Origin of the sequence: Pectobacterium versatile (assembly GCF_003932035.1) — a bacterium.
Taxonomy (GTDB): Bacteria; Pseudomonadota; Gammaproteobacteria; order Enterobacterales; family Enterobacteriaceae; genus Pectobacterium; species Pectobacterium versatile.
Window position 1 is genome coordinate 4,494,358 of sequence record NZ_CP034276.1, and the last position, 115,343, is coordinate 4,609,700.

Here is a 115,343-nt window from a genome sequence, read left to right on the forward strand (position 1 = left end):
GGCCATCACAGCCTGCCTCACGCGCTGTCGGGACAAGTTTGGCCCCTGATTGATCCAAATGGCTGACTAGCCAGTACCCTGGGGGAACCGTTTCGCCACTTGTCAGCTTGATCCAACCAACCTCCGGCTGTGCTAGCCAACCAATCCAGCGATCGCCAGAGCCAATCACGCCTTTTAGCTGCCACGGTGACAATGTCGCGGAGGGCAGACAACGCGTAGTAGCCAGAGGCTGAAAAGGGTCGATGCGTTCTGCGAGCGTTTCTGCCTGCACGCTATGGGATACGAAGAGCAACATCAAGGCGATACGGATCGAGATATGACTCATGGCATTCCCTCCGGCCTGATTAGCGACAGCTCAACCTGTAACCGTGGTATTTCTGACGACGACTCCGTTGGAACGGCCTCAGGCTTTACGGTCAGTTGCGTTATTCGCAGTACATAAGGTAACTCCGCCAGCGCACGAAGCACCTGCAACACGCCCGTGTAATTCGCGCTAAATGCCAATTGCCAACGTTCCTGATGAGATGCCCCCGCGTGAGGCTGAGCGGGCTGCCAGGATAGAAGCGAAGCCCCTGCCTGCGACAGAGGCTCGACGATAAGCTGTGCCAGCCTGTCAGGCTGAAAGGGATCGTTTTGCGCGGTTTTCTCCGCTAATTGCTCGCGTAGCACCGACAGTAACGGCATCGCATCGAGCTTTTGCTGGACGTTCTGTCTATCCAGACGCGCCTCAACGGTTTGCTTTTCTATGCCAATCACGGCCCTGCGAACTTCACCAATGAGGAACCAACCAGATAGCAGCCCGGCAGCGGCGACAAACGCCAATTGAAGCGCCAACTGCTGCCAGAGCGGTTTATTCACTAGCCCAGGCTGATTCAGTACGACGTCAGTCAAAACCGATGGATTAATCATGGCCTTCCTCCCGCAGGGAAGCGCCGGTATCGCGCCAATTGGCCTGAAAGGAAAAGCGCAGCCCGGTATTCGCTCCGCGCTCTCGGGACGTCTGCAGCAGCTGTACGCGTTCGACGGAAGCATGGCGTAATAACGCGTGCTGTAACGTAATGATGTCGTGATAGTTTTCACTCACGCCGGAAAGCAGCAGATGCGGGCCACGGTCGGCGATTTCCGTCAGCCACAGACGCGCGGGCATCATGCCAGCAAGCTGATCGAGCAGGTGGAGGCTACGACGATTGTCATGCCGGACCATCACCTCGGCGCGTTCTTGCGCCTGATAGCGGCGTAGTGTTTCCCGCGCCTGATGCGTTTGCTGATACAACGCCGCCAGTTGCTGTTGCTGGGCCAGCGCTACATTGAGCTCATCCTGCGCACGTTGCTGTCTGTGCTGCCAAAACAGATAGCTCGCGGCGATAAGGCATAGCATCAACCCCGTCTGTAGCCACAGCAGCCCTAACCAACGACGTGCCCGCTGGCGCATCTGGGTTTTGCGCCAGGGTAAAAGATTAATCAGCAGCATAGTCAGACATCCTCAGGACGCAATGCCAACCCACCCGCGATCGCAAAAGCCGAAGGGAAACTCGGCAGAGGCGGCTGCATGTGATGAAACACCGTTAACGGCGACCACGTCTGGAATGCATCGGTCTGCTGGCTGGGTAAATCAGGCGAGACGCTAGAGTAATAGGCTGTGCCATCGACATCATGCTGATAGCGAGTGCTTACAACCGATAAGATATCCGTCTCGTTATTCAGCTCATCAAGGTGTATCACGCCTGAGTGAAAGGCGTGGTTCAACGGAGAGACCCACAGCCAGCCATCCAACAGGCGATGCAGCAACAGACGGTTAGCGTCAAGCCCAGCTCGCTGCGCCATCGCTCGAAGCGCACAGGTTGAGATCTCAAGCACATCGGGGTGCAGCCCTGCGTTATTCAGGCATGCCAGCCATTTATCGATCTCCTGTCGGCGTGCGGCGGTCACCAGCAGCGCCCCCTGCCTCTGCGGGTCTTCCCGATAGTCTATTGCCAGCGATTCGCTGCTGATCGGTAGCTTACGCGCCGCCATGGTTTCGATGTAGAGGCTACGCTCTGGCTCCTGTAGACGCCGGTCAGGCAGCGGTAAATGCTGCTGTAAAATCAGTTGAGCAGGGAACCCCACCCGTAGCGAAATGTGTCCGGGCAGTAAACGACTCCATGTTCGCAAGGCCTCACAAAGCGCCTCAGTATGGTGTAGACTACCCGAGCGCAACGTATCGTCTGGTAGTGGATATTGCCACCAGTGACGAAGCTGCCAACCATCGCGGCGGCGTTGAACCGCCAGCGCGCGCATGAAGCCGTTTTGTATATCTACTCCAACCTGCCAGATGTGATAAGCCATGTTCAACCCGATTTCCTTATCCAATAAACATATCCACAGTGCTGGCTTACCTTTATACTAGCGCCCGATTGTTTATAAACTGTCCAAACGCTACTGAATGGAAAATCCCAGGTGAAGTTCGTAAAGTATCTATTCATCCTTGCAGTCTCTTGCATTCTGCTGGGAGCTGCCTCGATATATGGTTTGTACCGTTATATCGAACCCCAACTGCCCGATGTCACCGCGCTGAAAGACGTTCGGCTGCAAACGCCTATGCAGGTCTACAGTGCCGATGGCGAACTGATCGCTCAGTTTGGTGAAAAGCGCCGTATCCCGCTCAAGCTGGACCAAATTCCCCCTGAATTGGTACACGCTTTTATCGCGACCGAAGATAGCCGCTTCTATGATCACCACGGTGTCGATCCCGTCGGGATCATCCGTGCTGCATCCATCGCGCTCACATCGGGTCATGCCTCTCAAGGGGCAAGTACCATTACGCAACAGCTCGCCAGGAACTTCTTCCTGAGCCCAGAGCGCACCTTGATTCGTAAGATCAAGGAAGTGTTTCTGGCTATCCGTATTGAGCAGTTGCTGACCAAGGATGAAATCCTTGAGCTCTATCTGAACAAGATTTACCTCGGCTATCGCGCCTATGGCGTTGGTGCGTCGGCACAGGTGTACTTTGGCCGACCTGTTGACCAGTTGACGCTAAGCGAAATGGCGATGATCGCCGGTCTGCCGAAGGCGCCATCGACGTTCAACCCGCTCTATTCCTACGACCGTGCCGTTGCCCGTCGCAACGTCGTCCTTGCGCGTATGAAGGATGAAAACTACATCACACAGTCACAATACGATGCGGCACGTAACGAAAAACTGGTCGCGAATTACCACGCGCCGGATATTTCGTTCTCCGCACCGTATGTCGCAGAAATGGCACGACAGGAGATGGTCAAACGCTACGGCGAAGATGCTTATAACGACGGTTATAAGGTCTACACGACAGTCACCAAAAAATTGCAAACCGCCGCACAGGATGCGCTGCGTAATAACATCCTCGCCTATGACATGCGCCACGGTTACCGCGGCCCGAGCAAAGTGCTATGGAAAGTAGGCGAAGGCGTCTGGGATCAGGCGAAGATGATTGCTGCCCTGAAAGCGTTGCCAGTCTACGGCCCGCTATCTCCAGCCATCGTCACCAGCACCACGGCGGACAACGCGATTGCGATCCTCTCTGACGGCAGCAGTATTGCCCTGCCGATGGCGGGTATGCGCTGGGCACGCGCATACCGCTCCGATACGCAGCAAGGGCCAACGCCGAAACGCGTCACAGACGTGGTACAGGCAGGCCAGCAGGTCTGGGTACGTAAAGTGAACGATGATTGGTGGCTGGCACAGGTGCCGGACGTCAACTCCGCGATTGTCTCGCTTAACCCGAAAAACGGTGCGATAGAAGCACTGGTTGGCGGTTTTGACTTCAACCAAAGCAAATTCAACCGTGCGACGCAGGCACTGCGCCAGATTGGTTCCAACATCAAACCTTTCCTGTACACCGCTGCGATGGACAAAGGTTTAACGCTGGCAACGATTCTGAACGACGTACCGATCACCCGTTGGGATGCTGGTGCAGGATCTGACTGGCGGCCGAAAAACTCACCGGCAACCTACGATGGTCCGATCCGTTTGCGTCAGGGTCTGGGTCAATCCAAAAACGTGGTGATGGTACGTGCTATGCGTGCGATGGGCGTGGACTATGCGGCGGAGTACCTGCAACGCTTTGGTTTCCCGGCGCAGAATATCGTTCATACCGAATCGCTGGCGCTGGGTGCCGCCTCGTTTACGCCGCTACAGGTCGTACGTGGTTATGCCGTCATGGCAAACGGCGGCTATCTGGTCGATCCCTATCTGATTAGCAAGATAGAGAACGAAGTAAGCGGGACGGTCTTTACCGCGACGCCAAAAGTGGTCTGCGATACCTGTAATCTACCGCTCGTCTACGGTGAAACACCGCGTTCTCCAGTGTTAGCGACCACTAACGTTGAAGACGTTGCCACATCAAACGAAGCACCACCGTTAGGCTTGCCGCAGCCCGAGTTGGAGCCCGTCACACCAGAGGCCGCACAGCAAAACGCCGCACAACCTTATGCACCGCACGTGATCAACACGCCGTTGGCATTCCTGATTAAAGACGCGCTGAACAGCAACGTCTTTGGCGAACCGGGCTGGATGGGGACGGGTTGGCGTGCGGGCCGTGAGTTGAAACGTCGTGATATCGGCGGTAAAACCGGTACAACGAACAGTTCCAAAGACGCCTGGTTCTCCGGTTATGGCCCGAATCTGGTGACGTCGGTCTGGATTGGCTTCGACGATCACCGTCGCGATCTGGGTGCCAGCAGTGCATCTGGCGTTATCAAAGATCAGATCTCCGGCTATGAAGGCGGTGCGAAATCAGCGCAACCTGCGTGGGATGATTTCATGAAAGCCGCGCTGGATGGCGTACCGGAACAACCGCTGACGCCGCCGCCAGGCATCGTCAGTGTGGTCATTGACCGCAGCAGCGGCAAGCTGTCTAACGGTGGCGGGAACAGCCGTTCCGAATACTTCATTGATGGAACGCAGCCAAAAGAATACGAAGTGCATGAAGTCGGCACCACGCTGATGGATAACGGACAAAGCGAAGAATTATTCTAGCCAGCATTCGATAGCATCAGACAAAGCAAAGAAGGCGCGGGAAACTGCGCCTTCTTTTTTGCTATGTTGGTTTATTAAAAACAGGTTGGTTTATTAAATATTAGCGGGGTGTACGACGCAGCCAGTCGTGGGCCAGAAACAGCGCACTGACGTTACGTGCTTCGCGGAAGTCAGGTTCTTGCAGCAGCGACATCATGTTATCTACCGGCCAGCGGACTTGCGGCATCGGTTCCGGCTCATCGCCTTCCAGGCTCTGCGGATACAGCCCGCGAGCCACCACGATATTCATCGTGCTGGAAAAATAGGACGGCGCCATCGTTAAGGTCGCCAGTAATTCCAGCTTTTCCGCGCCAAAGCCGACTTCTTCCATCAGTTCGCGGTTAGCGGCTTCAAAGACCGTTTCGCCGGGATCGATCAGCCCTTTGGGAAAGCCCAGTTCGTATTCCTCAATGCCGACGGCGTATTCACGGATCAACAGCAGTTCATCATCAATGATCGGGACAACCATCACCGCCTGTCGGCCGCTTGAACGCATCCGTTCATAAACCCGACGAACCCCGTTGCTAAATTCAAGATCGACGGATTCCACATTGAACAAGCGCGAACGCGCTATCGTTTCCACCTTGAGGATTTTAGGTTTTTTCAGGTTATGACTCATTGATGCCCCCCAGAGAGTTACGACCAGAACGGCACCTTAGCCCAACGTGCATGAGAGACGGCGTTTAACGCAACCTGAACATGGCATGCTGTTGAATAAGAAGAGATCGTAAATATTCTTTTTTGATTCTGTTCACATTGTGCGTTAACAGTCACCTTCGCTGCAACTATCGTGACGATGAATTTACGTGTGGGCAACATCAAGAATACATCCTGTATGAGAAACCACCAGAAAAAGTCAATAACTTTAAAAAAATAGGAATATCCTCATTTAAGAGACATTTTTTGCTTGTTACTATCATCGCCTTATGCGATTAATTCTGCTCACAATTACGTTATTAATCTAAGAAAACAATGCCATACGGGTTATCATCGATTGTATAATTTTGTTAAACTCAGACGAGAACAAGGAGCATCGCGTTTTGGAATGGAGATGACATGAGCACAATATTTACCCTATTGGCGATATTGCTTGCCTGTCTGATCGTTGTCGGAGGTCTTGTGGCCTACCGTATGCGCCACCGTTTCTTATCCGCTCCGCCGTTACCCGTTTCGCAATCGCTTCCCCGACGGTTAACTGAAGATGAACGGATCGCCATTGAGCGTTATCTGGCTCAGGAAAACAGTCAGCAAACCACGCCGCTTGATACGCCCAATGCACAGCCCAAACTGCCGCGTTCCCTGCAAAGTAATCGGGTTTACCCCATCACCCATACGATTACGCGCTATGGCCTGAGCACCGATGCTCAGAATAAGTGGCGCTACTATATTGATACACAAGAAATCCATCTGCCGCCCAGTTGGGAACCGTTCATTACCGAAAATAACACCGTCGAACTGATTAAGACGCGCTCGATCCCGCTGGTCATTTCCTTGAATGGACACTCGCTAACCGAGTGTCTCGACGATCGTCCACTCGCCCCCCTGCCGAGCGAAGTCCCGGTCCCGAATGCCTCCATCCGTCAGGAAGGCAGTGAGCATGCCGAGTTGGTCACCATCCGTAAGGAAACGCGTGAAGAACACGCCATGCACCACTCTGGGGGCTTGAAGGAAACGGCCGTGCTCTGCGTGTCTTTTCTACTGTTGTTCATTAGCCTGAATAGCCCTATCGCCCTGCTCCCTTGGCTGATTGGTACCGCAGCATTATTAGCAAGCTGGAGCCTGTGGCAGCTTTTCCGATCGCCGTCCGCTCAAGAACTGCGCGATGTGCACTGCCTTCACGGCACGCCGCAAGGATTGGGTCTGTTTGGCGAATCCAATCAGGGGCCGCTCGGCAACATCTCGCTCGGTAATATCGATCTGATTTATCCACCGCACTGGCAGCCCTATATCACGCAGGATCTCGGGCGAAAAACAGATGTCGATATCTATCTCAACCGACAGGTGATCCGTCAGGGAGAGCACCTGTCGCTGCATGATGAAGTGAAACATTTCCCGCTACAGCGCTGGAGCAGGAATCTGCTGCTGGCCGTGGGTTCGCTGCTCAGCCTGATTTTGCTCGTCACTAACGTGCCGCTTGAACTTCCGCTCAAGCTCAGCCTGGCCTGGCTTCAGGGCGCACAACGTATTCAGGTCACACAGGTCAGCGATCTGGAAACTGCTCAGCTCCGCATTGGCGACACACTGGCTGTCCGTGGCAACGGCATGTGCTATGTGCCCGCAGGCATTCATCCCGTCTCCGCACCGTCGCCCTATGCGTTCAGCCCTTTCGACTGTTCCGCTATTTACTGGAATAAAGCCGCACCGCTGCCATTACCGGAATCTGAGACGATTGAAAAAGCGTCTGCCTTGCTGAAATCCGTCAACAGCCAGCTCCACCCGCAAGCGGACAAGGAAGGTCAGGTTAACTCTCAATTAGCGTCTACGATTCAGAAATCAGGATTGATTCTGATGAAAAACTTCGCTGAAGTTGTCCTGAGAACACAAGATTTGTGCAGGCAGGAAAACGATTGCTCCCGCCTGAAAAATGCGCTGGTGAACCTGAGCGACGTCAAGAACTGGAATACGCTGGTAAAAGACGCCAATTCCGGCACGCTGAAAGGCATGAATGTGGTGCTGCCCGCCGTCAGCGCAGAAACGCTGGAGTCATTGGTCAACAGTTCTACCGATCAATTCTTCTATCAGGAAATCAATAACGCGGCAGATTCACTGAACAGCCCACCGCCGGGTGGATTCCTGATTCGCAGCGACGAAGGCCGACAATTCGTTAGCCACCCTCTCCCGCCGATGCCGCTGAATGAATATCGTCCCTCGGATCAGTGGCAGGAACTCCAGCGGCTTTCCGCGATGCTGTTGCATACGCCGTTTAATGCCACAGGCGTTATCACGCAGCTTAATACCGATGCCAATGGGACCCAGCATATCAGCCTGCACAGCGAACCCGACGTCATTACCGTCTGGCGCTATCTCGGCACGTGTCTGCTGCTGCTGCTCTTTTCCGCGACGTTTATCGTTAATGCGGTTCTGACGGGCATTAAGATGCGTAAAAGCCAGAAGCGAGTGACCGATATTCAGCGCTATTACGCCTCACGGTTCAATATGATGACGAATTCGTTCCCGGACAATCGCCCTATGCTCCCCCGCTAACGGCATCGTGCCCGCCCTGCGGTTATGCTAACCTAGCGGAATCAGTTTCCCGTCACTCTTGTCACAATTGTATTGCGCGTCTTCTGCTGCATCACCCCTATAGCACGGCGCGACATCTGGAGTCGTTATGAATCCCCACGTTAACTGGCACGACATCGACACCGTGATACTGGATATGGATGGCACGCTGCTCGATCTGGCGTTTGACAGCTATTTCTGGCTTCAACTGGTGCCGCAGTCGCTCAGTGAAAAACGTCGCATCAGCATTGAACAGGCGCACCAGCTTATCGAACAGGAATACCGAGCCGTTCAGCACACGCTAAACTGGTACTGTTTCGATTACTGGTCAGAACGTCTCGATCTGGATATCTATCAAATGACAACGGATATCGGCACGCGAGCCCGATTGCGCGATGACACTACGCCGTTTTTAGCGGCACTGCGCGAATGCGGTAAAGAGACAATTCTGCTGACCAACGCCCACCCACACAGTTTGGCGGTAAAAATCGAGCACACGGGGCTGGATCAGCACCTTGATTTATTACTTTCCACCCATACTTATGGGTATCCGAAAGAGAATCAGCGCTTGTGGCAGGCCGTACAGCAGCAGACCGGCTTCGACCCCGCCAGAACGTTATTCGTGGATGACAGCGAACCGATTCTGGATGCCGCGAAAACGTTCGGCATCCATTACTGTCTGGGTGTACGTAATCCCGATTCCGGCCAGCAGGAAAAGGCATTCCTGCAACATCCGTCAATGAACGACTACCTTGCGCTGCTACCAGCCCTGCGTCACTCCGTTAATGCAGGGTAATCAGGGGGATTTATGGTGAAAGCTACCGAGCAAGCCGACGACGCCGTTCGTCTGGACAAATGGCTTTGGGCTGCCCGTTTCTATAAAACCCGGGCGATGGCTCGCGAGATGATCGACGGCGGCAAAGTGCACTATAACGGGCAACGCGGTAAGCCGAGCAAACAGGTCGAACTGAATGCCGAGATCAAACTGCGTCAGGGCAATGAGGAACGCACCGTGGTCATTTTGGCCATCAGCGGCCAGCGTAGAAGCGCAACAGAGGCGCAGGCGCTGTATCAGGAAACGGCCGCAAGCATTGAGAAACGAGAAAAGCTGGCGCAGGCGCGGAAAATGAATGCGCTGACGATGCCACACCCCGATCGCCGCCCTGATAAAAAAGAGCGACGCGATCTAATTAAATTTAAATACAGCGATCAGGAATAGCACTCCGCTCTTCAGAGAAGACCCCGCGATCGCCGCACGACTCATTCGCCGTACTAAGACGAGAAAACATTATGGCTCACGACCAACTACATCGTTATCTGTTTGAAAATTATGCCGTTCGTGGCGAGTTGGTGACAGTTAACGAGACGTATCAACGTATTTTGACCAACCACGACTACCCAGCGGCGGTACAAACGCTGCTAGGCGAAATGCTGGTTGCCACCAGCCTGTTGACGGCCACGCTGAAATTCAGCGGCGATATTACCGTTCAGCTTCAGGGCGATGGCCCACTGAAACTGGCGGTGATTAACGGTAATCACCAGCAGCAGATGCGCGGCGTTGCCCGTCTGCAAGGGGATATCACTCTGGGGAGTTCGCTGAAAGAGATGGTGGGCAATGGCTATCTGGTCATTACCATTACGCCGACTGACGGTGAGCGTTATCAAGGCGTCGTCGGTTTAGAAGGTGAAACCGTTGCCGAATGTCTGGAAAGCTATTTCCAGCAGTCCGAGCAGTTGCCGACACGGTTGTTTATCCGTACCGGACAGCACGAGGGCAAGCAGGCCGCTGCTGGCATGCTGCTACAGGTATTGCCCGCGCAGGATACCGATCGTAATGATTTTGATCATCTGGCCCAGCTCACCACAACGGTCAAAGCTGACGAGCTGTTTACCCTGCCCGCCACTGAGGTGCTGTACCGCCTTTACCATCAGGAAGAGGTAACCGTGTATGAGCCGCAGGATGTCGAATTCCGTTGTCACTGTTCGCGCGATCGTTGCGCAGATGCATTAATGACGCTGTCCGATCAGGACGTGAATGAAATGATCGAGCAGGACGGTGAAATCGATATGCACTGTGATTATTGCGGTACGCACTACCTGTTTAATTCGCTGGACATTCGCGCCATACGGCACGATTCATCAGGAAATCTGTTGCATTAATTTTTCTAACGGGTACGAAAGTACCCGTTTTATTTTGCTTATTTTCCCCACCAGTAAACCACCGTGATTATTTTTCAAACACCCTAAATAAGCAAAGTTATTAATGAATTTATTTAATTTTATGATTGTTATCGCGGTTAAAATAAGCTCACTCCCTACAATGTTTAGTAGTACGACTATAACTTGAGGAGTAGCAACATGCAGATCAACGGTATTACCCCGCAAGCCCTGGCTGCTTATGGAATCCATGATGTCCGCGATATTGTCTACAATCCCAGCTATGAACTGCTTTTTAAAGAAGAACTCTCCCCTACCCTACAAGGCTATGAACGCGGCATCGAAACCCAGCTGGGTGCGGTAGCCGTCGATACTGGCATCTTTACCGGCCGTTCCCCGAAAGACAAATACATCGTGCGCGATGACGTGACCCGCGACACCGTGTGGTGGTCTGATCAAGGCAAAGGTAAGAACGATAACCACCCGTTGAGCCAGGAAACCTGGACGCACCTGAAGCAACTCGTCACCACGCAGTTGTCCGGCAAGCGGTTGTTCATCATCGATGCTTTCTGCGGTGCCAACCCAGACAGCCGCCTCAGCGTACGTTTCGTGACGGAAGTGGCCTGGCAGGCGCATTTCGTCAAAAACATGTTTATCCGCCCGAGCGATGAAGAACTGGAAGGCTTTGAGCCAGATTTCATCGTGATGAACGGCGCAAAATGCACCAACCCGAACTGGCAGGAACAGGGGCTGAACTCTGAGAACTTTGTTGCGTTTAACCTGACAGAGCGCATTCAGCTGATTGGCGGCACCTGGTACGGCGGCGAAATGAAGAAAGGCATGTTCTCCATCATGAACTACCTGCTGCCGCTGAAAGGCATCGCCTCCATGCACTGCTCGGCAAACGTCGGTGAAAAAGGCGATGTGGCGGTCTTCTTCGGCCTGTCCGGTACGGGTAAAACCACGCTGTCCACCGATCCGAAACGCCAGTTGATTGGCGATGACGAGCACGGCTGGGACGATGATGGCGTCTTCAACTTTGAAGGCGGCTGCTATGCCAAAACCATCAAGCTGTCTAAGGAAGCAGAACCGGATATCTTTGGTGCCATCAAACGCGATGCGCTGCTGGAGAACGTCACCGTGCTGGCAGACGGCAACGTGGACTTCAACGACGGTTCCAAAACCGAGAACACCCGCGTTTCTTATCCGATCTACCACATTCACAACATCGTTAAACCGGTATCCAAAGCCGGCCATGCAACGAAAGTGATCTTCCTGACGGCGGACGCGTTCGGTGTATTGCCACCGGTTTCCCGCCTGACGTCCGATCAGACGCAGTATCACTTCCTGTCCGGCTTTACCGCCAAGCTAGCGGGAACTGAGCGCGGCGTGACGGAACCAACACCGACCTTCTCCGCCTGCTTTGGCGCGGCATTCCTGATGCTGCACCCGACGCAGTACGCTGAAGTGCTGGTAAAATGCATGAAGGCGGCTGGCGCACAGGCCTATCTGGTGAACACTGGCTGGAACGGCAGCGGCAAACGTATCTCGATTAAGGATACGCGCGGGATTATTGACGCCATTCTGAACGGCAGTATTGATGATGCAGAAATGCAGACACTGCCTGTCTTCGACTTGGCAATCCCAACCTCGCTGCCCGGCGTCAATCCTGACATTCTCGACCCACGTGATACCTACGCGAGCGTCGAACAGTGGCAGGAAAAAGCGGACGATCTGGCACAGCGCTTTATCACCAACTTCGATAAATACACCGATGCTCCGGCAGGCGCAGCGCTGGTGAAAGCAGGACCGAAGCGGTAAACACTGAAGAGAGTCCATAACGAAAAAGGCGCGGATTCCGCGCCTTTCTTTTATTCATACCTGAACAGCTTTAATGCCAGTGCTGCCCAACATACTTATGACTCCTTCGCGGCTCCCGTATCCGCTACTGCGACGTCCGAGAGCAGCGGCAGATACGCGCGGACGCAGAGCCCACCGCGTTCGCTGCTGCCGACATCCAGCACGCCATTGTGCGCATCGATAATACGCTGCACAATCGCCAGCCCCAGCCCTGTACCGCTGGTGGTTCGCGCGCTGTCGCCGCGAACGAACGGTTGGAACAGGTGCTTCAACTGATCGGGCGCGATGCCTTCTCCGTCATCTTCTACCTGAAACCAGACGCGCTGTAGCTCACGTCCGGTACTGACTTTTATCCAGCCGTTCCCGTAACGCGCCGCATTCACGACCAGATTCAACGCCGCACGTTTGATCGAAAGCGAACTGATACGCACCAGCAGCTCTCCGGTAGCAAACTCGCTGTCGATCTGGCGTTCATAACCGCTTTCCGATGCCACCACTTCGCCCATAATGGCGTTCAGGTCGGCCACTTCCGTCTGCATTTCCTGACCGGTGCGCAGGTAGTCGAGGAACTGCTCAATAATCGCATTACACTCTTCAATGTCCTTATTGATCGACTCCGCCAGATAGTCATCTTCCTTGCCCATCATTTCGGTCGCCAGACGAATTCGCGTCAGCGGCGTACGCAGGTCGTGGCTAACGCCCGCCATTAACAGCGTACGGTCATCGGCCAGCAGCTTCACGCCGGAGGCCATCTGGTTAAAGGCGCGCGTCACGGAACGCACTTCGGAGGCACCATACTCACGCAGCGGCGGCGGAATAATGCCCTTCCCGACCTGCAAAGCCGCATGCTCCAGCTCAACCAAGGGTCGGTTCTGCACCCGAATAAATAGCCACGCGCCGCCAATCACCAGCAGCATTATCGCCAGCGTATAGCGGAAGAGCGGCGAGAAATCGCCCTGATGAATTTCAGTGAGGGGAACGCGCACCCAGATATCCGGTGACAGCCAGGTTTTCAGCCACACCACCGGCGTATTCTTGCTGACCTCAACCCGCACATCCGTCGGGCCGCCCAGCTGTTGTGCCATCTGGTCACTCAAAAACTTGTAGTGCTGGGCCCAACGCAGGCCGCTTTCTTCCGCCGCTGCATTGGTGTACAGCGATATACCCAATTCGCGGTAAATCTCACGCCGGAACGCTGGTGGCACCTCAAGCGTGGTGCCATCTTCCAGTTGCAGACTGTCCGTCATCAGCATTCTTACTTCGTATGCCAGCACCTTATTAAACTGCTGCAAACTCGGCAGAATAGCGAAGTTGAGCACCACCAGATAGGTGGTGACCAAACTGACAAACAACAACGTGACAATCAGTAGCAACGTCCGTGCAAATGAGCTGCGCGGAGAAAAGCGCCATTGCATCATGCCTTACTGCCGTCCGGGACAAATACGTAGCCAAGACCCCACACGGTCTGGATATAGCGCGGGTGCGCCGGATCCTCTTCCACCATGCGGCGCAGACGAGAAATTTGTACGTCGATGGAACGCTCCATCGCGCTGTATTCACGACCACGGGCCAGATTCATCAGCTTATCGCGCGACAGCGGTTCACGCGGGTGGCTCACCAGCGCCTTAAGCACGGCAAACTCGCCGCTGGTTAACGGCATCGGTTCATCATCGCGGAACATTTCGCGCGTACCCAGGTTCAGCTTGAATTTGCCAAACGCGATAATGGCTTCTTCCTGCGACGGCGCGCCCGGCAGTTCATTCGCCTGACGACGCAGCACCGCACGGATGCGAGCCAGCAGTTCACGCGGATTGAAAGGTTTAGGAATATAGTCGTCCGCGCCGATTTCCAGTCCGACGATACGATCCACTTCTTCCCCTTTCGCCGTCACCATAATGATCGGCATTGGGTTGCTCTGGCTACGCAAGCGACGGCAGATGGACAGCCCATCTTCGCCCGGCAGCATCAAATCCAGCACCATGAGGTGAAAGGATTCACGGGTCAGTAAACGGTCCATCTGTTCAGCATTGGCTACGCTACGTACCTGAAAACCCTGCTCAGTCAGATAACGCTCTAACAACGCCCGCAAACGCATGTCGTCATCTACAACCAGAATTTTATAGTTCTCTTGCATTCTCTTTCTCCAAAGGCGTAATAGTAGCGCCGACGCTGCTATTGTTCAGAAACATACGAATTACTGACAGTCGTTTCTGGTATACATTCTAGGCAAAATTGTTACAAAGCATATTAAAATTCGTGTAATCAATCATTTCCTGTGCAGTCAGGCATAAAATAATCAGCGAGTAATGGCGATTGCGGTTAGCGAAGACTGTCGTTTACGAAGATTATAGTAACGCCACCGCCAATAAAAAGACGTGGTAGCAGCAAAAGCAGGAGAAAAGCGAAGAGAGAGGACGTTGCCGCCTGAATTCAGAGCGACAACGTGAAGTGGTTAATGCATCACAGTAATTAGCGCATAAGCTCATCCAGCACAACACGCACCGACGGCAGCGCGGGCTGGAAAAAATGGCGCGTGGTCTTGTAGGGAAACAGGCTCTTTTCCGCCACAATCGTCCTCATAATTAGACTCTTGCAAAAAGGCTGCCCGGTCTTCCAATGATAAACGGATACTCGGGGATCGTCATAGTCAAGCAGCGCACAAGGGATATGCTTTAACCCCAGCTCGGTGGCCGCGCGTAACCGGTGATTGCCGTCCATAATAATCCCCGTCTCTTTTTCTATCGGTATTGGCGTCGTCCAGCAGCCACAGCGGCAAATATCCTCCATCAGACATTCTACGTTCGACATGTCGACATTTTCAGAGGGAAGCAGGAACTGCACGGGCGTAAGAGCAATCTGGTAGGTCATACTTTCAAACACGCTCTACCTCCTGACGTAAACAATCTCGTATAGCTCCGGCCAGTGCACCGGAGCCGACTGTGAGTGACTTACTGCGCAAGACTGACGAAATAGCCCGGCTGGTAATCAACCGGCAGGAACTGCTGATGAAGCTGGCGGAAGGTGTCATCCGCGTTGAGATCGCGGAATAAGTCCGGGTGGAACCACTCGGCCAGTTGCTGAATGGCGATAAAGTCATACGGGCCGTTGTAAAACTGATGCCAGATGGCATGAAATTCGCGTTTCTGCTTGGCGATGCTGTTGGTGTAGGCGGGACGCCCCAGAAACCATTCGAGACGCTTGCGCCCCTCCGTCATATCCTGTCCCGGCCCCAGACCAATCCAGCGCCCACCGGGCACGAAGGCCTCAAAGTTGCCGCTGGTGATCACCACAATTTCCGGGTTTTCCACGATCACCTGTTCAGGGTGCATCTGCATAAAGGTGCTCGGCGCATTTTTCGCCGCAACGTTATCACCACCTGCCAGTTGCACGAATTTACCGAAGTTATCCGGGCCGAACGTCAGGCAGCATTCATCGGTATAGCCTCCCAACCGTTCAATGAACACGCGCGGTGAGCGCGGCTTTTTCGCCGCCAGCACGTCGGAAACGCGTTTTAGCTGCGCCTCGCGGAATGCGAGAAACGCTTCGGCACGGGCTTCCTGATTAAACAGCTTGCCGAACAGACGCATGGTCGGCGCGGTGTTTTCCAGCGGGTGATAGCGAAAATCGACATACACAATCGGAATGCCGACGCTGTCCAGTATCCGATCGTAGCCCGCATCGACAATCGCCCGCTGCGCCTCAATGTTCATAATGATGACGTCCGGCTTCAGCGACACCGCCTGCTCCACGTCAAACGTGCCCTTTTCCGTGCCGTCAAACGTTGGGATTTTCGTCAGCTGAGGAAAACGATCGCGATACTGGTGCCACGTTGCCGGATCGGACTGAATCAGATCGCGCCGCCAGGCGACAATCCTTTTCGCCGGATCTTCCCGATCGAGCATCGCGACCAGATACAGCTGACGCCCCTCTCCCAGCATGACGCGCTGCACCGGCGTGTTGACTCTCACTTCGCGCCCCAACACGTCCTTGATGACGGTTGAGGTTTGCGCGGTTTGTTCGGCCTGCCCCGCCAGCGGCGACAGGCCAACCATCAACAGCGCACTCAGCAATAACCGACGGCAATGTTGCCGCGTCCAACGATTACACATTTTCGATATTTCCCTTCGTCGAGAGAGAGTCATGTTTTTCCGCCTGTATCCGCAGGCGTCGTAGCAGCATCAACGAGACCAGGAAGGTCACCAGATAAGCGGCACCAACGCAGAAGAACAGCGAACGTAGTCCGGGGGAGTAGAGAACCAGTCCGCCCAGAGAAATGCCCAGAATCGAGGCAAACTGGCTGACGCTTTGCGCCACGCCGAGTATGTAGCCCTGCTGCCCGGCTCCAGCCGCACGGGAAATCAGCGCCATCAGAACCGGCGTCGTCGCCCCCAGCAACACGCCCCACAGGAAATAAAGCGGGATGAAAATCGCAATATTCAGGAGCGTGGCAGCCGTCAATGTCACGATGGCGCAGGCCAGCATCACCACACACAGACGGCTCAGCGTCTGCGACAGCGAGAGGTTTTCAAAATAGCGCGCCCACAGCGACGCAGAGACAATCACGCCGGTCGCCTGCAAGCCATAACACAGCCCGATAATCCACTTATCCACCTGAAAGAAGCCATCCATATAGAGGGAAAACGGCGTTTGCGGGATCATGCGGCTGGTCAGCAACAGGCCGGAAATCAGCAGCAAACCGGGAATCGGCGACAGCGCCCAAAGCCGTCTGCGGGGAATGTCTTTCGCCTGCGCGTCCGCAGGCGGAGCAGCAGGAACCTCGGGGGCAACATGTGGCAAAAATAGCGCTACGGTGATGCCACACAGCGCGCACAGGATCGCCGCACTCAGGTTGATCCAGAAGAAGTTCAGGTAATCGAGGATCAGCCCGCCGACAATCGCCCCCAGCAGCGATCCCACGTTGGTGGAGACCTGAAGCCAGGCGAACAGCCGCGTGCGCTGTAACGGGCTGACCACCGCGACGCCATAGGCCTGCGCGGGGGCGATATAGCCCGCACAGGCACCCTGAATAAAACGCAGCGCGACTATCGTCCAGATATCGTTTGCCCATGCCAGCCCGAGCTGGGTTAACGCCAACCCGAACAGCGCGCGGATCATCATGGCTTTGTTGCCCAACCGGTCGCCCATCCGTCCCCAGAAGGCGCTGGTCAGCATGATGCCCAGCATCGGCCCGACATACACGGCAATCCCCGCGATACTCAGTTCCGCGCCGGATGACATACTTTCCAGATGCAGCGGCCAAAACGGCCCGCTCATCTCCATCGCCCCCATCGCGACCAGCTGTACGACAAACATAAAGTGGATGATGAACGCTACCTGCCCGCTCAAGCGCATGCGTCAGCTCCTTCTGATTCCACGGCGTCACCCGGCCTCATTTCCGCTATGGTCATCACGTCAACCCATCTCATCCGTCAGCCAGTGCGGCGGGAAATAGTCGGGGCGATCCTGCGTAGACACGCCCATGTAATCGCTGCACCATCGGTAAACTTCCTCAATGTATGGCACGCTAACGGCCAGATTCTCCGCAATCGTCACCAGCAGGCTCAGGCCGTAGGCAATATCCTCCTGAAACACCCGATGCTGCGTATCAAACACATACCCACCAGCATCATACTTTCGCAGCGGCAGGCCGATGCCGTGGTAAGCCTGATTGGTACGCAGCACGGAGAGCATCGTGTGCGCATCGGCAATCTGATCGCCATAGGCATCGATAATCTCCTGTTTGAGCGGCAGCACGGAATCCAGCCGCACGCCAAGCCGCGTCTCCAGCGCCGCACACAGTTGCTGGTTCTCTTCGTCCATGCGCTCCAGATAATAAGCGCCGAGTTCCGGGCAATCATTCCACCAGCATAGCGGCTGCGAGAACGGTCTGGCATGCCATTGTCCGTAGGGACCAATCAGGCCATAAATCACCGCACTGTGCATAATCGGGTTACCCGGCGTCAGCGTGATCTCCAGATAATCCGACAATCGCACCACCGGCGCGGAATAGAGCCGTTGCAGCAGCACCATTAGTGCCTGCTGGCTCGCAGCCGTTTCGCGCCGATGCGTAGCGACATACAGCGTTGCCTTTTCACCGCCCATTTTGATCGACTGACCCAGCAGTAAATCAAACGCAATGTGCGCGACATCCTTCATTCCCCAAATCACCGCGTTTGGACGAGCGGCCAGCTCACGTTCGGCCAGCCAGTCAAAGCCGCAAAAACCGGGGATCGCCCCAACGTAAACCGGCTTGTCGGCGGGCAAATGGGGAACGATCCGCGCCAGAAGATCGGCGCGGAAGTTGGCGGGAACGGTGATGATAACCACATCGGCATCGCGGCAGGCTTCCGCCGGGTCGCAGGTCACACAGTCCGGCGTGGCCGTCAGCGTCTCGCCATCCGGCAGCAGCGCGTGTAGCCGTTTACCGTGCTGCTGATAGGCTTCCGGCAGACGAGGATGACTGCCCAGTAACGTCACCTTGACGTCCGGCAGTTGTTTAAACAGCACCGTGGTGAGATGGCCGGTCTTGCCGGCCCCGCAAATCACCACGTTAAGCGGCTGCCCGCTTAGCGTTTCGGTCATCCTTAACTCCTTAGCTTGCCTGCTCCAGAGAGATCGCGTTGCCTAGCCAGCGATCCAGATCGTGCCACACACCGCTATCTATCAGATTACGCGCCGCCAGCCACTCTTCGTTAAACACCGTGTGCAGGTACTTCTCTCCGCCGTCGGCAATCGCCAGCACCACGTTGCCGCCGATACGATCCTGATAGATCAGCTCCAGCGCTTTATAGATCACCCCGCCCGTCGAACCGCCGACCAGCAGACCGTAGTGCCGTGCGATATAGCGTGCCGTTTCAAACGCCTGCGTATCCGATACCTGTTCGCCACAGTCGATGCAGCTGTAATCCAGCACCAGCCCCACGGTATCCCCCGCTGGCGTACCGGTGCCGGACTGATAATAAGGTTTGCCGGGGTGACCGAAGACGATAGAACCCACCGGTTCAACCGCGATGGTCGTGATATCCGGGTTATGGACTTTCAGTCCGTGTGAAATGCCAGTCATCGATCCGCCAGTGCCCACGCAGCCGACAAACGCGTCGATCTTGCCAATCTGGCTAAACAGCTCGCGGACAAAATCGGCATAGCCGCCCGCATTCGCCGCGTTATCCGACTGGTTCATAAACACCGCGCCGGGTATTTCCTGCGCCAGCTGTGCCGCCATGCGCTGGCGTTCCACCACCGCAACCTCATCTTCGCCGTAGTCGCCGGAGACGTAGCGAATTTCCGCGCCGAGCGCGCGCATGATGGCAATCTTGTCCTGCGCCGCGTGATGATCGACCACGGCGATAAAGCGCAGGCCGTATTCAATCGACGCTAGCGCCAGCCCGATACCGGTATTCCCTGATGATGACTCGACAATGGTGCCGCCGGGACGGATTTTGCCTGACTTCAGTCCGGCGACAATCATGTTTCGCGCCATGCGATCCTTCATGCTACCGCCGGGATTGTTCTTCTCCACTTTTAAAAACAAACGCGTATCCCCATAAGGGACAGGAATTTGTATAACGGGTGTATTACCAATCAAATCAGTTACTTTATTCAGGATCATGGTTCTGCTCCATTCAGTTATCACTGGAAAAAATCAGCTCACCTTTCTTACCTTTGAACGCACACAGGCGCGCAGGCAGCGGATGCCGATGAAACGCGTTTTCCAGCAGGTCCATCTGGTATCCCGCCGTATTCGCGTAAATCAGTAAATCGCCAGGCTGCGGCACGGTTCGAAAATGAATCAATCGGTTCGTAATGACATCGTCGTCCAGACAGCTGTGTCCGGCGATCCAGGCTTTGCCCGGCGTCGGACGTGTGTCTTTTTTGACGGAAAAAACATGCAGAGGATCAATCAAAAACTCAGAGTTAAACCAGGTTTCACACGCGCTGAAGCTGCTGCCTTCGACAAACACGACGTGGTTGCCATCCGGCTGGCGGCGCGTGCGCGTGACGCGAAACACGGTAATCGCACTTTGGTCGGCCAGACTGCGCCCCGGCTCAATCGCCAGAATCAGGCCGTACTGTTTTAGTACGTCCGCGACACGGTTATGCCCGATTGAAGCTGATAGGAAGGCGTCAAGATAGTCGGCAGCCGAGCGCTCACCGCCATACGGGTAAAACGAGGTCGGCACCTGACCATTGCGGTAATCCGCCTTATTCTGCTTCGCTAAATACTCCTGATAGCGTGAGGCCGGAAGATATTGAATCGGCAATCCCCCACCGATATCAATAATGGCGGGCTGCAATCCCTTTGACCGCGCCCGATCCAGTAATGGCAACACCTCAGCCAATGCGGCTACGCGAGTATCAGGCTCATAACCGCCGAGATGAAAATGGAAACCTTCCAGATGGAATGCATCCTGTCGGGTACTCAACGTTTCCAGACAGAGCGCGACCTCATCGGCCAGCATGCCAAACCGGCTGTTTTGTGCGAACGACGGGCGATAGCGCAGCAGAACTCGCACCGGCTCCGTCACGCGCAGTAAATCCGCCAGCGCGAGCACCTCATCGAACTCTTCCGGCGAATCCAGCACGATAAGAGCGCGGTGATGAACCAGTTCCGTCAGGAACTCGCGCGTTTTGGCCGGGCCGGTGGCGCACAGCCGCGCGCCGTCGCAGCCTGCCCGCAGCGCATCTTTCAGCTCCTGTAAACTGGAAACATCCACACCAACGCCCGCGTTAACCGCCGCCTGTACCAGCCCCGGTGATTTATTCACCTTCGCGCCGTAGTACAGGCGACAGTCCACATCGTGACGCTGCAACACCGTTCGCAATGCCGCAATATTGTTGGCCACGGTGTGCGGCCAGACAATATTCAGCGGCGACCCATACTGCTCAACCAGCCATGACAGCCTTTGCGGCGAGTTGAAAAGAAACTGCTCAATCTCACTATCCAGATAAGGCGTCAGTCTCTCAGGCCAGTGGGCCTGCGCGACAGGGAGGGAAGACACTGCGGCAAAGCTAAACAGGTTGCTCATCGCTATCTCCTTAACGTTCGGTTCCTGAAAAATGCCTATCCTTAGAAATCAACCGCGACGGACAGCATCAGCGTCCGCGGCGTTCCTTGCGATACCGTGCTGAACGACGTCACGCCAGACCAGTAGTTGCGGTCAAAAGCGTTAAGTACATCTGCACGGAACGTGGTGGGTGCGTTAGAGATTCGTGTCTTGTAACGCGCGCCGAAATCAACGGTGGTCCAGGAAGGAATAGATTGGGTATTGATGGTGTTGACGTTCTGCTTCCCGTTATGAGTGACGTTGGCATTGAGCGTCAGATCGCGCAGGAACGGCAGGTCATATTCCACGCCGGCGTTCGCCTGAAAACGCGATGTACCCGGCGCGCGCTTGCCCTGCGCCCCCGGCGTCACGCTTTTGGTCAGCTCGGCATCCAGCAGCATCACACCACCGGTCAGACGCAGATCTTCCAGCGGTGAACCGACGACATCCAGCTCGATACCTCGGTTGCGCTGCTCGTTGGCATCAACAAACGTGCCGTTAACCAGCGCGCCACTCGGCTTGGTGATCTGAAAAACGCTCAGCGTGGAGATCGTCCCCAGCGCATCCACTTTCACGCCGGCCTCGTACTGTTTGCTCTTATACGGCGACAATACCTGCCCCGCATTGCTCGCATTCGCAGGCGCAATATCCCCTTTGCTCAGCCCCTCAATGTAGTTGGCATAGAGTGAGACGTGCTGCCAGGGCTTAACCACGACCCCCGCCATCGGCGTTATCGCATTTTTGTCGTAGGACGATGATGGCGCACTATTGCCGGGAACAAAGTTATCCGACTTGATCTGCTGATAACGCAGCCCGCCCGTCACTTGCAGCGCGTCGTTCCAGAAGCCGAGCGTATCCGCCAGCGCGATACCTGACAGCGCAGTGGAAGAGCGTTTGCTAATCGTTACGGGTGCGGGAATGTCAACGGGAGACATATATACGGGGTTGTAGATATTAGTATTAAGGTCTGGACCAATTACACTCGTTGTTGCATGGCGATCCCGGTAATAACTGGTTTGGGCTGATAGTTTGTGTGTCACCGAGCCCGTTTCCACGTCAGCCCTAATACCCGTAGCTAAATTATAACGACTAACGGCAGCACGATAATTCACAAGATAGGAGGCATTACTACTCGTCCTACTCACATCGCCATTGTTATTCGTCACCTGCGGCACCTGCTCTGACAACCGGCTCACGTGTGCGCTGGAACCACCCAGATCGGTAAACCAGGTGACGTTATCCGCCAAATCGTATTCGGTGTGCAACAGCACCGACTGGTCTTTGGAATGCCAGAATCCCCACGGCTGGGAAATGTTGGTGTTGCCGTCCGGTGCGTCGGGCACGGTCACACCAGCGGCAAACGAATAAGGGCGCGACGGCGCACGCGTTTTCAGGTGCTGGGTGATGAGATCCAACGTGGCACGGAAGCGTTCCGACGAGAAATCCAGCCCAAGCGCGCCGACCTGTGTACGTTTATCGCTGCCGTCCCATACCGTATCGCCGTAGCCGTAATTGCCGTTAAAACGCACGCCGAGCAGATTATTATTGTCCAGCGCATAGACGCGGGAGATATCCGCATGCTGTGTGAGTTGGGAATCAGACTGCCAGCTGGTGGTGAGACGGGTCAGATTGCCGACGGTGGTCGGACGTTTGGTGACGGCATTAATCACGCCACCCACGCTGCTATTAGGCGACAGCCCATACAGCAGCGCCGATGGTCCTTTCAGCACTTCTACCCGCTCGATGTAGTCGGTCATCAGCTGATAGTTGGGCGCGACACCGTAGACGCCGTTCATGGCGATGTCGCTCAGGTTTCCTTCGTTGAGCGGAAAACCACGGATATAGTAGGAATCCAGCAGACCGCCCTGAGAACTGCTCACCCGCACCGAGGCGTCATGCGCGACCACCTGCCCCAGCGTCTGGGCCTGTTTATTTTCAATAAACGATGAGGTCATGTTGCTGACGTTAAACGGCGTATCCATAACGTCCTTTTTGCCCAGCAGCCCGGTACTGGACGACCGCGCCGACATGCCGCCCGCGACCAGTCCCTGCACGGCTTCCGCGTCTTTGGCTTCCACCACGATCGTGGAATCATCGCGCTCGCCCGTTGCAGCCTGCGCGGGTATCGCGATGCCGCCTAGCACAGCCGTTACGGCGATGGCCAACGCGGAGGGAATAGGAAAACGAGTCTTCCCAGTAGGTGGAGTGAAGTTCTTCCTGGCGTTCATCAACAAAGTTATCCATCTCAAAATGAGGAGTGAAAAAGATGCTCCCGTTTTTCAGCCGGTAAGGCAGGAGCATCGCCATACATCACGGCTCGACGCGAGTTTCCCCTTCCGTGAGGAAGGGATTGCTTAGGCCGTGCTGAATTCGGTAGTCGCGATATTCCTGGATGTGCATCCGCAGCAGCGAACGCGTATACCAGGGCTGGGTCAGAAACATGTCACGTTCGGTCTGCCACAGCTCGCCATCAACGCGCGGCTTCACCGCATCAAACGCTGCGGCCGTTTCTTCTTTCATCACCTGCCACAGCCGCGCATCGGCAAAGCCGTATTCCGCACTCAGCGCCAGCGCCAGCTCATGCAGATGGCTGACAAAACAGGCATCGACGACAAACATCCGCACGGGTTCGATGTCGTCTTCAAAGACCGTAGGTAGGATGCTGGGCCAGACGTAGGGTTGCAGATGATGGCCACGCTGACGCAGCAGTGGCGCGTAGGTGCGCCCATCACCGAAATCGCGGATTAATAGCCCCTGCGCGACGCCTTCGGGCGAAAAGAGGATCTGGCTGTTCTGCTGATGCGCTTCCAGCCCGATGCCGTACAGCAGATAGATAGCGATGACAGGGCGGGTAACCGCACGAACGTATTGACGGAACCACGCTTCGGGGCCAAGCCCAGATAGCGTCACCAGCTCGGTGAACAGCGGCTGGTCGCGGTGCGGCAGCGCCGTAAACAGCGTCGCGACGGTCACAGGCAGCGCGCCATCGGTACGTTCATAAACGCGGGCATCGCGGAAGACGACAGAAAGATGCTTACCCGGCGCATCATCCTGATGAACCGCGTGCTTGTAGTGGAATGCTGTCTCTTCGCGGAAAAACTCCAGCCGCTGTTCGAACCCGCCTTCCTGCGCCAGAATCGCTTCGATAATGGTGCTGATACGTGGCCCCATCTGGATGGATTTCGCCTGCAGGCTGCGCATTTCGCTGGTCATCCAGATGGCGACGGGCAACTTGATGAAGGGGGAAGAAGGCGGTTCAACGGGTAAAACAGTACGGAACGACATCCCCGGCAGCGTGATGAGATCCGGGCCGTCGGTGAGCAGAATCCCTTCGGCGATCTCATCCGCATAGTGGGATTTCACCCAGTTTTCCAGATGCCAGCTATGGACGGGCAGCGGGAGCCACTGCGTCTCATCCAGCCCTTGCTGATTCAGGCGCTGCTTCCAGTCCAGCCAGAGCGCAGGAAATGCCTGAGCAAACCACGGGTGAAAATCATCGACGTGCGGCATGGATTCGACATACGCCATATCGCGGCGCAGCGCGGTAATACGCAGCGGCACGCGGGCATTAAATTCGGGTGACAGCCGCTGGACGTCTTCGTCACTCAGTCCGGGGCGGGATTTCCAGGTCGGGTAGTAAGGGTGGCCTTCCAGCGATCCCCACTGATCGAGAAACATGGCGGCATCGCGAATGCTGAGCTGCCGGCGCAGCCACGGCGTGAAAGCATTCTGCCCATCCTGCTGCATGGCATCAGCCACCTCAGCACGCCACTGGCACCGATAGCGCCGGGCGTTGGTATCATTACGGATGCTGTTACCGACATCTTTTTTCAGGCCATTAATGCCGCTGTCTTCAGGACGGAAATCGAAACTGTCGCGAAGTAAATCAATCAATCGCTCGTGGCTAGTGACGGGAAAAGACGCGCCATCTGAATTAATATGATAAATATTCCCATTATTAATATACGTGTTTGCCGGTGATGGGGAAATATCGTCAAATTTCAATATACCTTTGCCACCCTGCAACGTCAGCGTTGCTTCCTGGGAATTATCCTTAATAAATATAAGGTCATTTTTATTCAAAATTCCCTCTGCAAAAAAACAGCGAATCAATCGCCTTAGCGCATTTTTATTTGAATAATCAGAAAGAAAATCATCTACATCCTGATGGATATCCCTGTGTTTAACATCGTCAGCCTTGATATTCATAACCACTCCTCATACCGATAAAACAAGTAAAAACCGATTGCAGTAACGTATAAAAGGGTGTCATTAATTCTCGGATTAACACGTCCCGAAAATTAATAAAAATGTCGTAATGGATAGATTGAAAAATAATGAACGGAAAGCTAGCATATTAACCACGGCGATGTAAATAGGTATCATTCTTATTCGCAACTAATTAGTTACGTTTTAATAAATTTTCATCTAATCAATGAATTAACAAAAGGAGAGCAGCATGGAACACGCTAAAACCTATCTCTTTGTGCCTGGTAATGCGCCCCACCGCTTTCAACAAGCCGTCTGCTGCGGTGCCGATGCCGTGATATTTGATTTAGAAGATGCTGTTCATCCTGATGAAAAAAACCAGGCTAGAGAAAATATTATCCAATGGGATAAAAACGATACGGCCGTCTCTGAAATAAATTGCAAAAGATATATACGTTTAAACAAATTTGGCTCAATGGAATTCAGTGAAGATATTGAGTTTCTGAATAAACTTAATAATAAGGATAAATTAAGAAATAACGCGCCATCTAAACACACAGCAACGACATGGGAAATTGTTTTACCTAAAATAGAATCCGCAGAAATGCTGCATGAAGCGCGGAAAATGATAAATCTAAATAGACTGGAAGCGGTTAATATTATTGCGATTATTGAAACCGCGCAGGGGTTACATCATGCGGAAGAGATTTGTGCCGCAGGGGTAGAAAGAGTGGCATTTGGCTCATTAGATTTCTCGCTCGATATGCATTGCGATCAATCCTTGTATGCCTTGCTGTATGCCAGAAGCCGCATTGTATTAGCGTCCAGACTGGCCGACTTGCCGCCGCCAATAGATTGCGTCAATCCTGACTTCACACATCACGACCGGGTGTTAGCTGACGCATTACATGCGCGCTCTCTCGGCTTCTCAGCCAAGCTCTGTATCCACCCTTCGCAGATCGATGCCGTTCAGCAGGCATTCGCGACGGATCGCAGCAAAATAGACTGGGCAAAGCAGGTTCTAAAAGCGGCCGAACACAGCTACGCTTTCCAGATAAACGGTGAGATGGTGGATTTACCCGTGATTGAGCAGGCTAGGCAGCTGTTGCGAGCACAAAACTCGGATGGCTAAACCTGTTTTCAGGGGAAGTAGCGCTTTTTACGTCAGCGATGAATCCGCCCGGCATAAGCCGGGCGACGTTCACTTAACGTAATCAATCGAATTGACGAACCACTCACGCGGACCGTCTGGTGTGTTCACGGTGAATTCCTCATCAACCGCTTTTTTCAGCATGGCGCGCGCCATCGGGGAATCGATCGAAATATAGTCTTTATTATCACCGTAGATCTCGTCTGGGCCGACAATCCGCAAGCGCTTCACATCACCTTGTTCATTTTCGATCTCTACCCAGGCACCAAAAAATACGCGGCCATCCTGCTGCGGCGAATAATCAACGATTTTCAATTCCGTCAGGCATTTTCTCAGGTAGCGCACACGCCTGTCGATCTGGCGCAATAAACGCTTGTTGTAGGTGTAGTCTGCATTTTCTGAGCGATCCCCTAGGCTAGCCGCCCAGGAGACAATTTTGGTAATTTCCGGGCGCTTTACATTCCAGAGATGGTCATGCTCTGCCCGCAGTTTGTCATACCCCTCGCGGGTAATCAGATTGGTTTTCAAGTCGTTAACCCCGTTAGGCGCTTAGCGCGTAAACTGTCCGGCGCACCTTCAAAAATAAAAGGGTTGAGAAACATTCGGCCCCAAAACAGCTTACGATCCACCTCGCTTAATGCAACTTCATTACAGATGCTTTCCCAGCATGCTCGCACCGTTTTTATCTGATGCATGATGATCTCAATAGCTTCAGCTTCGCTCAGCAGAAATTTAGGTGCCGCCACCAAGCAAACGGCGAGATTGCTCATCCTGTTTTCGCCAGTGATCAACATCGCCTGCGTCGCTTCGTTACCCGCCCGATTCTGCGGGCAGATATCATAGGCTGGAGTCAGCTTTAGTACGCGGCCATCCCAGAATGCCGCGTGGTTTCGGGCATGATCGTCGGTATTTCCGCAAATGATATTGAAGGTCAGACGGCCAAACAGCTCGCGCAGCGTCGCTTTCGGTTCGCCGAAGCGTTGCCGGATAATGTCCGAGAATTCTTCGTAGCTTGCATATCTCGCCATCATTTCATCAAGGCCGAAAAGCGTCAGTGCAGAGACCATTAGCCTGCGTTTCCAACCTTCTTCTGCTTTCGTACGGTCAAAACGTTCTATCAGAATCACGTCCTTCCCCGCCGTCTGGCGAAAATGCACCGGAGCCACATCTAAGCCGGCACTCGCAGCCAACCGCATGGCAATATATTCAGCCTTCACGACGTTATAGGTATCCGTTGAAGATGAAAATTTCGCGATGAACTTGTGGTTCTCATCTTCGATCATTGCTTTCGGCCGAGCACCACCCAACGAACTCCCATGGAAAAGTGCCTGATCAAGCTCAGGCGTCAACAAGACACCGTTTTCCACCATGGTTGCCGCGAGCATCAACTCTTCAAGAGAAGCATTTTGGGCTGAACGCGGGACATACTCTGTCGGCGATGCCTGAAAATCGAGCCCACCAATTCTGTCTGAACCAGACTCAAGCAGGTATGTGAGTTCATCCAGCGTGCTGCTATCCGCTCCTCTACCTCTGGCCCCCATAAGCCGATTAAGGATAACCCGACGTCCCCATGCGTCAGGGGCGGCATCGCGTAATGCACTCGCCTGCCATAGGCCCGCCGCTGGCGGGATAGCACCACGTACCAACGGCAGTTCAGGTTCATAGATCGGGATCGCGTCTTTTCGCTCCAGATAGTTACGACCATAATTGAAAATGAGCCGGTCGCCGTCCCGGCTCAATAAACCGGCCACAACGGGCTTCGTCGCATCGGGCAGCCAAATCCACACATAGGATTTGTCGGCAGCATTGTTAGAAATCATCATTCACGACCTTTCTGGAATGATGCACAGCACGAGGCAGAAGAGAGAGTGTTTTCTCCGCGCTTGCAATATGGAGGGGCATCGCAGATTGATCTGCGGTAAAAAGTGGAACGCCGACAAGAGTAGCCAGCTCAAAAACCGCGCCAATTGAGCACCCCATGTCTCCTTCCTCTGCGCGATAGACCAAACCTCGTGATACGCCCGCCCGCTCGGCTAACTCCTCAACAGTCATATTACGTTCGATCCTCGCATTGCGAAGCATCAGCCCGAGTAAACGAGCGGCGTCGCGGCTGTAGCGAGAGTATGTTCGAGCAGAAGGTTTCGCCATTATCATGCTCCTGTTCCATTAATGGGGCATAAATTGCACTTAACACCTATTTATAGAACATGATGCGTATACAATGAAAGGAACACAAGACTTTCGTTCTATTAATAGGTCATATTGGCAGGCTATGCCTTATTAATGAAACATGGAAAACAACCCTGCATTGAATAACAGCGGCAAAAAACCGGTCCTAGCGAGCTTTTTCCATAACTAATCAGCCTGCTGGGTTCGCGTCCAAGCGCAAAAAATCGCGCGTTCATTACACAGATTTACAGTTTTGGCTAATAATCTATCGACAGACATAAATATGTCATTTCTATCCCGTACTTTTAGCCACGGAGAGCTACGGAGAACGATTTATGTTTAGCTTAGACGCCATTCTGCAAGATCTTGTCCCGCATCGCCATACGCCACCCTGGCAGAAAACGGTTTTGCGTTCTCTGCTATTTGAAAATGAAATGCAGCAATTTGCGCGGCGTTACCCGCATTTGAAAGGATTGGATCTGGTCGAACAGATTCTTGACTACTTCAACTTCAATTGTGAAATGGTCGAAGGGGATTTAGAAAATATCCCCAGTCAGGGGCCGGTGGTGTTGGTTGCCAACCACCCCATTGGCTCACTGGACGGTCTGGCGCTACTGCGCACCGTCGCCAGCGTCAGGCCTGATGTCCGCATCGTCGCCAGCCAACTACTCTCTTATGTCGCCCCGCTCAAAAATCTGTTTTTTTCCGTCGATAACTTCAATAACCGTACCAAACGCCAACAGGTCAACGCCATCCAGCAGCATTTGGAAGGAGACGGCGCGATCATCGTCTTCCCTGCGGGTGAGGTTTCACGCGTCAGCCTGCAAGGGATTCGCGACGGTCACTGGCATAATGGTTTTATCCGCATGGCGAGCAAAGCCCGCGCGCCTGTGGTCCCGATTCATATCGGCGGACGCAACAGTGCGCTGTTCTATCTCTCCTCCATGGTTTATCGCCCGCTCTCCACCCTCCTGCTGGTGAGAGAAATGTTCGGCCAGCGCGACCAAACCCTCAAACTACGCATCGGTGCCAGAATTCCCTATACGTCATGGAGTCAGGGCGAATGGAATGCTAACGATCTGGCGGCCCGTTTCCGGCGTCACGTTTATCGGTTGGGACAAGGAAAGCCCGGCTGTTTTGCCGGTGAAAAACCCATTGCGCTGGCCGAAGACCGCGTGCTGCTGAAGCGCGCGCTGTCTGAGTGTGAAACGCTGGGTACCACGCCGGATGGCAAGATTGTCTATCTCTATCGTCGCGGTGAAGAAGATTACGTGCCGCTGCTGCGTGAACTCGGACGCCTGCGCGAAATCGCCTTCCGCGCGGTGGGTGAAGGATCCGGCCAACGCCGCGATCTGGACAGCTATGACGATGACTATCTGCACCTGATCCTGTGGGATGACCGTGAGCTGGAGATTGTCGGTGCCTATCGCTTTGTCTCGACGGCACGCCTGATCGCAGAGAAAGGGAAAAGTGGCCTCTACAGCCACAGCCTGTTCCAGTACGGCGACGAAATGGATCCGATACTGGCGTCAGGCATTGAGCTGGGACGCAGTTTTATTCAGCCCAAATACTGGGGTAAACGCGGACTGGATTATCTCTGGCTGGGAATTGGTGCCTATCTGGCGCGTTATCCGGAACACCGCTATCTGTTCGGCCCGGTGTCGCTTTCCGGCACCTTGCCACCTCATGCACGCGATTTGCTGGTTGCATTTTATCGTCTGCATTTCACGCCCGATCAGCCGCTGGCTACGTCGCGTCGCCCTTATCCGGCCTCGCTGCCTGACGTGCTGAAACAGTTTGAGGGAACAGACTACCAGCAGGATCTCACGCGGTTGAAAAGCATGCTCAGCAACATGGGGTGTGCGATCCCCACACTCTACAAGCAGTATTCGGAGCTGTGTGAGCCGGGAGGCGTGCGGTTTATCGACTTTGGCATCGATCCCGATTTCAATAACTGCATCGACGGTCTGGTGCTCGTCGATCTGAAGCAGTTGAAAGAGTCACGCTATCAGCGCTATATCGCCCCTTTTATACCCTAAATAATTCGAGTTTCAGGCAGGCGGCAAGTGAAGGAATCCCGATGAGCTTACTCAGGTAAGTGATTCGGGTGACGGAGCGCAGCCAACGCACATGCAACTTGAAGTATGGATTGACCAGTGCGTTACCCTCTAAAGGGGTTAACGCACCACTCTCCCACGTTTTTCTCATTATTCCCATTAGCCAACGCCATACCCGCACGCATTTTGTCTCTCAGATCACACATTTCATACGAAATCCCACTTGCCGTAATTTACGTGATCAACTGAACGCTTTTCCTGCCGATATTAAAGATATTCTTATCGATATGTTTTTGAACACGGGAGTTAACGATGTATCCCGAAAATGCGAAATATAGCTATAATACCTTGCCATTACTTGCATCGATTACGATAGCAAGCCCCCTCCGTTATGCCTTCATAGCATGTCAAAAAATTAAGGATGTTTATGAATATGCTGAACAGAATCAAACTCGGCAAAATGCTGGGTATGGGATTTTCTCTGGTTATCATCATCAGCCTGATGGTGGCATTCTTCGGACGACTCCAACTGGTTGGGCTGGGTAACGACATCAACCGACTTTCCGGCACTACGCTAGCAAATATGTTATTGATTCAGGAAGTTAAAGCCGGTTTTGATGCCAATGCTCGTCTGATCCGCAACATTGCGATCAGCACCGACCCTGCGCAAATCAAGCAAGAAAAGCAATTCGTCGACGAGCAAATCGCCCGCAATACCGCCAACCTGAAAAAGCTGGGACAACAGTTGGATACGGAAGGAACCAGCGCGCTGCTGAAGCAGTTTCAGGACACCCGTCCGCCCTACCTTGCGGCCTTTTTGAAAGCGATGGAATTGGTGCAATCCACCGATCCACAGCAGCGTCTACAGGGTAACGCTATTATTCTCAATGAGATGCAGACGGCACAAAACGCACTGTTCAAAGTGCTGGATGCGATGATGGCCTCGCAGCAGCAGGATACCAACGAGATTGTCAGCGGGGCGCAGCAGGATGCGCAGTCCGGTAGCGTCATCATGCTGATTCTCGCACTTGCCACTGCCGCGATGGCCGCGGTCGTGGCCTGGCTGATTACCCGCACGCTGAAAAACCAACTGGGGGGAGAACCGCTCTATGCCACCCACGTTGCACGGCAGGTGGCCGATGGCGATCTGGCTGTCGATATCAACATCAAGCCGAACGACCATAGCAGCCTGCTAGCGACCATGCGTCACATGAGTAATAACCTGGGCGATATCGTCGAACAGGTGCGGCAAAGCAGCGAAGCTATCGCTTCCGGTTCTAGCCAAATCGCCGCGGGTAGTGAAAACCTGAGCCAGCGTACGGAAGAGCAAGCTGCCAGCCTGCAACAAACGGCCGCCTCAATGGAACAGATGAGTCAGGCAATTCGTCAGAATGCGCATACCGTACGCAGCGTCACTCAACTTGCTAGCCAGGCCAGCGCAACAGCGACCAAGGGCGGTGATGCCATCAGCAACATGGTCATTACGATGAAAGATATTTCCGACAGCTCACACAAAATCCGCGACATCATCAGCGTGATTGATGGCATCGCCTTCCAGACCAACATTCTGGCGCTGAATGCGGCGGTCGAAGCGGCACGCGCGGGTGAGCAAGGTCGCGGCTTTGCCGTGGTGGCTGGAGAAGTGCGTTCACTGGCGCAGCGTTCCGCCTCCGCCGCAAAAGAGATCGCGGTATTGATCAACACTAGCGTCGAGAAAGTGGAAGCGGGGAATCGTCTGGTTGAAGACACCGGCAGCACCATTGATGAGCTGGTACGTCAGGCGCGCAGCGTGGCAGATTTAATCAGCGAGATCGGGACGACCACGCAGGAGCAGGAATCCGGTATTTCGCAAATTCATGATGCCGTGAACCAGCTCGATCAGGTCACCCAGCAGAACGCCACGCTGGTAGAAGAGTCCGCGAATGCGGCCACCAGCCTGCGCGAACAGTCATCTCATCTGGTTACGCTCATGAACCATTTCCACCTGCGCGGCACGCCAACAACCCGCCCAGCGCCGATGGCGAAGAAAACCCAACCGACTCGTTTAGCGCTCGCACCGGTCGGCAACACACAGGATAACTGGGAAAAATTCTAGGCTTATCCTGCCTGTGATCCCCATGCTGCCTATGCCGCGACATAGGCAGCATGGTGACAATCGCATCAATCTTTCAACGAGGAAACATAGTCCCGACGCGGCTGTCCGGTATAAATCTGGCGTGGACGGTAGATGCTGATATCTTCCTGCTTATGCATCTCATCCCAATGCGCAATCCAGCCGATCGTTCTGCCGACGGTGGAGATAACCGTAAACATTGATGAAGGTAGCCCCATCGCTTTGAGAATGACCGAGGTATAGAAATCGACGCTCGGGTAGAGTTTATTCTCCAGAAAATAGGCATCGGTCATAGCGATATGTTCCAGCTCCATCGCCACCTGCAACAGGCTGTCTTCCGTGCCGAGTTCATTGAGCACTTCATAACAGGTTTTGCGCAGAATCGCCGCGCGTGGATCGAAATGCTGGTAGATCGAGTTACCGAACCCCATCAGGCGGAATGAATCACAGCGGTCTTTCGCGCGTCGTACAAATTCAGGGACGCGATCGACCGTTTTAATTTCTTCCAGCATGCGCATACAGGCCTCGTTCGCCCCACCGTGTAACGGCCCCCACATTGATGCCAGCCCAGCCGCAATACAGGCAAACGGGTTCGCACCGGAAGAACCCGATGCTCTGACCGCCATCGTAGACGGACACTGACCATGATCGGCATGCAAAATCAGGATGCGATTCATCGCCCGTTCCAGCACCGGATTCACTTCATACTTCTCTGCCGGAATCGAAAACAGCATGTGCAGGAAGTTGCCCGTATAGGAAAGCGAATTACGGGGGTACACGGACGGCTGTTCGATGGAATATTTGTAGCACATCGCCGCCAGTGTTGGCATTTTCGACAGCAGTCGCACTGCCGCTAGCTCACGGTGTTCCGCGTTATGGATGTCCAAGACATCGTGATAGAACGCGGCCAGCGCGCCCACCACCGCGCACATCAGCGCCATCGGGTGGGAATCGCGACGAAAGCCGCTGAACATCCGGGCAATTTGCTCATGAACCAGCGTATGGCGGGTGATGTTGTCGGCAAATTTCGCATACGCTTCCGCCGAAGGCGCTTCGCCATGCAGCAGGATGTAACAGACTTCAGTAAAGTCACACTGCTCGGCGAGCTGTTCGACAGGGAAGCCCCGATGCAGCAGCACGCTATTCACCGCATCAATATAGGTAATCGCCGACTCGCACCCTGCCGTATTGGCAAAACCGGGGTCATAACTGCACAGCCCGTGTTCACCGAGTGGACGAATATCCACCGCTGTTTTTCCCAGTACGCCGGAACGCATATCCAGCGTGATATCCGCCTGCCCTTCTGCCGTCAACGTGGACGTTCTGACTGTCATGAACCGTTCTCCTGCCCGAATAATGATGTTGTTCCCGTCCGCTCTCACGGGCTTCTGGATAGGTCATCCCGTGCGGCACTCAATGTAAAGTAATACTCGATTTACAACGGCATAAAGCCAACGTATGTCATACGCTAAAATCGTGAGTGGGTTGCAAGAATCTGACGGAATATTGATGTAGGTAAATTTTGTTGCACTGAACAACGCGAGATCATCCGCGTTTTCCAGACGGCAGCGGCTGGCATTTTGCACGCTCAATCCGTATAACTGTCCCCACTTATTTAATTCACTTGATGACGATTGATATCAGACCCATGAATGATTCATTAAGCCACATTATCGCCAGCGAATTGCAGGCGCGTACGGAGCAGGTAGACGCGGCAGTCCGCCTGCTGGACGAAGGAAACACCGTCCCTTTTATCGCCCGTTACCGTAAAGAAGTGACCGGCGGGCTGGATGACACCCAACTGCGCCAGCTCGAAACGCGCCTCGGTTACCTGCGTGAACTGGAAGACCGACGCCAGACTATTCTGAAATCCATCGACGATCAGGGGAAATTAACCCCACAGCTCGCCACCGCCATAAAAGGCACGCTGAGCAAAACCGAACTGGAAGATCTCTACCTGCCGTATAAACCTAAGCGCCGCACGCGCGGGCAGATCGCGATTGAAGCGGGTCTGGAACCGCTGGCCGATGGCCTGTGGCAAGACCCAAGCCAGGAGCCGGAGCTGACGGCACAGGCTTATGTCGATGCCGAGAAAGGTGTAGCGGACGTGAAAGCCGCATTGGACGGCGCACGTTACATCCTGATGGAGCGCTTTGCCGAAGATGCCACGCTGCTGGCAAAAGTGCGTAACTACCTGTGGAAAAACGCCCATCTGGTTTCCCGCGTCGTGGAAGGGAAAGAGGAAGAAGGCGCGAAGTTTCGCGATTATTTCGATCATCACGAACCGATTGCTCAGGTGCCTTCACACCGCGCACTGGCGATGTTCCGTGGCCGTAACGAAGGCGTACTGCAACTGGCGTTGAACGCCGATCCACAGCATGAAGAAGCGCCGCGTGAGAGCTACTGCGAACAGATTATTATCGACCACCTGAACCTGCGTTTGGGGAATGCCGCAGCGGACAGCTGGCGGCGCGCCGTCATTAGCTGGACGTGGCGCATTAAAGTGCTGCTGCACCTTGAAACCGAGCTGATGGGCAGCGTGCGTGAGAAAGCGGAAGACGAAGCGATCAACGTTTTCGCCCGCAACATGCACGACCTGCTGATGGCCGCGCCTGCGGGTATGCGTGCCACAATGGGTCTCGATCCCGGCCTACGTACTGGCGTAAAAGTCGCGGTGGTGGATGCCACCGGCAAGCTGGTCGCGACTGATACGATTTATCCGCATACCGGTCAAGCAGCGAAAGCCGCTCCGATTGTTGCCGCACTGTGCCTCAAATATCAGGTTGAGCTGGTAGCGATTGGCAACGGCACCGCCTCACGTGAAACAGAGCGCTTCTTCCTCGACACGCAGAAACAGTTCCCGGCGATCAACGCGCAAAAAGTGATCGTCAGCGAAGCCGGCGCGTCGGTGTATTCCGCCTCCGAACTGGCCGCGCTGGAATTCCCGGATCTGGATGTCTCGCTGCGTGGCGCAGTCTCTATCGCCCGCCGTTTGCAGGATCCGCTGGCGGAACTGGTGAAGATCGACCCGAAATCCATCGGTGTGGGTCAGTATCAGCATGACGTAAGCCAAAGCCTGCTGGCGAAGAAACTGGATGCGGTGGTCGAAGACTGCGTAAACGCCGTCGGCGTTGATCTGAATACCGCGTCCGTGGCGCTGTTAACGCGTGTCGCCGGGCTAACGCGCATGATGGCGCAAAATATTGTGACCTGGCGTGATGAGAATGGTCGCTTCCACAACCGCGAACAGCTGCTGAAAGTCAGCCGCCTAGGGCCAAAAGCCTTTGAACAGTGTGCGGGCTTCCTACGTATCAACCACGGCAACAACCCACTGGATGCCTCTACCGTTCACCCGGAAGCCTATCCGATCGTAGAGCGCATTCTGGCCGCGACCGAACAGGCGTTGCAGGAGCTAATGGGGAATCCCAACGCGCTGCGTAACCTGAAACCCTCAGATTTCACCGATGAGCGTTTCGGCGTGCCGACGGTGACCGACATCATCAAAGAGCTGGAAAAACCGGGTCGCGATCCACGTCCTGAGTTCAAAACCGCCAGCTTCGCCGACGGCGTGGAAACCTTAAACGATCTCCTGCCGGGCATGATTCTGGAAGGCGCGGTCACCAACGTCACCAACTTTGGTGCGTTTGTGGATATCGGCGTCCATCAGGACGGTTTAGTACACATCTCATCACTGGCCGACCATTTCGTCGACGATCCGCACAAGGTCGTGAAAGCAGGCGATATCGTCAAAGTGAAAGTGATGGAAGTGGATATGCAACGTAAGCGTATCGCGCTGACCATGCGCCTTGATGAGCTGCCCGGCGACACCGCATCACGTCGTGGCGGTGGCAATGCGCGTGGCGATAGCAATACGTCATCGCGTCAGCCAGCTGGTAAATCACGTCCTCGTCCCGCTAGCGCCTCTGCTGCAGGCAACAGCGCGATGGGCGACGCCCTTGCCGCCGCCTTTAAAAAGCGTTAACGCAGCCCCACTATTATTTAAAAGATGCCTGACCTCGTTTTCATAAGGTCAGGCATCTTTCCTGCCAAAATATCGCTATTCTGTTTCCCTAATAAAACTACGTTTCATTTATATTGAAACATTCAACCACTTCACGAGTGTTTTGTGATCTGCATCTAGGTAAATAAATTACCGTTGCGTTATTATTGTTCTATATAGGAAACCATAGTTTTATATATAGAACACCATGAATATATTCCAACAGCTCGAACACAGTAAAGCACCGGCAGCCGTCCGTTTAGTGATGATTGTTGACTACATCGCCAAACATGACGAAGCCAGCTTCACTGAGATTTGCACTGATTTGTCTATACCTAAAAGCAGCGTACATCATCTACTGGAAGTGCTGGTGGTGACGCAATTGTTACGTCAGCGCGCTGACGGCCGTTATGTTTTGGGGTTAAGACTGTTTGAGCTTGGCGGTTTGGTAATAAAGAATATTGATCTGCGTAAAGACACGATTAACTTTATGCATGAATTAGTTAAAGAGACGGAATTGACCTGCCATCTTGGTATTATGGACGGCGATAACGGTTTCTTCCTGAGTAAAGTGGAATCTCCCAAGGCCATCGTAAAAACATCCTGGGAAGGTAAGAAAATTGTATTTAACCGTATGTCTCTGGGGAAAGTGCTCGTCGCCTGGCTGCCACAGGAAAGAATTGAATCATTGATTGCCGATTGCACCTTTGAGTATTTGACGCCCCGGACGATTACCAACAAAGAAGATTTCCTACAACATCTGAAAATCGTCAAGGAACAGGGCTGGGCCATAGACGACGGCGAAGATATAGAAGAGATCTGCTGCATGGCCGCGCCGATCTTTAACCAAAATGGTGAAGTCATCGCCGCTATCGGCGTTAACGGTATGCAGTCGCAATATGCTAATGGAAAAAAAGAAAAGCATCTGGCAAGCCTGATTAAAACCAGCAAAGCGATTACCGCTCATATTAACAGTCGGAATATTGATAGTAGATAATATATTTATCGAAAATAACCAGAGTGAATTTTAATTTGTGAATACAGTCATGAAAAAATCAGCATGACGGATATTTCACGACATAAATACCTGTAAACGCTAATCAAGTATTACGGGAAGGCCACCTATAACTAAAAATAGGAGAATGGCCATAAATATCAAAACAACGAAGAATATTAATTATCAATTTTATAATGGGGACAACCATCTTCACTAGTTAATGAAATCGGGTAATAACCCCTTGGGTTTTATTCCCCCCTATTTATTACTGAATACCAATACTCCATCTGCTTTCACTGAAAGCGGGCTGAACATGCTTTTATCTTTTAATGAGGTCTTTTATGAAAATCAAACAAGCTATTGATAAAATCCCTGGGGGATTAATGCTAGTGCCGCTCTTTTTGGGCGCACTCTGTAATACCTTTACGCCAGGAGCCGGGAAATTTTTAGGTTCCTTCAGTAACGGCCTGATTACTGGCACAATCCCGATTCTGGCGGTATGGTTTTTCTGCATGGGTGCGTCTATTGAATTTAAAGCAACAGGAACGATGCTGAGAAAATCAGGCGTTCTGGTGGTTACCAAAATCGCCACTGCCTGGATTGTGGCGCTGATCGCTGGCACATTCTTGCCGGGTGACGGCATCCAAAACGGGATGCTGGCTGGGATCTCCGTACTGGCGCTGGTCGCAGCAATGGACATGACTAACGGTGGTTTGTACGCTGCACTGATGAACCAATACGGTTCGAAAGAAGAAGCAGGCGCGTTCGTACTGATGTCTCTGGAATCCGGCCCGTTGATGACCATGGTCATTCTGGGTGCCAGCGGTATCGCCACCTTTGAACCTCAGTTATTCGTCGGTGCCGTACTGCCTTTCCTGATTGGTTTTGCATTGGGCAACCTGGACCCGGACTTGAGAAAGCTGTTCGGTAATTCAGTACAAACGCTGATTCCTTTCTTCGCCTTTGCGTTGGGTAACACCATTAATTTATCAGTGATCCTCCAGACCGGCTTCGCAGGTATCTTCCTCGGCCTGTTGGTGATTGTTGTTACAGGTATCCCGTTGATTCTGGCGGATAAATTTATCGGCGGTGGTAATGGCACCGCAGGCGTGGCCGCATCCAGCAGCGCCGGTGCCGCCGTCGCCACTCCCCTGTTGATCGCGAATATGGCTCCGGAATTCGCTCCGGTCGCTCAACAGGCAACAGCGTTAGTCGCCACCAGTGTGATCGTGACATCAGTACTGGTACCCATCCTTACGGCAGTATGGGCAAAACGCTTTTCACCTAAAACCGCATAAGAAGGTAGCAAAATGGACGTACGACAAAGTGTACACAGTGAACATGCGAAAACGCTTGATACCACTGAGCTGAGAAAGAAATTTCTTATTGAGCAGATATTTACGCCAAACCAATACACCATGACCTACAGCCACATCGACCGTATCGTGGTGGGCGGGATCATGCCGGTAGATGGCGAGATAACGTTTGATGATGGCATCGGCAAACAATTTGGCGTGAACTATTTTCTTGAGCGTCGCGAGCTGGGGCTTATCAATATCGGCGGCCCGGCAAAAATTGTCATCGACGGTACAAGCTACGAGGTTGGTAATGAGGAAGCGCTCTATGTCGGAAAGGGAGCCAAAGCCTTAGCGTTCAGCAGCCTGGACAGCGCCAAGCCAGCGAAACTGTATTATAACAGCGCACCAGCGCATGCCGTTTTCCCGACACGTATAATTACACAGGATGACGCGATCAAGGCACCACTGGGCGATGTCAAAACCTGTAACAAGCGGACGATTTGCAAATATCTGGTGCCGGAAGTGGTGGAAACCTGCCAACTGAGTATGGGATTAACGCGTCTGGCGGAAGGCAGCAACTGGAATTCCATGCCGACGCATACCCATGAGCGCAGAATGGAAGTGTACTTCTATTTTGACATGGCGGAAGACACCATTGTTTTCCATATGATGGGTGAACCGCATGAAACGCGCCATCTGGTGATGCATAACGAACAGGCGGTGATCTCCCCTAGCTGGTCGATTCACACCGGCGTCGGCACCAAAAACTATGCCTTTATCTGGGGCATGATCGGCGAAAACCTGACGTTTGACGATATGGACCATATCGCGATGTTGGATTTACGCTAATCGCCTCTGGCATCACGCCAAGAGAGTAAAATGCAGCAGGGTGAACGATGTTCACCCTGTTTTTTTATGTCGCCTTGGTAAGATATCGAAGGACGGCACCGGGCGCAGAAATCACACGCCCGATGCTAATACGACTATCGTAGAGGCTTACTCACCACGCAGCGCCGTAGCAGGAGATTGGCGGTAAGACAGCATCGCAGGGATGGTGAGTACCACGGCAGCGACCAGCAACAGGAGCAGGACGAAGTGGATATCCTCCCATTCCAGCGTTACCGGCAGGACGAAGCCGCTTTTCTCGCTCATCACCACTGCAATACCGCGTGCGGCAACGTAACCCAGACCGACGCCCAACAGCACGCCGACGCTCACCAGCGACATCAACCCGCTCCAAATCAGCGTGAAAATACCGTAGCGCGGTGCGCCAAAGGCACGGAGTGCACCGATCTGTTTCTGTCGCTGCCGCAGGTGGATAACCGCCACCATCGCCACCGCGATACCGACTAACCCCTGCGTGCCCAGCGAGATATAGGTCAGCAGTTCGCGAATATCGCCCAGCATCGAGTAAAGCTTCACCAGCACTTCGCCGGGGAACACCGCCAGCGTCGTGTTGCTGCGGTACAGCGAACGCAGTTGATAAGCGCCAGCGATCGTTTTCGGTTTAACGACAATCGCAGGCAAACCAGCCTGATGCGCGTGCCCATGAGCCTCTGCTTCGCCGTGCTCGTCATCGTGTGGAGCCGTTACCGGCTGAGCGGCGGCAGCATGATGATCATCACTTTCCGCTGGATGAGCGTCGTTGTGATGCTCATCAGCATGCGCGGTTTCATCATGCGCATGGCCATCATGTTCACTTTCATGATCATGTTCCCCCTCATGCTCATGTGCGCCATGATCATGATCGGCATGTTCATTATGGTCGTGATCATCGTCCGCACCATGCGGTGGATGGATGCCGTGTACTCGCCACACCGCGTTCACTGGTACCAGAATCGCTTTATCCCACGCGCTGCCGTCAGCAGGCAAAACACCGACTACGGTGTAGGTGACGTCATCGTGCGCGTGCGCCCCTTCCGTCCCCACCTGACCATGAATTGGGCTAAATGTACTCCCAACCGTCAGCCCCGTTTGCGCCCCCACCACGGCTTCAAAGCCGTCGTTGAACACACGTCCGGCAGTGAGTTGTCGCTTACCGTTATCCGTGACCAGTGGCGGCGTGGTGCCGACAATCGGCATCCCCTGATAGAAATCACCAAACGCGACCGGTGCCGCCCAGGCAACCAGCGGGTTCTTCTCCAGATCGGTCAACACCTGCGCAGGAATCAGCGTCAGCGCCGACGGTTGCAGGAACACGGACGACAGCACCAGTTGGGTTTCACTCCCCGGCGCGCCGATCACCAGATCGAAACGGTCAGCCGCTTTGGCGCTGCCCATGCGCAGCGCCCTTTCCTGCAAACTCACCGAAATACTTAACGCTGTCGCAGTCGCGATCAGCAACACCACGACCAGCACACCTGGCCAGAGCCGACGCCAGTCGACCCAGATAAGACGCCAAGGAATCATGCGCGATCCTCCTGATACTGCGTGTCCGCCACGAGGCGTCCTTTTTCCAGTTGAATACGGCGCGACATCTGCGATGCCAGACGCGCATCGTGCGTAATGGCGATAAGCGTGGCGCGGCTATCGCGCGCCAGCGTCACCAACAGATCGGCAATCTGCTCGCCGCTCTGCGCATCCAGACTGGCCGTCGGCTCATCGGCGACGATGATGTCCGGCTTACTGAGCAAGGCTCTCGCGACCGCCACCCGCTGCTTCTCGCCGCGTGATAACACTTCAATCGGACGTTTCGCGGTATCCAGCCCGACCTGCGCCAGCAGATCTGCCGCCCGCTGCCTGAGCGCTGCGGGGATCCGCCAGTGGTGAAACTGCGCGGGTAGTAAGACGTTCTCTATCGCACTCAGGCCGGGGAAAAGATGGAAATCCTGCATCACCAACCCGATGTGTTGTGCCCGCCAGCGGTCGCGTTCCGCTTCGTTCATCTGCCAGATATCCTGCTTTTCCCACTGCACACAGCCCGTTCCGCTGTGATCCATCCCGGTGATGGCATTCACCAGCGTGGTCTTACCGGAGCCAGAAGGCCCCATCACCGCGACTCGCTCGCCAGAACGAATAGACAGCGCGGGAATATCCAGCACCGCCTCGGACGTATCGGGGAAGGTCACACTCAGGTGTTGAATCAATAACTCAGCCATCAGCGCTCCTAAAGGGTATCGAACGTGGCTTCACGCAGTCGCAGTAGGCTGACAAAACCCGTTTCAGGGTCGGTCCACGATCCGTGTTCCAGCACGCCTTCCACCTCAATCATGGTGTTGTTCTGTACGAAGGTCTGACGTTTGGCGAGGTAAACAACGAGGATATCTTCAGGCCAGTCCGCATCAGACGAACAGAAGGGGCACAGCGCCATCGGCATTTTGGTTAATACAAAGAATTGTGACTCCGCCTTGAGCGGCGGTGCCATAAAGCCGCGCATCTTGACCCGTTTACCGGAGAGCGCTTTGACGTCATTGGAGAATTCCAGACCCAGCACGCCGTAAGAGGCGTACAGCTTATCGAAGGAAAGTTCAGACTGCGCGGCGTTTACCGGGGTGATGCCACCGAGGAGGAGGATCACCAGCACCGCACGCAACCAAGAGAATAAAAGCGGGGTTGCCCCCGCTTTGCTGCATTTCGCATTATTCATAGCGTCGTAGGATTACTTTTTGTCCTGCGGTTTCACCGCCAGTGCATCAACAATCACCCGGAACAGATCGGTGTTTTCCATGTAACCACGGATACGCTCTGCGCCTGGGCCGCTCGCCTGAATCACCATATCGTCAACGGCATGAACACCCGTATCGGAAGAGCGTGGCAGAATCCCTTCGCGGAATACCGCACCCTGCACTTTCTCGTAGGCTTTGTTGGCAACGTATTCATCTTTTTCGTTCTTGATAGCAGGAACGAACTGACCATCCAGTTTCGGACGGAACGTCTCGTAATAGTCCGGGAAGTTGTTGAAGAACACGGCCAGACGTTTAGAAACGTTCAGGTCATCCGGATAGCCGTCTTTGTTGGCATCCTTATAGTTCGGGTAGCCCGCATCTTCATACACGCCGACCTTCTCACGCATCTCGGTGCCCGGTTTGTTGTCATCAATGGTTCCGATGATAGACAGGCCGTGCGTATGGTCGCCCGTCACGATAATCATCGTATCCGGGTTTTTCTCGGCGAATTTCTTGGCGATGGCAACAGACTGATCCAGCATGATGGTGTTAGTGAAAGCGCGTTCCCAATCCAGCGGGTGAGACGCTTTGTCGATCAGCGCAGATTCCACCATCAGGAAGAAGCCGTCTTGGTTTTTGGACAGCACATCCAGTGCCGCCTGCGTCATGTCCGTCAGGTCAGGCTGGTTCGGGAATTTCTTGGCGACGTCATTTTTCAGGAAACGACGATCTATCACGCCATCCATATTGCCGGTGTGGAACAGCCCCAGCAGCTTGGTAGCCTGTGCCGCGTTTTTCTTCAGTGAATCTGCGTCGGTAACCAGTGAATAACCCGCCTGCTGGAATTTCTCAACGTAGTTGGTTTCGTCTTTACGCTTAGAACCCGGCGTGCTTTTCGGCAGGAAGTAGGCAGAACCGCCGCCCAGCATGACGGTAGGCTGCACGTTGTAGAACATCTCGACGATTTCGGCTTTATCCGCACGACGGCGAGTATGAGAGACAACTGCCGCTGGCGTGGCGTCCTGAAGTTCAGCATCGCTGACTACGCCGACAGACATCTTGGTAGAACGAGTCAGCAGTTCACCCAGCGTTTCCTGCTTCGGGTGTTCCAGTGAATTTTTGCTACGGCTGACGTACACACCCAGTGCGTTCACACCAGATTTGTGACCGGTCATGTAGGCACTCATGGTGTTGGCGCTGTCGGCCGCAATAGAGTCGGTACTGGACGTACCAGCAAACGCCATATATTGCAGGTCATCAATTGCCAGACGACCGTCAGCTTTCCCTTCCGTCACCCCTTTGGACAGGATGCGCGCGCCAGTACGGTGCGCAACGGACAGGCCATCGCCGATGAACAGAATGACGTTTTTGGCTTTACGCGTACCGGACGCCGAATAAACGTCCCAGTTCACCTGCGTCTTTTTGCCTTTGGCTTCCGCCTCTACCACATACTTGCCTGCTTCCGGCAAGTTCACGTCGCGCAGCCAGATCGTGGACGCGTTGCCGCCATCTTCACGCTCAACAAACGATGCCGTTTTGCCCAGCACCTGCTGGTAATCTTTGCCGTTGATCAGAATACGGATATCTTCTGGCTTAAGTACTTCATCAAACTCGACTTTAAAATCGAATTTTCCGCCTGCCAGCATGGTGGCACGATCAATGGGATAAATAGCCTGAGCCTGCACCATCCCCGGTAAAGCAGCAGAAATCAGTAAAGGCAGTAACCAGCGAGCTTTCATTGTTATGTCCTTGGTTGCGTCATTTAGCAGGACATAACGTAGTTACCTTTTTTTACAGTTTGATGAATTTCACCATAAATTATTTCACTTATATCTAACCTACTCCGCCCTTTCCTTTAACGGAAAGCGGCGGCGCACGACGACAAAGAACAGCGGCACAAAGAAGATGGCGAGGAAGGTCGCGGCTACCATGCCACCGATCACGCCAGTTCCCACAGTATGCTGACTCGCCGAGCCTGCGCCGCTGCTGGTCGCCATCGCGTAACTTAAATTATTTAGAATATAGGGTAAGCAGGAAGACTCAGAGAACCTACAACTTCAAGTATGACGGGGATAAAAGCAAAAACCAGCACTGTCGTTATATTTCCCCTAATCAAGAGCGACTGCCGCCATAATAATTTCTTTTTTATCAGGGTAGACACTCAGATAAACGTCATATTCACTATAAGACAGCGAACGCCAGCGGAGAGTATTAGCATCAATATTTTCAGGAATAAATCCTTTAGCTATCAAATATCCTTCCAATTTTGATTGGTCAGCTGTCCCCATAAAAAATATTATATTTGTCTCAGGTTTGTTACCATCATGGGCTGAATAGGTTATGTAATAGTTTTCAGAGACAAGGGGAGTCTGCCTTATAACTTCCATTGAGAAGAAATGGTCATAAAACCAATTTTCTTTTGTATAAGAAAGACTATCAATAGTCATTAATTTAATTAATGCACATACTGCCATCGCTATAAAAGCAAAAAAAAAACAATCGCCTTATTAATCCCCATAGACCCTCTTATTGTTTAAATACACACCAAAATCACTGTCATTTACAATTACGACATCACCAGAGTCGAAATTTGAATATGGCTTCACTGATTTCATAAAACTGGGTAACTCACCTAGATAAGGCCTTGCGTTTGGTGATTTTGATGGATCAGGAAACAACAAAGGCCTAAACCCTTTATTCTTAAAGTTGCCAATAGCGCCATAATAATCCCATCGTTTAATTGACTCACTTTTGCTAACAGGTTTTAAGTCAGAAAGATAATTTTTACCATGGATTGCTCGATAAAACCCAAGCAAATCGGACACAAGGTCTTCTCCACTAAAGCCACTGTCTGTAGCCCAGCTAAAAGGCCAACTATCTTGCATTCCTTCAAATGCTATGCCCGTTCTCATCATCATAGCAAGAGCGATACTATGGCGTTCAGATAGTAGGCGTCCTCTGCGTATTTTCCAAAGACTGTACTTAGCAGTACCTGCCAACTTTCGTTTAACGAACATGTTTTGTTCATAACGAATATGATAAAACTTATCAAGCTTACTTTCACCTAACTCCATTTGAGACAATACACTCCTGATGTCATCACCTGATCAGGGCCGGATCACACTTTGTTAAAAAATTGAACTATTCTCTAATAGACTGATCTCAAAGTAGAATAACTTTTTGAGGTCTTGATATGACACTTTTTGACCACCTCTCTCTGGTAGAGGAAACTCGTTCTCCTATTAATCAACAACATCATCTTGTTGATGTCCTATTTCTTGTTCTCGCTGCGGTCGCCAGTGGACAAAATGGGTGGGCTGAAATTCAACAGTTTGGTGAACTACGCCTCGACTGGTTAAGAAAATTTCGATTATTTTCCAATGGCATACCACGGCGTCATACTATTGCCAGAATAATGAAAGCCGTCGATCCCGACAGCTTTCAGTTCTGTATTTTTAGCTGGATTAATGACATTCGCGCCAAATCAAGCAAGCCACTCATTGCGATTGATGGAAAGACGCTGAAAAGTGCCTCTCTGTGGAGTCGTAACGATTTTCACTCTGTTAATGCTTATGACCTGAATAATGGCATTGCGCTTTATCAGGATATGGCCGAGGGAAAAGGAAAAGAAATCAAAACAGTACAGAATCTTGTTTGCATGCTTAACATCAAGGATGCACTGATAACGCTTGATGCGTTACATGCACAAAAAGAAACGCTTGAAAGCATTGTGGCGAGAAAAGGTCATTACCTTGTACAAGTCAAAGGAAATCAGCCGACATTGTTTAATGCAGTGAAAGCGCAATTCCATGAGGCGTTTAACGATAATACCGCGTTAGCACAATATGAAATGCAGGATAAAGGGCATGGCCGAATGGAGCGCCGTATTACTTTTCAAATACCGGCAGAGTTGAGCCCGGAGTTACAGGAGAAATGGCCTTCAATAAAAACACTGGTCGCGGTTGAAAGACACCGTAAAGACAAAAAATCGAATACGCTGGATACGGCATTTTATCTGTCATCTTACGATATTGATGCAGAGTTTATGGCGACATCGGTCCGTCATCACTGGGGCATAGAGAACAGTCTGCACTGGGTATTAGATGTTGTTTATAAAGAAGATGCTTGCCGTATTCACGATGAGAATGGTACAAAAGTCTTGTCATTAGTCAGAAAGATGGCGCTCAATCTGGCAAAGATGGAGAGCACACAAAACCGGAGTATGAAAAGCAAAGTGCAACGTGCACTATTGGATGATGACTATCGGGAGTTAATGATTTTTGCGAATGTTAAATGTCATTAACAAAGTATGCTCCGGCCCTGATCACCTGATGCATGCCCCAAATCTACCCAACCTAATATTTCGGTGTAAATGATACCATACTTCGCTGATATTACCTGATTGAAATCCAATATTTCTGATCGCTTACTCATTTACTTTATCCGTCCTTGGTTTTCGAAAAATCAATAAATTGAATCACTCCATAGCATATAACTACTCGTACGAGCAATAACATGTTCCAATGTTATTGATGAAAACTTAAATGATACATTTTCCTGAGGTTGACCATCATTATCCGTTAATGAGTTGGGATAAAAATAACGAATATCGTTAACGATCGCATCTTTTAAAGATATTTTAAAAAAAACTTCATGCCCGCCTAAGGATGAAGTTCTATACAATAAAAATTCGCAATTTAATTTTTCTTTATCATTCAAAGCCTGAGCTAAAAGCGGTGTGGATTTATCTATTGGTTTTCTTATATCAACAGGATGAAGAGATACATTTTCCAGTCGCGTAAATTGATTCATTAACTCATATATGAAAATTTCATCCTCATGCCCTGATTGATATTTATTACCAATCGAATCTACCGAGGATGCGCCTGCCGATATGAGGCCTTGTCTCTCACCGTTAATTTTTAAATAGATAATACTAGCCATTTACTACTCCTATTCATTCCCTTGAAATTTAATACATCCTAACTAAATTTCTATCATAAAATATTTTAAAGATCAAAGATAATATCATTACTGCTTTTACTTAGCAGTCGTATATTTAATATGCATGATTATGAAATATTGAATAAATAATTTCACACATATTTATTTGGTAGCACGCTGTAATGAATGTACTCGCCAGTTTCAGGTTAATTGCATCACACACAAACGATGGAATTGTTGTCTGACCACGCACCGTTAAGAGAATAGTCAGAAAAGTGCATTACTCGTCTTTATTAATGACGAAGGCAGCCACTGTGACCCCATCATGCCTTCTCCTTTAACGGAAAGCGGCGGCGCACGACGACAAAGAACAGCGGCACAAAGAAGATAGCGAGGAAGGTCGCGGCTAGCATGCCACCGATCACGCCCGTTCCCACAGCATGCTGACTCGCCGAACCCGCGCCGCTGCTGGTCGCCATCGGCAGGACGCCGAAAATAAACGCCAGTGACGTCATCAATATCGGCCGCAGTCGCTGACGGGAGGCTTCCAGCGTGGCCTCGACCAGATCCTTCCCTTTGTGGTTCATTTCGTTGGCGAATTCCACGATCAGGATGGCGTTCTTCGCCGATAGCCCGACCACCGTCAGTAGCCCAACTTGAAAATAGACATCGTTTTCCAGACCGCGCGCCCAGGTTGCTACCAGCGCCCCCAGCACGCCCATCGGCACCACCAGCATGACGGAGAACGGCACCGTCCAGCTTTCATACAGCGCAGCCAGACACAGGAACACCACCAGCAGCGAAATGGCATACAGCGCCGGTGCCTGCGCCCCGCTCAACCGCTCCTGCAACGACATGCCCGTCCATTGCAATCCAAAGCCCTCAGGCAACTTCGCCACCAGCGATTCCATAATATTCATCGCCGTACCGGTACTGACGCCCGGCGTCGCCTCGCCAACAATCTCCAGCGAGGAATAACCGTTGTAACGCTCAAGACGCGGCGATCCAGTTTCCCAGACGGTTTGCGCAAAGGCGCTGAACGGCACCATGCCGCCGCTGTTGTTACGCACATACCATTTACTGACGTCGTCCGGCAGCATGCGGAATTTCGCCGCCGCCTGAACGTAGACTTTTTTCACACGACCACGGTCAAGGAAGTCATTCACATAGGTCGATCCCCAACCCGTTTTCAGCGTGCTGTTAATGTCATCCACCGACACGCCCAGCGCCTGCGCTTTGCGCTGATCGATATGAATCCGCAGCTGCGAGCTGTCATCCAGACCATTGTGACGCACACGCGTCAGTTCAGGATTACTGTCGGCCATACTTAACAACTGATCCCGCGCCGCCATCAGTGCGTCGTGCCCCAGCCCACCGCGATCCTGTAGCTGCATACCGAAACCCGCGGCACTCCCCAGCCCGTTAATCGATGGCGGGCTGCTGGCGAACACCCGCGCTTCCTGAATCTTGCGAAAGGCTTTGGTCGCGCGTTCGATCACGGCAAACGAGCTGCTCTCCGGCGTCGTGCGTTCATTCCAGTCTTTAAGGCGCACAAACAGCCGCGCGACGTTCTGCCCATTTCCACCCGGCCCCGAGCCGATGGTGGAAAACACAGACGTCACGGTGTCTTTTTCCTGCGTGAGATAGTACTGCTCGACCTTGTTGACCACCTGTAAGGTCTGCTGCTGCGTCGAGCCCGGCGGGAGCTGTACTTGTGTCGTGAACACGCCCCGATCTTCCTGCGGCAAAAACGAGGTCGGCAGCCGGAAAAACAGAAAGGCCATAATCCCGATGATGCCCATATAAAGCAGCAGCCAGCGTCCGCTGCTGATTAATATCTTGCCGACGCCACGTTCATACTTCAGCGACGTGCGGGTAAAGCTCTGGTTAAACCAGCCGAAGAATCCTTTACGGCCATGGTGTTGGCCCTTGGCGAGCGGTTTGAGCAGCGTCGCACACAGCGCAGGCGTCAGCGTCATCGCCACCAGCACCGATAGGATCATTGAGGTCACAATCGTGATGGAGAACTGGCGGTAGATCGCTCCCGTGGTGCCACCAAAGAAGGCCATTGGCACAAACACGGCGGACAGCACCAGCGCGATCCCGACCAGCGCGCCCTGCACCTGACCCATTGATTTTCGCGTCGCATCGCGTGGTGAGAGCCCTTCCTCGCTCATTACCCGCTCTACGTTTTCCACCACCACAATGGCATCATCGACCAGCAGGCCAATCGCCAGTACCATCGCGAACATCGTCAGGGTGTTCAGGCTAAAGCCGAAGGCATACAGCACGGCAAATGTGCCGAGCAACACCACCGGCACCGCAATCGTGGGAATCAGCGTGGCGCGGAAATTCTGCAAGAACAGGTACATCACCAAAAAGACCAGCAGCACCGCTTCAAACAGGGTTTTCACCACATCGGTGATCGAGGCTTTTACAAAGGGGGAGGTTTCGAAGGCAATTTTGGCTTCTAGCCCGTGCGGGAAGTATTGCGACAGCTCCTTGATACGTTCTCTGACGCGCTTATCCGTTTCCAGCTCATTCGCGCCAGACGCCAGCGTCACCCCCAGACCGGAGGCGGACTGACCGTTGAAACGACTGAGAAAATCGTAGCGTTCGGCACCAAGCTCGACTTCTGCGACATTGCCGAGCGTCACGGCAGAGCCGTCTTGATTGACGCGCAGCGTGATATCACGAAACTGCTGTGGCGTCTCTAACAGCGATTGTGCGTTGATCGTAGCGTTCAGCGCCTGATTATCCACCGACGGTACACCGCCGACCTGCCCTACCGAGACCTGACTGTTCTGCGATTCGATGGCCCGTACCACGTCGCTGGTGGTCAGCGCATAATCCATCAGTTTGGCCGGATCCAGCCAGATGCGCATCGCATACTGCGACCCATAGGCAGAAACCTCGCCCACCCCGCTGATGCGGCTGATCGGCTCCTGAATATTTGTTGCGACGTAATCGGCGATGTCCTGTTTGTCCATACTGCCATCGGTAGAGACAAACGCGACCATCAGGATATTGGTATCGCCAGTTTTACTGACGGTGACGCCCTGCTGCTGGACTTCCTGCGGCAGTTTGCGGATAGCGGACTGAAGCTGGTTTTGCACCTGCTGGCGGGCTTCATCGGGATCCGTGCCAGCCTCGAAGGTCAGCATAATTCGGGACTGGCCGGTGTTGCTGCTGTCCGAGGACATGTACATCAGGTTATCCAGCCCAGTCATGCTCTGTTCGATAACCTGTGTAACGGTATTTTCCAGCGTCTGCGCCGATGCACCGGGGTAGCTCGCCGTGATCCGCACGCTGGGCGGTGCCAGATCGGGATACTGTTCCAGCGGCAATGACTTGATGGCCAACATACCGCACAGGCTGAGAAGGATAGCCAGCACCCACGCAAAAATGGGACGGTCGACAAAAAAGTTTGCCATATCTCCTACACTCCTCAGCCCTATTTTGACGTGGCTGCTTCACGAGCAGCCTACTTATTATCAACCGGAATAGATTCACTCAACCCAGAGAAAAACCCTGCGCACAGGGTGCCAAGTTACCTTAACTGCCGACGTCAGCTAAATCGTGGAGAAATTGAGGAGAAAATGTAAATTATCGTCGGCTACGCCTGAGCGAACGCGATCACCTGCTCGATAAAAGCATCAGGATGCGAGATAAACGGTGCATGCGCAGCCTTTGGAATCACTACCGAGGTTGAGTCCGACCACTGATCATCCAACAACCCAGCCACCTTGCGTGGTACCAGCCCATCTAAGGCACCATAGAGCCGCAGGAATGGCACGGCCAAGTCAGCTAACGGCTGGCGTAAATCCGCTTCACGCAAAATGGCCAGCCCGCCGTTTAATACCTCGACTGACGGCATCGGCTGTTCCAGCACCACACTTTTTAACAGTCGGGCATCCTGCCGTGCGCTTTCCGTTCCCAGTGTTTGCAGCGCCAGAAACCGTTCGACCGTACGCTGGAAATCTTCACTGAGCTGCTGTTGAAACCCCTGCAAGACGTCTGGCTTGATTCCCGGCCAGCCATCCTGTGCGCTGAAACAGGGCGATGACGCCACGGTAATCAGCTTTTCCACCCGAGCAGGGGCGCTCAGCGCAATCTGACTGGCAACCAGTCCGCCCAGCGACCACCCTAACCAAACGGCACGCTCCGGTGCCTGCGCCAGCACGTAGTCTGCCATGTCGCTCAGCGACATCGGCCCAAATCCCTGACTTCTGCCATAGCCCGGCAGATCGACCAGATGCAGACGAAAATGCGGAGCGAGTCGCGCAATAATGCTTTGCCATACCTGCGCATTCAATCCCCATCCGTGCAGCAACACAAGATCCGTGTTTCCTGCGCCTTCGGTCTGCCAATACAACGCCGCCATCAGTTATCTTCCTTTCTCAGGGAACCCCTTAACGCTTGCACGGGGTCAATATATTTCAGGGAAAACCGTATTTAGGGAAAACGATCTTTAAGGAAAACAATGTTAACCATCTCCGCACGCTGCTGGCTATGCTTATTGCCACTTCATCACAGCCAGCAGGGTATTTGCTCGTACTGCCAGCGCCATTTACCCCGCTTGCCTATCTGCTGCCCGCGCTGTGGTTTGCCCTCAGCCGACACCACGCATCAGTGCGGGCGCTGCCTACAGAACCCGCCGCCCTGGCAATCGATGACCTTTATCAGCGACTACGCGCCACCGTTCAACACGCTGCTGAAGCATTTCAAATTTCACGGTAAAACCGAACTGGCAGCGGTACTCGCCCGACAGCTGTTATTGCGCTGGCAGATGACCTACCGCGAACGAAAGCTCACCGGACACGTTCCCCTGTTTCGCCCTGACCGCCTGTTTACCGTTCCCCTGCACCGGAACCGCCAGTGGCGGCGTGGCTTCAACCAGACCGAGCTGCTCGCTCGGCCTCTCGCCCGCTGGCTGAACTGTACTTACGAGCCACGCGAATTGCAGCGCACCCGACGCACGCCGCTACAGCAAACGCTCAGCGCCAGCGCGCGGCGGCGAAACCTACGGGGCGCGTTTTCCTGTGATGTCTCGCTGTCTGGGCAACAGGTGGTTTTACTGGATGATGTGGTTACGACGGGTAGTACCGCAGCCGAAATCAGCAGGCTGCTGCTGGCCCAAGGTGCAGCGGGCGTTCAGGTCTGGTGTTTGTGCCGAACCTTGTAGTCGGGGGGAGGATGGGCGTATTATAACCGATAAGTGCAGTCAACTATCGAGCTTACTATTATGATCCGTATTACCGATGCTGCTCAGGAGCATTTCCTGAAACTGTTGGCAAAACAGGAAGAAGGCACACAGATTCGCGTATTTGTTATCAATCCAGGTACGCCAAACGCCGAGTGCGGTGTGTCGTATTGCCCGCCGGATGCCGTAGAAGCCAGCGATACCGTACTGAAGTTTGAGAAGATTTCCGCTTACGTGGACGAACTCAGCGCGCCTTATTTGGAAGACGCTGAAATCGACTTCGTGACCGACCAGCTAGGTTCTCAGCTCACGCTGAAAGCGCCGAACGCCAAAATGCGTAAAGTGGACGACAGCGCCCCGCTGATGGAACGCGTGGAGTATGTGCTGCAATCGCAGATCAACCCACAGCTGGCGGGCCACGGCGGCCGTGTGACGCTGATGGAAATTACCGATGACGGTCTGGCGATTCTGCAATTTGGCGGCGGCTGTAACGGCTGTTCTATGGTTGACGTCACGCTGAAAGAAGGGATTGAGAAAGAGCTGCTGCAAACCTTCCCTGAGCTGAAAGGTGTGAGAGATCTCACCGAACACCAGCGCGGCGAGCACTCCTACTATTAACCGTCTCCCCTGCTGATTTCTCTGTGCTTTTCCTCCCCGACTCAGGGGAGGAAGAGTATTCGTTCTGTTGTCAGGCTTTCTGCGCTTTCATCGGCGCGCCACGACGCAAATCCATATCCCGAACCAATCGTTCAAGGCAGCGGTCAGCGAAGATCGACTCCAGCGGACGCGTGAGCTTGCGCCGCCAGTTAGGGTATTCACGATTGGTGCCCGGCACATTGACCGGTGTCGCCATATCCAGCCAGTCTTCCAACTGGAATCCCACCAGTGCGCTTGCGCTGTCAGCGACATAGCGATGAACGCCACGGCTTAGCGGTGCGCCCATTGTCGTCAGCGCCGAGTTGCGGCCAACCCGCTGCGGCAATAGCCCGAATTCGTGCAACGCGTTGAGCAGCCCCTGTTTCGCTTTCTCACGCTGCTGCATTTGTTCTTGCAGTAACGCTTCCGTCGGATACAGCCCCAATTCCCGCCCCAGTGATAAATCCACGGTCTGCCAGTAGCCGCGCAGCGTTGGGAGATCGTGCGTGGTAATGGTTGTCATCGCCTGACGCGGATAGTCTTCCGGTGCGCGGAAGTGGTTCTCGTCGTCCTTTTCAAAGAACAGCACCTTGTAAGAATAAATACCGAAGTCATGTAGCTTACTGATAATTTCCGGCGGCACTGTGCCTAAATCCTCACCGATAATCAGGCAGCGATGGCGCTGACTTTCCAGCGCCAGCACCGCCAGCAGATCGTCGACCGGATAATGCACGTAAGCCCCGTTGCCCGCCGATTCCGCCTTGGGTATCCACCACAGGCGCAAGAGTGCCATCACGTGATCGATACGCAGGGCACCGCAATGCGCCATGTTGCTGCGCAGTACGTCGATAAACGGTTGATAGCCACGAAGCTGCAGCATGGTGGGGTTCATCGGCGCAAGCTGCCAGTCTTGTCCCTGCGGCCCAAGCGGATCCGGCGGTGCGCCGATAGAGGCATCAAGGCAATAGAGCTGACGTTCATCCCAGGTTTCCGCGCCCCCCTGTGCAACGCCAACGGCTAAATCACGATACAGGCCGAGCGGCAGACCAAGCTGTTTACTGTGCGCGTAGCACTCCGCCAGTTGCTCATGCGCCACCCATTGCAGCCAGCTGTAGAACGTAATCTCCTCGCTGTTTTCACGGCGGAATGACTTCACGGCTTCACTGTGTACATCATGATAGCTGGCAGGCCATTGGTGCCAGTCCGCGTAATTCTCACCCTGTTTTTTCAGGTAGGCCTGCAGCGCATCAAACGTCGCCTGAAGTTGCAGGCTCTGCCCGCCGCTAACGACAAACTGGCGAAAGGCGCTAATGCGCGGATCCAGCGCGCTGCGCGTCGTAAAGTAGCGGAAAGCCAGCCGCAAAGCGGTCAGCTTAAGCGACGTCACCGGCTCATAATCGACCCAGCGCCCTGCCCGCAGCGCAGAAACCGCGCTTTGCGTATCCTCACGGTGCCACCATGCCTGCGCTTCACTGCTCTGCTGGAAATCATCGATCCGATTCACATCGATATAAATAATGTTCAGCCAGTGCCGGGAGGAAGGGCTGTAAGGGCTCGCAGCCTCTGGCAGCGCGGGATACAGCGAATGCAGCGGGTTCAGCCCCACAAAGGCACCACCACGCCGGGCAATCTGTTCTACCAGTTGGCGCAGATCGCCAAAATCCCCGACGCCCCAGTTATTCTGCGAGCGCAAGGTGTAAAGCTGGACGGTCACGCCCCACCAGCGTTTACCCTGTAGTAAGGCTTCGGGTTCATAGCAGCGGTGCGGTGCGACAATAATCCGGCAGCTCCAGCGCTGGTCGGCTTGCGTCAACGTCAGGTAGTGGTAACCCAGCGGCAGCACACCCGGCAGAGCCAGCGTTGAACCGCCTGTGATCTGCCCTTGAATTTGACCGCCATTTTCATACATCAGCGTCCAGAGGAATTCACCGTGACCAGCAAGCTCGATGACCGCATCCCGGCCTTGCAAAAAGACCCGAACGGGCGGCAAGGGTGCATTACCGCTATCAGAAACGTCCATCATTGCCTGAATCTGGTTTCTGATTGCGGCCGCAACCATGTGCTCTTTGCCATACGCATCGGTGTAGCTTTCCGCGATGCCTGTCTGCTGGCTTGCCAGTTTATCCACCTTGAACACCCTCTCCTTTTCCTAACGATGCGCCTGCCAAATGCGCGTCTGGTAATCATGAATCGCCCGGTCTGAACTGAACATCCCCATTCTGGCAGTATTCAGCACACAGCGGCGCGTCCATTCATCCGGCTCACGGTAAAGCGCATCAACACGCTGCTGCACCTCACAATACGGTGCAAAATCGGCCATTAACATATAGGGATCGCCCAGCTTCAGCAGGCTATCCAACAGCGGGGCAAACGCGTTTTTATCCCCCTGACTGAACGCACCGCTCGCTAGCTCGTTCAGTACTTCACGTAGCAGCGGCGTCACGGCGAGGTAGTCAGACGGCTCATAGCCCTGCGTCTGTAGCGCTTTGACCTGTTCGACGGTGTGACCGAAAATGAACAGATTGTCTTCACCGACCTGCTGCGCCATTTCTACATTCGCCCCGTCCAGCGTGCCGACGGTCAGCGCGCCGTTCAGCGCCAGTTTCATATTGCCCGTGCCGGATGCTTCTTTACCTGCCGTCGAAATTTGCTCAGAGACATCCGCAGCAGGAATCATCCGTTCAGCCAGCGAGACGCGATAGTCCGACGGGAAGACAACCCTCAGGCGATCATTAACACGACGATCCTGATTAATGACCGCAGCGACCCGGTTAATGGCATAAATGATGTTTTTCGCTAATACATAGCCCGGCGCCGCTTTGGCACCGAACAAAAAGACGTGCGGCACTATATCCAGATGCGGATTGTCACGCAATTGACGATATAGCGCGAGGATATGCAGCAGATTCAAATGCTGGCGTTTGTACTCATGTAATCGCTTGATTTGCACATCAAACAACGCCTGCGGATCGATGACGATGTCGTACTGCTGGCGGAGATAGGTCGCCAACTGCGTTTTATTCTCGGCCTTGATTTGTCGATAGCGCTCACGAAAGCCAGCATCGTCAGCGTAAGGTTCCAGCCCTTGCAGCGCAGGCAGATCATTCACCCACGGCGTAGGCAGCGTGTCGTCGATCAGCGCGGACAGCGCCGGGTTACACTGTTTTAGCCAGCGGCGTGGCGTAATGCCGTTAGTGACATTATGGAATTTGGTCGGCCACAGCTGGTGGTATTCCGGGAACAGATCTTTCACCACTAGTTCCGAGTGCAGCGCCGCTACGCCGTTGACCGCAAAGCAACTGACAACGCACAGGTTTGCCATGCGAATCTGGCGCTGATGGCGAATCGCGAGCTTCGCCCATACCTGCCGATCGCCAGGCCATTTCTGCTCAACCTGCGCCTTAAACTGCGTATCAATTTGCCGGATGATAGACAGGTGGCGAGGAAGCAGACGGCTAAACAGTCGTTCGTCCCAGCGCTCAAGCGCTTCCGGCATCAGAGTATGGTTGGTATAGGCAAAGGTGCGTCCGGTTATCGACCAGGCTTCATCCCACGGTATCTGATGCTCATCCAGCAGCAGACGCATCAGTTCAGGGATCGCCAACGTCGGGTGGGTGTCATTAAGCTGGATGACTTCATAATCCGGCAGCGTGGACAGCGCGCGCCCCGCATTAAGATGGCGGCGCAGAATGTCGGCCACCGAACAGGCGCAGTGGAAATACTGCTGCATCAGGCGCAGGCGTTTGCCCGCCGCGTGATTGTCATTCGGATACAGCACGCTGGTCAGGCTGGAGGCGGAAATCCCCGCCTGTGCCGCACGCAGATAGTGCCCTTCGTTGAATAGCGTCAAATCAAACGGATCGCGATGCGTCGCACGCCACAAACGCAGCGGCTGCACAGCGCCGTTGTGATAGCCAATCACCGGCAGGTCACAGGCTTCACCTCTGAAAACGGTATCCGGTAACCAGCGCAGGGTTCCGTCAGTTTGAGGTTGCAGACGCCCGCCAAACCCGACATCCACCGCCAGCTCCGCGCGCGGTAAAAACCACGGATAGGTATCGCGCTGCCAGTCATCGGCCGTTTCCTGCTGCTTTTCCTGCGCAAAATGCTGACGGAACAGGCCATACTGATAGTTGAGACCGTAACCCGTTGCGGGCTGTCCCACCGTCGCCATCGAATCCAGAAAGCAGGACGCCAGCCGACCCAACCCACCGTTGCCTAACCCCGGATCGGTTTCCTGCTCCAGAATATCGCTCAGGTTCAGCCCTTGCTCGGCCAGCACGGCGGCAACCGCGTCATACCAGCCCAGATTCAGCAGGTTGTTGCCCGTCAAACGACCGGGCAGAAATTCCATCGACAGGTAGTTCACATGGCGCTGAGGCGTATGGGTATTGGCAGTAGGAGACGTTGAAGAGGCGGAGTGCATCAGCAACTGTTCAGACAGCGCAAGGCTGACAGCGCGCCAGCACTGCACTGGCGTCATCGCGTTAAGCGAGGCCACGCCACCGAGCCGCTGTTGGCGGCGCAGCGCAGCGGTAAATTCTGATGCATCAAAGGCGATGACGGGATGGGCGGAGGAAACGGGCTGCGTTAACGCATCTGGTTTTTTTGCAGCCGCTGAACGTTTTGGCGATCCTGATACTTTTGACGATTCTGATCGCGTTGCAGAACCCGGCTTTCTTGAAGAATCTGACATCGTGCCTCCTCCTTTGTCCATCATGGAAAAGGCACATCGGGTTCAACACAACTCCAACTGTACCTTATGTTGTTCAATGATTTTCAGTACGCTGGGTGGTGGTGACTGATCGGTAAAAAGATAGTCGATCAAATCCATGTTGCCCAAATTCACCATCGCATTACGACCAAACTTGGAATGGTCCGTCACCAGCATGACGCAGCGAGAGTTTTCAATAATCGCCCGTTTTGTGCGCACTTCATGGTAATCAAACTCCAGTAATGACCCATCCATGTCAATACCACTGATGCCCAAAATGCCGAAATCCAGACGGAACTGAGAGATAAAATCCAGCGTCGCCTCCCCCATGATACCGCCATCGCGGGTACGCACTTCACCACCGGCCAAAATCAGGCGGAAATCCTCTTTTGCCGTCAGCAGCGTTGCCACGTTCAGGTTATTGGTGACGACGCGCAGATCCTTATGCTGCATCAGCGCATAGGCCACGGCTTCGGGCGTGGTACCGATATCGATAAACAAGGTGGCGCCGTCTGGAATCTGGCTCGCTACCCGACGGGCAATGCGCGCTTTTTCATCCGACCACATCATTTTACGGTCATGGTAGGCCGTGTTAACCGAGCTGGACGGCAGTGCCGCGCCGCCGTGATGGCGATGGATTTTATTCTGCTCGGCCAACTCGTTCAGATCGCGACGAATGGTCTGCGGGCTCACCGCAAAATGCTCCACTAGCTCTTCAGTACTGACATAGCCCTGCTGGCGCACCAGCTCAATAATGGCGTCATGCCGTTGTGTCTGCTTCACATTTATCCCCTAAGACTCCCCGATTTACCGGGGGTTTGTTTTATTATACGTGTCCCAAAAGGCCATCAATAGCCCGACAACCAGCCCAGCTACATGCGCTGCATTCGCAATCGACATGCCTAAAATATCGAAATATCCGGCGATCAGCCACAGTAAAGCGAAAGCCATCAGACTGCGCGGCATGGATAAATAACCGTCAGGCTCTCGTTCCCCTCGCAGCCAGACATAACCCATCAGGGCATAAACCACGCCAGACAGGCCACCAAAATGGGTGCCGCTAAACCAGGACTGCGCCCAGCCGCTCACCAGCGCGGAAACCAGCGTGATGACCAGCAATTTTCCAGTTCCCAGCACTTTTTCAACCGGGCCGCCCAGATACCACCACCACATCAGATTGAACAAAATATGCAGCAGGGAAAAGTGCAACAAAACATGACTAAACCAGCGCCACACCTCGACCTGTTGCCCTTCAGCCGGGAACGCCAGCCATACCATCACGCTCTCATAGCCCGAAATCTGCATCAGGATGAACACCGCAATCGTCACGACCATCAGGGATAGCGTCAGTGGGCCTGCCTTCTGTTTCAGCGTTTGCAGGTAAGAGTAGCGTTGGTATTGAATACCAGTATCCATCGATCCCGTTTGCCAACTGGCCGCCAGATAGCGCGGGTTTGTCGGGTCGCGCAGAAAAATCTCCAGCGCTTCCTGAACCTTGCTCAGTTGAGTTTCATCCTCCAGCCACAGTTCAGCTTCATGCCCCTGAGGCCGCATTTCCAGATAGACCTGCTGTGTACGCATGTAATCAACAAATGCCTGAGCCAGACGCGGGTTGGAGAGAGCAATAACGCGAGTCATCATAGCGGGAAGCGCCAGTGAGTAGGTTGAGTTAGGTACATGATAATAAAGATTCTACTGAATAGGCAGGACTATTGAATAGGCAGGGCTATTTCGGTGAAGTCAGTCAATCGTCACATTTCCGTCACAAAATATTTTTCGGTTCACAAAAAAAAAGCATGATGTGAAATCGTGTCCTTCTACGCATTCACTATACGAGCCACTCACTGACCAGGAGCATTACCATGTCTTTACAACGAAAAGCGCTGTTTTGCCTCCCTTTACTATTGCCAGCCACCCTCTCTTTCCAGGCCGTTGCCAAAGAGGGCTATACGCTCGAACAGGTTGTAGTGTTTAGCCGCCACGGGTTGCGCGCGCCGTTAGCCAGCCCAAGCAGCGCACTCGGCAAGGTCACACCCGATACCTGGCCGCAGTGGGATACACCCAGCAGTTACCTGACCACACGCGGCGGCGTGTTGGAGGCCTACTTTGGTCACTATTTTAGCGAATGGTTGGTGGATAACCACCTGCTGGCTGCCGATACCTGCCCCACAGAGAAAGACGTCTCGTTCTACGCCAACAGCCTGCAACGCACTATCGCTACCGCACAATATTTCTCAGCGGGAGCATTCCCCGGCTGTCTGGTGCCGGTGTTACACAAAGAGAAACTGGGCACGATGGATGCCACCTTTAACCCGATCATCCGCGACAACAGCGCGACGTTTAAGCAGCAGGCCATCGATTCGATCAACCAAAAAGCAGGCGCTGACGGGGTAAAAGGGCTCAACGAGCGATTGAAACCTGTGTATCAGCAGATGGCAGAGATTATTCGTTATACAGATTCTGCTAACTGCAAACAGGATAAACAGTGCGACCTGATGGCACAGGAAACAAATGTGCAAATTGAAGCAGGAAAAGAGCCTAGCGTGGTTGGCCCACTGAGAACGGGTACCGCCATTGCCGATGCCTTTATCTTGCAGTACTACGAGGGGACTCCGATTAACAAGATCGGCTGGGGGCGCATTAAAGATGAGAAGCAGCTTGCCGATTTGGTGTCGATTAAGGAGTACTACAACAGCGTAGTGTTTAGCGCACCGGTTGTGGCCAAAGCTGTCTCTGCCAATCTGGTCGGCGCACTCGCGGGATCGTTTGGCACACAGCAACCCAAATTCACGTTTTTGGTCGGCCATGACTCAAACGTCGCATCGCTGTTCTCTGCGTTGGGCGTGAAGCCATATCACCTGCCACATCAATTAGAAACCACGCCGATAGGCGGCAAAGTGGTGTTCCAGCGCTGGCGCGACAGCCTTCATAACAAGGAATTGCTGAAAGTCGAGTATGTGTACCAGTCTACCGAGCAGCTCGCTTCGCTGGCACCGCTTAACCGCGCCACCCCGCCGCAGCGCGTCACGCTAGCGCTCAATGCTTGTCCTGCCGACGAGGAAGGATTCTGCTCATTTGAGGACTTTGAAAAGATCACTAAGGCGCTGATGCCATAGCCATAAACAGAGAATCTTTGCGATCTTTCGGATAGCGCTTGAGTTATTGCTGTGAGGGTTTCGTGTTTACGAAGCCCTCACCTCTCATACGGCTGACCGCACATCCTGTGGGTAGCGATTTTGCCAGGCTTCAAAGCCGCCATCGATACTGAACACCGAATCAAACCCAAGGCTAATCAGGTACTGTGCGGCATTGCGGCTGCTAATGCCGTGGTAGCAAATCACCATGACCGGTGCTTCGAGGTCAGCACCGCGCACAAAGTCAGACAGCGTCTCGTTTGTCAGGTGCATCGCGTCAGGGACATGGGCTGTGGCAAAGCTCTGTGGATCGCGAATATCAACGACAACGCCCCCTTCCTGCCAGCGGGAATGGGCTTGCTCAATACTGATAGCTTCAAATTGTTCCATCGAAAGTGACAACCTTGTTAATAATGGACAGGATGTTAGTAACCACTGACGTCATGGCAACCCGAGGCGTCATTGTAACCCGCCTTCAGCGGCATAAAACCTATATGATTATAAGGTTATTCATAAAAACGGTGCTTCGCTAATGTGGATAGTGACGACAAAACAGTACCATTCCAGCTCAATATCCCTTCTTTTAATGTGACAACTATCATCATATTGTTAGGTTCGTCACGCATAAATGTTTTTATTTGGTTAACCATTGGCTGATTTGTTTGTTTTCGATTATCATAATGCTCGAAAACGAACATTTTGATTTATTCGAGGGTGGAGGAAGAAACGTGGAAACCAAAGATCTAATCGTTATCGGCGGCGGAATTAACGGTGCAGGCATCGCCGCAGATGCGGCTGGGCGAGGGTTATCAGTCCTGTTGTTGGAAGCGCAGGATCTTGCCTGTGCCACGTCCTCCGCCAGTTCCAAGCTGATTCACGGCGGCCTGCGTTACCTTGAGCACTATGAGTTTCGTTTGGTCAGCGAAGCGCTGTCTGAGCGTGAAACGCTGCTAAAAATGGCTCCGCACATTATTTTCCCCATGCGCTTTCGTTTGCCCCATCAGCCGCACCTGCGTCCGGCCTGGATGATTCGTATCGGTCTGTTCATGTACGACAACATTGGCAAACGCGTCAGCCTGCCTGCCAGTAAAGGCCTGAAATTCGGCGCAGATTCTGTGCTTAAGCCTGAGCTGAAACAGGGCTTTGAATATTCTGACTGCTGGGTGGACGATGCGCGTCTGGTGGTGTTAAACGCGCAGGAAGTGACAAAACGTGGCGGCGAAGTCCGTACCCGCACCAAAGTCACTCGCGCTCGCCGTGAGCAAGGCGTGTGGATTGTGGATGCGGTTGATTCACTGACCGGCGAAACCTTCACCTGGCGCGCCAAAGGTCTGGTGAACGCCACGGGTCCGTGGGTGAAAGAATTCTTTGATGACGGCCTACAGCTGAAATCGCCTTACGGCATCCGTTTGATCAAAGGCAGCCACATCGTGGTGCCAAAAGTCCATAACCAGCCGCAGGCGTACATTCTGCAAAACAAAGATCACCGTATTGTGTTCGTGATCCCGTGGCAGGATGACTACTCAATCATCGGCACGACCGACGTGGAGTACAAAGGCAATCCGCACGATGTGAAGATCGATGACAACGAAGTCGCCTATCTGCTGGACGTGTATAACGACCACTTCAAACAGCAGCTTACACGTGACGATATCGTCTGGACTTACTCTGGCGTGCGTCCATTGTGTGATGACGAATCCGATTCTCCGCAGGCGATTACCCGTGACTACACGCTGTCAGTCGATGATGATAACGGTCAGGCTCCACTGCTTTCCGTATTTGGCGGCAAGCTGACGACATATCGTAAGCTGGCAGAGCACGCGCTGGATAAGCTGCACAAATACTACCCGCAAGCGGGTAAAGCCTGGACGAAAGGTGCAGTATTGCCGGGTGGCGATATTGCTGGCACGCGTGATGACTACGCCGCTGCGCTGCGTCGCCGCTTCAATCTGCCTGAATCACTGACGCGCCGTTACAGCCGCACTTACGGTTCAAACAGCGAACTGATTCTGGCAAACGTGAAAGGCCTCAGCGACCTGGGTGAAGATTTCGGCCATGACCTGTACGAAGCGGAACTGCGCTATCTGGTCGAGAAAGAATGGGCCGTTATGCTTGATGACGTCATCTGGCGCCGTACCAAACTGGGCATGCGCTTCGATGACGCCCAGAAAAAACGCATCAGCGACTGGCTGGCAAATCATTACCAGCAGATGGCGAAAGCGGGTTAATTGCTCCAGCCCTACTTCTCGATCAGGCCTCCTGATCGAGAAGCCTTCCTACTATAAATAGTAGACGTCTAACATCCGCAACATACTCTTATCGCACCCGGTTCCTCGATGAGGATTGAATCTTTTTGATTCGCTCTCTAATTTATTCCCCATGAGATTATTTCAATATTAATCAATTGGCTTGCTTAGTTTTAGTCCTTTTTTTGTGCTATTGACTCTGAAAAAATCTTGTTATCCTTTACGCGTACTTTCTTAAAAGGAATAGCGTCAAAGATGCCACATGGAACGTTTTCATTACTCTTCACACCGCTTCAACCCTGCAACCTTATTGTCTCCCACGACGTGAACACACCGACTCTCTGCTCAACCTAAATGTTTTGCGCTTTTCATACACGCTGCGTTTTTAGCCAACATGGCATCTTATCAACGTAACGCCTTATCAACATAAACGTTGGCGTGAGCAGACTCAGACCACAGCTCAGGTTTTCATTTTAATCAGGATAGCGACGTGCCGCTCCGGGAGAACCCGAGGCGTGCGGTAGCCATGGTAACGGCGAAGGAAGAAGGAGAGGACGGGTGGCAAACAGTACAGGATTACAGTTCACCGTAAAGGTCGGTGCCCTGGAAGCAGGCACTTTCGCGGTGGTGGATTTCAGGCTGGATGAAGGGCTGAACCGACCTTTCAGTCTGTCTCTGGGTCTGGCGAGCGCGTTGCAGGATGTGGATTTCGGCGCGGTGCTGGACCAGCCGTGCGAGCTGATGATTTGGTATGAAGGCGAACTGAAGCGTCGGCTCAGCGGGATTGTCAGTGGCTTCACGCAGGGCGATACCGGATTTCGGCGCACGCGCTATCAGATGGAAGTCCGTCCGGCGCTGTGGCGGCTGGGATTACGCACCAACGCCCGCATCTTTCAGGCGCAGAAGCCGGAAGCGATTATCGGGGCGTTGCTGGAAGAAGCGGGCATTACCGACTACGCCTTTGCGCTGCGTAACGAGCACGCAGTGCGCGAATATTGCGTGCAGTATCGGGAAAGCGATTTAGCCTTTATCACCCGGTTGGCTGCCGAGGAGGGAATGTACTTCTTCCACGAATACGAAGAGGGCAAACACCGGGTGGTGTTTGCCGACGATGCGGGCGCGCTGACCAAAGGCCCCGAGCTGTTCTTCAATTTGGCGACACAAGGGCTGAGCGAGGGCGAATACGTCCGGCGCTTCCACTACGCGGAGCGGGTAAGCACATCGGACGTCGAGCTGAAAGACTACAGCTTCAAAACGCCGGCTTACGGGCTGTCGCACAAGAAAATGAGCGGCGAGCTGGCGCACCAGCGCGAAAGCTATCAGCATTACGACTATCCGGGTCGCTATAAGCAAGACCCGAGCGGCAAGGCGTTCAGCGGCTACCGGCTGGATGCACTGCGTTCAGGGGCGGTGACGAGCGAAGGGGAATCCAACTGTGCAGGGCTGATGCCGGGCAACACCTTCACCCTGACGGAGCACCCGAATGCGACGCTGAACGCGGTGTGGCAGACGGTAAGCGTAACGCACGTCGGGCAACAGCCGCAGGCGCTGGAAGAGGAAAGCGGCGGCGAACCGACCACCATGAACAACAGCTTTGCGGTGGTGAAAGGCACGACGACGTGGCGCGCGGCCATGCCCTACAAACCGATGGTGGACGGCCCGCAAATTGCGACGGTGGTTGGCCCAGCAGGTGAAGAGATTTACTGCGACCAGTACGGTCGGGTAAAACTGCAATTCCCGTGGGACCGCTACGGCGCGAGTAACGACCAGAGTTCCTGCTGGGTGCGTGTCAGCCAAGGCTGGGCAGGCGGCCAGTACGGCATGATCGCGATCCCACGTATCGGCCATGAAGTGATTGTCAGCTTCCTTGAAGGCGATCCGGATCAACCGATTGTGACCGGGCGAACCTTCCACGTCACCAATCCGTCCCCCTATCCGCTGCCCGCTAACAAAACGCGCACCACGCTTCGCTCCAAGACTCACAAAGGCAAAGGATTTAACGAACTCAGCTTTGAGGATGCGACCGATAACGAAGAGATCTTCCTTCACGCCCAGAAAAATATGGCAGTGCGGGTGCTCAATTCCAAAGATGAGCGCGTGGACTATAACCGCACGACGAGCATTGGGCATGATGAAGAACTGGTGGTCGCCAACGATCGTAAAGTCACGGTGGAAGGCAATCAGGATCACAAAACCACAGGCAACCATTTATCGCTGACCGAAGGCGATCGGGGCATACAGGTTAAGGGCGATCTGACGCAGAAAATCAGCGGCGTATTCAGCGTGGACAGCAACGGCGATCTGACATTGCAGAGCGGCAGCAAATTAACACTCAGGGTCGGAGGCAGCTTTGTCGTTATCCACGCCGGCGGGGTAGACATCAAAGGACCGGCGATTAACCTGAATTCAGGCGGCAGCCCGGGCGATGTGGCACTCCCTGCCGATCCGGCGATATTGAAAGCGGCCGCTGCCGCAGGGACGATGTTTGTCGCGCACTGTCCGGCAAAGGAGAAAGAAAACCGTGAGTGAGATAACACGCTGGGCAATAGTGGATGCAGCGGTAGAGCCTGAATTATTTTCGATGCTGGAACAATTAGATCCACCCCATGCCAGTTTATACGCGGAGCCAGTACCGGAAGATATTGGGCGATTGGCACCGCACCTGGTGCAGGTAGATGACAGGGTCTTTCACTGGCTGAATCGAAGGAAAACACCTTGGGGTATCTTGTTGGAAACAACGTCTGAGATGAAAGTATTGCGGCAACACTTGCGTAAATATCTACATGTACAGATCCCCAATGAAGAAAAACCTGTATTTTTCCGTTTTTATGATCCGAGAAATATTTGGTCTTTTTGCGATGTGATGACGGAGTGGGAACTGTTCTGCTTCATGGGGCCAATCAAAAAAATCATGACCATTTATGATGGAGTGCTACGAGAAGAGACGTTTAATTCCGTTCGTGCTCAGTTTCCTCTCACAGCTAAGAGCAGGATGAAACTTCTAAAATTTAGTCAATCACAACTTGATGTTCTCAATAACTACTCCGAAGTGAGATATATTGATGAGGTTTTTTCTAAAATACTTGTTAAATATAAAGAAAAAATACATCACATTTCTCACAGCAGTAACCAAAGTGATCCTGAAAAGGATTTTTATTTCTATAAAGACTCTCAGGAAAACTCGACAACTTTCTCAGTAAAACATATTGTCAGTGAGTGTTATTATTTTTGTAAAGAGCATAACATTAATGATGACCGCTCAATTCGTGAGTTAATTCATTTGTTAATAGAAAAGGATTATTATTCATTAGAACAAGCCCCTGAATTTTGGCGGGATTCTTTGCTCCGTGAAGAATTACCTGGTTACTATCGTGTTAGTAATTTATTAAAAGATGTTCTAGATGAATATTCTGCTTGAGAGGGATAGGCATGACTGGAGCATCGTACTTATCCACGGTTGAGTGGGCGTATAAAGCGCGGTAATTTTGACGAAAGGACTTGTGTCTTTCATTCTATCATATAGGGATATGTAATGAATAAATCATCTACTATTGGCATCTTTTTAATACCCACATTTATTTGGTTATCACTATCATTTGTATATGCTTTTTTTTGTGGTGATAGGGATGTGGATACGTATTTTTTTAATAGCTGGGATTTTGCCGCATGGATTATTTTTGCAAGCTACACAATAATTTTCAGTGTTGTTTCTATCTTTTTTCGCTTAATAATGAAAAAGTATTATATCGTTACGATGATAATCATTATTTTTATATTCTCTATTACAGTCACAGATTTTGATTACATATATTCGTCTTTCTTTTTTATTATTATGTTAAGCATTCCACTCTTTGGTTCATTGACCTTACGATATCTGCGTAACAAACGGGCTCATCATCAGCGGACTGGCAATCAGGAAAATGAAAATTAATAACGAACATTAGAAAATATTAAAATAATTAGAGTTTTCATCTGTAATTTGTAGACATGGAGTCGTTAAAAAATGAAAAAAACATTATTACTTATAGGTATTTTATTCGGTATGGGTGGAACATGGCTATACCAGTGGATGAAGCCATCTTCTGACGATCCCTATTTCTTTCTAGAACCTAAACCAACCATCATTAATGATGAGTACTATTCCATAGAAAAACCTATAAAGTTACATAAAAAAGGTGAAGTGGTTGATTTTGTTTTTTGGAACGTGCCACAACCGCAGCCTAAGCTATTATATTTATTCCCAGCAAACACGCCATCACCAGAAATATCCATATTGTTAAAATATAATGAAAGTAAAAAATACAACGAGGTGGTAGATATTTTATTCGCAAGCAACAGTTCAATAAGAAATAATTCTCATTTTTTAATGGTTAGGATTTATAAAATAAATAACAATTTAACAGAGTCAATTTTTTTTGAAAAAACAATAAAATCTCTTGAGATATCATCTGGTAGCGAAAATGGGATTTCGTTCGATATAAAAGATTTAGGCCATGAGTATGGTCAATACAGGGCAGTATTTGAAGTACTATCAGACAACAATGAAATAAATCATGATGAGTTGAGATTTTACGTTCATGTTAGACAACATGGAATAAAATAAAAAGGAATTTTAATATGAATCCTGAAAATAAAACCGAAGAACTACTCGAATACATTTCAAAAAAACAGGATCTAACTGTAGAACAAAAAAAACAAGAAATTGCAAAATTTTCACACCCTGATAAAAATTCGAATTATAATGCTGGTCAAGCTTGCGCCACATGCCCGCCATCCCATGCCAGAAAAGAGTTTGTCGATGAACTTATTGACTCTTTAGAACCTAGATATACTGTTACGATTTATACAGCTTATCCAGGAACCCCATTAAACAAAGATGATGGTTCTCCTAAAATTGAAGGTGGAAAGAGAAAAATATCTTTAGCTGGTCATATGTGGTTGGAAATATCAAAACTTCCAATCAATGATATTACTTCTCCAAAGGCTTATGGATTTGCACCAAAAGAATCTGGTATTCTAGGAGCGGGTGAAGTCACTGATAAAGATACTCGTCATTATGAAACCCCATATTACAGTAGAGCATTTGAAATAGACCTAAAGCATTATGATAAGCTAAAAGAATTTGGTGATTTAGCTATGAGAAACAATCAGACTTACTTTAACCTCTATTATAACGGAGCAGCAAATAGCTGTATCGATTTCACATGGAAAGCATTATGCCACGCTGGGTTAATCCCAGAAAGTATACAGGAAAAGAAAGAAGCAGATAAATTTGACGGTGAACTTAAAGTCATTGATAACATTCCGCATATAAAATCCATCCCCGCACCGTATCCTGATAGCGAGTTAAACATAGAGAAATATAACAAGATCCCCGATAGAAAAATATTGCACCGGTTATTTTCTAAAAATGATGACGTTAAAAATAAAAATGGTGATAGTGTCGAAGTTGCCAACAGGAAACACGACAGCGCGCTCAACCATGTTTGACAACTACAGATAAGCTGAAAAAACAACGCTGAGCCTGAATGGGCAAATCGTATTTGCAACGGAAAGTACCCTACGAAAAGGAACGCAATGTGGGTAACGCAGTTAAATTAGGCGATAGCGACACGGGGCATGGGAGCCATCCACCGACACCTGTCGCAGCGGGTTCATCAACGGTTAAGGTTGATGGCTTGCCATTGGCTCGTCAGGACGATCCTCTGGTTCCTCACGGTCATAGTAGGAGCATCAGCGGTGGCTCATCCAGTGTGTTCATTGATGGCAAACCCGCGGCTCGTTCTGGGGATGGAGTAAGTTGTGGTGGCGTGTTGATTGGTGGAGGAAGCGTGAATATTGGCTGATACACTCCAAATACACGGCACTCCCCCAACCTTAGTAAACAGGCGCTCATTGAACGCCTGTTGTCTTTTTAAAAATTAACTCTCAATTGAGCAGCCATTTTCTCATCACAACCGTATCGGTTTGATATTCCAGATATCTTCTGCATATTCGCCGATGGTGCGGTCAGACGAGAAATAGCCCATGTTGGCAATATTCTGGACGGCACAGCGCGCCCATTCGTCCTTTTTCGCATACAGCTCATCCACCCGATCCTGCGTATCCACATAGCTGCGATAGTCTGCCAGTAACTGGTAGTAATCGCCAAAATTCACCAGTGAATCAAACAGATCGCTGTAGCGTCGACTATCATCAGGGCTGAAGACGCCCGTGGTGATTTGCGTCAGCACGCGGTGTAGCTCTTCGTCCTGATCGTAGTATTGCCGTGGGTTGTAACCGCTCTGGCGTAGCGCTTCGACCTGATCGGCCGTGTTGCCGAAGATAAACATATTCTCTTCGCCAATGTGTTCCAGCATTTCGACATTCGCCCCATCCAGCGTGCCGATCGTCAGCGCACCGTTCAAGGCAAACTTCATATTACTGGTCCCGGATGCTTCCGTCCCCGCCAGCGAGATCTGTTCAGAGAGATCCGCCGCCGGGATGATCAGCTGTGCCAGGCTCACGCTGTAGTTCGGGATAAAGACCACTTTCAGCCGATCGTGCAGTGTCGGATCGTTGTTGATCACCTTCGCGACGTCGTTGATCAAGTTAATAATGTGCTTCGCCATGTAATAGGCTGACGCCGCTTTGCCCGCAAAAATGACGACACGTGGCACACGCTCGACCTCGGGGTCATCCTTAATGCGGTTATAGAGTGTGATGACGTGCAACACGTTCAGCAGTTGGCGCTTGTATTCATGAATACGCTTGATCTGCACATCAAACAGCGATTCCGGGTTAACCACAATATTCAGGTTTTCCGCCATATAGTTCGCTAAACGCACTTTGTTCTTCAGCTTCACCTTGCTGATTTTCTGCACAAATGCCGGATAATCGATGTGTTGTTTCAGTTCGCTCAACTGGCTCAGATCGGTACGCCAGGTCTGCCCAATGGTGTCATCCAGAAGCTTGGAGAGCGACGGGTTGGCCAGCGCCAGCCAGCGCCGCGGCGTCACACCGTTGGTTTTATTACAGAACCGATTAGGGAAGAGGCGGGCAAAATCGGCAAACAGCGACTGCACCATCAGATCCGAATGCAGCTCCGATACGCCGTTCACCTTATGGCTGGCAACCACAGCCAGCCACGCCATCCGTATTTTACGCCCATTGTTTTCATCAATGATGGACACCCGTGCCAGCAGCTCGTTGTCATCAGGGACTTCTTTCTGGACGTACTCCAGAAAATGTTCGTTAATTTCGAAAATCAATTGCAGATGGCGCGGCAGGATTTTACCCAGCATATCAACCGGCCAGGTTTCCAGCGCTTCCTGCATCAGCGTGTGGTTGGTATAGGAGAAGACCTTCCTCACCACGGTCCACGCCTCTATCCATTTGAATTTATGCTCATCGATCAGCAAACGCATCAGCTCAGGGATAGCCAGCACCGGATGCGTATCGTTCAGGTGGATGGCGAACTTCTCCGCCAAATTGCTGTACGTTTTATGCATCATCCAGTGGCGGTTGAGAATATCCTGCACCGTGGCGGAAACCAGGAAGTATTCCTGACGTAGGCGCAGCTCGCGGCCTGAATAGGTGGAATCATCGGGATACAGCACACGCGACACGTTTTCCGAGTGGTTTTTATCTTCCACCGCCGCAAAATAGTCGCCCTGATTAAATTTACCCAGATTGATTTCGTTACTGGCCTGCGCGCCCCACAGACGCAGTGTATTGGTGGCGTCCGTATCAAAACCGGGAATGATTTGGTCGTAGGCGCACGCAATAACTTCTTCCGTTTCCAGCCAGCGCATTTTGCTGCCTTCCTGCTGGATTCGGCCACCAAAACGCACTTTGTAGCGCGTGCTGTGACGTGGGAATTCCCACGCATTACCGTATTCCAGCCAGTAGTCCGGCGATTCCGCCTGCCTGCCGTTAACAATATTCTGTTTGAACATACCGTATTCGTAGCGAATACCGTAGCCGCGCCCCGGCAGCGCCATCGTCGCCAGCGAATCCAGGAAACAGGCGGCCAGACGCCCCAAGCCGCCGTTCCCTAAGCCGGGATCGTTTTCTTCCTGTAGCAGATCGTCCAGTTCCAGCCCCATGCCATCCAGCGCGGCCTTCAGATCGTCATACAATCCCATCGCCAGCAGCGCGTTCGATAACGTCCGCCCCAGCAAAAATTCCATCGACAGGTAATAGACCTGCCGCACATCTTGCGAAAGCTGTGCCCGATTCGAACGCAGCCAGCGTTCCACCATCCGGTCACGCACGGCCAGCAGCGTGGCGTTCAGCCAGTCATGTTTATTCGCAATGGAGGGATCTTTCCCCACGCTAAACATGAGCTTGTAAGCAATGGAGTGTTTCAGCGCTTCCACACTGAGCGTTGGTGAAGTATAGATAAACGGCGAGTTCATAATATTCATTCCCAAGTGAGTGTTACCCTACCCTGTCGTTTTCAGATTGCACGCGGATGACGCGCAGCAGGAAAACTAGTGGGTATACAAGCGTTGATATAGCGCACCATAAGCCTGAGCAGAAACCTGCCAACCAAAATCCATCGCCATCGCCTGACGCTGCACATAGCGCCATAGCGTGGGTCGGGACCACAACACAAACACACGACGAATCGCGCGGGATAGCGATCCCACACTGCAATCGTTAAAGACGAACCCGCTTGCCAGCCCATCCGCCAGATTCTCCAGCGAACAGTCCGATACCGTATCCGCCAGCCCGCCGGTTCGGCGCACCAGCGGCAACGTGCCATATTTCAGGCCGTAGAGTTGCGTTAACCCGCAAGGTTCAAATCGGCTCGGCACCATGATGACATCCGCGCCGCCAATAATGCGGTGTGAGAAGGACTCGTGATAGCCAATCTGTACCCCAACCTGACCGTGATATTCCGCCGCCGCCGCCAGAAAGCCCTCCTGTAAATCGGCATCCCCTGCGCCCAGCACCACCAGTTGTCCGCCCTGTTCCAGCAGGTCCGGCACCGCGCTTAGCGCGATATCAAGCCCTTTCTGGCTGGTCAAGCGGCTGACAATAGCAAAAACCGGTGCTTTGTCGTCGACCTTCAAGCCCATCGCTGTTTGCAGATGCCGCTTGTTTGCGGCTTTGTCCGCTAAAGCATCTCGGGAGTAATGGCTGGTGAGTAGCGGGTCGTGCGCCGGATTCCAAATTGTTTCGTCTACGCCATTGAGAATGCCGGACAGCCGTCCTTCTTCTTCCCGCGTTTTCAGCAAGCCTTCCATGCCGTAGCCATAAGCCGGTAGCGTAATCTCGTGCGCGTAGGTTGGGCTCACGGTCGTAATATGGTCAGCGTAGTACAGCCCCGCCTTGAGGTAGGAAATCTGGCCGTAAAACTCCAGACCGTACACCTGAAAGAAATCACTCGGCAGGTGGAGATTCGGCATATGCCGAGCATCAAACAGCCCCTGATAAGCCAGGTTATGAACGGTAAAGACCGATTTCGCCGGACGGTTGCGCGCCGCTAGGTAAGCGCAGGTCAGCCCCGCGTGCCAGTCATGGGCATGCACAACATCAGGTCGCCAATAGTGATCCAAACCGCATGCCATTTCGCATCCCATCCACCCCAGCAGCGCAAACCGCAGGTAGTTGTCGGCATAAGCATAAAGCGCTGGGTCGTGATAAGGGCTGCCCGCGCGTTCATACAGCTCAGGTACATCAATCAAATAAATGCCGACGCCGTTAAAATGGCCGAACAGCAACGTGACATGCCCCGCGAAGGTATCCAGCTCACGCACAACCTCTAGGTTGGCGATGCCTTTTTTCAGATCGGGGAAGGCAGGCAGGATGACACGGGCATCCATCCCCGCCGCAATCTGCGCGCCGGGCAACGCACCAGCCACATCCGCCAGTCCACCGGTTTTCAATAGTGGAAATAGCTCTGAACAAACATGTAAGACCCGCATTATTACTCCCGTTTTGTTCCGATGGTGTTTACAGCTTTTCCAACATTGATCGTGTGACCAGCACGATCCCCTCTTCCGAACGGTAAAAACGGCGGCTATCCTCTTCCGCGTTTTCACCAATCACCATGCCTTCCGGCAAGTGGCAGGCGCGATCGATCACACAACGGCGTAAACGACAGGAGCGCCCCACGTTGACGTCCGGCAGGATCACCGTCGAATCGATACTGCAAAACGAATTCACCCGCACGCGCGGGAACAGCACGGAATGCGTGACCACAGAACCGGAGACGATGCAGCCCCCGGATACCAGCGAGTTCATCGTCATACCGTGACTGCCGGAACGGTCCTGAACAAATTTGGCGGGCGGCAGCGATTCAATCGCGGAACGAATCGGCCAGTGCCGATCGTACACATCCAGCTCCGGCGTCACTGACGCCAAATCGAGATTGGCACGCCAGTAGGCTTCCAGCGTGCCGACATCCCGCCAATACTGGTGTTCATCTTCGCCCGACGTGACGCACGACAGCGTAAAAGGGTGCGCCCAGGCCAGACGCTGCGAGACAATCTTCGGGATCAGATCCTGCCCAAAGTCGTGGGCAGAGTCCGTCGCGTTACGATCCGCTTCCAGTAATTGATAAAGATAGTCCGCATTAAAAACATAGATCCCCATGCTCGCGAGCGCCATATCGGGGTTATCCGGCATCGGCGTCGGGTTATCCGGCTTTTCGGCAAAATCGAGGATGCGATGCTGTTTGTCCACGCTCATGACGCCAAAGGCGCTGGCCTCTTCTATCGGCACGGGCAGGCAGGCGACGGTACATTCCGCGCCCTTCTCCACGTGATCGATCAGCATACGTGAGTAGTCCATCTTGTAGATGTGATCGCCCGCGAGGATCACCACATACTCCGCACGGTAGCGCCGAATAATGTCGAGATTCTGACAAACCGCGTCCGCCGTTCCCCGATACCAGTGATCGGTAGAATGGCGCTGCTGCGCAGGAAGCAAATCGACAAATTCGTTCATTTCCGCATTCAGAAATGACCAGCCGCGCTGAATGTGCTGCACCAGCGTATGCGACTGATATTGCGTAATCACGCCAATACGGCGGATACCGGAATTCAGGCAGTTAGAGAGCGCGAAATCAATGATGCGAAATTTGCCGCCAAAATGGACGGCGGGCTTGGCACGCAATGCCGTCAGCCCTTTCAGTCTCGTTCCACGGCCTCCGGCCAAAATTAATGCCACGGATTTCAAAGGGAGCTGTCTTGCCAACATCAGAGGGTCATGCTTGTCGTTATTCACCATGGCTATCTCCTGATTATTCTTTTAATGGCTTGCGCTTAGGCGGTCTGTTTTATCAAGACGCCTACCGCCTGCGCTTGTCCGTGCCAAATTCCACCCTCAGGCGGATTCGTCTCATCAAACGGCGGTGAAACCTGCCAGTGGCCTTCTGGCAAAATGAACGCACCGGCATGCAGGCTGGCGTTAAACAACACGAGCCAACGACCGGAAAGTAAAATCTGTAGCTGGTGCTCCCCCTGCTCCCACTGTTGCGGCGTCAAAGGCTGTCCTTCTCGGTTCAGCCACTGCACCGCGCCATCCCCTTCTTGCCACCACGTTTCCTGCTGTAATGCCGGAATCGTGCGGCGTAACTGGATCAATCCGGCGACAAATTCGCGCAGTGCGCTATTCGCGTTTTCCCAGTGTAGCCAGGTCAATTCGTTATCCTGACAGTAGGCGTTGTTGTTGCCCTGCTGGCTGTGTCCCAGTTCATCACCTGCCAGCAACATTGGCGTTCCCTGCGACAGAATCAGCGTCGTCAGCAGCGCCTTCTGGCTGGCCAGTCGGCGCTGAAGGATGTCGTCGTCCGCTTCCAGCCCTTCCGTGCCGTGGTTATTGCTGAAATTGCTGCCTGTGCCGTCGCGGTTGCCCTCGCCGTTGGCATCGTTGTGCTTGTGGTTGAAACTCACCAGATCGCGCAGCGTAAAGCCGTCATGAGCGGTCAGCTTATTGATAGAGGCGTAAGGTAGGCGGTCGCGCTGCTGGAAGATGTCGCTGGAGGCGGCAAAGCGGCGGGCAAATGCACCGAGAGAAATATCACCATGCAGCCAGAAGCGGCGCATGTCATCACGGTAGCGGTCACTCCACTCGGCAAACGGTGTCGGGAACTGGCCTAGCTGATAACCGCCATGTCCGATGTCCCACGGTTCGGCGATCAGCTTGCAGCCCTGCAAGCGGCTATCATTTTTCATGGCGGACAGCAGCGGCGCGGCCGCGGTAAAATCCGGGGTACGCCCCAGCACCGTTGCCAGATCGAAGCGGAAACCGTCAACGTGGCACACCTCACGCCAGAAGCGCAGGCAGTCCATCACCCAATCAATTACCGCCGGATGATTCAGGCGCAGCACATTGCCGCAGCCAGTCCAGTTATGGTATTCGCCGTTTTCACCCAGCCAGTAATAACTGCGGTTGTCGATGCCGCGCTGGCACAGCGTAGGTCCTTCGACGTCCAGCTCGGCGCTGTGGTTAAACACCACATCCAGAATGACCTCGATACCCGCGTGATGCAGCGCTTTCACCGCATCCCGAAATTCATTCAGCGCATCGTCACCTGCGGCCAGGCTGTTATCGACGGCAAACGGCAGCAGCACGTTATAGCCCCAGTAGTTACGCAGCCCCAACTGTTGAAGTCGGGGTTCATCGGCATGCTGCTGCACCGGGAGCAACTCCAGCGCCGTCACGCCCAACGACGTCAGATAGTCAATCATCACCGGATGGCCTAACGCCGCATAGCTACCACGAATGTCTTCAGGAATATCAGGGTGCAACTGCGTCAGCCCGCGAACGTGCGCCTCATAGATCACCGTCTGATTCCAGGGCGTTTGCGGATGCTGATCATCCTGCCAGTTGTAATCCTCAGCCGTAACGACGCACTTCGCCATGATGGCAGCACTATCGCGCTCATCGCGTTGGTCAATCCCGCCTTGCAGGCAAGCGTCATCCACCACCCAGCCATCAAGCTGACGTGCGCACGGATCCAACAGCAGCTTATGCGGATTGAAACGCAAACCCTGAGAAGGCTCGAACGGCCCATCGACCCGGAAACCGTAGCGTAGCCCCGGCTGTGCATCGGGGAGATAGCCATGCCAGATATCGCCGCTGCGTGCCGTCAGCTCAATGCGCTGTTCCTGCTGACGTTCATCAAACACACACAGCTCGACCCGCCCGGCCTCCGCCGAAAACAGAGCGAAATTCACGCCCTGTCCATCAAAACTGGCCCCCAGCGGCGTCGGCTTGCCCGTCTGCAATTCCGCCATTTACGCCTCCTTCACCAGATACAGCGTGGCAAGCGGCGGAATGGTCAGCACCAGAGAATGCTGGCGCTGGTGGCTAGCGTGCTCCTCGCTGTAAATCGTCCCGACATTGCCCAAATCGCTACCGTTGTAGTGGACAGAATCCGTGTTGATCGCTTCTCGCCAGCCGCCAGGCTGGTTGATGCCAATCCGGTATCCATAGCGCGGAACCGGCGTAAAGTTGCTGACTACCAGCACTTCATTGCCTTGTTCATCACGCCGGATAAAGGCAAAGACCGAGTTTTCCCGGTCGTCCACCACCAGCCACTCAAAGCCCTGCGGCTGAAAATCCAGCTGATACAGCGACGGCTGCTGGCGATAGTAGTGGTTGAGATCGCGCACCAGTGTCTGCACGCCACGGTGCCAGCCTTCCGGTTCATCCAACAGATGCCAGTCCAGACTGGCATCGTGGTTCCACTCACGCCCTTGCGCAAATTCGCCGCCCATAAACAGCAGCTTCTTGCCGGGATACGCCCACATAAAGCCGTAATAAGCACGTAAATTGGCAAACTTCTGCCAGACATCACCGGGCATGCGATCCAGCAGCGAGTGCTTGCCGTGCACCACTTCATCGTGAGACAGCGGCAGCACGAAGTTCTCGCTATAGGCGTACAACATGCCGAATGTCAGCAAATCGTGATGGTATTTGCGGTGAACCGGATCGAGTTGCATATAGGTCAGCGTGTCGTGCATCCAGCCCATATTCCACTTGTAGTGAAACCCTAAGCCGTTGCAGTCCGGCGGCAGCGTGACGCCCGGATAATCGGTGGACTCTTCAGCAAGCGTGATCGCCGCCGGTGCGGCATGACCCAGCATGTGGTTGGTGTAGCGCAGAAACGCGATAGCTTCGAGATTCTCTTTACCGCCATAATGGTTCGGCACCCATTCGCCTTCGCTACGGCTGTAGTCGCGGTAAATCATGGAAGCCACAGCGTCTACCCGCAGCCCGTCGATGCCATAGCGCTCCATCCAGAACAGCGCATTGCCCGCCAGATAGTTACGCACCTCATGGCGGCCATAGTTATAAATCAGCGTGTTCCAGTCCTGATGATAGCCTTCGCGCGGATCGGCGTATTCATACAGCGCGGTGCCGTCAAACTGCGCCAAACCGTATTCGTCGCCGGGAAAATGCCCCGGCACCCAGTCCAGCAGGACGTTGATGCCCGCGTCATGGAGCGCATCAACAAAGGCTCGGAACTCCGACGCCGTGCCGAAACGGCGGGTTGGCGCATACAGCCCCAGCGGTTGATAACCCCAGCTGCCATCGAACGGATGTTCGTTAATCGGCATCAGCTCAACGTGCGTGAAGCCCATGTACTGAACATAATCAATCAGTTGATTTGCCAGTTCCTGATAGCTCAGCCAGAAATTGTTATCCGTATGCCGCCGCCAGGAACCCAGGTGAACTTCATAAATGGAGATCGGTGAACGCAGCCCATTCGCCTCACGCCGGGCGTCGCTGGTCGGGACTTTCTCAGGCAGCGGTGTAATCAGCGACGCGGTATCCGGGCGCATCTGCGCTTCAAACGCATACGGATCGGCCTTCAGTCGGACGCTGCCGTGGCTGTCGATCATTTCATATTTGTAGAGCTGTCCCGCTTTCACATCGGGCAGAAACAGTTCCCAAATGCCGTTTTCCTGCCGCAGCCGCATCGGGTGACGTCGGCCATCCCAGAAGTTGAACTGCCCCACCACTGAAACACGCTGCGCATTCGGTGCCCAGACGGCAAAACGCGTGCCTTCAACACCGTCCAGCGTTTCCAGATGCGCGCCCAGACGCTCGTAAGGTCGCAGATGGGTGCCTTCAGCCAAAAGCCAAATATCCATATCCTGCAACAGCGGGCCAAAACGGTAAGGATCTTCAATTACCCAGGTTTCTTCACCCCAGGTCACGGCTAATTGATAGTGAAAAGCCTGCTTCCGGCGTGGCACCAGGCCACAAAAAAAACCGCGTTCGTCTACACGATCCAGCTCGACGATTTTTCGTCCATTGCTGGCATCCACAACCCAGACTGCCTGCGCATCTGGCAGCAGTGCCCGAACTTCAAGACCTTTGGAGGAATGATGCATACCTAACAGCGAAAACGGGTCGGCATAGTGCCCAGAAATAAGTGAATTAATCGCCTCAGAAAACGCTGACATGGTATCCATCCTCTGATTAACCATTTGAATTAAATAAATAAGTAATATAAAAAGCGCATTACGTTGCGTTTATATTCTCCCGTTACTTATTTTTAACAAAAAACCAATAAAAATAACGGGTTATTAGCTTGCTAATGAATAACGGCGACGTGTAAAAATAATGAATACTATGAAAGAGTTCTTGAACCACGCCCCCTAATTCAGCGTAGTCAAAGAACGGAGAAATATCAGAGAACTGATGAAATTTTTCCGTTTATATTTATATGAATAAGTTATGACACGGGATAATTAGCATCTTTTGTTTAAAGATCGATTCGTCCGCTAGCAAAAAGCAGTACAATTTGGCGGATTGCGTATGATGAGACCCCGTCCATGGTTAGCCAGGTTGATCTGATTCTTTCCCTTTTACAGCAGATGTGTGTGTATCTGGTTATCGCCTATTTGCTCAGTAAAACACCGCTTTTTATCCCGCTGATGCAGGTCACCATCCGCCTGCCGCACAAGCTGGTCTGCTATCTGGTTTTTTCCGTGTTTTGCATTATGGGAACCTATTTCGGCCTGCATATAGACGACTCTATTGCCAATACCCGCGCGACGGGCGCCGTGCTCGGCGGCATGCTGGGCGGCCCTTCCGTCGGTTTTCTCGTCGGATTAACGGGCGGATTACACCGTTATTCGATGGGCGGAATGACCGCACTGGCCTGTATGCTGTCGACGATTGCCGAAGGCTTGCTCGGCGGGCTGTTACACCGCTATCTGGCACGCCGCAACCGCATCGATCTGCTGTTCCAGCCCCTCGTCGTCGGCTTGACCGCGCTGGTTGCGGAGATACTGCAAATGGCGATTATCCTGCTGGTCGCCCGTCCGTTTGATAACGCCGTTGAACTGGTTCGAGATATCGCCTTACCGATGATGATCACCAACACCATCGGTGCCGCCATGTTCATGCGCATCCTGCTCGACAGGCGCGCTATTTTTGAAAAATACACCTCTGCGTTTTCCGCCAAGGCATTGCAAATCGCCGCCCGCGCCGAAGGGGCGCTGCGTCAGGGGTTTAACCCACAAAACAGTATGCGCGTTGCCCGTGTTTTGTATGAAGAGCTGGGCGTAGGTGCCGTGGCGATTACCGATCGCGACAAACTGCTGGCCTTCATCGGGCTCGGCGACGATCACCACAACGTCGGCGCGCCTATCACGTCATCGCACACGCGCCGGGCGATAGACAACAATCAGGTGGTATACGCCGACGGCAACGAAGTGTCTTATACCTGTTCGGTTTCATCACACTGCAAACTCGGTTCCACGCTGGTGATCCCACTGCGTGGTGAAGATCAGCGCGTTGTCGGCACGATCAAGCTTTATGAGCCCAAGAATAAGCTATTTTCCAGCATTAACCGTACGCTAGGGGAAGGGATTGCCCACCTGCTTTCCGCACAGATTCTGACGGGTCGCTTTGAACAGCAGAAACAGCTGCTGGCCCAGTCGGAAATCAAGCTGCTGCACGCGCAAGTCAACCCGCATTTCCTGTTTAACGCGCTGAATACGCTGTCCGCCGTGATCCGCCGCAACCCCGATCACGCTCGCCAACTGGTGCTGTCTCTGTCGACGTTCTTCCGTAAAAACCTCAAGCGCAGCAACGATGAAGTGTCACTCAATGACGAGCTGGAACACGTTAATGCCTATCTCGAAATCGAAAAAGCGCGCTTTGCCGATCACCTGACGGTAGAGATTTCGCTGCCGGAAACGCTGCGTGAGGCGCGATTACCCGCATTTTCCCTGCAACCGATTGTCGAAAATGCGATTAAGCACGGTATCTCACAGATGATTGAAAGCGGACACATCCACATCAGCGGACGCCTGCACGCCAACACGCTGGAGCTGTCAGTGGAAGATAACGCTGGCACCTATCAGCCCCGCAGCGGCGGCGATGGGCTAGGCATGAATCTGGTCGACCGCCGTATCAAAGCACGCTACGGCAACCGCTATGGCATCACGGTGGTCAGCGAAGCGGATAAATTCACTCGGGTAGAAGTACGCGTCCCGCTAATCTCACCGCGTCAAGTACTGGAAAAGCTGGATAGCGTGGCATGATGGGGTTAGATAAAAGCGTGGCGGGTTGGTGACGTCAGACTGAATCATCACAATTGTGAAAAACACGTATTGTGCAGTCGATCACGTACGCTTAATAGAGGGGGGACGACTCTTAATCTGACGGGTTTACTAAAGCCGGATGGATCTTTGATTGATACATATCAGGACGAGTAATCGCCCAAACATAGTTTTCTTTGTTAACCGGAGAATATCCTGCTTTTTCATAGAGCCATGGTGCAGTTGATGTCAGTAACATAATACGCCGCAACCGCTTAAGCACTGGGTGGTCAAGGCAGCATTCCATTAACCAGCTTCCCAATTTTTGCTGCTGATATTCTTCCAGTACATAAACATCACAGAGATAACCGAAAGTCGCAAAATCCGTCACTACACGTGCTAACCCAATCTGCTTACTTTCAGTGAATAACCCGAAATTAAGGCTGTTAGCAAGGGATTCCTGAACGGTATCAATATCAATGCCCGTTGCCCAGCTTGAACGCGTTAAATAGCAATGTATGGCATCAATATCCAGTAGATCGTTATTCGTTGTTACAACGAATTTCTGATTTCTCCAGGTCAATGCCTGCGGTATCTCCTCTTCACTGTCGGTATTCATTCATTTCTATTTCCGATATAACGTGAGTATGAAACTGACGCAACACCAACCGATGTTGCGCCAGAAAAGCAGGAGGATTACAGGAGGATGCGCAGCATACGGCGCAGCGGTTCAGCGGCTCCCCACAGCAGCTGATCGCCGACCGTGAAGGCGGACAGGTATTCCGGCCCCATGTTCAGCTTACGCAGACGACCCACCGGCGTGGAAAGCGTACCCGTTACCGCAGCAGGCGTCAGCTCACGCATGGTGATGTCACGATCGTTCGGCACCACTTTCACCCAGTCGTTGTGGGTTGCCAGCAGTTGTTCGATTTCCGGCAGCGCCACGTCTTTTTTCAGTTTGATGGTGAACGCCTGGCTGTGGCAGCGCAGTGCGCCGACGCGCACGCAGAGACCGTCAACAGGAATGACGCTGCTGGTGCTCAGAATCTTGTTGGTTTCCGCCTGACCTTTCCACTCTTCGCGGCTCTGGCCGTTATCCAGTTGCTTGTCGATCCACGGAATCAGGCTGCCCGCCAATGGCACACCGAAGTTATCAGTCGGCAGTGAGCCGCTACGGGTCAGCGCTGTCACTTTACGCTCAATATCCAGAATCGCAGAAGCCGGATCCTGTAGCTCTTTCGCCACTTCACCGTGTAACGAACCCATCTGGGCCAGCAGTTCACGCATGTGACGCGCACCGCCGCCAGAAGCCGCTTGATACGTCGCAGCAGAAACCCACTCCACCAGATTGTTAGCAAACAGGCCGCCCAATGACATCAGCATCAGGCTGACGGTACAGTTACCGCCAGCAAAGGTTTTGATGCCTTTATCCAGACCCTGTTGAATCACCCCGTGGTTCACCGGATCCAGAATAATAATCGCGTCGTCTTTCATACGCAGTGAGGATGCGGCGTCGATCCAGTAACCCTGCCAGCCACTTTCACGCAGCTTTGGGTAAACTTCATTGGTATAATCGCCGCCCTGACAGGTAATGATGATGTCCAGCGCGCGCAGGGCTTCGATATTATAAGCATCCTGCAACACGCCTTTATGACCGCCCAGCGCTGGAGCTGCGTCGCCGTGCTGAGAAGTCGAAAAGAATACCGGGTGAATCACATCAAAGTCGCGTTCTTCCACCATGCGCTGCATGAGAACCGAGCCGACCATACCGCGCCAGCCAATAAAACCAACATTTTTCATGGTAACTGTCCTGCTTTGGGGGTAACAAAAAGAATTCTGGCTAACGTCGATAGCGCTTAGTGATTGCTGGCTCGGTGATCTGCCGCAGAGGCTTGCGCGTGTCGTGTCGTAAACCCGTAAATAATTGTGTCGTTCAGCCTTACAAAATGTACATCAAGTCGCAAGTGAATTTATTCGATAGTACGCCGTTTTTCAGCAGTCATTCTAATATCATCAACCTGGCACAGGATAATCACGTTGGTCAGTCCATGAAGATGGCCCCGGTCAGGAAACAAGGTTTTGGGAGTAACAAACCAACATGACAGAAATGATCTCCGCAACGGTGCTGCTGTTGCTCATTATGGATCCACTCGGCAACCTGCCGATTTTTATGTCCGTGCTCAAGCATCTTGACCCCAAACGCCGACGCGTGGTGTTGATCCGTGAAATGCTGATTGCGCTCGGGCTGATGCTGATTTTTCTGTTCGCCGGTGAACGCATTCTGGCGTTCCTGAATCTGCGCACCGAAACCGTGTCGATTTCCGGCGGTATCGTGCTGTTCCTCATCGCGATTCGTATGATTTTCCCTTCGCAGGAAGGCAACAGCAGCGGTCTGCCAGCCGGAGAGGAACCGTTTCTGGTGCCCATGGCGATTCCGCTGGTTGCGGGGCCGTCGATCCTCGCGGCGCTGATGCTGCTGTCTCACCAGTATCCCAATCAGCTACCTCATCTGACGCTGGCACTGTTTATCGCCTGGACGATCTCATTCATCATCCTGCTAATGTCAGATGTGTTCTTGCGTTTGCTGGGTGAGAAAGGCGTGAGTGCGCTGGAGAAATTGATGGGATTGATTCTGGTGATGCTATCGACGCAGATGTTCCTCGACGGCGTGCGTGCTTATATGAAGTTATAGCTACGCAGTTACCCCCTCTGTCTTATACATAAATGCGCAAATTATTATGGGGTTGACGTTATCCGGCGTAAAAATTATGCAGCGGTGGGCATGACCACCGAGTGAGCGGCAGGGACGCCGCGAAAGACGATGCCGCGCCGGACAAAAACGTCAGAGACGTTTTTGAACAGCACTTGTGCTGGCCCGAAGGGCGAGCCCCGTTTATGGGGCGAGTAAACGCGTCACCGTCGGCTCGAAAGGTGGTCATGAACGCCGATGGCACCGCGTAGCGGCATAATTTAGCCAGAAGCCTGGGGTCATGGGGCGAGCGGCGTTTGAGCCGCCCCATGTCGGGCGCGTGCTACGAAGTAGCATGAAAATAACGACATTATCGCGCACGAAACCATCTCTTAGTCGGCATAAAAAATGTGACTAAAAGCCCCCTCCACAAGGAAGGGGGTTAAACACATTAGAGAAGAATACTTCCCACTAACGCCAGCAAGAACGCGATGGTGCCGAGCAGCGTTTCCATCACCGTCCAGGTTTTCAGGGTCGTTTTCTCATCCATTTCAAGGAAACGACTGACCAGCCAGAAGCCCGAATCGTTCACATGTGACAGCACAGTCGCCCCACCCGCAATCGACACCACAATAAAGCAGAGATCGAACTGGCTAAGGCCGGGGGTCGCCGCCACTGTGGGCGCCATCAGCGCTGCCGTCGTCGTCAGTGCCACCGTTGCAGAACCCTGTGCCACACGCAGTGCCATCGACACCACAAATGCAGCAACGATAACAGGCAAGCCTGTATCTGCCAGTGCACCGGACAGCGCGTTGCCAATTCCGCTGGCACGCAGAACACCACCGAACATGCCACCTGCGCCAGTTACCAAAATAATGGCACAAATCGGACCTAACGCGCCGTCACAAATCTTTTCAAGATGTGCTCCGCTCTTACGACCGCTAAAGACCATCAACGCAAAGAACACCGTGATCAGTAATGCAACTGGCGTTTTACCCAACATGCGTAAGAACTGCACCACGCCGTTATCACCGCTCACTATTCCCATCACCGTTAGCGTATTCAGCCCGGTATCGAGAAAAATCAGCACTAATGGCAGCAGCAGAATACTCAACACCACGGAAAAACGTGGTGGTTTAACGGCCGTATCCGTTTCAACCGCAGACAAGAAGCTTGCAGGCAGTTTGATGTCGAATTTTTTACCTGCGTACAACCCATAGAGGTAGCCGCCGAAATACCAGGTCGGTAGCGCGATGATGCCCCCGATAATCACCAGCAGCCCGATGTTAGCACCTAACAATTCACTCGCAGCAACGGGGCCAGGATGTGGCGGTACCAGCGCATGCATAGCGGCAAACGCGCCCGCCGCAGGAAACGCATATTTTAGCGTCGAGCCACCGAAGCGCTTTGCCACGCTGAAAATAATCGGCAGCATAACAACCAGGCCTGCATCAAAAAAGATCGGGAAGCCGAACAGCAGAGAAGCAACCCCTAACGCAAAAGGTGCACGATGTTCGCCAAATTTATTGATTAGCGTATCCGCCAGCACATTCGCGCCGCCGGTCACCTCTAACAGGCGGCCAATCATTGCCCCTAGTCCAACCAGCAGGGCAACGGATGCCAGCGTACTACCGAAACCACTTAGCAGCGTCGGCACAATCTTTTCGTAAGGTGTTTTTGTTACCAATGCTGTTACCAGACTGACGAGTGTCAGCGCCAGGAACGCATGGATTTTAAAGCGCATAATCAGCACCAATAACAGTGCGACTGCACCAGCGGCAATGGTCAACAACACACTGGCGCTATAGGCGGAGGTGATTTCTGTCATCGTTAATAATCTCTTTAGGGCACTCGGTCTGGGTTGGCTAATTGTTTGTGAGGTGTATCACATCATCATTTGATACCGGTAACATGATACGGGTAACATGTTAAAGTATGGAACCATTAAGTATCATTTAATTTACAGTTTGAGATAGAGATCAAATTATGTCAGGTCGAAGCATTATTCTGATGGGCGTATCAGGCAGTGGAAAATCCTCAGTTGGCGCTGAACTTGGCCGCGCCATTCAGGCAAAATTTATTGACGGCGACGATCTGCACCCGCGCGCGAATATCCAGAAAATGGCCAGCGGTACGCCATTGAATGACGACGACCGCGCACCATGGCTGGAGCGACTCAGCGATGTCGCCTACAGCCTGGCGCACAAAAACGAGACCGGCATCATCGTCTGTTCCGCGCTAAAAAAGCGTTACCGTGACCGCCTGCGCGAAGGCAACGAAAAGATGGTGTTTATCTATTTGAAAGGTAGCTTTGAGCTGGTTCTGGAGCGTCACAAAGCCAGAGCAGGCCACTTCATGCCGACAGATCTACTGAAAAGCCAGTTCGATGCGCTGGAAGAACCGGGCAGCGATGAGCCGGATGTCCTGAAGGTCGATATTGACGGTACCCGAGAGGACGTCGTGCAGCGCTGCGTTGAAGCACTGCGTGCAGCAGGCTAACGCAGACGCTTAGAGGCTTTCACCGTCCAGCACGGTAAAGCCGACATCGATCCTATCCTGTGCGACTGGCTCGCCCCGCAGACGAGCCAGCAGTTGTTCGGTGCCGACGCGCCCCATGTGTTCACGCGGCGTCAGTACGCTAGCCAGCTTCGGCACCATCGCCTGACCAATATCGTGCCCGTGGAAACCGGCTACGCCAATGTCATCCGGCACGCGCAGCCCCTGCCTCTGGCATTCGAACATCGCACCGACGGCTAAGTCGTCATTGGTGCAAAATACGCTATCGACCTGCGGGTATTCCGCCTGCGTCTGCCGCAGCAGTTCGCCACCAAGCGAATAGGAAGATGCCCGCTCGCTCATCACGCAATAGCTCTTGAGTTCACTTTCCCACATCGCTTGCTCATAGCCTCGGCAGCGCATAATCGTACGCTCATCCTGCCGTGCGCCGAGATAGACGATATGACGATGCCCCAGCGCGACCATACGCAATGTCATCTGCCGGGCGGCTTCGACGTTATCAAAACCGACGGCCATATCCAGACAGGGTGAGACAGAATCCATCAGCTCCACCACCGGAATACCGGCGACGTCCAGCATCTGACGCGTGCGCGGCGTGTGGGTACGTTCAGCCAAAATCAGCCCGTCGATGTGATACGACAACAGTGAAGTCAGACGCTGTTCTTCTCTGTCAGGATGATAGCCATAGTGCGCCAGCATGGTCTGGTAGCCGTGCGCTTCCGCCGTGCGTTCAATCCCGCGCAATACTTCGGCGAAAACCTGATTGGTTAATGACGGCAGCAGCACGCCAATCGCCCGGCTGGTGGAGCTGGCGAGCATATTCGGCGCGAGATTGGGGATATAGCCCAGCTCATCCAATGCAATAGCGATCTTTTCCTGCAACGCGGCGGACACCTGAGCGGGATTACGCAAATAACGGCTTACCGTCATTTTGGTAATCCCAACGCGGTCAGCAACGTCCTGGAGAACGGGTCTTTTTTTCTTCATCGTCGACTAAAATGCCTGAAAAACAGTAAGCTAAGTCTAACAAAAAAAGCATAAAGAAAGTAAAGGCAAAGGGGCAGAATCTGAATGATGACGTCAGGCAGTGACAAATAAAAAGCCCGCGTCTTTTCCTACGCGGGCTTCTTCATTTTTCTCACTCGTCATTATACCGGCGGCAGATCAAACAGCAGGATTTCGCTGTCCTCGCTGGCGTGTACGGAGATCGCCGTTTCGTCCCAGATCGCGAAGGCATCGCTGGTTTCTGCCTTCTGGCCGTTAATCTCTACCGTACCGCGCACCACCTGAACCCAGACGCGACGGTCAGCCTGAATCTGATACACCGTTTGCTCCTGTGCTTTCAGCGCCCAACGCCACAGTGTCATGTCCTGAAAGACCTTCAGCGAGCCTTCACGCGCATCCGGAGACAGCACCAGTTGACGCCCTTGCAGCACATCAAAACGCTTCTGCTCGTAGCGCGGCGTCAGACCGGTTTTTTCCGGGATAATCCAGATTTGATACAGGTGCAGTTGCTCGTCCTTGCTGGCATTGTATTCAGAATGACGAATACCCGTTCCCGCGCTCATAATCTGGAATTCGCCCGCTGGCACCTGCTCTTTATTTCCCATGCTGTCCTGATGTTCAACCGCACCAGACAACACATAGGTCAGAATTTCCATATCTTTGTGTGGATGCGTACCAAAACCCTGACCGCCTTCGATATAGTCTTCATTAATGACGCGCAGTGCCGAAAATCCCATGAAATCAGGATCGTAATAATCGGCGAATGAGAATGTGTGCCAGCTGTCGAGCCAGCCGTGATTCGCATGTCCGCGATCTTGCGCTTGACGTAAATAGATCATGTTATTTCCTCCCGCGTTTTTGATAAGGAAAGTGTAACGGGCGGTGGTAAATAAGATAGCGCAAAAAACTCATCGCTCTGTTCGAAAAATCAGAACAGGATGAAGGGCAAAAAAGGAAGGCAAAAAATTCATCGCGTGTCAGCCTGAGACCACATGAACGCACAGGAAAAATGGACAATACCCACCCAGACCTGAAATTTGACATTGTCGCCGTTAGCCATTTATTTTGACGGGTGTCTGAATAACGTGATACCGAACACCGAACGTTCTCTACGCTTCCATTCGATTTGTCTTTCACCCCAAAAACTAAAATCCAAGGGAAAGTATTAATATGCAACATTTCCGTATAGCGCTTATTCCTTTCTTCGCTGCATTTTGTTTGCCAGCGTTTGCCCATCCCGACACGCTGAATACCGTAAAAGATGCTGAAAATAAGCTTAAGGCACGGGTGGGTTACACTGAGTTGGATCTCACCAACGGAATGATCTTGGAAGGTTATCGCCCCGAAGAACGTTTTCCAATGATGAGTACTTTTAAAGTGCTGCTATGTAGTGCGGTATTATCACGTGTTGACTCTGGGAAAGAACAGCTCGATCGTCGCATACACTTCCATCAAAGTGACCTCGTTACATATTCGCCTGTCACTGAAAAGCATCTTACGGATGGTATGACCGTTGGAGAATTGTGCGATGCGGCTATCACCATGAGTGATAACACCGCGGCTAATTTACTTCTGTCAACCATCGGGGGACCGCAGGAGTTAACCATTTTTTTGCGCAAGACAGGTGATCATGTTACTCGTCTCGACCGCTGGGAAACAGCGTTGAATGAAGCCTTACTGGGTGACGAACGTGACACAACGACGCCTAAAGCGATGGCAGAAACACTGCATAAGCTATTAACTGGAAAGATACTTACTGTCGCCTCTCAGCAGCAATTAATGGACTGGATGGAGGCGGATAAAGTCGCAGGACCACTTTTGCGTTCGGCACTTCCGGCAGGCTGGTTTATTGCGGATAAATCTGGCGCGGGTGAACGTGGTTCTCGCGGAATCATCGCTGCACTGGGACCAGATGGTAAACCTTCCCGTATAGTAATTATCTACTTAACGGGGAGTCAGGCCACCATAGAGGAACGAAATAAGCAGATCGCAGAGATAGGGACTTCACTGATTAAGCACTGGTAACAATCAACGCTGGGTTCTGCTTCCAATGCCCCATCGTTCGGATAAACGTGGGCGTTTTTGCAAGAAGTCGTGATGAGCGGGAAAACCATCAACATGCACTCTTGTTGGCCATAACATAGCGTTGCAGCGCAACCACCACGCCTTCTTTGTCATTAGGCAAAAAAAAAGCCAGCACCCGAGCTGGCTAAATAATACTGGAAGCAATGTGAGCAATGTCGTGCCTTCACAGGGAAGCCGGATCGTCGTGAACACCATCAATAACTAACACAGGCGCATGACATCGTTCCCCGGAACGCACAGCAATAATAATCATTATCATTCGCACTTGTAAAGTGCTTTTTGCGATAAATTCTTATTCTCAATACGGACTGCGGAACAACCCGTTTTACTCCCCTTTTGTTTGCTACTCTGGCTGCGCCAATGCCCTTGCCAGCAGGGTGATCGGGTGTTCACACTTTTTGCTGGTCGACATCTCAATCTGCCATTTACAGGTTTCGCAGTCCGTCACCACGATATCAACTCCGCTCTCTTCAATCTGCTGAAACAGCGGTGCACCAATACCTTGCGACGTGGCGTAATTCTCTTTCTTGAAGCCGTAGGTACCCGCAATGCCGCAGCACTGGGAATCCAACATCACCAGCTCAAGACCGGGAATGCGTTGCAGCAGCGCCAGGGTATACGCCGTCCAGCCCATTCGTTCCAGATGGCAAGGCGTGTGATACGCCACCCGCAGCGGCAATTTACCCAGCGGCAGCGTTCGCCCTTCTTCTTCCAGCAGACGGTAGAGCTGACGTGTCACCAGTTCGACGCCATCGCGCACGTGACCGTTATCCACGCCCAGCAGATGTGGATACTCGTCCCGCAGCGTGAACGTACAGCTGGATGACGTCGCGACCACTGGCAGGGATTTCTGATTAATCGCCTCATTCAGCGATTTGATATTCGCGTGCGCCTGCTTTCTGGCCTTGTCGTGAAAACCATTGGCGATCAGCGGCACGCCGCAGCACTTCTCTTTATTCAGCAACTGGACGCCAATACCCATCGCGTTAAAGACCTGAACCAGATCTTTACCTAGCTGTGGATGGTTGTAGTTCACATAGCAGCCGTGGAAGTAAGCGATCTGCTCATCATAGGCCTGCTGTTTTGCCGCCTGTTGGCGATACCAGCGCCGGAAGGTGCCGAACGAGTATTTCGGCAACTGGCGACGATGATCGATTTTCAACGCCTTATCCAGCAGTTGGCGTACCGGTTTCAGGCTAGTCGCCGTATTCACCAGAGGCGCAAACGGTGTAGCAATTGACCCCATGAAGTCGGTATGACTCAGAATCGCATCACGCAATGTCGGTTTGTGACTGCTGTGCGTGGCTTTCGCACGCTGAATAATATCGCCAATTTTGACATCCGACGGACATGCGACTTCACAGCGTTTGCAGTTGGTGCAGTATTTCAGCGCATCATCATACAGCGCCGGATCTTTACGCCGCAGGCGTTCGCCGTCCGGGCCAGCCTGTTTCGGACCGGGATAAAGCGGGTTCACGCGCGACACCGGACAGTACGTGGTACAGACCGTACACTTGATGCAATCTTCAAAACTGTTATCGCTAAGCAGGCTCATGGGTTGCCCTCCTTCAAAATCTGTTCGGCAACATGAAGGGCGCTGAGCAAGGAAACCCCCGCTCCACATCCCTGCACAATGGGGTCGAAGCCTTCCAGCACCGCACCAATCGCGTACAGATTATTGACCGTTTCGCCCTCAATGCGAGGATGCAGATGTTCATCGACAATCGCACCAAATTGCAGATAAGGCTGCGGCGCAAACACATCCTGCTGGCTCCAGCCCTCGCGCTGATCGGCAAACCGCACGTCCAGCCCAAAGACCGGTTCGGTCACTCGATCGAACTGCGTCACCAACCCGTTACTGAAGAAGCTGCCGCTCGCCAGCACCGCATGCTTCGCCCGCAGCGGAATATCACGGTGGTGGTGGCTATGGATTGCAATCTCCTGCGGCGACAGCGAGGCGCGCACCGCGCGATCGCCCGGCATCACCATGCCACCCAGTTGGCGAAAGCGCTGCGACAGCGCCTGATGCAGGCGTAAGCCGAGTACTGATGGCGGTAATGTCGGTAGCAGCAGTACCGGTTTCCCTAACGCACCAGCGAGTTCATTGATGATTTCAGGGCTGTCCAATCCCAGACACGCAGGCATGATGATGGCATCGTTACCGTTAGCCAGAAGCGATAGCTCTTCCACCAGCGCCGAGCGGTTTTCCGGCCGATCCAGCACGCGGGCGATATTTACCGCGCGGAATTCGCTGGGGTTCTGGCGTAGCCGATCCAGTACGGGCAGCTTGAGTTCATCACTGCGTGCCGCAATACCCTGCGCCTGAAGCGTGCCGGCCACAATACGGGACTGAAAATCCAGAAAGCCTTCGATACCCGCAATCAGCGGATTGTCGCCAAAGTGGGCATCCGGCAGACCACGCGTTACGCCATCGACTGGGCTCAGCCAGCATGAACGAAACTTACCTAACGGCGTCATGCGCCAGTGGTTCTGGTGATGACTGCCTTGCAGGGTGATATTGCTGCGTTCCAGCAGCGCCTCAACTTGTGGCAACAGGGCCGCCACTGCCGTCGCACCCATACGGGAATAAGGATGATGAGGAGCCTGACGCGCCAACTCATCCAGCGCATCGAGCGGCTGGCTCACGGGCTGTCCGTCAGGGAGATGGGAAAGTAAATCCAGCGCACCGGAAGAAAAATGCAGCGCATTCTGCCCCGCGCTGACAATCGCACAGCGTTTTCCCTGCTCCGCTAAGCGAATGCCGCAGGTCAATCCCGCCAGCCCGCCACCGATAATCACAACGTCATAGCGCATGACGATCCTCCTGACTGTCGCTGGCCGTCAGGCCGCACAATCCCTGATAAATCCAACTGGTAAACTCGCTTTCGCGCAGCGCATTGCCCCACGCAATCGGGCGAATCCCTTTCCAGCGTTCGTTCAAAAACTGGCTGAGCTGCGTGAGCGACTGCTCCGGCGTCGCAGTACCCAGACGGCACAGCAGACCCGCCGCACGGCAGGCACACAGTTCGCCCTGACAGGTGCCCATACCCACGCGGGTGCGCCGACGTAAATCAATCAGGTTATTCACCTGCAACGACTCCACGGCGTAGCGCACTTCCCCCGCCGTCACCGCCTCACATTCACACACTAAGCTGCGATCCAGACGCTCACCGGACAACATTCGCCCGGCACGTTCACCGTGGCGATAAATCGCCGAACCGCGCAGCGGTGCAGATAACGGTTTTGCCACAGGATAAGCAGATAGGGCGTGAGGGGCAGATTTCACTTCCTCCAGCGATTCAGAACCGGGCAGCGGTGTCTGTGCCGTCGAGCAGGCTACGTCATGACCCAGCTTTTTGCAGATGGCGTCAGTCACCCATTCCGCCATCAGGCGGTAGGTCATCAGCTTGCCGCCGGTGATGGTAATAAATCCTTCCAGTCCGTCGCGAACAGCATGGTCGAGCAGCACAATGCCACGGCTCACGCTACGTCCGCTGGGGTCGCTATCGCTGGCAACCAACGGTCGGACGCCCGCATAGGCGCGTAGAATGCGCGTACTCGCCAACGTCGGTGCCAGCATTGAGCCTTCCCGCATCAGCGTTTCCACCTCGGCAGGCGTCACCAGCATGTTGTCGATTTGATCGTAATCGATGTGGGTCGAGGTGGTGCCAATCAGCGAAATGGTATCGCCCGGCACCAAAATGTCGGCATCCGCCGGCTTACGGCAGCGGTTGATCACCATGTTGTTGATGCGGTGTCCAAGAATCAGTAGCGCGCCTTTTGCCGGGAACATGCGCACGCGCAGATCGGCATATTCCGCAATGTGTTGCCCCCAAATACCGCCCGCATTGACCACCACCTGTGCATAGATTTCTGTTTCTACACCTTTTTTATGGTCGAAAACGCGCACACCGGTAATACGGTCGCCCTGACGAATCAGCCCGATGACCTCATGATAGGTCAGCACTTCCGCGCCGTGTTCGCAGGCATCAATCATGTTGGCCGCCGTCAGGCGAAAGGGATCGACGGAGCCATCCGGCACACGCACCGCGCCAATCAGCGCCGGGTTTGCCGCCGGTTCCAGCCGTAGCGCTTCCTGCGGATCCAACGCCTGAGCGTGAATCCCAGCCTGCTGGCAGGCGGTAATAAACTGCGCCTGCCAGCCGAGATCGTCTTCGGGCAAGGTGATAAACAGACCGTCGGTAGGCTCAATACAGTGGCGAGCAATCCGCCGGAGAATCTGGTTTTCTTCAATACATTCGCGGGCAGACTCGCCATCGGTTACCGCATAGCGGGCGCCGCTGTGTAATAAGCCGTGATTACGCCCGGTCGCCCCGGTTGCAATGTCATAACGTTCAAGCAGCAGGCAGCGCAGTCCGCGCAGAGCACAGTCTCGTGCTGTACCCGCACCCGTCGCACCACCGCCGATGACAACCACGTCAGTTTCACGCCAGTTCCCCATGTTTTTCATTCTGCTCTCACTTCAGGCGGAGGGTATACATGTTGCTATTGGGACACAGAAAGAAGGGTTAATGTTTGATAAAGAGCAAAAGCGAACACTAAACGAAAATAAAGTGGGATTTAAAAACAATAAGTGTGATTTAGGTCACTAAAACCACACTGTGGAATTTTCCTATTCTGTTAACATGAGCGCAAAAATCGTCACAGTTTCATAAAAGTGTAACATTAGCGTCATGAATCACACTCATTTGCACGCTATCCCCTTACAATAACGTTCGTAATAGAACAAAAAAGCTATCGTTTTTTTTCGCATTGGAGATATCTATGCTGAGTATTTTTAGGCCCGCAGCCCACCAGCCGCGCGTGTCGCAAGAACACGTTGATCCGCTCTATCGCCGCCTGCGCTGGCAGATTTTCATGGGGATCTTTTTTGGCTACGCCGCCTACTATCTGGTGCGTAAAAACTTCGCACTCGCCATGCCTTATCTGATTGACCAGGGCTTCTCACGCGGTGACCTCGGTTTTGCGCTATCGGGTATCTCTATTGCCTACGGTTTTTCCAAATTCATCATGGGGTCGATATCCGACCGCTCTAACCCGCGCGTGTTCCTGCCTGCGGGTCTGATTCTGTCAGGTGCAGTCATGCTGTTCATGGGCTTCGTGCCGTGGGCAACGTCCAGCATTGCGATTATGTTCGTCCTGCTGTTCCTGTGCGGGTGGTTCCAGGGTATGGGTTGGCCGCCGTGCGGACGTACGATGGTTCACTGGTGGTCGCAGAAAGAACGTGGTGGCATCGTGTCCGTATGGAACTGTGCTCACAACGTCGGCGGTGGTATTCCTCCTCTGCTGTTCCTGCTGGGTATGGCCTGGTTCAACGACTGGAAAGCTGCACTCTATATGCCGGCCTTCGCCGCCATTTTGATTGCCATGATCGCTTTTGCACTGATGCGTGACACGCCGCAATCCTGTGGTCTGCCACCGATTGAAGAGTACAAAAACGATTATCCGGTTGATTACAATGAAAAAGCGGAAGAAGAACTGACGGCTAAGCAGATCTTCATGCAGTACGTTTTCCCCAACAAACTGCTGTGGTACATCGCGATCGCCAACGTCTTCGTTTACCTGCTGCGTTACGGTATCCTCGACTGGTCACCGACCTACCTGAAGGAAGTTAAACACTTCGCACTGGATAAGTCTTCCTGGGCCTATTTCTTCTACGAATATGCAGGTATTCCGGGCACACTGCTGTGCGGCTGGATGTCCGACAAGGTCTTCAAAGGTAACCGTGGTGCAACAGGCGTGTTCTTCATGACGCTGGTGACAATAGCAACTATCGTTTACTGGATGAACCCAGCCGGTAACCCGGGTGTGGACATGGCCTGTATGATCGTCATCGGCTTCCTGATTTACGGCCCGGTCATGCTGATTGGTCTGCATGCACTGGAACTGGCACCGAAAAAAGCAGCGGGTACAGCAGCTGGCTTCACCGGCCTGTTCGGCTACCTCGGCGGTTCTGTTGCCGCTAGCGCCATCGTCGGCTACACCGTTGACTTCTTCGGTTGGGACGGCGGCTTCATGGTCATGATCGGTGGCAGCATTCTGGCTGTACTTCTGCTGGTTGTTGTTATGCTGAATGAGAAAAAGCATAAAGCAGAGTTAGCCAATCGCGCCTAACCCGCTCTTGTAAGCATCCCTCTGGCGGCGTCCTGATGACGCCGCCTTCGTTTGTGCCATAAATCACAGCACAACCTCAGCGCTGATTACTTCAGAAACAGTTCACGCAGGTAATTCGGCACGGCGCTGTCCGCGTTAGAGCCAATCACTTCGCGATCTGGCAGCATATCTTTCAGGCGCTGATGCGCGTTCTGCATCACGCAGCCTTTTCCGGCCATCGACAGCATTTCGTAGTCGTTCATGCCATCACCAAACGCCACGCACTCTTTGAGCGAGAAGCCGATAATCTTCGCCACCTGCTCCAGCGCATGGCCTTTAGACACGCCGCCCGCCATCACTTCCAGACAGGTAAGCGTCGAGAAACTCACGTTGACGCGGTCGCCCCAGCGCGCGTTGAGCGCTTCTTCCAGCGGTAACAGTTGTTCATGGGAATCACAGGTAAAGAACACCTTGCTGACGCCATCGGTTTCGAGCAGTGCAGGCTCGAACAGCTTGTATTTAAAGATCGACTCTTTGAAGAAACGCTCTTCTTCTGCACGCGGACGGTTCATAAACCACTCATCATCGCGGTAAACGTGCGTCAGCATATCGGGGTTATTGTGTACAACGCTGTAAAGGTCGCGGGCGATGTCCTGATCCAGATTGTGGCTGAAAATCAGCTCGCCCTGCGAGTTGTGCACGCGTGCACCATTCGAGGTAATCATAAACGCGTTGATACCGAGGTTGTCGCGGATCTGCGCGACATCCATGTGATGCCGTCCGGTAGCGAACACAAAGTGAATCCCTTTTTCCGTCAGCAGCCTGAGGGTTTCTTTCGCATACGGGGACAGCGAGTGGTCAGGTGACAGCAGTGTGCCATCTAAATCGGAAGCAACGACATGGTACATAGCGATGAGATCTCACTTCTGGTGTGTTGTGGCGGCACGCGCCGCAAAAAAATTAACGAGGTTGCTGGCAACATCCGTTGAACGACCTGCCAACAGTCTAAAATTAATGATAACGCGCAAAGTGCGCCAGAATCAGCGCAAATGCCTGAGCGCGGAGGTTATCCGTTTCAAAGAGAATTTCATGCCGTGCACCGTGGATAACCTGCAAAACGCCGTTTGAATTGGCGTTATCGCTTTGTACCAGTGCCTGACAAAACGCATTCTGGCTGCGGTTATCCACCACGCGCTCTTCTCCCGCCTGTAACAGCAGAAGCGGCGTGGTGACGGCGCTGGCCTGAGCCAGTAGCTGTTTCCCCGCCTGTATCGCCTCTCGCACCCAATGATAGGTGGGGCCGCCGATGCGTAAATCCGGTGAATCCGCATAAAAGCGAATACCGCGCTGGTAGCGTTCACGGCTGTGCGTCAGCACATTCATCCGGTAAGGCAAAGGACGCCATTGCCCAGTGCCGATGGCGTAGTAATCGCGTATCGCCGGGCGACGCTCCGCCCAATCGACGATCCAACCCGCAACGCAGTGAGGAAGCGGCAAACGAATACCAAACATCGGCGCACACAGCGCCACGGCATCAAACGTTTCAGGTTGGCGAATCAAAAGCTGTGCCAGAATCGCGCCCCCCATTGAATGCGCTAAGGCAAACCGGCGGGTATAGTGTTTCGGGCCAATATGCTGCTGACACAGCGTTTCGGCATCATCGACATAGTCACTAAAGCGCAGCACATGTCCACGGTGGCCGTCTTGCAATACTCGCCCCGACCGCCCTTGCCCACGGTGATCCATGATGAGCACATCATAGCCGCTATGAAAGAGGTCGTAAGCCACTTCGCTATATTTGACATAGCTTTCGATACGACCTGAAAAGACAACGACAATTTTGTCGTGCTGCGGCGCGGTAAAGCGAACGAATCGGATCGGCACATCGTCTACGCCAGAGAATTCGCCCTCTTCGCGCTGACGCCAGAAATCCAGTAATTCTCCGGTAGCAAAAGCGGCAAACTGCGCTTCTCGCGTTAACAGGTTCGAGGTTAACCCTTCAGGCGTTAACCGTTCCGACGTAAACAACGTATTGTGGCGTTGAATCATCACACCTCTCCGGTGACGCGGGAAAACAAAGCTAGCGGAAGAACATGACAAGCAGTGGAGCACAAGCGTATTGTGACATAAAAAACAGACAGACTCTCGTAATACAGAACGCGATTCAGGGGCATGCTTCATGACATTAGACTGGTGGTTAACCTACTTACTCACAACGCTTATTCTCAGCCTGTCGCCCGGTTCTGGTGCCATCAACACCATGAGCACCGGAATTAGCCACGGCTATCGCGGCGCGGCGGCCTCGATCTGTGGTTTACAGGTCGGGCTGGCGATTCATATCGTGCTGGTCGGCATTGGGTTAGGCGCGTTGCTTAACCAATCTGTACTGGCTTTCGATGTACTGAAATGGCTGGGCGCGGCGTATCTGATTTGGCTGGGAATTCAGCAATGGCGCGCCGCAGGCGCACTTGACCTTCAGGCGATCGCCAGCGCCATGCCGCGTCGTAGACTCTTTAAACGTGCGGTGCTGGTAAATCTGACCAACCCGAAAAGCATCGTGTTTCTGGCGGCGCTGTTCCCACAGTTCATTATTCCCCACCAGCCGCAGGCCGCACAGTATCTGGTGTTGGGCGTCACCACCATTGTGGTCGATATCATCGTAATGATTGGCTACGCCACGCTGGCCACGCGTATCGCCGGATGGCTGAAAGGCCCACGGCAGATGAAGACGCTCAACCGGATATTTGGCTCGCTGTTCGTGCTGGTCGGCGCGTTACTTGCCACCGCGAGAAAGGCCTGATTAAGGCAGTGCGCCGTATCGGCTAGCGGCGCACGCCTATCTATCATTCAGAGGGAAAGGTTAGCGAGAGAAAATCAGGTGCAGGCCGAACCCGGTAAACAGCACGCCCGCCACGCCATCCACCCATTTCGCCAGACGCTGATAGCCACGACGCATTGCCGGTAGGGCAAAAACCATCGCGACCAGGCTGAACCAGATCAGCGTTTCAATCGAGATCAGCGCGAACAAGCCCCAACGCGCACCGCTGCCGACGCTGTCGCCGACAAACAGCGAGAATACGCTGCCGAAATAGATCAGCGCCTTCGGATTAGCCAGATTCGTCAATAACCCACGCATGAAAGTTTTACCACGCTGAGGCAGTACCACCGCCGTTTCCTGCGTGGTTTCTAACTGTGCTTTATTTCGCGCAGAGCACAGCATCTGCCAGCCCATCCAGCACAGGTACAGCCCGCCACCGACGGTAACTGCCGTATGCAGCCATGCCATTTTTTGCAACAGCAGATGCAGCCCCAGCAACGCGATAGCCGCCCAAACCATAACGCCCAGAGAAATACCTAACACGCCCATCATCGCTTCACGGCGGGAACGGCTAGCCGCCGTTTGTGAAACGAAAAAGAAATCCGGCCCCGGGCTCATCAGCGCAATGAAATGCACCAGCGCCACTGTCATAAATAGCATCAGCATGTTGGTTTTCCTGTTTTTTAAGTGCAGTCAGACAAGACGAGCATCACTCATCATCATTATTATCGACATGATCGCGAATCATGTTCATGAAAGGCGCACCAAAACGTTCGAGTTTACGGTGTCCAACCCCGTTGATATTCAGCAGTTCACCCGCGGTGATCGGCATCATTTCGGCCATCTCCAGCAGCGTGGCATCGCTGAACACCACGTAAGGCGGAATATTGTCTTCATCCGCGATAGATTTACGCAGTTTGCGCAATTTGGCGAACAGCTTGCGGTCGTAATTTCCACCGTACGATTTTTGATTGGCGCGTGGTTTCAGGTTAATCACACGCGGCACGGCCAGCTGTAGCGGCATTTCACCCCGCAATACCGGACGCGCAGATTCGGTAAGCTGTACCGCAGAATGCATTGTGATGTTCTGGTTCAGCAAGCCCAGATGAATCAGCTGGCGCAGCACGCTAACCCAATGCTCCTGCGATTTCTCTTTACCAATACCGTAAACCGGCAGTTTGTCATGGCCGAAGTCACGGATACGCTGGTTATTCGCCCCGCGCAGCACCTCAACGATATACCCTAAACCAAAGCGCTGCCCAACGCGGTATACGCAGGAGAGCGCCTTTTGCGCTTCTACCAGACCGTCATAGCGCTTCGGCGGATCGAGACAAATATCGCAGTTGCCGCAGGCCTCTTGGCGTCCTTCACCGAAATAGTTCAGCAGCACCAGACGGCGGCAGGTTTGCGCTTCGGCAAATGCGCCCATCGCATTGAGCTTATGACGCTCGATATCCAACTGCGGCCCAGCCGGTTTTTCTTCCAGACAGCGGCGCAGCCACGCCATATCCGCCGGGTCGTAGAACAGCGCAGCTTCGGCGGCGAGGCCGTCACGCCCAGCACGCCCCGTTTCCTGATAGTAGGATTCGATGTTGCGCGGAATATCAAAGTGCACCACAAACCGCACGTTAGGCTTGTTGATACCCATACCAAAGGCGACGGTCGCTACCACCACCTGAAGATCGTCGCGCAGGAACGCTTCCTGCACCTGCGCACGTCGTTCGTTATCCAATCCAGCGTGATAAGCCCCTGCGCTCAGCCCACGCGCCTGCAAACGCGCGCTAATGTCCTCCACGCGGGAACGGCTATTGCAGTAGATGATGCCACTTTTTCCACGCTGCGCCTGCACGAACATCCAGAGCTGGTCGAGCGGCTTGAACTTCTCCACCAGCGTGTAGCGAATATTCGGGCGGTCAAAGCTGCTGATCTGAATCAGCGGCGACTGGAGATCCAACAGGCGAACGATATCGTTACGCGTGGCCTCGTCGGCGGTAGCGGTCAGCGCAATAAAAGGAAGATGAGGGAAGCGCTGTTTAATCTGCCCCAGCGCCCGGTATTCAGGGCGGAAATCGTGTCCCCATTGAGAAATGCAGTGCGCTTCATCCACCGCGATCAGGGAAATCTGCCAATGGGCAAGATGATCGAGGAAGCTGTCCGTCGTCAGACGTTCCGGCGCAATATAAAGCAGCTTGATATGACCGGTACGACAGCCTGCCATCACCTCAAGCTGCTGCTCGCGCGTCTGCGTCGAATTAAGGCAAGCGGCAGAGACGCCATAGGCCTGAAGCTGATCAACCTGATCTTTCATCAGTGAAATCAACGGAGACACTACCAGCGTCAGCCCGTCCATCACTAGCGCGGGGATTTGATAGCACAGCGATTTGCCGCCGCCTGTCGGCATGATAACCAGACAGTCCTGCCCACTGAGCGTCGCGCTGATAATTTCCTGCTGACCCGGTCGGAATTGCTGGTAGCCGAACGTGTCCCGCAGAACCTGAACCGCCAGCGCTTCCTTATTCAATACTTCCGCCGTAGACACGCCTTCCCCAATTCAATGAAATCAAACAGGCGCTATTTTCAGCGCCGTCGGGTAAAACTGCAATCGTTAGTTTGGTAAAACGACAAGGGTTAAAACGACAATCGTTAAAACACCAGTCTCTGAAACACGATCGTTAGAACATGTCGTTCAGCGTCACGCCAACGCCAAAGCGGGTCTGACGGTGGTTGTAATCAATCAGGGATTCGCCATAACCGCTAAACACCTTGGTGTAGAAACGGACATGACGCGTCAGCGGGTAACTCCAGCCCAGCTCACCGCCGCCGTAGCCGCTGTTCCAGTTATAACGCCCTTCTGCGCTAAGCACGCTGTCGCCCCACACATAACCGACGCGTAAGCGGTAATGACCCATGTATTTGGTGATATCTGGATTGTCATCCTGGCTGTCGGAGAAACGCACCCACGGCTTCACATCAACCTGCCAGTTGCCGTTCTGCGCCATCAGGCGGACATAAGCGCGGTTCCAGCTACGCGACGTCGGGTCAGAGCGGCCATTAGACTGGTGATTAAAGCCCGTTTCCACATCCCGCAGCGTCCAGCCTGCTAATGTGTAGTTCGTTGCCCAGCCCAAAAAGACCTGTGGCTCATAGTTGGTTTCACGGAACGGAGAAGACTCGCTCTTATTAGACAACTGCCACCACGAGCGCTGCGTATAGGAAGCACCTAGCAACGAGTTATCACCCAGAATGCCACGCCAGATCGGGAACCCCAGACTCAGTTGGTAATGCACTTCATCTTTACGTGCTTCATCGCCCCAGTTATAGCTCTGTATCGCCGTTTTATTGATGTTGCTGGTATAGGTATACAGTATGTAGTTGCTCTCGTAAGGATAGAGAACAAACGGGGTGTTGTGCTCTTCTAACAAGCTGGCAATAATGCTGCCACGCACCGCAGGTTGATTTGGCGCAGGTGCGTTTGTTGTGTCTTCGGCATGAGCCTGTGCTGTCAGTAATACTGCCAGTACGAATCCGATTTTATGCATTCATTTTCTCCGACATGTTTTTCTCCAGCATGCTTTTATCCAAATAAAATCTTTTATCTAAATAAACTCATTTATCTAAATAGTGATAAGCCTTCCCCACTCAAGCCCGCCATTCTACACAGTTCAGCGACGTTTGAATTATCGTTCTCCCGTTTCTCTGCCTTTTCTGGAAAGAAACAAAATCAACGCACAAAACAAACATTCACATAACCTTGCCGCATCAAATAAACTACATTTAACAAGTCTCTCTCACCCAAACAGGAAACCACTATGGCTGACATTCCATCGTTTCACGGAACCACACTAACCAGAGAGACCGTGCGCCAGCTCGTTGGGGAGATTTTCATTTACAAGATGCCCTTCAACATTGAGCTGGGCCTTGAGTTACAGCAGTTTGAAGCCGACAAAGCCGTCTTGACGTTCGCCCGGCAAGAGAAGCTCATCGGCAATGCGGCACAAAAGATCCTGCATGGCGGCGTGATTGCAGCCGGGCTAGACGTTGCCGCCGGACTGGTCTGCGTCGGCAATACGCTGCTGCGCCATGAGACGATCAGCGATCAGGAGTTTCACCACCGGCTCGCACGCATGGGAACCATTGATATGCGAGTGGATTATCTACGTCCGGGCTATGGGGAACGATTCACTATTACCAGCACGCTACTGCGCGGTGGCAATAAAATCGCCGTCGCACGCGCCGAATTGCATAACGAACAGGGTTCGCATCTCGCCAGCGCCACCGCAACCTATATTGTCGGGTAACCTTTACGTTAGAAAAAATTGTCATCAACACTTTACGTGAAAGCGCTCACCGTTTTGGGTAGACTTAGCGTTTTCCCGCCGTCCTTATCGAGTCACCCATGAACGCGCAACAAACCCGTGAGGGGATCTTTTTCGCCCTCGCCGCGTATTTCATTTGGGGAATTGCTCCCGTTTACTTCAAGCTGCTTGAGCACGTTCCGCCCAATGAAATACTGACGCACCGTATTATCTGGTCATTCTTCTTTATGCTGATCCTGCTGACCGTCGGTCGGAAATGGCGTCAGGTGAGCCTTGCCTGCCGCAACGTCAAGCATCTGTTTCTGCTGGCATTAACGGCGGTGCTTATCGGCGGGAACTGGCTGTTGTATATCTGGGCGGTCAACAACCATCACATGCTGGAAGCCAGTCTGGGATATTTTATCAACCCGCTGGTCAACGTCATGCTGGGCATGATCTTTTTGGGCGAACGCTTCCGCCGTCTGCAATGGCTGGCTGTGCTGCTCGCCGTGACGGGCGTACTGGTTCAGCTGTGGACGTTTGGCTCGCTGCCCGTTATCGCGCTCGGACTGGCATTCAGCTTCGCATTATACGGCCTGCTGCGTAAGAAGATTGGTATCGACGGGCAAACCGGCATGCTGATCGAAACGCTGTGGCTGCTGCCAGTCGCGGTCATTTATCTGTTTTTTATTGCCGACACGCCAAGCAGCCATCTGACAGCCAACCCTTGGTCGCTGAACCTGCTGCTGATCTCGGCGGGCATCGTCACCACCGTGCCGTTGCTGTTTTTCACCTCAGCGGCGATGCGCCTGCGCCTGTCGACGCTCGGCTTTTTCCAGTACCTCGGCCCTACCATCATGTTCATGCTGGCAGTGGTGTTCTACGGTGAAACGTTTAGCAGCGACAAACTGATTACTTTCGCCTTCATCTGGGGTGCGCTGGCGCTGTTTATTCTCGATGCGCTTTATACGCAACGTAAGCTACGGCGCACGCCAGCTACAACGTCCCTGCCTCAACACGACGGGAAATAAAGCGCGATAAGATCGGGCTGAACAACAGCGTCGAAAACAGCCGCAGCGTCTGCATGGCGATGACAAATGCCATATCGACCCGACTGCCTGCGGCAATAATCGCAATCGAATCCAGCCCGCCGGGGCTGGTCGCCAGAAAGGCGGTCAGCATATCCACCGGCATCATTTTCGTCACCATCCACGCCATTCCGCCGCACAGCAGCATCAATCCGACTATCGATGCCATCATGTGCGGCAGCGTGCGTATCGCCAGCAAAAAGATGGGGCGAGTGAAGCATAACCCTACGCTCCAGCCGATAAAGGCATAGGCCAACGCCAGCAGCCATTCCGGAGTTTGCAGTTGCAAAGTGCCGCTGGCATGCAGCATCGAACCGATAATCATCGGCCCCAGCAGCGCACCGGATGGAATGCGCAAACGTCTTCCCAGCCAGGCGCTGCCAAACGCCACGCCGAGCGTTGCCAGAAAGCGCCAGTCCAGTGCGGGAAACCAGACCAGCATCGCGCTGTTTTCCGCCGCCTCGTCACCCAAACTCAGGCGCGCCACAAACGCGGCTGAAGCGGTGACCATTAGCACACGTAAATATTGCATGAAGGCGACCAGCCGCACGTCCGCACCGAATTCTCCGGCCATCGCGACCATCGCAGACGCACCGCCCGGCGATGCCCCCCAAGTGCCGGTCGTGCCGGGCAGTTCGCTAAATTTGACCAGTAACCAGCCAGATAATCCGCTGGCAGCCAGCGTCGCGAGCAGAATGAACAGCACCAGCGGCCATTCGCTCATCAACGGTTTCAGGATGGAAAATGATAGGCTTTGTGCAACCAGACAGCCCAGAACGGCATTGCTGCCCGCAAAGCAGACGGGCGGGATGCGAATCGTCGCACCGTTTAACCCCATGACGACGCCGACCATCATCGGCCCCAGCAACAGGGCAGCGGGAACGTGGTAAACCTGTAACCCAAAACCCAGAATTAATGAGACCGACAGCAGGATTCCCCATTGCACCCACGGTGACATCCCTTTCATGCACACGACCCTTGTTTAGGAATAAAGAGTAAGAGTAAAAATAGAAAGTAAGAACAGAAAAGCAGTCCACCATTCCATACTCTAAATAATTCGAGTTTCAGGACAAAAACGGCAAGGCGTTTTTGAACAGCGCTTGCGCTGACCCCGAAGGGGTGAGGCCATAAGGCCGAATAACGCGGCAAGCGAAGGAATCCCGATGAGCTTACTCACGTAAGTGATTCGGGTGACTGAACGCAGCCAACGCACATGCAACTTGAAGTATGACGAGTATAAACAGAATAGTTGGAGAATAAACAGGAATAGTAAGGTCGCAAACTATCAAATAGGTAAGGAATTTTGCATTGAAGGGAAGAAACGCGATGCGCCTGATGGTCAATCCCATCAGGCGCATTCGGACAGGTTTAGAGCCAGTTCTTACGTTTGAAGTAGAGGTACGGTGCCAGTCCAGCGAGAATCATCAGCACAATCGCGCCCGGATAGCCAAACGACCACTTCAGTTCTGGCATAAATTCAAAGTTCATCCCGTAGCTGGACGCCACCAGCGTCGGTGGCAGGAACACCACGGAGACCACCGAGAAGATCTTGATAATCCGGCTCTGTTCGATATTGATGAAGCCCATCGCCGCCTGCATCAGGAAGTTAACCTTCTGGAACAGGGATTCGTTGTGCGGCAACAGAGATTCGATATCGCGTAAGATTTCACGCGCCTGTTCCAACTGACCGGATGGCAGGCGGGCTTTACGCACCAGAAAGTTCAGCGCACGCTGGGTATCCATCAGACACAGGCGAACTTTCCAGCCCACATCTTCCTGTTCCGCCAACGTGGACAACGCGTCGTCGTACTCTTCGCCTTGACGCCCTTCCATAATGATGCGGCTCAGCGATTCCAGATCGCTGTAGATATTCTCGATTTCGTCCGCCAGTTGCTCAATTTTAGTTTCAAAGAGGTCGAGCAGCAGTTCGTAAGCATTACCGTCTACCAGCGTTTGGTTACGGGCGCGCATGCGGTACAGGCGGAACGCAGGGAGTTCACGCTCGCGTAACGTGTACAAGCGACCATCGCGAATGGTAAATGCCACGGTCGAGTTACCCGCGTGATCGTCAGCATCTTCAAAAAAGAAAAAGGAGTGAATGTGCAGGCCGTCTTCATCTTCAAAAAAACGTGCCGACGCTTCAATGTCTTCCAGTTCCGGACGGGTTGCCAGGCTTTGTCCTAGCTCGGTTTGTACTTTTTCACGCTCATCGTCTTCCGGCTCGATCAAATCGACCCAAATTGACGTGGTGAGATCATCGGAGTCATCCAGTTCCAGACGAGATAAACGGCAATTATCCAGTTTAAATGCGCTCAGCATGGGCCATAGCTCCCCTTTCAGTAGCAGAGATGGACAACGCGATTGAAGCACAGAAACAGAGGTGAGGTGTCACCAGCAGGTTTCAGTCCGTTCGACGGATCTGACTCGTAGCGACAAAAACAGCATCGCTGACAACCACGAAGGGTATCAGCAGAGGAAGATAGCCTTAGAAGTTGTACCTAATGAACAGGTGAGTGAGCCAGTATCGACTGGGTGTGTCCAAGGCGTTAGTCCTCCGAGAATAATGATGCGCGCATGTTACGCTGAGATGAAAAAGACTTCAACTTTAAAACCGCGGCTGAAACACGCTGTAAAATATTGGTCAAATGGATAAGGTTTATCCAATAAATTCGGCGCGGAAAGTGGTAAAAAACGCAGTCCTCAGCGTAAAAAAGAACTGCGTTTATCTGTCAGGCGTTGTCGGGCAAATAGGCGATGGCACGGACAGGGAAGCCGGGTGCACCGGCAAAATTAGGGTAGCTAACGTGAATATAAGCGCCGGTAGACGGTAGCTGATGCAGGTTATTCAGTACCTCGACCTGCCAGGCATTTTGGTTCAGCACGAAGAACTCACCGATAAGCCCGTTGTTGCGACGGAAATCAGCGGCGGAATCCGTATCCAGCGTCTCATGCCCGACCGCGCTAATGCCGCGCTCTTCAAACAGGAACGTCAGCGCCTCAAGCGACCACCCCGGCGTATGACTGTTTCCTTCTTCATCTTTATTGGCGAAGGCGCCAATATCGGGCCAGCGCGTGCTCCAGCCGCTGGCAAACGCGACAAAGCTACCTGACGGGATTTCCCCGTATTCGTGCTCAAACGTCAGAATGTCATCAACCGATAGACGGTAATCGGGATCGTGCGCGACGGCGTCTTGTTTGTGGATCACCACCAGCGGCAGCAACAGCTCTTTATTATCAATGCGATCCAGATAGCGCTTGCCCGCGACGAAATGCCCCGGCGCATCAATATGCGTCCCCGTCTGTGTCGCAAACGTCACGGATTGAGCGAAAAAGCCATGATCTTCAACGTTGAATAAGGTTTTGCGCTGCAACACGCCTTCAAACGCGCTAAAAATAGGGATCGACTCCGTCACCGTATGCGTGAGATCGACCCATTTTTTCTTCTGTAACTCGGCAATAATCTGGTCTAGCGTCATGGGCAGGCTCCTTTTTTATTGTGATACCACACATCCATGGATACGCGGCAGGCCACCTAGCATTGTCGAAAATGACGATAAAGACTAAGACAGGGTTTTTATAAGTTATATAACCCCGTCATACTCCCAGTCGCATCGTGACGATTACACCGTTTCCAGTCTGGCGTAGGCAGCGACCAGCCATTTAATGCCCTGCCCCTGAAACGCAACCTGAAGACGAGCGTGATCGCCGCTGCCTTCCAGATTCACGATCGTGCCTTCACCGAACTTGGCATGGCGAACCCGCTGCCCCAATTTGTAGCCGCTGTCATTTTGCGTTATCGGTGTGCCGAGGCGCTGGTGATTGACAGGGCGGGAGACGCTGGCGCGTAGCCGCACTTCTTCAACACACTCTTCCGGCAGTTCGCCGACAAATCGGGAAGGTCGATGATAGGCTTCTTTGCCGTATAAACGGCGGGATTCAGCGTAGGTTATCGTCAGCTTTTGCATCGCACGCGTGACGCCGACATAAGCCAAACGACGCTCTTCTTCCAGACGCCCACCTTCATCCAGCGACATCTGGCTTGGGAACATGCCTTCTTCCATACCGACGATAAACACCTGCGGGAACTCCAGCCCTTTCGCCGAGTGCAGCGTCATAAGCTGCACTGCGTCTTGATTAGCATCTGCCTGACCTTCGCCTGCTTCCAGCGCAGCATGCGACAGGAAAGCCTGAAGCGGCATCAGATCCTGATCTTCTTCCTGATAGCTGAACTGGCGCGTAGCCGTCACCAATTCCTCCAGGTTTTCTACTCGTGCCTGCCCTTTCTCGCCTTTTTCCTGTTCGTACATGCTCCACAGGCCGGAATCCTTAATCGCTCGGTCGGTTTGAATATGCAGCGGCAGCTCAGAGGTTTCATAGGCCAGCGCATCAATCAGTTCGATAAAGCGTTGCAGCGATGCCGCCGCGCGCCCAGCCAGCACTTTCTCCTGCAACAGCGCCCGCGTGGATTGCCACAACGTCAACTGACGATCGCGCGCCGTCTGGCGCACCACGTCCAGCGTACGATCGCCAATGCCGCGTGTCGGTGTATTCACCACACGCTCGAACGCCGCATCATCGTTACGATTAGAGATCAGGCGCAAATAAGACAGCGCATCTTTGATTTCCTGCCGTTCGAAGAAGCGCATGCCGCCGTAGATACGGTACGGCATACTCTGCTGTAACAACGCCTCTTCCAGTACACGCGACTGGGCGTTGCTCCGGTACAGAATGGCGTTATCGCTCAGCGCACCGCCATTTTCCTGCCAGGCTTTAATTCGGTTGACGACGTAACGCGCCTCATCCAGCTCGTTGAATGCGCAATACAGCGAAATCGGCTCGCCTTCTGCGCCATCGGTCCACAGGTTCTTGCCGAGACGTCCACCGTTGTGAGCAATCAGCGCATTCGCCGCTTTCAGGATGTTGCTGGTCGAACGATAGTTCTGCTCCAAACGAATCGTTTCTGCACCGGCGAAATCCTTCAGGAACAGCTGAATATTTTCGACCTGCGCCCCGCGCCAGCCGTAAATCGACTGATCGTCATCCCCGACGATCATCACCTTGGCGCTGTCGCCCGCCAGCATGCGGATCCAGGCATACTGAATACGGTTGGTGTCCTGGAATTCGTCCACCAGAATATTGGTAAAACGTTCGCGATAGTGATTCAGAACATGCGGCTTGTTCAGCCACAGCTCGTGCGCACGCAGCAGCAGTTCGGCGAAATCTACCAGTCCGGCGCGATCGCACGCTTCCTGATAGGCCTGATACACGCGCTGCCACGTTTGCTCGATCGGGTTGCCGTAGCTTTCAATGTGCTGCGGACGCAGGCCTTCATCTTTCTTCCCGTTGATGAACCACATCGCCTGACGCGGTGGCCACTGTTTCTCATCCAGATTGAGCGCCCGAATCAGGCGCTTCAGCAGGCGCAGCTGATCTTCGCTGTCCAGAATCTGGAAATCCTGCGGCAGATTGGCATCCATATGGTGCGCACGCAGCAGGCGGTGTGCCAGCCCGTGGAAAGTACCAATCCACATGCCACCCTGGCTGGTGCCGATCAGATGGTCGATACGGTGGCGCATCTCCGCCGCCGCTTTGTTGGTAAACGTCACCGCCATGATGGAGTACGGCGAACAGTTTTCGACGGACAAGAGCCAGGCAATACGATGTACCAGTACCCGAGTTTTGCCGCTGCCTGCCCCCGCCAGCACCAATAAATTGCTGCGCGGCGCGGCTACCGCGTCACGCTGTTTGTCGTTGAGGCCATCAAGCAGATCAGAAACGTCCATAGGTACGGGTTATCCGGTGGCGGGAAACACCGCACAAAGGGCATTTCCACTGGTGATTTATACAGACTAATGCCGTGATTATAGCAATGCCGACAGCGATGCCAACCGCGAAATTTCAATATGCGGCAGCAGTCGGGCATCACCAATTTGCGTCAGGCTGCCTTCACGCAGGTTAATCCAGCAGGCCTGCATACCACAGCGGATCGACCCTGCGACATCGGTCGTGAGATCGTCACCGACGTGTAGGATCTCATGCACAGGCAGGTTGAGCTTTTGCGCCGCCAGATGGTACATGTCATCAAACGGCTTAGCACGGCCGTGCGGGCCAGCGCGCAAGATGAAAGAAAAATAGCGATCGAGGCCAAAACGGTGCGGTTCCGCGTTGCCATTGGTGATCGCTGCCAGCGGTACTTTCTCGGCTAACGCCGCCAACGTCTGGTGCGTTTCTTCGGTAATCGCAATCTGACTACGCCAGTGGGCGAAGTTTTCCATTGCTGCTTTTGCGCCATCCTTCGACTCGGCGGCGCTCAGGCCACGTTCTAACATCGCCAGCTCAACCGCACGACGACGCCATTCGGTCACGTCGTGATAAATGTCCGGCTCGCGCTCAAGCAAGGTCTGGCGTAAGTTCTGAAAGTCATCTGCCTGAAAATCACGAAGTGCAGGATGGTACTGTTGCAGAAAGTGGACTGACTCTTGCCCCGTGCGTCGAATGACGTCCGCGTTATCGTACAGAGTGTCATCCAGATCGAACGTGATCGCCCGGATCGGGCCAAGAGATCGGTAAAAATGCATCAGGGTTTCCCTCGTTTGGCGCGTGGATGCGCAGCATCGTACACGGAGGCTAAATGTTGAAAATCAAGATGGGTGTAAATCTGCGTCGTGGTCAGGTTAGCGTGGCCAAGCAGCTCTTGTACCGCTCGTAAATCGCCGCTGGATTCCAGCATGTGCGTCGCAAAGGAGTGGCGCAATTTATGAGGATGAACATGGCTATTGATGCCCTGCTTAATTCCCCATTCGGCGAAACGCTTCTGCACGTTGCGCATCGAAATGCGTCGTCCCTGATTGGAGATAAACACGGCATCATCCTGCGGGCCAAACAGTTCGCGCAGCGCCAGCCAACGTTCCAGCCAGGTTACCGCCGTTTTTCCTATCGGCAATTTGCGCTCTTTGCTGCCTTTCCCCATCACCCAGATTTCACCGCTTGCCAGATCGATGTGCTGATAATCCATACCGACCAGCTCCGCCAGACGCAGCCCCGCACCGTACATCACTTCCAGCATCGTACGGTCGCGCACCGCGAGGGGATCGTCCAAATTGATTTCCAGCAGGCGATTCGTCTCATCCACATCCATATTCTTGGGCAATGGACGACCCGCTCGCGGCGTGGATACCCCTTTAGCCGGGTTTGCCACCAGCACACCGCGTGACACCATCCAGTCGAGAAAACTGCGTAATGCCGATAAACGCAGCGCCAGACTGCTAGAATGGAGCCCATCGCGCTTACTGCGGGATACCACGGAACGCACGCCTGAGGCGTCCAGCTTGCGCCAGTCAGCCACACCCGCAGCGGAGAGTATCGTGATAACTGCTGACAGTTGACGTAAGTAGCTGGTCTGCGTCAGCGGGCTTAGCTGACGTTCGACTTTCAGGTAGCGCAGGAACGCATCAACATCGGTTTGTAACAGCGAAGAGGAAGGAGCCTCCGATGGCGCAGGCTGCCGGCTCATACCCGCTCAACCCAGCGCGCCAGCATCGCTGGCAGCATCATGGCCATTTGCTGGAGCAGCACGGTTCCCATGCCATCCTGATAATGGTGGCTGTCGCGGCTGCTGAAAATCAGCACGCCCAAATCGTGATGATTTCCCATCAGCGATAGCGCGACCGACCCAACCTGTCTGGCCTGCGGCAGCAGAAGCAACAGCTCTGGCCCGTTCAGACTGCCAAGATAGTGGTTATGTTGTCCGAAGCGCTGAATGCGCAACGGCTCAAAGGTGGAGCGATTTAGCCCAAGGTGGGTAAAACCAGAAGGCGCGCCAAGGCGCCATTTATCGCTGAACAGACGAACGGTTGCGCCCGCGAGACCAAGCTGACGCGCCCAACGCTGCAAGCGCTCCAACATGTCTGTCAGGCTGTCCGCTGATGCCAATTCAGTTTGTAACCCAAGCAGGCGATTGAACAACACTTCGTTCGCGCCCGCCTGTTCCATCAACAGCGTGATTTCTTCCTCAAGCTGAGTAATGTGGTTACGCTGGCGTGCCAGCTGCCATTCCACCAACGACACGGTTCCCCTCACGGGGTGGGGAATGCGCATCTGCTCGACGGGACGCGCATTGCGGATAAAAAAATCGGGATTCTGTTGCAGGAACTGCAAAACCATCTCGTCACTGAGTGCGATCTCGCGTTCTGCCTGTTCCTCGACATTCTTCATAAATGAATAAATCCATCGTAGACATGCGTTGCAGGCCCGGTCATGAATAACGGATGTCCCGGCCCATCCCACTGGATATCCAATTCCCCGCCCGGCAGAGATACGCGAACGTTCGCGGACAATAACCCCTGCTGGATCCCTACCGCCACAGCAGCACACGCGCCGCTACCGCACGCCTGCGTTTCTCCCGCACCGCGTTCATACACCCGCAGACGGACAGTGTGGCTATCAACAATTTGCATAAAGCCGATGTTGGCACGCTCGGGAAAACGCTCGTGGCTTTCCAGCAGCGGCCCCAGCGTTTCTACCTTCGCCGTGTCCACATCCTCAACCTGAATCACACAGTGCGGGTTGCCCATCGACACCACGCCACACAGCACCGTATGCTCGTCGGCACGCATGATGTAAGTTTTCTCCGCTTTGACCGCGCGAAAAGGCACCTGTTGCGGCTCGAAATTCGGTTCGCCCATGTTGACGCGCACCAGTTCGTCATCGGTTACCGACAGTACCATTCGGCCCGTCTGCGTACTGACGGCGATGTCACGCTTGTTAGTTAACCCTTTCAAGCGGACAAAGCGAGCAAAGCAGCGCGCGCCATTACCGCACTGTGCCACTTCGCTGCCATCCGCGTTAAAAATGCGGTAATGAAAATCCAGTTCAGGATCGTAGGGCGGCTCGACAACCAGCAGTTGGTCGAACCCTACACCACAGTGTCGATCCGCCAAACGGCGAATCAATTCGGGTGAAAAATAAACGTTTTGCGTAACGGCATCAACAACCATGAAATCGTTGCCTAACCCGTGCATCTTAGCGAACTGCATTATCCTGACTCCCCCGCTTGCTTAACCGGGCGCGTGACCTGTTATTTATTACTGTCGTCACGCACTAAGGACGCATTGACGTTTTCTTTTGCGGCGGCTGGTTCTCATTTTGCTGAGTCGTTGACGCACCGGATTTGCCATCGGCAGGCATATAAAGCGGACCTTTCAGACCACAACCGAATAAACTCACCACAGCTAACACCAGAAAAAACTGGCGAAATACGTTCTTCATCACGTTAAGACCTGTCATTAATACTCGTATGCTCTCTATAATCGCAGGTGGATCATGAAAATCAATAGGAATCGAAAATGAACGATAGCGAGTTCCACCAATTAGCCGACGAACTCATGCTTCAACTGGAAGAAACACTGGATCGGTTTGAGGGTGATGCCGACATCGATTACGAAACCAACGGCGGTGTGATGACGCTGAGTTTTGAAAATGGCAGCAAAATCGTGATTAATCGGCAGGAGCCGCTGCACCAAATCTGGCTGGCGACCAAAGCAGGCGGTTACCATTTTAATCTTCAGGCGGAACGCTGGGTATGCGCTCGCAGCGGTGAAGATTTTATCGCGTTGCTGTCAGCAGCCTGCTCGGATCAGGCTGGGGAAACCGTTCACTTCGGGTAACTGTCTTTCAACGACCTCGCGGCGCTCCACACATCAGCGCCGTCCCAGAACGATCAGCCCCAGAACCAGCAATAACAGCATGCCGATACCCACCATATTGACCAACGACCAGCCGCTGGTCAGCGCCATCAGGCTACCGGCAGATAACGAGGCCAGCGCGTTAGGCACGTAAATCACCAGCGAGTTAATCCCCTGCAAACGGGATTTATGCACGGAATGGGTAAACGCGTTCAGCATGAATGTCCCGCCGTTGAACATAAACGCCCACCCGATGCCGAACAACATCAGTGCAAAGAGGAAGTGCCAGAACGTCAAACCGCTCAGCGCTATCGCTACCCCGACAACGTTGCACACCATGCCAATCACCACGACCTGAATCGGCGTCAGTCGCTTCGCCAGCAGCACTAACAGCAGCGCAGGCGCATACATGGCCACAAAATGCCATTGCAACACCGTCGCGCTGTGGCTGACGGAAAAGTGGTGCTGATGCATCGCCAGCGGCACGGAATTCATTAATAGCGTCATCACCACAAACCCGACGGAACAGCTTGCCGTTCCCAACACAAACGCACGGCTTTTCAGAATCGCCGCCAGCGATTCACTACGCTGGGTGCTGGGCGTGGTAACGGACATTGGAGGCAGTTTAAGGCCAAGCAACAACAGAGACGTGATAACACAGATGAAGGCTGCCGCAATAAAACTGCCGAGAAACGGGTACGACGCCCAGAGCTGAGAAGATTGGCTGGCCGCGAACGGGCCGAGAAAACCGCCCAGGATACCGCCGCTGATCACCCATGAGATCGCCCGGTTTTTCTGCTGATTATCGGTAAATATCTCAGCCGCGGCGAAGCGATAATACTGATTGAAAGCGCAGGACATTCCCAGAACAAACGTCGAAAAGACAAAGAGGGAGAAACTGTGTAGCGCAATCGCCAGCGCCGCCAAAAGCGCGCCCACTAGCCCGATCAGCGTGCCGATGATGAACGCATTGCGCCTGCCATGTTTTGTCATCAGCGATGAAACGCTGTAGATCATGAGCGCAGCACCGCACACCGTCGCGGTAATCGGTAGCGTGGTCAACAAAGGAACGGGCGTCATCGATACGCCAACCAGCGTAGAACACAGCGTCATCAGGGAAATAATACTGCCGGTCAGCCCCTGTCCGAGCGCCAGCAGTATCAGGTTTCGGCGTTGCAACGAATCCATCAATACATCCCTTCCTGAATACGCTGAAAGCCGGGTATATACCCGTCATACTTCAAGTTGCATGTGCGTTGGCTTCATTCGGTCACCCGAATCACTTACTTGAGTAAGCTCATCGGGATTCCCTCATTCGCCGCGTTATTCGGCCTTATGGCCTCACCCCTTCGGGGTCAGCGCAAGCGCTGTTCAAAAACGCCTTGCCGTTTTTGTCCTGAAACTCGAATTATTTAGGGTATAGAGTGGTTATAAAATCTGTAGTCGCTGCTTCATCGTCATCGCTTCATCATCCACCACGGGTGTAATGCACAGATGAGAAAGCGCACTGCTGCGGAACGGGATCACCTGCGTGCGGCCGTCCAGCTGTACGATTTGGTAGAACTGCGGCAGATTGAAATTGATAAAGCTGGAGCCGTAGGTAAAGCGGTCATGCGAAGACGAATAGAAGCGGCTGACATCGCGCACCAGCTCTTCTTTACTGCCTTCACAGTGGTGATAGACCTCAACGCGGTTCGACTCATCCAGAATATAGATATTAAAGCCCTGATTTTCTGTCAGATCTTCAAAGAAGAACTGGATG

General features: G+C 53.3%; 95 protein-coding genes and 1 pseudogene (2 of these 96 only partly in view). 32 read left to right on the forward strand and 64 right to left on the reverse strand.

Annotation, left to right across the window (positions count from 1 at the left end; translation table 11 throughout):
* The 4 genes in view from EIP93_RS20395 to pilM are tightly spaced (at most 2 nt apart) and all read right to left on the reverse strand, a layout consistent with a single transcriptional unit that may run on beyond the window.
* Nucleotides 1–325 carry the 5' portion of a HofP DNA utilization family protein gene (locus EIP93_RS20395; RefSeq protein ID WP_119158079.1) on the reverse strand. 53 nt of this gene lie to the left of the window's left edge, so 325 of the gene's 378 nt are visible here — the first part of the coding sequence; its start codon is at nt 323–325; its stop codon lies off the left edge, out of view.
* Nucleotides 322–909: a hypothetical protein gene (locus EIP93_RS20400; protein ID WP_119158078.1), complete on the reverse strand. Its 588-nt coding sequence runs from the start codon at nt 907–909 to the stop codon at nt 322–324. Before EIP93_RS20400 ends, EIP93_RS20395 begins: the two co-directional genes overlap by 4 nt.
* On the reverse strand, nt 902–1,471 hold the full coding sequence (locus EIP93_RS20405; RefSeq protein WP_119158077.1) for a PilN domain-containing protein: 570 nt from the start codon (nt 1,469–1,471) through the stop codon (nt 902–904). The genes EIP93_RS20400 and EIP93_RS20405 overlap by 8 nt, the downstream gene beginning before the upstream one ends.
* A 2-nt stretch (nt 1,472–1,473) precedes the next feature.
* Nucleotides 1,474–2,325 carry a type IV pilus biogenesis protein PilM gene (pilM, locus tag EIP93_RS20410; protein ID WP_119158076.1) on the reverse strand — a complete coding sequence of 284 codons (852 nt, stop codon included), beginning with the start codon at nt 2,323–2,325 and terminating at the stop codon, nt 1,474–1,476.
* Nucleotides 2,326–2,436: 111 nt separating this feature from the next.
* Here pilM and mrcA point away from each other — a divergent pair, with 111 nt between their 5' ends.
* Entirely contained in the window at nt 2,437–4,992 is a 2,556-nt protein-coding gene (gene mrcA / locus EIP93_RS20415) for a peptidoglycan glycosyltransferase/peptidoglycan DD-transpeptidase MrcA (RefSeq protein ID WP_119158075.1), read from the forward strand.
* Between the two features lie 100 nt (nt 4,993–5,092).
* On the opposite strand, the gene nudE is transcribed toward mrcA, so the two are convergent.
* Nucleotides 5,093–5,650 (reverse strand): ADP compounds hydrolase NudE, encoded by a 558-nt coding sequence (gene nudE / locus EIP93_RS20420; RefSeq protein WP_039474040.1) that lies wholly within the window; start codon nt 5,648–5,650, stop codon nt 5,093–5,095.
* Nucleotides 5,651–6,087: 437 nt separating this feature from the next.
* Here nudE and EIP93_RS20430 point away from each other — a divergent pair, with 437 nt between their 5' ends.
* From EIP93_RS20430 to pckA, 5 genes are all read left to right on the forward strand, one after another.
* Nucleotides 6,088–8,235, forward strand: a complete 2,148-nt coding sequence (locus tag EIP93_RS20430) for an intracellular growth attenuator family protein (RefSeq protein ID WP_103862651.1) — start codon at nt 6,088–6,090, stop codon at nt 8,233–8,235.
* Nucleotides 8,236–8,362: 127 nt separating this feature from the next.
* Nucleotides 8,363–9,049 (forward strand): GMP/IMP nucleotidase, encoded by a 687-nt coding sequence (gene yrfG, locus EIP93_RS20435; protein WP_103862652.1) that lies wholly within the window; start codon nt 8,363–8,365, stop codon nt 9,047–9,049.
* A gap of 12 nt (nt 9,050–9,061) precedes the next feature.
* Nucleotides 9,062–9,472, forward strand: a complete 411-nt coding sequence (gene hslR / locus EIP93_RS20440; RefSeq protein ID WP_125233186.1) for a ribosome-associated heat shock protein Hsp15 — start codon at nt 9,062–9,064, stop codon at nt 9,470–9,472.
* 71 nt (nt 9,473–9,543) lie between these two features.
* Entirely contained in the window at nt 9,544–10,413 is an 870-nt protein-coding gene (gene hslO, locus EIP93_RS20445; protein WP_125233187.1) for an Hsp33 family molecular chaperone HslO, read from the forward strand.
* 198 nt (nt 10,414–10,611) lie between these two features.
* Nucleotides 10,612–12,231 carry a phosphoenolpyruvate carboxykinase (ATP) gene (pckA, locus tag EIP93_RS20450; RefSeq protein WP_125233188.1) on the forward strand — a complete coding sequence of 540 codons (1,620 nt, stop codon included), beginning with the start codon at nt 10,612–10,614 and terminating at the stop codon, nt 12,229–12,231.
* A gap of 95 nt (nt 12,232–12,326) precedes the next feature.
* Here the strand turns inward: pckA and envZ are convergent, their stop codons facing one another.
* The 10 genes from envZ to EIP93_RS20500 form a co-directional block, all read right to left on the reverse strand.
* Entirely contained in the window at nt 12,327–13,688 is a 1,362-nt protein-coding gene (gene envZ, locus EIP93_RS20455) for a two-component system sensor histidine kinase EnvZ (RefSeq protein WP_029368754.1), read from the reverse strand.
* Nucleotides 13,685–14,404: an osmolarity response regulator transcription factor OmpR gene (gene ompR, locus EIP93_RS20460; protein ID WP_005969424.1), complete on the reverse strand. Its 720-nt coding sequence runs from the start codon at nt 14,402–14,404 to the stop codon at nt 13,685–13,687. Before ompR ends, envZ begins: the two co-directional genes overlap by 4 nt.
* Before the next feature lie 335 nt (nt 14,405–14,739).
* Entirely contained in the window at nt 14,740–15,150 is a 411-nt protein-coding gene (locus tag EIP93_RS20465) for a ParB N-terminal domain-containing protein (RefSeq protein WP_119158074.1), read from the reverse strand.
* Between the two features lie 68 nt (nt 15,151–15,218).
* Entirely contained in the window at nt 15,219–16,379 is a 1,161-nt protein-coding gene (locus tag EIP93_RS20470; RefSeq protein WP_125233189.1) for an ABC transporter substrate-binding protein, read from the reverse strand.
* Complete coding sequence (locus EIP93_RS20475) at nt 16,372–17,622, reverse strand: MFS transporter (protein ID WP_125233190.1); 1,251 nt, start codon at nt 17,620–17,622, stop codon at nt 16,372–16,374. Before EIP93_RS20475 ends, EIP93_RS20470 begins: the two co-directional genes overlap by 8 nt.
* Nucleotides 17,623–17,682: 60 nt before the next feature.
* Nucleotides 17,683–18,852, reverse strand: coding sequence for an NAD/NADP-dependent octopine/nopaline dehydrogenase family protein (locus EIP93_RS20480; protein ID WP_103971766.1), 1,170 nt, complete (start codon nt 18,850–18,852; stop codon nt 17,683–17,685).
* A gap of 10 nt (nt 18,853–18,862) precedes the next feature.
* Nucleotides 18,863–19,879 carry a PLP-dependent cysteine synthase family protein gene (locus EIP93_RS20485; RefSeq protein ID WP_095700802.1) on the reverse strand — a complete coding sequence of 339 codons (1,017 nt, stop codon included), beginning with the start codon at nt 19,877–19,879 and terminating at the stop codon, nt 18,863–18,865.
* Between the two features lie 13 nt (nt 19,880–19,892).
* Nucleotides 19,893–21,296, reverse strand: a complete 1,404-nt coding sequence (locus tag EIP93_RS20490; RefSeq protein ID WP_125233191.1) for a Y4yA family PLP-dependent enzyme — start codon at nt 21,294–21,296, stop codon at nt 19,893–19,895.
* A gap of 41 nt (nt 21,297–21,337) precedes the next feature.
* Nucleotides 21,338–23,542, reverse strand: coding sequence for a TonB-dependent receptor (locus EIP93_RS20495; protein WP_125233192.1), 2,205 nt, complete (start codon nt 23,540–23,542; stop codon nt 21,338–21,340).
* An 82-nt stretch (nt 23,543–23,624) separates the two neighbouring features.
* On the reverse strand, nt 23,625–25,523 hold the full coding sequence (locus tag EIP93_RS20500) for an IucA/IucC family protein (protein ID WP_125233193.1): 1,899 nt from the start codon (nt 25,521–25,523) through the stop codon (nt 23,625–23,627).
* A gap of 250 nt (nt 25,524–25,773) precedes the next feature.
* Here EIP93_RS20500 and EIP93_RS20505 point away from each other — a divergent pair, with 250 nt between their 5' ends.
* Nucleotides 25,774–26,655 (forward strand): HpcH/HpaI aldolase/citrate lyase family protein, encoded by an 882-nt coding sequence (locus EIP93_RS20505; protein WP_125233194.1) that lies wholly within the window; start codon nt 25,774–25,776, stop codon nt 26,653–26,655.
* Nucleotides 26,656–26,724: 69 nt separating this feature from the next.
* On the opposite strand, the gene greB is transcribed toward EIP93_RS20505, so the two are convergent.
* From greB to EIP93_RS20520, 3 genes are read right to left on the reverse strand one after another with little or no spacing between them, the layout of a single operon-like run.
* The gene (gene greB, locus EIP93_RS20510) at nt 26,725–27,201 is read right to left on the reverse strand and encodes a transcription elongation factor GreB (RefSeq protein WP_107333541.1); all 477 of its coding nucleotides are present in this window, start codon (nt 27,199–27,201) and stop codon (nt 26,725–26,727) included.
* The gene (locus EIP93_RS20515) at nt 27,198–28,493 is read right to left on the reverse strand and encodes a type II toxin-antitoxin system HipA family toxin (RefSeq protein ID WP_125233368.1); all 1,296 of its coding nucleotides are present in this window, start codon (nt 28,491–28,493) and stop codon (nt 27,198–27,200) included. Before EIP93_RS20515 ends, greB begins: the two co-directional genes overlap by 4 nt.
* Nucleotides 28,483–28,821, reverse strand: coding sequence for a helix-turn-helix domain-containing protein (locus EIP93_RS20520; protein ID WP_010305461.1), 339 nt, complete (start codon nt 28,819–28,821; stop codon nt 28,483–28,485). The genes EIP93_RS20515 and EIP93_RS20520 overlap by 11 nt, the downstream gene beginning before the upstream one ends.
* 356 nt (nt 28,822–29,177) lie before the next feature.
* On the opposite strand from EIP93_RS20520, the gene olsF reads away from it, so the two are divergent.
* On the forward strand, nt 29,178–30,881 hold the full coding sequence (olsF, locus tag EIP93_RS20525) for a bifunctional ornithine lipid synthase OlsF (RefSeq protein ID WP_103862663.1): 1,704 nt from the start codon (nt 29,178–29,180) through the stop codon (nt 30,879–30,881).
* Nucleotides 30,882–31,326: 445 nt separating this feature from the next.
* Nucleotides 31,327–32,994 (forward strand): methyl-accepting chemotaxis protein, encoded by a 1,668-nt coding sequence (locus tag EIP93_RS20530; RefSeq protein ID WP_125233195.1) that lies wholly within the window; start codon nt 31,327–31,329, stop codon nt 32,992–32,994.
* 65 nt (nt 32,995–33,059) lie between these two features.
* Here the strand turns inward: EIP93_RS20530 and EIP93_RS20535 are convergent, their stop codons facing one another.
* Nucleotides 33,060–34,346, reverse strand: coding sequence for a citrate synthase (locus EIP93_RS20535; RefSeq protein WP_125233196.1), 1,287 nt, complete (start codon nt 34,344–34,346; stop codon nt 33,060–33,062).
* A gap of 314 nt (nt 34,347–34,660) precedes the next feature.
* On the opposite strand from EIP93_RS20535, the gene EIP93_RS20540 reads away from it, so the two are divergent.
* From EIP93_RS20540 to kduI, 4 genes are all read left to right on the forward strand, one after another.
* Nucleotides 34,661–36,994: a Tex family protein gene (locus EIP93_RS20540; protein ID WP_125233197.1), complete on the forward strand. Its 2,334-nt coding sequence runs from the start codon at nt 34,661–34,663 to the stop codon at nt 36,992–36,994.
* 226 nt (nt 36,995–37,220) lie between these two features.
* The gene (locus tag EIP93_RS20545) at nt 37,221–38,009 is read left to right on the forward strand and encodes an IclR family transcriptional regulator (RefSeq protein WP_039534998.1); all 789 of its coding nucleotides are present in this window, start codon (nt 37,221–37,223) and stop codon (nt 38,007–38,009) included.
* 341 nt (nt 38,010–38,350) lie between these two features.
* Nucleotides 38,351–39,307 (forward strand): 2-keto-3-deoxygluconate transporter, encoded by a 957-nt coding sequence (gene kdgT, locus EIP93_RS20550; protein WP_039484683.1) that lies wholly within the window; start codon nt 38,351–38,353, stop codon nt 39,305–39,307.
* A gap of 12 nt (nt 39,308–39,319) precedes the next feature.
* Nucleotides 39,320–40,156 carry a 5-dehydro-4-deoxy-D-glucuronate isomerase gene (gene kduI / locus EIP93_RS20555; RefSeq protein ID WP_039541681.1) on the forward strand — a complete coding sequence of 279 codons (837 nt, stop codon included), beginning with the start codon at nt 39,320–39,322 and terminating at the stop codon, nt 40,154–40,156.
* A 147-nt stretch (nt 40,157–40,303) separates the two neighbouring features.
* Here the strand turns inward: kduI and EIP93_RS20560 are convergent, their stop codons facing one another.
* The 7 genes and pseudogenes from EIP93_RS20560 to EIP93_RS20590 form a co-directional block, all read right to left on the reverse strand.
* Entirely contained in the window at nt 40,304–41,716 is a 1,413-nt protein-coding gene (locus EIP93_RS20560; protein ID WP_125233198.1) for an FtsX-like permease family protein, read from the reverse strand.
* Nucleotides 41,713–42,405 carry an ABC transporter ATP-binding protein gene (locus tag EIP93_RS20565; protein ID WP_010299385.1) on the reverse strand — a complete coding sequence of 231 codons (693 nt, stop codon included), beginning with the start codon at nt 42,403–42,405 and terminating at the stop codon, nt 41,713–41,715. The genes EIP93_RS20560 and EIP93_RS20565 overlap by 4 nt, the downstream gene beginning before the upstream one ends.
* An 8-nt stretch (nt 42,406–42,413) precedes the next feature.
* Nucleotides 42,414–42,893 carry a hypothetical protein gene (locus EIP93_RS20570; protein ID WP_103862669.1) on the reverse strand — a complete coding sequence of 160 codons (480 nt, stop codon included), beginning with the start codon at nt 42,891–42,893 and terminating at the stop codon, nt 42,414–42,416.
* Between the two features lie 12 nt (nt 42,894–42,905).
* The gene (locus EIP93_RS20575; protein ID WP_103862670.1) at nt 42,906–44,651 is read right to left on the reverse strand and encodes an alkaline phosphatase; all 1,746 of its coding nucleotides are present in this window, start codon (nt 44,649–44,651) and stop codon (nt 42,906–42,908) included.
* 99 nt (nt 44,652–44,750) lie between these two features.
* Nucleotides 44,751–44,912: pseudogene (locus EIP93_RS20580) on the reverse strand (efflux RND transporter permease subunit); the annotation flags it as partial.
* A 108-nt stretch (nt 44,913–45,020) separates the two neighbouring features.
* Nucleotides 45,021–45,359 carry a hypothetical protein gene (locus tag EIP93_RS20585; RefSeq protein ID WP_223193305.1) on the reverse strand — a complete coding sequence of 113 codons (339 nt, stop codon included), beginning with the start codon at nt 45,357–45,359 and terminating at the stop codon, nt 45,021–45,023.
* 60 nt (nt 45,360–45,419) lie between these two features.
* Entirely contained in the window at nt 45,420–45,986 is a 567-nt protein-coding gene (locus EIP93_RS20590; protein WP_125233199.1) for a hypothetical protein, read from the reverse strand.
* Nucleotides 45,987–46,105: 119 nt separating this feature from the next.
* Here EIP93_RS20590 and EIP93_RS20595 point away from each other — a divergent pair, with 119 nt between their 5' ends.
* Nucleotides 46,106–47,215 (forward strand): ISAs1 family transposase, encoded by a 1,110-nt coding sequence (locus EIP93_RS20595; RefSeq protein WP_025919286.1) that lies wholly within the window; start codon nt 46,106–46,108, stop codon nt 47,213–47,215.
* 161 nt (nt 47,216–47,376) lie between these two features.
* Here the strand turns inward: EIP93_RS20595 and EIP93_RS20600 are convergent, their stop codons facing one another.
* The 3 genes from EIP93_RS20600 to bioH all read right to left on the reverse strand — a co-directional run bounded on the left by EIP93_RS20600 (nt 47,377) and on the right by bioH (nt 52,240).
* Complete coding sequence (locus EIP93_RS20600) at nt 47,377–47,856, reverse strand: Hcp family type VI secretion system effector (RefSeq protein WP_039492054.1); 480 nt, start codon at nt 47,854–47,856, stop codon at nt 47,377–47,379.
* A gap of 323 nt (nt 47,857–48,179) precedes the next feature.
* Nucleotides 48,180–51,290 carry a multidrug efflux RND transporter permease AcrD gene (acrD, locus tag EIP93_RS20605; RefSeq protein ID WP_125233200.1) on the reverse strand — a complete coding sequence of 1,037 codons (3,111 nt, stop codon included), beginning with the start codon at nt 51,288–51,290 and terminating at the stop codon, nt 48,180–48,182.
* Between the two features lie 182 nt (nt 51,291–51,472).
* Nucleotides 51,473–52,240 (reverse strand): pimeloyl-ACP methyl ester esterase BioH, encoded by a 768-nt coding sequence (bioH, locus tag EIP93_RS20610; RefSeq protein WP_125233201.1) that lies wholly within the window; start codon nt 52,238–52,240, stop codon nt 51,473–51,475.
* 99 nt (nt 52,241–52,339) lie between these two features.
* Here bioH and gntX point away from each other — a divergent pair, with 99 nt between their 5' ends.
* Nucleotides 52,340–53,041 carry a DNA utilization protein GntX gene (gene gntX / locus EIP93_RS20615; protein WP_039492048.1) on the forward strand — a complete coding sequence of 234 codons (702 nt, stop codon included), beginning with the start codon at nt 52,340–52,342 and terminating at the stop codon, nt 53,039–53,041.
* Between the two features lie 60 nt (nt 53,042–53,101).
* Nucleotides 53,102–53,677: a Fe-S biogenesis protein NfuA gene (gene nfuA, locus EIP93_RS20620; protein WP_039304954.1), complete on the forward strand. Its 576-nt coding sequence runs from the start codon at nt 53,102–53,104 to the stop codon at nt 53,675–53,677.
* Between the two features lie 70 nt (nt 53,678–53,747).
* Here nfuA and malQ read toward each other — a convergent pair whose 3' ends face one another.
* From malQ to glpG, 4 genes are read right to left on the reverse strand one after another with little or no spacing between them, the layout of a single operon-like run.
* Nucleotides 53,748–55,832 carry a 4-alpha-glucanotransferase gene (gene malQ, locus EIP93_RS20625; RefSeq protein ID WP_107333552.1) on the reverse strand — a complete coding sequence of 695 codons (2,085 nt, stop codon included), beginning with the start codon at nt 55,830–55,832 and terminating at the stop codon, nt 53,748–53,750.
* A gap of 12 nt (nt 55,833–55,844) precedes the next feature.
* The gene (gene malP / locus EIP93_RS20630) at nt 55,845–58,391 is read right to left on the reverse strand and encodes a maltodextrin phosphorylase (protein ID WP_125233202.1); all 2,547 of its coding nucleotides are present in this window, start codon (nt 58,389–58,391) and stop codon (nt 55,845–55,847) included.
* A 42-nt stretch (nt 58,392–58,433) separates the two neighbouring features.
* Nucleotides 58,434–59,192: a DeoR/GlpR family transcriptional regulator gene (locus EIP93_RS20635; protein WP_010299419.1), complete on the reverse strand. Its 759-nt coding sequence runs from the start codon at nt 59,190–59,192 to the stop codon at nt 58,434–58,436.
* Between the two features lie 24 nt (nt 59,193–59,216).
* On the reverse strand, nt 59,217–60,050 hold the full coding sequence (glpG, locus tag EIP93_RS20640; protein WP_103942923.1) for a rhomboid family intramembrane serine protease GlpG: 834 nt from the start codon (nt 60,048–60,050) through the stop codon (nt 59,217–59,219).
* A 221-nt stretch (nt 60,051–60,271) separates the two neighbouring features.
* Here glpG and agp point away from each other — a divergent pair, with 221 nt between their 5' ends.
* Nucleotides 60,272–61,525, forward strand: a complete 1,254-nt coding sequence (gene agp, locus EIP93_RS20645) for a bifunctional glucose-1-phosphatase/inositol phosphatase (protein WP_103862677.1) — start codon at nt 60,272–60,274, stop codon at nt 61,523–61,525.
* An 84-nt stretch (nt 61,526–61,609) separates the two neighbouring features.
* Here the strand turns inward: agp and glpE are convergent, their stop codons facing one another.
* Nucleotides 61,610–61,933 (reverse strand): thiosulfate sulfurtransferase GlpE, encoded by a 324-nt coding sequence (gene glpE, locus EIP93_RS20650; RefSeq protein ID WP_010299429.1) that lies wholly within the window; start codon nt 61,931–61,933, stop codon nt 61,610–61,612.
* A gap of 338 nt (nt 61,934–62,271) precedes the next feature.
* On the opposite strand from glpE, the gene glpD reads away from it, so the two are divergent.
* The 6 genes from glpD to EIP93_RS20685 all read left to right on the forward strand — a co-directional run bounded on the left by glpD (nt 62,272) and on the right by EIP93_RS20685 (nt 69,635).
* Nucleotides 62,272–63,771: a glycerol-3-phosphate dehydrogenase gene (gene glpD / locus EIP93_RS20655; RefSeq protein ID WP_109225912.1), complete on the forward strand. Its 1,500-nt coding sequence runs from the start codon at nt 62,272–62,274 to the stop codon at nt 63,769–63,771.
* Between the two features lie 576 nt (nt 63,772–64,347).
* Nucleotides 64,348–66,318 carry a type VI secretion system Vgr family protein gene (locus EIP93_RS20660; RefSeq protein ID WP_125233203.1) on the forward strand — a complete coding sequence of 657 codons (1,971 nt, stop codon included), beginning with the start codon at nt 64,348–64,350 and terminating at the stop codon, nt 66,316–66,318.
* The gene (locus EIP93_RS20665; protein ID WP_103160903.1) at nt 66,311–67,207 is read left to right on the forward strand and encodes a DUF4123 domain-containing protein; all 897 of its coding nucleotides are present in this window, start codon (nt 66,311–66,313) and stop codon (nt 67,205–67,207) included. Before EIP93_RS20660 ends, EIP93_RS20665 begins: the two co-directional genes overlap by 8 nt.
* A gap of 585 nt (nt 67,208–67,792) precedes the next feature.
* Entirely contained in the window at nt 67,793–68,392 is a 600-nt protein-coding gene (locus EIP93_RS20675) for a DUF5625 family protein (RefSeq protein ID WP_125233205.1), read from the forward strand.
* Between the two features lie 14 nt (nt 68,393–68,406).
* A complete protein-coding gene (locus tag EIP93_RS20680) occupies nt 68,407–69,279 on the forward strand; it encodes a hypothetical protein (RefSeq protein WP_125233206.1) in 873 nt (290 codons plus the stop codon).
* Nucleotides 69,280–69,368: 89 nt separating this feature from the next.
* On the forward strand, nt 69,369–69,635 hold the full coding sequence (locus EIP93_RS20685; RefSeq protein ID WP_103160906.1) for a type VI secretion system PAAR protein: 267 nt from the start codon (nt 69,369–69,371) through the stop codon (nt 69,633–69,635).
* Between the two features lie 105 nt (nt 69,636–69,740).
* Here EIP93_RS20685 and glgP read toward each other — a convergent pair whose 3' ends face one another.
* The 5 genes from glgP to glgB form a co-directional block, all read right to left on the reverse strand.
* On the reverse strand, nt 69,741–72,188 hold the full coding sequence (gene glgP / locus EIP93_RS20690) for a glycogen phosphorylase (RefSeq protein ID WP_103971736.1): 2,448 nt from the start codon (nt 72,186–72,188) through the stop codon (nt 69,741–69,743).
* A 75-nt stretch (nt 72,189–72,263) separates the two neighbouring features.
* Complete coding sequence (gene glgA / locus EIP93_RS20695) at nt 72,264–73,703, reverse strand: glycogen synthase GlgA (RefSeq protein ID WP_125233207.1); 1,440 nt, start codon at nt 73,701–73,703, stop codon at nt 72,264–72,266.
* Between the two features lie 28 nt (nt 73,704–73,731).
* Nucleotides 73,732–75,009 (reverse strand): glucose-1-phosphate adenylyltransferase, encoded by a 1,278-nt coding sequence (gene glgC, locus EIP93_RS20700; protein ID WP_039498123.1) that lies wholly within the window; start codon nt 75,007–75,009, stop codon nt 73,732–73,734.
* 35 nt (nt 75,010–75,044) lie between these two features.
* Nucleotides 75,045–77,021, reverse strand: coding sequence for a glycogen debranching protein GlgX (gene glgX, locus EIP93_RS20705; RefSeq protein ID WP_103971689.1), 1,977 nt, complete (start codon nt 77,019–77,021; stop codon nt 75,045–75,047).
* Nucleotides 77,022–79,199, reverse strand: a complete 2,178-nt coding sequence (glgB, locus tag EIP93_RS20710) for a 1,4-alpha-glucan branching enzyme (protein WP_125233208.1) — start codon at nt 79,197–79,199, stop codon at nt 77,022–77,024.
* Nucleotides 79,200–79,571: 372 nt separating this feature from the next.
* On the opposite strand from glgB, the gene EIP93_RS20715 reads away from it, so the two are divergent.
* Nucleotides 79,572–81,290, forward strand: a complete 1,719-nt coding sequence (locus EIP93_RS20715; RefSeq protein ID WP_125233209.1) for a sensor histidine kinase — start codon at nt 79,572–79,574, stop codon at nt 81,288–81,290.
* A 112-nt stretch (nt 81,291–81,402) separates the two neighbouring features.
* Here the strand turns inward: EIP93_RS20715 and EIP93_RS20720 are convergent, their stop codons facing one another.
* Together EIP93_RS20720 and asd are read right to left on the reverse strand one after the other, a co-directional pair.
* On the reverse strand, nt 81,403–81,906 hold the full coding sequence (locus EIP93_RS20720) for a GNAT family N-acetyltransferase (RefSeq protein WP_109225914.1): 504 nt from the start codon (nt 81,904–81,906) through the stop codon (nt 81,403–81,405).
* Nucleotides 81,907–81,983: 77 nt separating this feature from the next.
* Complete coding sequence (asd, locus tag EIP93_RS20725; RefSeq protein ID WP_039474155.1) at nt 81,984–83,087, reverse strand: aspartate-semialdehyde dehydrogenase; 1,104 nt, start codon at nt 83,085–83,087, stop codon at nt 81,984–81,986.
* A gap of 298 nt (nt 83,088–83,385) precedes the next feature.
* On the opposite strand from asd, the gene EIP93_RS20735 reads away from it, so the two are divergent.
* Nucleotides 83,386–83,979, forward strand: coding sequence for a YhgN family NAAT transporter (locus tag EIP93_RS20735; RefSeq protein WP_014916905.1), 594 nt, complete (start codon nt 83,386–83,388; stop codon nt 83,977–83,979).
* 448 nt (nt 83,980–84,427) lie between these two features.
* Here the strand turns inward: EIP93_RS20735 and EIP93_RS20740 are convergent, their stop codons facing one another.
* Nucleotides 84,428–85,804, reverse strand: a complete 1,377-nt coding sequence (locus tag EIP93_RS20740; protein WP_103971693.1) for a GntP family permease — start codon at nt 85,802–85,804, stop codon at nt 84,428–84,430.
* Nucleotides 85,805–85,962: 158 nt separating this feature from the next.
* Between EIP93_RS20740 and EIP93_RS20745 the strand changes: the two genes are divergently transcribed.
* Nucleotides 85,963–86,475 (forward strand): gluconokinase, encoded by a 513-nt coding sequence (locus tag EIP93_RS20745; protein WP_039474158.1) that lies wholly within the window; start codon nt 85,963–85,965, stop codon nt 86,473–86,475.
* Between the two features lie 9 nt (nt 86,476–86,484).
* Here the strand turns inward: EIP93_RS20745 and gntR are convergent, their stop codons facing one another.
* Together gntR and EIP93_RS20755 are read right to left on the reverse strand one after the other, a co-directional pair.
* Nucleotides 86,485–87,480 carry a gluconate operon transcriptional repressor GntR gene (gntR, locus tag EIP93_RS20750; RefSeq protein WP_010294506.1) on the reverse strand — a complete coding sequence of 332 codons (996 nt, stop codon included), beginning with the start codon at nt 87,478–87,480 and terminating at the stop codon, nt 86,485–86,487.
* A 161-nt stretch (nt 87,481–87,641) separates the two neighbouring features.
* Complete coding sequence (locus tag EIP93_RS20755; RefSeq protein WP_103862685.1) at nt 87,642–88,337, reverse strand: pirin family protein; 696 nt, start codon at nt 88,335–88,337, stop codon at nt 87,642–87,644.
* A 331-nt stretch (nt 88,338–88,668) separates the two neighbouring features.
* On the opposite strand from EIP93_RS20755, the gene bla reads away from it, so the two are divergent.
* Complete coding sequence (gene bla, locus EIP93_RS20760) at nt 88,669–89,523, forward strand: class A beta-lactamase (protein ID WP_219606877.1); 855 nt, start codon at nt 88,669–88,671, stop codon at nt 89,521–89,523.
* A 403-nt stretch (nt 89,524–89,926) separates the two neighbouring features.
* Here bla and glpC read toward each other — a convergent pair whose 3' ends face one another.
* Genes glpC through glpA form a run of 3 tightly spaced genes read right to left on the reverse strand, consistent with a single transcriptional unit; the run spans nt 89,927 to nt 94,054 of the window.
* The gene (gene glpC / locus EIP93_RS20765) at nt 89,927–91,138 is read right to left on the reverse strand and encodes an anaerobic glycerol-3-phosphate dehydrogenase subunit GlpC (RefSeq protein ID WP_103971696.1); all 1,212 of its coding nucleotides are present in this window, start codon (nt 91,136–91,138) and stop codon (nt 89,927–89,929) included.
* A complete protein-coding gene (gene glpB / locus EIP93_RS20770; RefSeq protein ID WP_039535030.1) occupies nt 91,135–92,397 on the reverse strand; it encodes a glycerol-3-phosphate dehydrogenase subunit GlpB in 1,263 nt (420 codons plus the stop codon). Before glpB ends, glpC begins: the two co-directional genes overlap by 4 nt.
* Complete coding sequence (gene glpA, locus EIP93_RS20775; protein WP_103862689.1) at nt 92,387–94,054, reverse strand: anaerobic glycerol-3-phosphate dehydrogenase subunit A; 1,668 nt, start codon at nt 94,052–94,054, stop codon at nt 92,387–92,389. The genes glpB and glpA overlap by 11 nt, the downstream gene beginning before the upstream one ends.
* 314 nt (nt 94,055–94,368) lie before the next feature.
* Between glpA and glpT the strand changes: the two genes are divergently transcribed.
* A complete protein-coding gene (gene glpT, locus EIP93_RS20780; RefSeq protein WP_103862690.1) occupies nt 94,369–95,718 on the forward strand; it encodes a glycerol-3-phosphate transporter in 1,350 nt (449 codons plus the stop codon).
* Between the two features lie 86 nt (nt 95,719–95,804).
* Here the strand turns inward: glpT and yigL are convergent, their stop codons facing one another.
* Complete coding sequence (yigL, locus tag EIP93_RS20785) at nt 95,805–96,605, reverse strand: sugar/pyridoxal phosphate phosphatase YigL (RefSeq protein WP_039486735.1); 801 nt, start codon at nt 96,603–96,605, stop codon at nt 95,805–95,807.
* 103 nt (nt 96,606–96,708) lie between these two features.
* A complete protein-coding gene (gene pldB / locus EIP93_RS20790; RefSeq protein ID WP_125233211.1) occupies nt 96,709–97,746 on the reverse strand; it encodes a lysophospholipase L2 in 1,038 nt (345 codons plus the stop codon).
* A 130-nt stretch (nt 97,747–97,876) separates the two neighbouring features.
* Here pldB and rhtB point away from each other — a divergent pair, with 130 nt between their 5' ends.
* Nucleotides 97,877–98,497 (forward strand): homoserine/homoserine lactone efflux protein, encoded by a 621-nt coding sequence (gene rhtB / locus EIP93_RS20795; protein ID WP_102116914.1) that lies wholly within the window; start codon nt 97,877–97,879, stop codon nt 98,495–98,497.
* 60 nt (nt 98,498–98,557) lie between these two features.
* Here rhtB and rhtC read toward each other — a convergent pair whose 3' ends face one another.
* The 3 genes from rhtC to pldA form a co-directional block, all read right to left on the reverse strand.
* Nucleotides 98,558–99,181: a threonine export protein RhtC gene (gene rhtC / locus EIP93_RS20800; protein WP_039486730.1), complete on the reverse strand. Its 624-nt coding sequence runs from the start codon at nt 99,179–99,181 to the stop codon at nt 98,558–98,560.
* A 43-nt stretch (nt 99,182–99,224) separates the two neighbouring features.
* Entirely contained in the window at nt 99,225–101,054 is a 1,830-nt protein-coding gene (gene recQ, locus EIP93_RS20805; protein WP_103942894.1) for an ATP-dependent DNA helicase RecQ, read from the reverse strand.
* 133 nt (nt 101,055–101,187) lie between these two features.
* Nucleotides 101,188–102,054 carry a phospholipase A gene (gene pldA, locus EIP93_RS20810; protein ID WP_103862694.1) on the reverse strand — a complete coding sequence of 289 codons (867 nt, stop codon included), beginning with the start codon at nt 102,052–102,054 and terminating at the stop codon, nt 101,188–101,190.
* A 270-nt stretch (nt 102,055–102,324) separates the two neighbouring features.
* On the opposite strand from pldA, the gene EIP93_RS20815 reads away from it, so the two are divergent.
* Both EIP93_RS20815 and rarD read left to right on the forward strand, forming a co-directional pair.
* Nucleotides 102,325–102,813, forward strand: a complete 489-nt coding sequence (locus EIP93_RS20815) for a thioesterase family protein (RefSeq protein WP_103862695.1) — start codon at nt 102,325–102,327, stop codon at nt 102,811–102,813.
* A 98-nt stretch (nt 102,814–102,911) separates the two neighbouring features.
* Nucleotides 102,912–103,841, forward strand: a complete 930-nt coding sequence (gene rarD, locus EIP93_RS20820) for an EamA family transporter RarD (protein WP_103862696.1) — start codon at nt 102,912–102,914, stop codon at nt 103,839–103,841.
* Here the strand turns inward: rarD and EIP93_RS20825 are convergent.
* From EIP93_RS20825 to lptM, 10 genes are all read right to left on the reverse strand, one after another.
* Entirely contained in the window at nt 103,807–104,865 is a 1,059-nt protein-coding gene (locus tag EIP93_RS20825; protein ID WP_010294539.1) for an AbrB family transcriptional regulator, read from the reverse strand. The genes rarD and EIP93_RS20825 overlap by 35 nt on opposite strands.
* A 401-nt stretch (nt 104,866–105,266) precedes the next feature.
* Nucleotides 105,267–106,217, reverse strand: a complete 951-nt coding sequence (gene corA / locus EIP93_RS20830) for a magnesium/cobalt transporter CorA (RefSeq protein WP_095700858.1) — start codon at nt 106,215–106,217, stop codon at nt 105,267–105,269.
* Between the two features lie 166 nt (nt 106,218–106,383).
* Nucleotides 106,384–106,440, reverse strand: a complete 57-nt coding sequence (gene ysgD / locus EIP93_RS23120) for a YsgD/CorL family protein (protein ID WP_349984122.1) — start codon at nt 106,438–106,440, stop codon at nt 106,384–106,386.
* A 187-nt stretch (nt 106,441–106,627) separates the two neighbouring features.
* Nucleotides 106,628–107,374 carry a cyclase family protein gene (locus EIP93_RS20835; RefSeq protein WP_116586419.1) on the reverse strand — a complete coding sequence of 249 codons (747 nt, stop codon included), beginning with the start codon at nt 107,372–107,374 and terminating at the stop codon, nt 106,628–106,630.
* A 144-nt stretch (nt 107,375–107,518) separates the two neighbouring features.
* On the reverse strand, nt 107,519–109,681 hold the full coding sequence (uvrD, locus tag EIP93_RS20840) for a DNA helicase II (RefSeq protein ID WP_039277676.1): 2,163 nt from the start codon (nt 109,679–109,681) through the stop codon (nt 107,519–107,521).
* A 78-nt stretch (nt 109,682–109,759) separates the two neighbouring features.
* On the reverse strand, nt 109,760–110,476 hold the full coding sequence (gene yigB, locus EIP93_RS20845; protein ID WP_105880003.1) for a 5-amino-6-(5-phospho-D-ribitylamino)uracil phosphatase YigB: 717 nt from the start codon (nt 110,474–110,476) through the stop codon (nt 109,760–109,762).
* Nucleotides 110,476–111,411, reverse strand: coding sequence for a tyrosine recombinase XerC (xerC, locus tag EIP93_RS20850; RefSeq protein WP_125233212.1), 936 nt, complete (start codon nt 111,409–111,411; stop codon nt 110,476–110,478). The genes yigB and xerC overlap by 1 nt, the downstream gene beginning before the upstream one ends.
* Nucleotides 111,408–112,112 (reverse strand): DUF484 domain-containing protein, encoded by a 705-nt coding sequence (locus EIP93_RS20855; RefSeq protein ID WP_039277683.1) that lies wholly within the window; start codon nt 112,110–112,112, stop codon nt 111,408–111,410. Before EIP93_RS20855 ends, xerC begins: the two co-directional genes overlap by 4 nt.
* A complete protein-coding gene (gene dapF / locus EIP93_RS20860) occupies nt 112,109–112,933 on the reverse strand; it encodes a diaminopimelate epimerase (RefSeq protein ID WP_039277685.1) in 825 nt (274 codons plus the stop codon). The genes EIP93_RS20855 and dapF overlap by 4 nt, the downstream gene beginning before the upstream one ends.
* Before the next feature lie 64 nt (nt 112,934–112,997).
* Entirely contained in the window at nt 112,998–113,165 is a 168-nt protein-coding gene (gene lptM / locus EIP93_RS20865) for an LPS translocon maturation chaperone LptM (protein ID WP_370686013.1), read from the reverse strand.
* Nucleotides 113,166–113,242: 77 nt separating this feature from the next.
* Between lptM and cyaY the strand changes: the two genes are divergently transcribed.
* The gene (gene cyaY / locus EIP93_RS20870; protein WP_095993092.1) at nt 113,243–113,563 is read left to right on the forward strand and encodes an iron donor protein CyaY; all 321 of its coding nucleotides are present in this window, start codon (nt 113,243–113,245) and stop codon (nt 113,561–113,563) included.
* Between the two features lie 33 nt (nt 113,564–113,596).
* Here the strand turns inward: cyaY and EIP93_RS20875 are convergent, their stop codons facing one another.
* Both EIP93_RS20875 and EIP93_RS20880 read right to left on the reverse strand, forming a co-directional pair.
* Nucleotides 113,597–114,769, reverse strand: coding sequence for an MFS transporter (locus EIP93_RS20875; protein ID WP_116586418.1), 1,173 nt, complete (start codon nt 114,767–114,769; stop codon nt 113,597–113,599).
* Nucleotides 114,770–115,009: 240 nt separating this feature from the next.
* Nucleotides 115,010–115,343 carry the end of a class I adenylate cyclase gene (locus tag EIP93_RS20880; RefSeq protein ID WP_107333562.1) on the reverse strand. Its footprint extends 2,225 nt past the window's final position, so only the last 334 of its 2,559 coding nucleotides appear in the window; its start codon lies off the right edge, out of view; the stop codon is at nt 115,010–115,012.

Coding starts and splice junctions, on each gene's coding strand:
- EIP93_RS20720 (WP_109225914.1), bottom strand. CDS start 81,906: ATGAATACCGACAGTGAAGAGGAGATACCGCAGGCATTGACCTGGAGA.
- yigB (WP_105880003.1), bottom strand. CDS start 110,476: ATGCATTTTTACCGATCTCTTGGCCCGATCCGGGCGATCACGTTCGAT.
- rhtC (WP_039486730.1), bottom strand. CDS start 99,181: ATGCTGATGCTATTTATGACAGTGGCGCTGGTGCATTTCATTGCGCTG.
- EIP93_RS20815 (WP_103862695.1), top strand. CDS start 102,325: ATGGCTGACATTCCATCGTTTCACGGAACCACACTAACCAGAGAGACC.
- EIP93_RS20575 (WP_103862670.1), bottom strand. CDS start 44,651: ATGAAAGCTCGCTGGTTACTGCCTTTACTGATTTCTGCTGCTTTACCG.
- EIP93_RS20520 (WP_010305461.1), bottom strand. CDS start 28,821: ATGGCGAAACCTTCTGCTCGAACATACTCTCGCTACAGCCGCGACGCC.
- EIP93_RS20480 (WP_103971766.1), bottom strand. CDS start 18,852: ATGACCGAAACGCTAAGCGGGCAGCCGCTTAACGTGGTGATTTGCGGG.
- pldB (WP_125233211.1), bottom strand. CDS start 97,746: ATGATTCAACGCCACAATACGTTGTTTACGTCGGAACGGTTAACGCCT.
- glgA (WP_125233207.1), bottom strand. CDS start 73,703: ATGCGGGTCTTACATGTTTGTTCAGAGCTATTTCCACTATTGAAAACC.
- malP (WP_125233202.1), bottom strand. CDS start 58,391: ATGTCAGATTCTTCAAGAAAGCCGGGTTCTGCAACGCGATCAGAATCG.
- glpC (WP_103971696.1), bottom strand. CDS start 91,138: ATGAGCCTGCTTAGCGATAACAGTTTTGAAGATTGCATCAAGTGTACG.
- EIP93_RS20400 (WP_119158078.1), bottom strand. CDS start 909: ATGATTAATCCATCGGTTTTGACTGACGTCGTACTGAATCAGCCTGGG.
- EIP93_RS20875 (WP_116586418.1), bottom strand. CDS start 114,769: ATGGATTCGTTGCAACGCCGAAACCTGATACTGCTGGCGCTCGGACAG.
- acrD (WP_125233200.1), bottom strand. CDS start 51,290: ATGGCAAACTTTTTTGTCGACCGTCCCATTTTTGCGTGGGTGCTGGCT.
- EIP93_RS20475 (WP_125233190.1), bottom strand. CDS start 17,622: ATGCGCTTGAGCGGGCAGGTAGCGTTCATCATCCACTTTATGTTTGTC.
- yigL (WP_039486735.1), bottom strand. CDS start 96,605: ATGTACCATGTCGTTGCTTCCGATTTAGATGGCACACTGCTGTCACCT.
- xerC (WP_125233212.1), bottom strand. CDS start 111,411: ATGAGCCGGCAGCCTGCGCCATCGGAGGCTCCTTCCTCTTCGCTGTTA.
- glpT (WP_103862690.1), top strand. CDS start 94,369: ATGCTGAGTATTTTTAGGCCCGCAGCCCACCAGCCGCGCGTGTCGCAA.
- EIP93_RS20470 (WP_125233189.1), bottom strand. CDS start 16,379: ATGTGTAATCGTTGGACGCGGCAACATTGCCGTCGGTTATTGCTGAGT.
- EIP93_RS20430 (WP_103862651.1), top strand. CDS start 6,088: ATGAGCACAATATTTACCCTATTGGCGATATTGCTTGCCTGTCTGATC.
- corA (WP_095700858.1), bottom strand. CDS start 106,217: ATGCTGAGCGCATTTAAACTGGATAATTGCCGTTTATCTCGTCTGGAA.
- EIP93_RS20675 (WP_125233205.1), top strand. CDS start 67,793: ATGAAAAAAACATTATTACTTATAGGTATTTTATTCGGTATGGGTGGA.
- glpE (WP_010299429.1), bottom strand. CDS start 61,933: ATGGAACAATTTGAAGCTATCAGTATTGAGCAAGCCCATTCCCGCTGG.
- glgX (WP_103971689.1), bottom strand. CDS start 77,021: ATGGCGGAATTGCAGACGGGCAAGCCGACGCCGCTGGGGGCCAGTTTT.
- EIP93_RS20755 (WP_103862685.1), bottom strand. CDS start 88,337: ATGATCTATTTACGTCAAGCGCAAGATCGCGGACATGCGAATCACGGC.
- EIP93_RS20590 (WP_125233199.1), bottom strand. CDS start 45,986: ATGGAGTTAGGTGAAAGTAAGCTTGATAAGTTTTATCATATTCGTTAT.
- EIP93_RS20745 (WP_039474158.1), top strand. CDS start 85,963: ATGTCAGGTCGAAGCATTATTCTGATGGGCGTATCAGGCAGTGGAAAA.
- pckA (WP_125233188.1), top strand. CDS start 10,612: ATGCAGATCAACGGTATTACCCCGCAAGCCCTGGCTGCTTATGGAATC.
- hslO (WP_125233187.1), top strand. CDS start 9,544: ATGGCTCACGACCAACTACATCGTTATCTGTTTGAAAATTATGCCGTT.
- EIP93_RS20505 (WP_125233194.1), top strand. CDS start 25,774: ATGGAACACGCTAAAACCTATCTCTTTGTGCCTGGTAATGCGCCCCAC.
- EIP93_RS20500 (WP_125233193.1), bottom strand. CDS start 25,523: ATGAATATCAAGGCTGACGATGTTAAACACAGGGATATCCATCAGGAT.
- hslR (WP_125233186.1), top strand. CDS start 9,062: ATGGTGAAAGCTACCGAGCAAGCCGACGACGCCGTTCGTCTGGACAAA.
- EIP93_RS20735 (WP_014916905.1), top strand. CDS start 83,386: ATGACAGAAATGATCTCCGCAACGGTGCTGCTGTTGCTCATTATGGAT.
- glpG (WP_103942923.1), bottom strand. CDS start 60,050: ATGATGACTCGCGTTATTGCTCTCTCCAACCCGCGTCTGGCTCAGGCA.
- EIP93_RS20680 (WP_125233206.1), top strand. CDS start 68,407: ATGAATCCTGAAAATAAAACCGAAGAACTACTCGAATACATTTCAAAA.
- glgC (WP_039498123.1), bottom strand. CDS start 75,009: ATGGTGAATAACGACAAGCATGACCCTCTGATGTTGGCAAGACAGCTC.
- EIP93_RS20835 (WP_116586419.1), bottom strand. CDS start 107,374: ATGACGCTAGACCAGATTATTGCCGAGTTACAGAAGAAAAAATGGGTC.
- bla (WP_219606877.1), top strand. CDS start 88,669: ATGCAACATTTCCGTATAGCGCTTATTCCTTTCTTCGCTGCATTTTGT.
- ompR (WP_005969424.1), bottom strand. CDS start 14,404: ATGCAAGAGAACTATAAAATTCTGGTTGTAGATGACGACATGCGTTTG.
- EIP93_RS20595 (WP_025919286.1), top strand. CDS start 46,106: ATGACACTTTTTGACCACCTCTCTCTGGTAGAGGAAACTCGTTCTCCT.
- EIP93_RS20740 (WP_103971693.1), bottom strand. CDS start 85,804: ATGACAGAAATCACCTCCGCCTATAGCGCCAGTGTGTTGTTGACCATT.
- EIP93_RS20535 (WP_125233196.1), bottom strand. CDS start 34,346: ATGACAGTCAGAACGTCCACGTTGACGGCAGAAGGGCAGGCGGATATC.
- gntX (WP_039492048.1), top strand. CDS start 52,340: ATGTTAACCATCTCCGCACGCTGCTGGCTATGCTTATTGCCACTTCAT.
- rarD (WP_103862696.1), top strand. CDS start 102,912: ATGAACGCGCAACAAACCCGTGAGGGGATCTTTTTCGCCCTCGCCGCG.
- EIP93_RS20825 (WP_010294539.1), bottom strand. CDS start 104,865: ATGAAAGGGATGTCACCGTGGGTGCAATGGGGAATCCTGCTGTCGGTC.
- olsF (WP_103862663.1), top strand. CDS start 29,178: ATGTTTAGCTTAGACGCCATTCTGCAAGATCTTGTCCCGCATCGCCAT.
- EIP93_RS20405 (WP_119158077.1), bottom strand. CDS start 1,471: ATGCTGCTGATTAATCTTTTACCCTGGCGCAAAACCCAGATGCGCCAG.
- EIP93_RS20855 (WP_039277683.1), bottom strand. CDS start 112,112: ATGAAGAATGTCGAGGAACAGGCAGAACGCGAGATCGCACTCAGTGAC.
- nudE (WP_039474040.1), bottom strand. CDS start 5,650: ATGAGTCATAACCTGAAAAAACCTAAAATCCTCAAGGTGGAAACGATA.
- glgB (WP_125233208.1), bottom strand. CDS start 79,199: ATGTCAGCGTTTTCTGAGGCGATTAATTCACTTATTTCTGGGCACTAT.
- EIP93_RS20560 (WP_125233198.1), bottom strand. CDS start 41,716: ATGATTCCTTGGCGTCTTATCTGGGTCGACTGGCGTCGGCTCTGGCCA.
- EIP93_RS20515 (WP_125233368.1), bottom strand. CDS start 28,493: ATGATTTCTAACAATGCTGCCGACAAATCCTATGTGTGGATTTGGCTG.
- kdgT (WP_039484683.1), top strand. CDS start 38,351: ATGAAAATCAAACAAGCTATTGATAAAATCCCTGGGGGATTAATGCTA.
- EIP93_RS20490 (WP_125233191.1), bottom strand. CDS start 21,296: ATGAGCAACCTGTTTAGCTTTGCCGCAGTGTCTTCCCTCCCTGTCGCG.
- pilM (WP_119158076.1), bottom strand. CDS start 2,325: ATGGCTTATCACATCTGGCAGGTTGGAGTAGATATACAAAACGGCTTC.
- EIP93_RS20545 (WP_039534998.1), top strand. CDS start 37,221: ATGAATATATTCCAACAGCTCGAACACAGTAAAGCACCGGCAGCCGTC.
- EIP93_RS20530 (WP_125233195.1), top strand. CDS start 31,327: ATGAATATGCTGAACAGAATCAAACTCGGCAAAATGCTGGGTATGGGA.
- kduI (WP_039541681.1), top strand. CDS start 39,320: ATGGACGTACGACAAAGTGTACACAGTGAACATGCGAAAACGCTTGAT.
- EIP93_RS20565 (WP_010299385.1), bottom strand. CDS start 42,405: ATGGCTGAGTTATTGATTCAACACCTGAGTGTGACCTTCCCCGATACG.
- nfuA (WP_039304954.1), top strand. CDS start 53,102: ATGATCCGTATTACCGATGCTGCTCAGGAGCATTTCCTGAAACTGTTG.
- gntR (WP_010294506.1), bottom strand. CDS start 87,480: ATGAAGAAAAAAAGACCCGTTCTCCAGGACGTTGCTGACCGCGTTGGG.
- pldA (WP_103862694.1), bottom strand. CDS start 102,054: ATGCATAAAATCGGATTCGTACTGGCAGTATTACTGACAGCACAGGCT.
- glpA (WP_103862689.1), bottom strand. CDS start 94,054: ATGAAAAACATGGGGAACTGGCGTGAAACTGACGTGGTTGTCATCGGC.
- dapF (WP_039277685.1), bottom strand. CDS start 112,933: ATGCAGTTCGCTAAGATGCACGGGTTAGGCAACGATTTCATGGTTGTT.
- lptM (WP_370686013.1), bottom strand. CDS start 113,165: ATGAAGAACGTATTTCGCCAGTTTTTTCTGGTGTTAGCTGTGGTGAGT.
- yrfG (WP_103862652.1), top strand. CDS start 8,363: ATGAATCCCCACGTTAACTGGCACGACATCGACACCGTGATACTGGAT.
- EIP93_RS20540 (WP_125233197.1), top strand. CDS start 34,661: ATGAATGATTCATTAAGCCACATTATCGCCAGCGAATTGCAGGCGCGT.
- asd (WP_039474155.1), bottom strand. CDS start 83,087: ATGAAAAATGTTGGTTTTATTGGCTGGCGCGGTATGGTCGGCTCGGTT.
- EIP93_RS20585 (WP_223193305.1), bottom strand. CDS start 45,359: ATGACTATTGATAGTCTTTCTTATACAAAAGAAAATTGGTTTTATGAC.
- cyaY (WP_095993092.1), top strand. CDS start 113,243: ATGAACGATAGCGAGTTCCACCAATTAGCCGACGAACTCATGCTTCAA.
- bioH (WP_125233201.1), bottom strand. CDS start 52,240: ATGGCGGCGTTGTATTGGCAGACCGAAGGCGCAGGAAACACGGATCTT.
- rhtB (WP_102116914.1), top strand. CDS start 97,877: ATGACATTAGACTGGTGGTTAACCTACTTACTCACAACGCTTATTCTC.
- EIP93_RS20600 (WP_039492054.1), bottom strand. CDS start 47,856: ATGGCTAGTATTATCTATTTAAAAATTAACGGTGAGAGACAAGGCCTC.
- EIP93_RS20715 (WP_125233209.1), top strand. CDS start 79,572: ATGGTTAGCCAGGTTGATCTGATTCTTTCCCTTTTACAGCAGATGTGT.
- glgP (WP_103971736.1), bottom strand. CDS start 72,188: ATGAACTCGCCGTTTATCTATACTTCACCAACGCTCAGTGTGGAAGCG.
- EIP93_RS20495 (WP_125233192.1), bottom strand. CDS start 23,542: ATGAACGCCAGGAAGAACTTCACTCCACCTACTGGGAAGACTCGTTTT.
- envZ (WP_029368754.1), bottom strand. CDS start 13,688: ATGATGCAATGGCGCTTTTCTCCGCGCAGCTCATTTGCACGGACGTTG.
- glpB (WP_039535030.1), bottom strand. CDS start 92,397: ATGCGCTATGACGTTGTGATTATCGGTGGCGGGCTGGCGGGATTGACC.
- agp (WP_103862677.1), top strand. CDS start 60,272: ATGTCTTTACAACGAAAAGCGCTGTTTTGCCTCCCTTTACTATTGCCA.
- EIP93_RS20485 (WP_095700802.1), bottom strand. CDS start 19,879: ATGATCCTGAATAAAGTAACTGATTTGATTGGTAATACACCCGTTATA.
- uvrD (WP_039277676.1), bottom strand. CDS start 109,681: ATGGACGTTTCTGATCTGCTTGATGGCCTCAACGACAAACAGCGTGAC.
- EIP93_RS20570 (WP_103862669.1), bottom strand. CDS start 42,893: ATGAATAATGCGAAATGCAGCAAAGCGGGGGCAACCCCGCTTTTATTC.